Raw genomic sequence first — 111730 nt, 5'->3', positions numbered from 1 at the left:
GAGCGCGGTCGGCAGGTGGATCGCGCCGGGGATGTGCCCCTGGTCCCAGGACTCGGTGGACCGGGAGTCGACCACGACGAAGCCGGGGTCGCCCTCGGCCGCGAGCGCGGCGGCCACGTCGGAGACGTCGGCGTGGAAGGCGAGGCTCGCCCGGAAGTAGGCGGCGGCCTCGGCGGGAGCGGCGGGCGAGACGCGCAGGACGGGGTTCACGGTGTCGGTGATCATGACTGAAAATCTATGACCTCCGACCGGCTCCTTGAAGGGGAGATCCCCCGGGTTCCTCTTGATCGGCCGTGGATTTCCCTGCTATCCATCCAGGGTGACCGCGTATTCCCCGGACGCCACCGACTGGCGCATCCTCGACGTCCTCCAGCGGGACGGCCGCGCCAGCTACGCCGAGCTGGCGCGCGCCGTCGCCATGTCGCCGAGCGCGGTGACCGAGCGGGTGCGCCGCCTGGAGGAGGCGGGCGTCATCCAGGGGTATGCGGCGGTCGTCGACCCCGAACGCCTCGGCCTGCCGATCCTCGCGTTCGTGCGCCTGAGGTACCCGAACGGCAACTACAAGCCGTTCCACGACCTGGTGGCCGCGACCCCGGAGATCCTCGAGGCCCACCACGTGACCGGCGACGACTGCTTCGTCATCAAGGTCACCGCGCGGTCCATGTCCCATCTGGAAGAGGTCTCGGGGAAGATCGGCTCGCTGGGCTCGGTGACCACCAGCGTGGTGTACTCCTCACCCCTGCCCCGACGCCCGCTGGGCCACTGACCACCTCCGGCTGGGCGTGCCGTCGTGGGTCCGGGCGAGTTGCTCTCAGGACGGCTGAGGCTCGGTCAGTCCGGTGGGAACCTGCCACTCGTAGCGACGGCCCCGGTCGGTCAGCCGGAGGCCGTTCTTGAAGACGACCAGACCCAGCTCGCTCGCCGCCCTCGCCGCAAGGGGCACCGTGTCGCCCGTCTTTCCCTAGCCGAAGTTCAGCACGGACCCGGCCTGGAGCGCCGCCTTGGTGAAGTCCGCCGACGGGACCTTGACGAGGTCGGAGGCCTGGTCACCGATCAGGTGCCGGATCAGGGTCGGACCGGCTCCGGCGAAGGCCGGTCCGGGAAGTACGTCACGGATGAAGTCGAGCACGCCCTTGGTCAGGGCGATGCCGGCCTGCGAGGACTTCTGTCGGCGCCTGAGGATGGTGCCGAAGAGTTCCGCGCCGTCGTCGAAGGAAGCCGGGTTGAGCCGGTCGTCGACCCCCAGGACGTGCCCGACGACCCGCCAGACGTGGAAGAAGGCGTCGCGGTCCTCGGGCGGCAGGTCGACGCCCAGCTGACGTGGTACCGCATGGTGGCGTGCTGCAGGCGGATCTTCTGTGCCGAGCGGAGCCCGCGGCCCTGGGGTCCCAGACGCCCCATAGGGTGCGACCGCGCTCGATCAGCTCCTCGTCGGCCCACTCGGGCAGTACGGAGGTCTGCTCGAAGTACCGCTGGAGCCGAGGCGGCAGGCCGGCGGGCAGCGCGTCGCTGTTCCTGCCGAACCCGAGCAGCGCCTGCCCACCTCTTCCTGTTTCCCCAGCTCGTACGTCTCGGCGATCGCGGCGTCGCCCACCGGGTCACCGGTCTGCCGCATCTGCTCCAGCATCTCGTCCGTCCACACACCGGCGGGCATGTCGGCCTCCTCGAAGTAGGTCATGAGCGCCCACATCTACGAGCCGAACGGGACTCCGACGGGAATATCGGACACGGGACGTTCACGAGCCGTCCGCGCCCCGCTGCCGGACCGTAGACCCCGCTCTCCCCTTCACCACCTCCAGCTGTGCGTGGATCCGGCGGCGCAGGTCGGCCACATGGCTGACGATGCCCACGCTGCGGTCGCGTTCGCGCAGGGAGTCGAGGACGTCCAGGACCTCGTCCAGGGTCTGGTCGTCCAGGCTGCCGAAGCCCTCGTCGATGAAGAGGGTGTCCAGCCGGACGCCGCCGGCCTCGTCGGTGACGACGTCGGCGAGGCCGAGGGCGAGGGCGAGGGAGGCGAAGAAGGTCTCGCCGCCGGACAGCGTGGCCGTGTCCCGTTCGCGGCCGGTCCAGGCGTCCACCACGTGCAGCCCGAGACCGCTGCGGCCGCGTCCGGTGCGGTCGTCGGAGTGGACGAGGGTGTAGCGGCCGGAGGACATGCGCTGCAGCCGTACCGTCGCGGCGGCCGCGACCTGTTCCAAGCGGGCCGCCAGTACGTAGGACTCCAGGCGCATCTTGCGTTCGTTGTCGGCCGAGGTGCCCGCGGTGAGCGTGGCCAGGCGGGCCACCCGGTCGTACTCCTCGCGCAGCGGGGCGAGGCGGCGTACGCCCTCGGCGGCGCGGGCCGAGAGCCGGTCCAGCTCGGTGCAGCAGCGGGCGGCCGCGTCGCGTGCGGAGGCCGTCGCGCGCAGCCGCCGCTCCGCCGCGGCCGCGGTCCGCTCCGCCGTGGCGAGGTCGGCGGGCGGCTGCTGGGCGGCGGCCGCCGCGTCGGCCTCGGCCAGGACGGACCGTACGGCCGCTTCCTGCGACTGCCAGTCGTCCAGGCGGTGTTGCAGCGCGCGGTGGGCCGCGTCGTCCAGGAGGGCGGCGGCCGCGGCCTGCGGGGTGTCGAAGCCCGCGCGGTAGGCGGCGTCGGCGAGGCGGGCGTCGGCGTCCTTGAGCCGCTGGGCCGCGTCCTCGGCCGCGCGCGCGGCGTCGGCGGCGTCGGTGAGCAGCGCCGTCTGCCGCTCCAACTGCGCGGCGCGGGCTGCCACGCTGTCGGCGGCCCCGCGCGCCTGCGTCAACTCCTCTTCCAGGGCTGCCTGTTCACGCTCCAGGGTCTCGCGGCGGGTGAGCCGGGAGGCGGTCCGTACGGCGGCCTGCTGGCGGTCGGCCAGGCGCCGCTCGCGCTCGTGCTCGGCCCGTCGCAGCTCCTCGTGAGCGGTATGCAGGACGGAGGCGTCCCGGCGGGCGCGCGCGTAGTCCTGCTCCAGTTCGCCGGCCTCGGCGGCGAGCCGGGCGGTGGGCGTATCACCGGCCTCGGCGGTGGCGGCGGCCAGGGCCTCGCGTACGACGCCGAGGCGCCGCTCGTCCTCGGAGTGCTGTTCGTCGGCGCGCTGGTAGGCGGCGAGCGCGCCTTCCTCGGCCTCGCGGTCGACGTGCCCGGCGACCTTGCGGGCGGGCGCGGGATGTTCGGTGGCTCCGCAGACCGCGCAGGGCTCCCCGTCGGTGAGGTGGGCCGCCAGTTCGGCGGCGATGCCGCTCAGGCGCTGTTCCTTGAGGTCGAGCCAGTGGGCGCGCGCGTCCAGTGCCCGCTGTCCGGAGCCGAGCGCCCGGCGTTGCGCCTCGTCCAGGTCGGCGGCCAGCTCGTCGCGTGCGCGTGCGGCGTCGAGGCGCCGCCGGGCGGGTTCGCGCTGGACGGCGAGCTGTTCGGCGCGGGTGGCGGCCTCCTGGGCGGACTCGATACGGGTCTGGAGGGCCGCGCGCGTGGTGTCCCAGTCGGCGAGCCAGGCGTCGGCCTCGCGCAGGACGTCCTCGTCGGCGCGCTCCTGCCGGTCGAAACCGGTCCGCTCCTCCATCAGCTCGGCGAGCCGCAATTCCGCGCGCCGGGCCGATTCCAGGCCGCCCAGCTGCTCGGAGGCGCTCCGCGCGGCGGCCGCGAGACCCGCGGGACCGGCGTCGGCGAAGGAGTCGGGCAGCATCCTGCGCGTGTGTGCCTGGCTCTCCGCCGCCCTGCGGTGCTCGGTCTCGGCCTCGTCCCGAAGCTCCAGCGCGGGCGCCACGGTCTCCGCCTTGCGGGCGCGCTCCATGCGGGCCTGCGCCTCGCGGTGCGCGCCGGCCCGCTCCTGAAGGAGCTCGGCCCGCCGCCGCGCCTCGGCGAACCGGCTCTGCAGCCGGGCGAGTTCGCGTACGTCGCCCAGGGCGCGCTGAGCCGCGGCATGGGCGGACTCGGCGGCCGAGAGGCGGCAGTGGGCGAGGGTGAGGCGTTCGCGGGCGGTGCTGCGGGCGACGGCGGCGCTCTCCAGGACGGCCTCGGCCAGGCCCGGCTCGCCGGGGCTCAGCTCGGGCAGCTCCATGGCGTCGCCTGCCTCCTGCTGCATGCGGTGGGCGTCCGCGAGGAGCGTGGCGTCGCCTTCCCGTACCCGGGCCTCGGTCGCCCGCCGGCGTTCGGCGAGCCGCTTCTCGACGTCGGCGAAGCGCTGGGTGTCGAAGAGACGGCCCAGCAGGCGGCCGCGGGCCTCGGCGTCGGCGCGCAGGAAGCGGGCGAAGTCGCCCTGGGGCAGCAGGACGACCTGGCAGAACTGCTCGCGGCTCATGCCGAGCAGCTGGGTGATCTCCTCGCCGATCTCCTGGTGGGAGCGGCTGAGGTCCTTCCAGGTGCCGACCGGGGCGTCGTGCTCGCGCAGCCAGGTCTGGGCCTTGTCGACCGTCGTGCCCTTGCCTCGCAGCTTGGGCCGCTCCCACGGCGGCTGCCGGGTGATCTCCAGCCGGCGTCCCGCGACGGTGAGTTCGAGCCGGACCTCGGTGCGGGTGCCCGGCTCGGCGTGGTCGCTGCGCAGGTTCATGCCCTGGCTGCTCTGCCGGGCGCCGGGCACGGAGCCGTAGAGGGCGTAGCAGACGGCGTCCAGGACGGAGGTCTTGCCCGCGCCGGTGGGGCCGTGCAGCAGGAACAGCCCGGCCGCGGACAGCGCGTCGAAGTCCACCGTCTGCGAACCGCCGAAGGGCCCGAAGGCGGTGATGTCGAGCCGGTGCAGCCTCACCGCGCCACCTCCCGGACCGTGGCGTCGGCGCGTACCGCGTCGAAGGCCTCGCGGAGCACGGCCGTCTCCCCCAGGTCGGGCCCGGCGCCGCGCACATGGGCCACGAAGTCCTGGGCGATCTGCTGGTCGCTGCGGCCCGCGAGCCGCCGGGCGTACGACACCTGGGGGTCGCCGGGGGCCCGCTCGGGGTCGAAGACGAGGCTGAGGGTGTGCGGGAAGCGCTCGGCGAGGCGGGCCATGGGGTCGGCCGGGCGGACCGGGTCGGTGAGCGTGGCCTCGACCCAGGCCTCCTCGTGGCGGGCCAGCCCGGGGTCGGCGAGGAGGTCCTCGAGGGTGCCCCGGATGCGGGCCAGCGGGCGGGGCACCGGGCAGTCGACGCGCTCGGCGGCGACGGAGCCGTCGGCGTCCAGGTCGACGAGCCACATGCTCTTGCGGTGGTCGGCCTCGGAGAAGGAGTACGCGAGCGGGGACCCCGCATAACGCACCCGCTCGGTGATGGTCTGGCAGCCGTGCAGATGCCCCAGCGCGACGTAGTCGACGCCGTCGAAGACTCCGGCCGGTACGGCGGCCACCCCGCCGACGGTGATGTCCCGCTCGCTGTCGCTGGCCTTGCCGCCGGTGACGAAGGCGTGGGCGAGGACGACGGAACGGGTGCCCCGCGCGCGTGTGGCGAGGTCGGCGCGGACCCGCTCCATGGCAGCGGCGAGCACCGCCTCATGACCCGCCTTCTCCACCGCGAACTCGTCCCTGACCAGCGCAGGCTCAAGGTACGGCAGCCCGTAGAAGGCGACATCGCCGTGGGCGTCCGGCAGCACGACCGGGGTGCCGACGGCGGACGGCTCGGTGCGCAGATGGATGCCCGCGCGGTCGATGAGTCCGGCGCCGACGCCGAGACGGCGGGCCGAGTCGTGGTTGCCGGAGATCATCACGGTGGGCACGCCGAGGTCCGCGAGGCGGTGCAGGGCGTCGTCGAACAGCTCGACCGCGGCGAGCGGGGGCACCGCGCGGTCGTACACGTCTCCCGACACGACCACCGCGTCCACCGCGTGCTCGCGCACGGTGGTGACGAGGTGACCGATGAACTCGGCCTGGGCCCCGAGCATGTTCACCCGGTGGAAGGCCCGGCCGAGATGCCAGTCGGACGTGTGCAGAAGTCGCATGATCCCCGAGACTAACGGCCGGGTCTGACATCACGGGCGGTTACTCCCGTATCAGCCCGTCATACCCCGCCCGCCATGTGCCCGTTATGCCCGATTAAGGCAGAACGTCACGCATCTCCGTAGGCTTCTCCGCCCAGTTCGAACCCGGCCGTGCCGGCCGTCACATCGGCGAGCCACGCGCGGAAGCCGTCCACGTCGGCGTCCGGCAGGCCGATCTCGATGGTCACGGCCTCGGCGTAACGGACGTCCCGGACCTCGCGTCCGGTGGACCGCAGGTCGTTCTGGACCTTGCCCGCGCGCTGATGGTCGACCGTGACCGTGGCCAGCCGGAACCGGCGCCGGGTGAGCGTGCCGAGCGCGTCCAGGGCCTCGCCGACCGCCCCGCCATAGGCACGGATGAGCCCGCCCGCGCCGAGCTTGACCCCGCCGTAGTAGCGGGTGACGACGGCGACGACGTAGCGCATGTCGCGGCGCAGCAGCATCTGGAGCATGGGGACGCCGGCCGTGCCGCCCGGTTCGCCGTCGTCGCTGGCCTTCTGCACGGCCGCGTCGGCGCCGATGACGTACGCCCAGCAGTTGTGCGTGGCGTCGGCGTGCTCCTTGCGGACGGCCGCGACGAACTGCTGGGCCTCCTGCTCGGTGGCCGCCGGGGCGAGGGCGCACAGGAAGCGGGAGCGGTTGACCTCGGTCTCGTGCGTGCCCGCGCGGGCGACGGTGCGGTACTCGTCCTGCATCCCGCCAGCCTATGCGGACCGCGCGGTCGCCCCTGCCCGAGGTGCGGATCATGATCGCGGGCAAGGATTCTGCCTTCTGCGCCTGTCTACTCCTGTTCCTTCTCCTTCTTTCCGCGCGGCACGGTGAACGACGTCAGCAGGGCCGTCCCCGGGGCGAGCGCGGGCCAGCCGGTGCCGCGCCACGCCAGCACGGCGATGGCGGAGGTCGGGAACTTCACGCGCACCCGGTCGAGCATGTCGTCGAGTCCGTCCCCGGCCAGCTCCACGACCAGCTCCTCCAGCCCCGGGTTGTGCCCGACGAGCAGCAACGTCTCCACCTCGCGCGGCGCCTCGTGCACGACCTCCAGCAGGTCCGGTACGTCGGCCGCGTACAGCCTCCGGTCGTAGCGCACCGGGGGCGGTGTGCCCCACTGGGCCGAGGCCAGCTCCCAGGTGCGCCGGGCGCGCACGGCGGGGGAGCACAGGGCGAGGTCGGGCAGGCAGTCGGCCTCCGCCAGAGCACGGCCGGCGGCCGGGGCGTCCCGCAGGCCGCGCGGGGCCAGCGGACGCCGGTGGTCCTCGACGCCCTCGGGCCAGGCGGACTTGGCGTGCCGCAGCACGACCAGGCGGCGCAGCGGGCCCGCGCCCGCACGCTCGATCATGCGAGGCTCCCGAGGTCACGGGCGAGGTCGACGGCGAGCAGGCGGTCCGCGTAGACGTACGTCTCGAACCGGGCCCCGTCGGGCAGCCCCGGCGCACGCTCCACATCCCGCAGCACGTCCAGCACCCCGGGCAGATCCAGATCGTCCTCCCACGCGGCCCGCAAACGCGCCCGCACCTCGTCGGGCACCGGCCGCGAGGGCTGCCGCGCCCATCCGGCGACGGCGCGCCGCCAGTGAGCGAGGGTCCGCGCGGCTTCCTCGAGCCGTCCGGCATCCAGCCGCACCGCCGTGTTCCGCGGGACGGAGAGGAGGGCGAGCCGCAGGGAGGCGGGGTCGGAAAGGAGGGCCGGGAGATCGAGAGGGGGGTGCTCGCCGGGCGGCCGGGGGACGGGGGGCTCCCCCGGAACGGGAGCGAGGCCCTCCCGGGAAGCAGCGGCGAGGGCCTCCCCGGGAGCAGGGGCGTCGGCCGGGCGGACGCCGGGCGCGCCCGTGTCACGCGGTACGGGGCCGGGGGCCGGGGTGGCGCGGCCTGCCGGGGCGCTGCGAGGCGGCACACCGGATGCCGCGCCCGACTCACCGGGCGCCCCCTCATCCAGCGCCAGGCCCGACTCGCCGGTAGACCCCGCCTCCGCCCCCGCGCCCGAACCGCCGGTCGACTCCATCCCCACTTCCCCGGCCGACTCGCTCCGCTCCCCCGCCGCGGGCCCCGCGCCCGACCCACCCCCCGCCCCCGCGGCCGACGTGCTCGGCAGGCCTCCTCCGGGCAGATGCCCCTCCGGAGCAGCACCCGCGCTGCTGGGGGACGGCATGTCCGGTGTGGTGGCCGAGCCGTCGGGTCCCGTACCGCGCGAGCCGCTCCTCGGCGATGCGCCGGCTGTTGTGTCCGGGCCGCTCCCCGACCACCTGCCCGACTCGCCCAGCCGCCCCCCGTCCGGCACCGCGCCCGCGGTGTCCGGTGCCGGGCCGGGCTCGGTGGGCGTCGTCGTGTCCTGCGGCTCCGCGGCCGTCCAGATGGCCGGGGCGACGGCCAGGAGGGGGCCCTCGGCAGGGGGGTTCTCGGTGTTCTCCGCCACCACGTGGATCACTTGTGCCTCGCCCAGCCCGGATGCGAGGTCGCGGCCGTCCTCGAAGGGGCGGATGGCCAGGGTCGTCGCGGCCGTGCGGAGCTCCGCGTGCCGGCGGGGCGCGGTGAGGATGGTCCAGACGGGGGTGCCGCCGAGTTCCAGGGCGCGGACGAGGAGGTCGGCGGTGAGCAGCACGCGCAGGGCGGTCAGGTCGAGGCCTGAGGCGTAGGCCTCGATGCGGGTCAGGCCGCGCCGGGCGGGCGCGGCGGCGACGGGATCACCGGTTCGGGCGTCGAGGATGCGCAGCACGGCCCGAGCGTAGGCGCGCGAGCGGCCATACGCAGGCACCTTGCGTCGATTCCGGACACCGTGGCGGAGTTCCGGGCCGGGAATCCGCAGGTGGCGGGCGCTGTTGCCCGGAAGATAGTTCCCCCGCGCGCCCCGAGGAGGCGGCCCATGTACGGCGACGAAGCGACGATCCGGAGGATCCTGACCGGGCTGGGTGAGACATGGGCCGTGGTCGGCCTGTCCACCGACCGGCGGCGGGCCGCATACGGCGTGGCGCAGGTGCTGCAGCGGTTCGGCAAGCGGATCGTACCGGTGCACCCCAGGGCGGAGACGGTGCACGGCGAGCAGGGTTACGCCTCCCTCGCGGACATTCCCTTCGAGGTCGACGTCGTCGATGTGTTCGTCAACAGCCAACTGGCCGGTGCGGTCGCCGACGAAGCGGTGGCGAAGGGCGCACAGGCGGTCTGGTTCCAGCTCGGAGTCGTGGACGTGGCCGCCTACGAGCGGACCCGGGCCACGGGGCTGGAGATGGTCATGGACCGCTGCCCGGCGCTCGAAATTCCCCTTCTGCGCTGACCTGTCTCACCTTCTTCTCACAATTCACTGCTGAATATTGACATTCGAGCCACCCTCTGACCAGTGCGAATACTGAGGCCAAGAGGGGCAAGATCCCAGGTCAAGACTTCACCAAGAGTCTTTTGTCGGCGCGGAAAGCGTCCCTACTGTGTGGCGCTGTTGTTCGTTAATCCTGCGTTTACGATCTGAGAGGCCACTTGACATGGTGAAAGTTGACCATGCTGCGCCGATAGCCACGAAGGACCAGGGCGGCCTGCGCCGCGACGTCGGCCTGATCGGTCTGATGTGGGCCTCCGTGGGTTCCATCATCGGCTCGGGCTGGCTGTATGGCGCCGAGAAGGCGGTCGTCGTGGCGGGCCCCGCGGCGATCATCTCGTGGGTGATCGGCGCGATCGCCATCGTCCTGCTGGCGCTCGTGCACGCCGAACTCGGCGGCATGTTCCCGGTCGCGGGCGGAACCGCTCGTTACCCGCACTACGCCTTCGGCGGCCTGGCCGGTATGTCCTTCGGCTGGTTCGCCTGGCTGCAGGCGGCCACCGTGGCCCCCATCGAGGTCGAGGCCATGATCGGCTACGCCGGTCACTGGAAGTGGGCCCAGGGTCTGCAGCACGCCGACGGGACACTGACCGTCAGCGGCATCATCACCGCCGTCGTCCTCATGGCCGTCTTCGTCGGCGTCAACTTCTTCGGCGTCCGGGCCCTGGCCCACACCAACAGCGCCGCCACGTGGTGGAAGATCGCAGTCCCGCTCGGTGCGATCTTCATCATCGCCGCGACCAACTTCCACGGAAGCAACTTCACCTCGGAGGGCTTCGCCCCGTTCGGTGCCAAGGGCATCCTCGGTGCCATCAGCTCCAGCGGCATCATCTTCGCGCTGCTCGGCTTCGAGCAGGCGATCCAGCTGGCGGGCGAGAGCCGGAACCCCAAGCGGGACCTGCCCCGGGCGACCCTCGGCTCGGTCGCGATCGGCGCCGTGATCTACATCCTGCTGCAGGTCGTCTTCATCGGCGCGCTGCCGCACGCCTCCTTCGCGCACGGCTGGGCCAAGCTCGACTTCGTGGGCATCAGCGGTCCCTGGGCGGGCCTGGCGACCCTGGTCGGCCTGGGCTGGCTGGGCTGGGTGCTCTACGTGGACGCGATCATCTCCCCCGCCGGCACCGGCCTGATCTACACCACCGCCACCTCCCGCGTCTCCTACGGCCTGGCCAAGAACGGCTACGCGCCGAAGGCGTTCGCCAAGACCGACAAGCGCGGTGTGCCGTGGTTCGGTCTGATCATGTCCTTCGTCACCGGTGTGGTCTGCTTCCTTCCGTTCCCGAGCTGGCAGGAGCTGGTCGGCTTCATCACCTCGGCGAGCGTGCTGATGTACGCGGGTGCGCCGCTGGCCTACGGCGTCTTCTCCGACCGTCTGCCGAACTTCGAGCGCCCCTACCGACTGCCCTTCGGCAAGTTCATCTCCCCGCTGTCCTTCGTGGTCGCCAACCTGATCATCTACTGGGCCGGCTGGAACACCCTGTGGCGGCTGGGCTTCGCCATCCTCCTCGGCTACCTGCTGCTGGGCTCCTACGCCTGGTGGGCCAAGTCCACCAACCAGCCCGACGCGCCCCGGATGGACTTCAAGGCCGCGCAGTGGCTGCCCGCCTACCTGCTGGGCATCGGCCTGATCTCCTGGCAGGGCGGCTTCGGCGAGGGCAGCCAGGGCAACATCCCCCTGTGGTGGGACATCCTCGTCGTCGCGGCCTTCTCCCTGGGCATCTACTACTGGGCCAAGGCCGTCGCGTCGAAGCCCGAGGCGATCGAGCGCAGCATCGAGGAGGTCGTGGTCACGGACGCCCCGGCGCACTGACCCCGCTCTCTGACGTACGACCGCGTGTCCCGTCAGCCACGGCACCCTGCCGTGGCTGACGGGACACCGTCATATTGCGGGGGGGTGACATCCCCTTCCGAGTGCGCGGCGTACGGCTGCACGACCTGGACTCGGACCGGCTCGCGGTGTCGTACCGCTGCCCGGAGACGGGTGAACGGCTGCTGCACTGCGACTTCGTCGCGGGCTGCGACGGGGCGCGCGGCGCGACCCGGGACGCCATGCCTCCGCAGCGGATGCGGATCGCCCGGCAGGACGACGGGACCGGCTGACCGGCACTGCTCGCCGAGGCCCCGCCCTCCTCCGACTGCGTGCTGTTCGCCATCCATCCGCACGGATCTGCACCGAGCTGCGGACCCGGCCCGACGCGGCCGGCGTACCACCGCTGCCGGCCAGGGACGCCGGACATCTGCCACGGTGTCGCCTCGGGCGATCCGTTCCGGGCCGGCGCCACACTCGTCCGGGCGCGGCGCCGCGTTTCTGAGCGCACGGCACCCGCCGGACGCGAGTGGTCAGGTACGGGGTCGTGCCCCCCGAGGGTCATGGCCGGACGGAGTCGGACCAGTGGAGTGGCGCTCGCCGCCACCAAGGCGGTGACGGCCGGGGTCCCGAGCGGCGAAACGGGCAGGGACGTACCGCATCGCCTCGGTGGACAGCGGGGCGATCACACAGCCGGTGCCCAGGCCCTGCACATCAGCGGGGCGGTGGAGTCCGCGGCGCCCCCCTGGGCATCGCCCACCGCAGGTGAGCCCGGCACTGGCCGCCGCGACCGGCAACCCCTCAGCTCTCTGTTGCGGTGGCCCTCTCGGCGAGGCGGTGATCGGCCACCTTCAGCGCCTCGTCGACCAGGCGGCGCAGATGGCCGTCGCGCAGCGAGTAGACCACGCGGCGGCCTTCCTTGCGGGTGTTCACGAGGCCCGCGAGACGGAGCCGGGCCAGGTGCTGGCTGACGGCGGGGCGAGCGGCGCCGCATGCCCCGGTGAGCGTGGTGACGTCGGCCTCGCCCGCCGTCAGGGCGTGCAGCAGGGTGAGGCGGGTGCGGTCGCCGAGCAGGGCAAGCAGCCCGGCGGCGACCGTGAACTGCTCGTCGCCGGGGGTGCGCGGCTGCGCATGGCGCGCAGGTGATAGGTGCATGCGTGCGCTCATAAGCACATAATGGCCTCGTGGGCGCGGTGCGTCCACTCCCGCACCCGGAAGGGGATCCACGTGAGCGACCGGCACACGCGACGGCATGGCCAGGAACCCCATGGGCACGACCATGCCCCTTCCCATGCCCATGCCCATACTCACTCCCACCCCTCCCCCGGCCTGCGCCATCGCCTCGCCCACCTCCTCACCCCGCACTCGCACGAGACCGCCGACAAGCTCGACCCCGCACTGGAGTCCTCGGTGCGGGGCATGCGGGCGCTGTGGGTGTCGCTGGCCGTCCTCGGGGTGACCGCGCTGGCGCAGGCGGCGGTGGTCACGGTTTCCGGGTCGGTGGCGCTGCTCGGGGACACCGTGCACAACGCGGCGGACGCCCTGACGGCCGTACCGCTGGGCATCGCCTTCGTGCTCGGCCGGCGTGCGGCGACCCGGCGGTTCACCTACGGCTACGGGCGTGCCGAGGACCTGGCGGGCCTCGCGATCGTGCTGACCATCGCCGCCTCCGCCGCGTTCGCGGCCTGGGTGGCCGTCGGGAGGCTGCTCGATCCGCGCCCGGTCGAGCAGGTGCCGGCGGTCGCGATGGCCGCGCTGGTGGGGTTCGCGGGCAACGAGTGGGTGGCCCGGTACCGGATCCGCGTGGGCCGGGAGATCGGCTCGGCGGCGCTCGTCGCCGACGGACTGCACGCCCGAACGGACGGTTTCGCCTCACTGGCCGTGCTGCTGGGAGCTGCGGGTGCGGCCCTGGGCTGGCAACTGGCCGATCCGCTCGTGGGGTTGGCGATCACCGCCGCGATCGTGCTGGTCCTGCGGGATGCGGCACGGGAGGTGTTCCGGCGGGTGCTGGACGCCGTCGATCCGGCGCTGGTGGACCGGGCCGAGCGGGCGGTGCGGGCGGTGCCCGGCGTGCACGAAGTGGGCGAGCTGCGGCTGCGGTGGATCGGCCACCGGCTGCGGGCCGAGCTGGCGGTCGTGGTGGACGGGGAGGTGACGGTCCGCCAGGCGCATGCGATCGCCGTCGAGGCCGAACACGCCCTGCTGCACGCCGTACCGAGGCTCACGGCCGCCCTGGTGCACGCCGATCCGGCACCGCTACCCGGCGAGAAGGACCCGCATCTGGCGCTGGCCCATCACCTGACGGCCTGACCTCAGGCGACCCCGAGCCCTTCGAGTACCACCGCGCCGGGCAGTTCCGCGAGCGCCTTGCCCGGCACCAGCAGCTTGCCGCGTCGGCGCCCGCTGCCGATGAGGACGTAGGGCAGGTCGGCCACGGCCGCGTCCAGCAGCACCGGCCAGCCGTCGGGCAGGCCGACCGGGGTGATGCCGCCGTATTCCATGCCGGTCTCGCCGGTCGCGGTGTCCATGGCGGCGAACGAGGCCTTGCGGGCGCCCAGTTGGCGGCGTACCACACCGTTGACGTCGACCCGGGTGGTGGAGAGCACCACGCACGCCGCGAGCGTGGTCCCGCCGCCCCGCTTGCCCGCGACCACCACGCAGTTCGCCGACCGCTCCAGCAGGTCGCGGCCGTAGTGCTCCACGAAGACGGCCGTGTCGGCCCAGCGCGGGTCGGTGTCGACGTAGACGATCCGGTCGGCGGGGACGCTCCCCCGCCAGTGGCGCACGGCGTCGGCGACCGGAGCGGTCAGCTCGTCCAGGCAGTCCGGGGCGGGGGTGGCGGTGCCGAAGTCTCCGATGGGTGCGCGCATGGCCGCACGCTAGCAAGGCCCGCCCGTCTGCCCCAGGTGTGTCTCAGTGCACGGGCGGCACCGAGACCGCCATCACCATCTCCATCGGTACGTCGCCGGTGTTGCCGTACACGTGCGGGGTGTTGGCCTCGAAGGAGGCGCTCGCGCCGGCCGGGACGCGGTACTCCTCGCCGTCCACGGTGAGCGTCAGCTCGCCCGCGGTGACATGGACCAGCTCGACCGTGCCGCCGGGGTGCGGTTCGGAGGGGCTGCGCTCGCCCGGCATGAGCCGCCAGTCCCACATCTCCAGCGGTCCGGGCGCCTCGGTGCCGGCGAGCAGCCGGTTGTAGCTGCCGGCCTCGGTGTGCCACAGCCGTACGGCCCGCTCCGCGGGGACGATACGGACCTTCGGGCCCTGCTCGTAGTCGAGGAGGGTGGTGACGCTGACGCCGAGCGCGTCGCCGATCTTGACGACGGTGCCGATGCTCGGGTTGGTGCGGGCCTGCTCGATCTGGATGAGCATGCCACGGCTGACGCCGGCCCGGGCGGCGAGCACGTCCAGGGTGAAGCCGCGCACCGCGCGCCAGTGCTTGACGTTGCGCGCCAGGGACTGGGTCAGGAGTTCGAGGTCCGACACGTTCCGTCCAATGTCGAGGGTCAGAAGTCAAATATTTTGGATGACATAGTTCAGTGAATCGAACTACGGTGGGGTGCACCCGCCCGTTCATCAAACTGTACTGCGAGGCATCAGTGACAGCATTCTTCGCCCTGACCACCAGCCTCCTGTGGGGCCTGGCCGATTTCGGCGGAGGGCTGCTGACGCGCCGCACGCCCGCACTGACGGTGGTCGTCGCCTCCCAGGCGATCGCGGCAACCGTGCTCGGCGCGATCGTGGTCGCGACCGGCGGCTGGAGCGAGGCCGGCCCGCGGCTGTGGTTCGCGGTCGCGGCGGGCCTGGCCGGCCCGCTGGCCCTGTTCTCCTTCTACAAGGCCCTCGCCCTCGGGCCGATGGGGGTGGTCTCGCCGCTCGCCACGCTCAGTGTCGCCGTCCCGGTCGGCGTGGGCCTGGTCCTCGGCGAGCGGCCGGGGCTGCTCCAGGTCGCGGGCATCGCGGTCGCCGTCACCGGTGTCGTCCTGGCCGGCGGTCCGCAGCTGCGGGGCGCGCCCGTGCAGCGGCGGACGATCCTGCTCACGCTGGTCGCGGCGCTGGGCTTCGGCACGGTGTTCGCGCTGATCACGGAAGCCTCGACCAACGTCACCGGCCTGTTCCTGTCGCTCTTCGTGCAGCGCGTGACGAGCGTCGCGGCAGGCGGCGCGGCACTCTACGCGTCGGTACGGCGCGGCACCCCCGCCCTGCCGGAGGGCGGCCTTCCGCGGACCGCGCTGCCGGCGCTGGCCTTCGTCGGCCTCGCGGACGTGGCGGCCAACGGCACCTACGCGGTCGCCGCCCAGCACGGTCCGGTCACCGTGGCGGCGGTGCTCGCCTCGCTCTACCCGGTGGTCACCGCGCTGGCCGCGCGCGGCTTCCTCAGCGAGCGGCTGCGCGCCGTTCAGGCGGCGGGCGCGGGGCTCGCCCTGCTGGGCACGCTGCTGCTGGCGACCGGCTGAGTCAGCCGTCGGCCTCAAGGCGGGCCAGCCGTTCGACGCCCTCCTCGTCGAGGCCGGCCAGCGCGCGCAGCTGCTCCGGTGTGATCCCTTCCGGGAGCGGCACCGGCGCCGGGGTCCTGAGCGGCGGCTGCCAGCCGTCGCCGGGCGTCCAGCGCCGTACGACCCGGGCGGGCGCCCCCGCCACCACGGCGTGGTCGGGCACGGTCCCGCGCACCACCGCACCGGCCGCCACGACCACGTTCCGGCCGATGCGCGCCCCCGGCAGGATCACCGCGCCGGTGCCGATCCAGCAGCCCGGGCCGATCTCCACCGGCTCCATGCGCGGCCACTGCCTGCCGATGGGCTCGTGCGGGTCGTCGTAGGAGTGGTTGGTGGAGGTGACGTAGACGTACGGGCCGAAGTAGCAGTCGCTGCCGATGGTGACCGTGGTGTCGGCGATGACATGGCTGCCACGGCCGAGGACGACGCCGTCACCTATGCGCAGGATCGGGTCCGGGCCGAGATCCAGGTCCGGCATCAGGCCGGCGGTGAGGGTGACCTGCTCGCCGATGATGCAGTGGGCGCCGAGGTGGATCCAGGGCTCGCCGAAGACCGTGCCGAGCGGGAAGGCGAGCCGGGTGGCTTCGCCGATCGAGCCGAAATGGAAGCGGCCGGGGTTCTCAGCCGTCACCGAACCCGTGCGTTGCACCCAGGACCAGCCCGTGTGCACGGCCCGCTGCACCAGGTGGCGACGCCAGGATGAGAACGTGTTCTTACTCTTCGGCACGAGGTCACGTTACTCATCGGTTGCCCAGGGAGAGAGGGCGGGCTGCTGTGATCTTCGCCCCACCCGGTGTCGTACCGTGCGGGGTACTACGGACACGAGGAGACGGTGATGACGCAGAAGGCGCTGATCGTGGGCATCGGCGGGAAGGAGCCCCGGCTCGATGCGGAGGTGTTCGTGGCGCCTACGGCCTCCGTGATCGGGGATGTTTCGCTCCGCTCGGGGGCGAGTGTCTGGTACGGCGCCGTCTTGCGGGGGGATGTCGAGAAGATCGAGGTCGGCGCCGCCAGTAATGTGCAGGACAACTGCACGTTGCATGCGGATCCCGGGTTTCCCGTCAGCGTGGGTGAGCGGGTGTCCATCGGGCACAACGCGGTGGTGCATGGGGCGACTGTCGAGGATGACTGCCTCATCGGGATGGGGGCGACCGTGCTCAATGGGGCGGTGATCGGCGCCGGGTCGCTTGTTGCCGCTCAGGCTTTGGTGCCGCAGGGGATGGTGGTGCCGCCTGGGTCACTGGTGGCGGGGGTGCCTGCCAAGGTGAGGCGCGAACTGTCCGAGGAAGAGCGGCAGGGGGTCACCCTCAACGGGACCATGTATGCGGAGTTGGCCGAGGCGCATCGCGGGGTGCACGAGTAGGTCGTTTGGCGGGTGCGGCGCCGTGGGGGCTGGTCGCGCCCACGCGGCGGAGCCGTAGATCGACACAGCCCCGCGCCCCCGAGAGGCCTTACTCCCCGGCGTTGACAGGTTCTGCTTCTCGTTCTGCCGTCTGGGTCTTCTTGGCGCGTCGCTTCACGATCAGCATCGACGCCAGGCCGATCAGGACCGCTGCCACCAGGCCCAGGTACGAGAAGCGCTTCAGCCAGTCCTCGGCCACGATGCCGACGTAGTAGATGACGGCCGTGGTGCCGCCGGCCCAGCAGATGCCGCCGAGGACGTTGGCGGTCAGGAACTTCCAGTACGGCATGTGCAGCACGCCTGCGAGGGGGCCGGCGAAGATGCGCAGGAGGGCGACGAAGCGGCCGAAGAAGACGGCCCACATGCCCCACTTCTCGAAGGACCGCTCCGCGGTGGCGACATGGCCCTCGCTGAAGTGCTTCGGGAACTTGTTGCCCAGCCAGGCCAGCAGCGGCCGTCCGCCCTTGCGCCCGATCGCGTAGCCGATGGAGTCGCCGATGACGGCACCGGCGGTCGCACATGCGCCGAGGACGATCGGGTTGATGCCGGAGTGGTGGGAGGACATCAGCGCGGCCGAGATCAGGACGATCTCGCCCGGCAGCGGGATGCCCAGGCTCTCCAGACCGATCACCAGAGCCACCAGGGCGTAGACGGCCGTCGGTGGCACCGTGTCGAGCCATTCCTGCACGTGCACCGCCGGATCCTCCCCTGTCGCCGTCCCTGTCTCCCGGGGCACGGCTTGCGCGGCACGCCCCACGGGAAGGCTACCTGGTCGGCGGTGGACGGCGGCTGCCGCGGACGCCCGGCGGCACCGTCCCGCCCTCGCTCCTTCGGTTCTCGGACATCCCGGAGTCATGCGGGAGGGGAAAACTCCCCGCGGATTCGCCGCCCCGCCTCCCCCAGGCCCCCACCGTGGAGCCCGCCGCGGAAGGACGACGTCCCCGTGTCCTCACTGTCCTCGCTGTCCCCGCTCTCCCCGACTGCCCCGCCCGGCTCGCCCGTCCCGCCCTCCTGTCCCGGGGCCGGGGCTCCGGTGCGCCGTGCCTCTCTCCTGGCGGCCCGGCCCGTCCGGCTCGCCCTGTGTCTGTCTCCCTGCCTGCTGCTCGCCGCGGGCTGGGCCCTGGCCAACCGGCCCCTGGCGTACGAGGGTGCCGCCCGGCTGGTCGCGGCCGACCCCTGGTGGCTGCTGGCCGGGGCCGGGTTCACCTGTCTGACCTGGGTGGCGGCCTCCTGCGTCCGGCAGGGTGCGCTGCCGGACCGGGTGCCGCCGGGGCTGCTGCTGGCCTCACAGTTCGCCGCCGGTGCCGCGAACCACGCGCTGCCCGGCGGCCTGGGCGCGCACGCCGTCACGCTGCGTTTCCTGCGCACCCGAGGCGTGCCGCTCCCTCGGGCGACCGCCTCGATCGGCCTGTACTCGCTGGCCAAGTCCAGTACGAAGACCCTGGTGCTGCTGGTGTTCCTGGCCGTCTCACCCGCCTGGCGGCGGCTCGGGGACCTGGTCCCGGACGGGCGGATCCTGGTCCCGGCAGCCGCCGTCGCGGGCGGTGCGCTCGCCGTGGCGGGGGTGCTGCTGACGGCCGTACGGCCGTTGCGGCGCCCGGTGACGGGGCTGGTGCGCTCCGCCCTCGCCGATGCGCGAGTGGTGCACGGCCGGCCCTGCCGGGTGCTGGCCCTGTGGGGCGGGGCGGCCGCGATGCCGCTGGTGCAGGGGGGTGCGCTCGTCTGTGTCGGGTACTCCCTCGGCCTTGGGCTGCCGTGGGAGCAGGTGGTCCTCGCCTATCTGGCGGCGGGCACCGCAGTGGGAGCCGTGCCGGCACCCGGGGGCCTGGCGGTGGATGCGGCACTGGTGTGGACGCTGGTCGCGTTCGGTGCCACGCCGGCGGTGGCCACCGCAACCGTGATCGGATACCGGGTGCTGACCGACTGGCTGCCACTGCTGCCGGGCACCCTCGTGCTGTCGGCCCTGATCCGCGCGAAGATCCTGTAAGCGCGCCGGTCACTCACAGCGGGCGACCAAGCGGTAGGCGTTGGACAGGCCGAGGCGGTGGGACAGGGGGCGTATCGCGAGGCGGTCAAGGAAGGTGGCCGCGAGCAGACGGTGCACGCCGGCAGCGGCCACCGCAACCGTCATCGACTACCGGACGCTGACCGACTGGCTGCCACTGCCGCCGGGCACCCTGGCGCTGTCGGCGCTGATCCGCACGAAGGCCCTGTAAGCGCGCCGGTCACTCACAGCGGGCGACCAGACGGTAGCCCTTGGACAGGCCGAGACAGTGGGACAGGAGACGCATCACCAAGCCGTCAAGGAAGGCGACCGCAAGCAGGCGGTGCACGCCGACAGCGGCCACCGCAACCGTCATCGACTACCGGACGCTGACCGACCAGCTGCCACTGCCGCCGGGCACCCTCGTACTGTCGGCCCTGATCCGCACGAAGGCCCTATAAGCGCGCCGGTCACTCACAGCGGGCAACCAAGCGGTAGGCCTTGGACAGGCCGAGACGGTGGGACAGCAGACGCATCACCAAGCCGTCAAGGAAGGCGACCGCAAGCAGGCGGTGCACGCCGACAGCGGCCACCGCAACCGTCATCGACTACCGGACGCTGACCGACCAGCTGCCACTGCCGCCGGGCACCCTCGTACTGTCGGCCCTGATCCGCACGAAGGCCCTATAAGCGCGCCGGTCATTCGCGGCGGGCGACCAGGCGGTAGGCGTTGGAGAGGCCGAGGCGGTGGGACAGGGGGCGTATCGCGAGGCGGTCGAGGAGGGTGGCCGTGAGCAGGGCGGGTGCGCCCGCCAGGAAGAGGGCGGTGCGCAGGGTGCGCCGGAGGGCGCCGGGAGGCTCGGGCAGCCAGGGGGCGTCCTCGCGCGGGGCGGTGTGGTCGAGGGACAGCCAGACGGCAGCGAGGAGGTCGACCGGGTCGTGCGGCTCCGCGTGCTGCTCGGCGACCACCGTGAAGCCGAGCTCGGTGAGCCGCTGCCGCAGGTTGGCCACCGGCATGAAGTGCAGGTGCTGCGGCTGGAGCCAGGGCAGCCACCAGCGCCCGAGGAGACGGGCGTAGCGGCTCTCCGGGTCCGGTACCTCGATAAGCAGGTGGCCGCCGGGGCGTACGGCCTCGTGGGCGGCGCGGAGTTCACGCTCGGGGTCGGTGCTGTGCTCGAGGTAGTGGAACATGCTCACCACGTCGTAGCGGGCGGCGAGTTCGGGTGCGAGGTCGGGGAAGGCGCCGCGGTAGGCGTGCTCCACGCGGCCCTCGCGGGCGGCGAGTTCGACGCCGTCGGTGAAGTCGAGACCGTCGAAGGCGGTGCCGGGCAGGACGGTGCGGGCGGCCTCGCAGAAGTGGCCGTGGCCGGTGCCGACGTCGAGCCAGTTCTTCGGGGTGGGGTCGTGCGGGGCCATCGACTCGGCGCGGTTCCGGTACATCGCGGTGCGGCCGCCGAAGGTGCCGCTCATGCGCTGCTCACCGAGGCCGTCGTAGAAGTCGCGGTAGTAGAACTCCAGCCCTTCTTCGGTGAGTTGGGGGTTCTGGAAGGTGTGGCCGCAGTCCGTGCAGCGGTCGAGGCAGAAGCGGCCGGGCTTGTGCTGGAGCAGGTCGGTGGTGCGCAGGCGGGTCGTCAGGCGGCGTGAAGCGCACCAAGGGCAGGTGGTGCGCCGGGGTGCGAAGAAGCGGTCCGTGCCGTCGGCCAGGTCGGTCTGGTAGGCAGGGCGCAGGGCGGCGATGCGCTCGCTGTTCTTGCTCTGATCGCTCATCGGCTCTCCCTCATGGGCTGCTGTGTGACGCCAGTCGTTCGAGGTGGGCGGCGGCTGCGCGGGCGCCGCCGGCCGCGCGGAACGCCGTGCGGACGCGGACGGCGGCGGCCCGGTGGGCACGGTCGTGCAGGACGGTGTCGAGGGCCGCGCCCAGCCGGAGCGCGGTGACCCGGCCGAAACGGACCCGGACGCCGGCGCCCGCGTCCACGACCTGGGAGGCCACCACGGGCTGGTCGTCGCGGATGGGGGCCACCACGAGCGGGACGCCGTGCCAGAGCGCCTCGCACACGGTGTTGTGTCCGGCGTGGCAGACGACCGCGTCCATCCTTTCCAGGAGCGGGAGTTGGGGCACGGACGGCAGGATCAGTACGTCCTTGTCGGAGAGGTCGGCGGAGCCGGCGGGGCCGGCCGGCAGGGTGCCGCCCGGGTCCACGAGCACCGCCTGCACCCGGTCGGCGCGTTCGCGCAGCGCGGCGAGGCATTCGCCGAGGAAGCGGCCGCCGGCGTCGGCGTTGGCGGTGCCCAGGGTCACCAGGACCTTCGCCCGGCCGGGGTCCAGCCACTGCCAGGGGAAGCCGGGTCCGGCCGGGCGGTCGGCGAGGGACGGCCCGACGTAGTGGATCCGTTGCCCCAACGGGGCCTGGGGACCGATGAGTTCGGGTGTGCTGAAGACGAGCAGGAGGTGGGGCGAGTAGCGCGGGTCGGCGGTGCCGGCCGGATCGCCGATCCGGGTGCGCAGTCCGGCCAGGCGCTGCCGCAGCCATTCGGCGACCTTGGGCAGGCCGTCGTAGGCGCCGGTGAACTCGGCCGAGGTGGTGGCGGAGGTCGCCCACGGCAGACCGAGGCGCTCGGCCACCAGAGCGCCGGCGAAGGCCTGCTGGTCGGCGACGATGACGTCGGGCCGGAACTGCTCGGCGGCCGCACTCACGCCCGGTGCCATCGCGTCGGCGAGCGGCACCAGGTACCACTCCCACAGGAACTTCAGGGCTTCCGCACCCCGCAGGCCGGGCGGCCGGACGGCCCCCTCCGCGCCCGGCACCGGGCCCGCGCAGGCGAACACCTGCGCGTCCTCACCCGCGAGCCGGTGCAGCAGTGCGGGGTCGGCGCAGGCCCAGGCCACCCGGTGGCCGCGCCTGCCGAGCCGGGCGGCGATGCCGACAGCCGGGTTGATGTGTCCGACCAGCGGGGGGACGACGAACAGGAACCCGCTCACCGGACCCCTGCCCCTGCCCCTGCCCCTGCCACGGAGCGGATCAGGTCGAGGATGTGCGCGCCGACGGTTGCGGCGGCCTCGACCAGCACCGAGTGCTCGTGCCCCGGCAGCACGACGGGCCGGAAGTCCGTGAGCAGCGCCTGCTTCAGCGGCACCAGGTCCACCAGGTCCGAGTCGCCGCCGTACACGCCGAGGACCGGGCAGCGTACGGCCCTGATCTGCTCCTCGGTCAGCACCCGGCTGGCGGGGATGTCCCGACCGAGGGTGGTCTCGCGGGCGAGCCGGGCGGCGCCCTTGGCCAGGCGGGCGGTGTTGTGGCCGCGGTTCGCGGTGATCCAGGCGATGGCGTCCGGCTCGTTGTACGCGAGCTGGGTCACCACCCGGCGCAGGATGCCGCCCAGTTTGGCCGCCCAGGCGGCGGTCGCGGGCTCGGACTCGATCAGGGTGAGGCCGGCCGCGCGTTCCGGGTGGCGGGCCGCGTAGCCGAAGGCGATGGTGCCGCCGTAGGAGTTGCCGACGAGGTGCACGGGACCGGTGATGCCCAGACGGTCGAGGAGCGCGTCCAGGTCGTCGATGTTGTGGTCGAGGGTGTAGCCGTCCGGCGGGCGCTCGCTGCGGCCGTGACCCCGCAGGTCGTACATGACGACGTCGAGGCCGGCCGCCGCGAAGGCGGGGGCGACGGTGAAGTAGTAGCTGGCCAGGCTGTCGGTGAGCAGCCCGTGCACGAGGACGACCGTGGCGTGCGGGGTACGGCCGTCCGGGGGCCCCATACGCTGGACGTGCAGCCGGATTCCGCCGGCGTCGATCATCGCCATGGCTCAGCCCGCCTCCGTGGCCTTCAGGCTCCACACCACGTACTCGACCAGGCGGCCCACGGTCAGCTCGATGATCTCGTCGAACTCCATGCCCGCCAGGAACTCGGCGAGGTTGACCCGCCGTCCGTACCGCTCCTCCAGCAGGCCCGCCAGCGTGACGAGGTCGATGCTCTCCAGCTCCAGGTCGCGGTTGAAGGTGGTGGACATGCCGATCACCGCGTCGTCCTCGCCGTACTCCGCTAGGAGGGTGCCGAGCATGCCGGTGATCTCGGCGAGCACCGTGTCGGTGGTGGGCTGCGCCGGGACCGGCGGGGTGGGGTTCATCGGGTGTACTCCTCGGCTGCTCGGTCGTCTTGTCCGTCGCCCTGTTCGTCGCCGGGCGCGGGTCCCGTCGTCCAGGCCACCACGTAGGCGCGTTGCCGCAGGGTGGGTGGGTTGCTCGCGGGCGCGCAGTGCACCGTGTACGCGCGCTCCAGCCGGCCGGAGACCACCAGCCGGCTGCCGTCCGGGGCGGCCTCCCGCACGGTGAAGTCCCTGGGGCGGCCGCCGAATCCGACGCCCTCGGCCTTGGCGACGGCCTCCTTGGCGGCCCAGAAGCGGGTGAACCACAGGGCCTCGTCGTCGGGGCCGTCCGCCGAGAGCGTGTGCAGGAGGCGCAGTTCGTCCGTGCCGAGAGCGGTGGTGAGGGTCGCGGGGTCGCGTGCGGTGACCTCTTCGATGTCGATGCCGGGCCCGGGACCGGGACGGTGCGGCCGTACGATCGCCACGCCCGCCTCGGCCCGGTGGGCGAGCGAGACGTCCAGCGGGGGCAGGGTGCGGCCGTGCACGCCGGTGACGTACGGGCGGCCGAGTTCGTCGTTGTGCACGCGTAGCTCCGCAGGGAAGACGGGGCCTTCGCCGTGCTGCCAGAGCCACTGCCGTACGGCGTCCTTGACCGCGATCCGGCCGAGCAGCCACTGCCGGCGGCCGCGCGGCGGGCGCCCGGCGTACTCCGTGCGCTCCGCGCCACCGAGCGCGTTGCGCATGATCAGCTCGCGCGAGGCGAGGTCCGGCCACCGCTCGTGCACCAGCGTCCAGCCGCCGGACCGGGCCTCGGAGAGGGTGTGGCGCTCGGGGAAGCGTTCGACGGGCCGGGTCTGCGGGTCGTTGTCGAAGCGGCGGTCCTGCCAGCCGCCGAGCACGGCCCACACCCGGCCGCCGACGGTCAGCTCGGCGTCCGCCTCCAGGACCGTGTCGGTGAGCGAGGTGATCCGCAGCAGGCAGACGACCTGGGTCCCGGGGGCCGGGTGGGGCCCGTGGAAGCGCATGTGGCGCATCTGCACCGGGAAGACGACGGTCCGTTCGGTGCGGGTCGCCATGATCCAGTAGCCGAGGAGCTGGCCGACGTTGTCGAGCAGGGCGCCGGGCGCCGCGGGTGCGGTGATCACTCCGCGGATGTGCCGGTCGCCGATCGCGGTCAGCTCGGTGAGGCCCTGGAACGCCGGGCCGTGGAACATCCACCGCTCACGGTAGATCTGGGCGGCGGTGTGCTCGGGGGCGCGTTCGGGTGCGTCGGGCAGGAGGCTCGGCGGGGGCGGTGCGGGGTGGTGCGGGGCGAGTTCGACCACGGCGCGGGCCGTGGGGCCGAACGTGACGGCGACGCGGTCCGGATGGCCGGGATCCGGGGTGACGGTGACCGGCACGTCGACCGGGGGCGTGGCGGTGAGCCACCGGTCGAACCGGGCTCCGTGCACGGCGACCGCCCGCAGCCCGGGGGCGGCCTCCTCCGCCGCGTCCATCATGTGCTGCACGATCGTGGTGGCGGGGACTACCGGCCAACGGTCTTCGATGTCCGGCCAGTTGGGGCGCTGAGGGAAGAAGCAGTGGTCGAGGAGGTGGGGCATGGCGTGGGGAGAGACGCGGAGGGTTGTGGTGGTGGAGGGGGGACGGGAGGCTGTGGACGGGGGCGGCTTGGGGACGCGGGTGTGAGGTACGACAGCGGGGGCGGCGGCCGGGTGTGCCGGGGCAGCGGCTTGGGCGATGGCGCGGTGTGCGGAAGCCGGGGGCGGTGCGGCGTCGGTGGTGCTGCGTGATCGGGGCGTGCCGTCGCTTCGGCGGCCGCTCGCCGCGATCAACTCCGCTGCCGTGTCGGCGGTGTCCCGCAGCAGGGCGGTCAGCTCGGCGGCGGCCGGCCAGTGGGGGGCGAACTCGTCGAGGGGGGATGTGCCGGGGCGGGGCGGCTGCGAGGGGTGCGCCGTCTGCCGAGCCGGCCGCAACTCCGACCGCAGCGCGTCCAGGTCCGGCCCGGCCAGGGATATCAGGGCACCGTCCAGGTCGAGGCGGACGGGCGGCCGCTGGGGCGCCGCGGCGGAAGCGTGGGCACGAGGGGCCGGTTCGGGGGCTTGTGCGCGCACTGAAGACTCGGCGGCCTGAGTGCGGCGCTCCCGCGCGGGAGCCTGAGGGTGAGCTGCCGGCTCGGGTGCCTGCGCGTCGGCTGCCGGCTCGGGTGTCTGCGCGTCGTCTGCCGGCTCGGGTGTCTGCGCAGATGCTGCCGACCCGAGTGATCGGGCAGGCGGCACCGCCGGGGCCACGCGCGCCCCCGCCGTCCACAACGCCGTTGCCACACGCCGGAGTTGGGACACCCCGGGACGGTGGGGCGAATTGGCGGCGACGGTGAGGTGGTCGCGGTCGGCGAGGGTGTCGGTGATGAGGGAGGCCAGCTGGCCGGGGCCGGTCTGGACGAAGGTGCGGTGGCCTGCCGTGTACAGGGCCTCGACGAGCTCACGCAAGCGCACGGGCTCCAGCAGGTGCCGTACGAACAGGTCGCGTACTGCCGCCTCCTCTCCCGGGAAGGGCGCGGCGGTCGTTCCGGACCACACCGGAACGGTCGGCGGATGGAGCCGGAAGCGTTCGGCGGCCTCCTTGATGGGCGCGAGGTACGGCTCCAGCATCGGCGTGTGGAAGCCGGAGCGGAAGGGCAGGACCTGGCACAGGACGCCCTCGGCGCGGAAGGACCGCACGAACTCCTGGACCGCCGCATCCGGCCCGCACACCATCGACTGCCGGGGCGCGTTGTCGTGGGACAGCACGATCCCGGAGCCCTGCCACGCCTCGGCGAGGGCGGCGCGGACCCGGTCGGCCGAGGCGCCCACCGCGGCGAAGGCGAGGCCCGGCACGGTCAGCGTGTCCGGGTCGAACCCGGCCATGAACGCGTCCACTTCGGCACCCGAGTAGAGGCCGGCCGCCGCCATGGCCGTCCACTCACCGACGCTGTGCCCGGCGACCGCGTCCGGTACGACCCCCATGCGGCGCAGCGCGGTGTCCAGCAGCCGGCCCACGCCGACGACCGAGAAGCCGTGCCGTCCGACGTCGCCGACCTGTACGTCCGTGCCGGTACCGGTGAGCGGGGTCAGGCCGAAGTGCGCGGCGATGTCGTCGGCGCGGGGCGCGAAGTCGCTCTCCAGACCGGGGAAGACGAAGGCCAGCTTGCCGCCGGCGGGCCCGAGCAGCGGGGTGGGCCGGAACCAGACGTCGCTGCGGCCCTGCCAGGCCCGGCCCTTGCCGGTCACCCGTCGGGCCAGCGCGAGCCGCTTGGCGGTGGGGGCGACGATGCCGAGGCGTACGGGTCCGGCGTCGGGATGCGGCCGCGCGGGGTCGAGGCCGGAGGCGAGGACGGCCGAGTCGTCGGTGTCGAGGAGGGCGGAGAGCTCGTCGACGTCGTCGGCAGCGAGCAGGAGGACGCGTTCGGGCTCGGCCACCATGGTCGGGGCCCGCCGGGACCTCGGCCGCACCCCCGGCGCCTCCTCCAGCACCACATGGGCGTTGATCCCGCCGAACCCGAAGGCGTTCACGGCGGCCCGTCGGACCGGCTGGTGCGGCCCGGTCTCCCAGGGGCGGGCCCGTTCCAGGGTGCGGAAGCGGGTGGCCGCGAGGGCGGGGTGGGGGTCGTCGCAGTGGAGGGTGGGCAGGAGGGTGCCGTGGTGCAGGGCGAGGACGGCCTTGACCAGGCCGGCGATCCCGGCGGCCGGCATGGTGTGCCCGATCATCGACTTCACCGACCCGAGGACGGGCCGCTCGTCACGGTAGGCCGCGGCCGGCCCGAACACCTCGGCCAGGGTGGCAAGTTCGGCCGCGTCCCCGGCCGGGGTGGCGGTGCCGTGCGCCTCCAGCAGGCCGATCGAGTGCGGCGCGGCCGGGTCGAGGCCGGCGGCCCGCCAGGCCTGGCGCACGGCACGGGTCTGGCCGCCGGGATCGGGGGTGACCAGCCCGGCGGTACGGCCGTCGCTGGCCACGCCCGTCCCGCGGATCACCGCGTACACACGGTCGCCGTCGCGTTCGGCGTCCGCGAACCGTTTGAGGACGACGACGCCGGTTCCCTCCCCGATGAGGAGGCCGTCGGCATTGCGGTGGAAGGGGCGGCTGCGCTGGGTCGGGGACAGGGCGCGGAGCTGGGAGAAGACGCTCCACAGGGTGATGTCGTGGCAGTGGTGCACTCCCCCGGCCAGCATCAGGTCGCAGCGGCCGGTGGCGAGTTCGGTGACCGCCTGGTCGACGGCGACCAGCGAGGAGGCGCAGGCCGCGTCCACGGTGTAGGCGGGGCCGCGCAGGTCGAGCCGGTTGGCGATGCGGGACGCGGCGAGGTTGGGGACCAGGCCGATCGCGGACTCGGGACGGTCCGGGCCGAGCCGCTCGGTGAACGCCGTCCGCACCCGCTCCAGTTGCGCGGAGGACAGCTCGGGAAGTAACTCGCCGAGTGTGCGGACGAGTTGACCGGCCGTGCGCACCCGCTGGTCGAGCCGGACCAGGCCGGGGGTGAGGTAGCCGCCGCGGCCGAGGGCCACGCCGATCCGGTGCCGCTCGGGCAGCCGGTCCGCGCCGCCCGCGTCGGCGAGCGCGGCGGCGGCCACGTCGAGGGCGATCAGCTGGTCGGGCTCGGTGCCCGGCACGGAGGCGGGCATGATGCCGTACCGGGTCACCTCCACCTCGGCCAGACCGTCCACGAAACCGCCCCGCCGGCAGTAGATCCGGTCGGCCGCGGCGGGCCCGGTGGCCGAGTCCGGGCGGTAGTAGTCGGCGTCCCACCGGCCCTCGGGGACGTCGGCGATCGCGTCCACGCCGTCGCGCAGGTTGCGCCAGTAGGCGTCGAGGCCGGCGGCGCCGGGCAGCAGCACCGCCATCCCGACGACGGCGACGACTGTCTGACGTTGTGTCATCTCACCAGCCCGAGGCGGTGTAGACGACGGCGCGGGCCGAGCGGTCGCCCCAGGCCAGCTCCCGGAGCAGGGCCGCGGTGCCCTCGTCCGGGTCGATCAGCTGCACCCCGCGGCGGGCGTACTCCCGGCCGAGTTCCGCACCGACCATGCCGTTGTGGCTGCCGGACGGCGCCCAGGGGCCCCAGTGCACGGTGAGCGCGCGGCGGCCTGTGCGGTCGGCCCAGTCGGCACCGAGGCGCTCCAGGGCGTCGTTCGCGGCGGCGTAGTCGGCCTGGCCGCGGTTGCCGAGGACGGCGGCGATGCTGCCGAACAGCACGGTGAACGCCGGTCCGCCCGGAAGGTCCTCCAGCGCGGCGAGCAGGGCGGCGGCCCCGGCCGTCTTCGTCCCGTACACGCGCCGGAAGGACTCGGGGGTCTTCTCGGCGATCAGCCGGTCCTCGATCACCCCGGCGGCGAAGACGACTCCGTCGAGCCTGCCCTGTTCGGCGTGGATCTCCTTGACCGCCTGCAGTGCGGCCTCCCGTTCGCGGAAGTCCACCGAACGGTAGCGGGCCTCGCTGCCGAGGGCGGTGAGTTCGGCGAGGGTGTCGGTGATCTCCCGCTGGGCCAGGATCAGTTCGGCGGCCCGGTTGATCTCGGTCGGCTTCAGCGTGCCGTCCGCGGCGAGGGCGGCGCGCAGTTCGACGGCGGTGCGGGCGGCGGCGGTCCCCCGAGGCTCGGGCGCGGTGGGCGCGGGGGTGCGGCCGAGCAGTTCGATACGGCAGCGGCTCGCGGCGGCCAGCGCGATCGCGAACCTCGCCGTGATGCCCCGGGCGCCGCCGACCAGCAGTACCACGGAGTCCCGGTCGAGGCCGAGCGCGGCGGCCTCGGCGGCACCATCCCCGGCCGGGCCCGCGCCGGTGCTGCCGAGCGGTCCCAGCGGCGCGGGCACCAGCTCGAGACCGTGCCGCAGGCCGGTGGCCGTGCGCAGGACGACGGGGGCCGGCTCCGGTGCGAGCAGTTCGGCGAGCAGGGCGTCGGCGACGGCCGCGGGAGCGGTGTCGGGGACGGTGACGATCCGGGCGAGGGTGTCGGGGTACTCCCGGGCGACGCTGCGGAAGAGGCCGTGCAGACCGGCCGAACGCATCGCCTGAGCGCCGTCGGCGGGCCGGACGGCCAGCAGGCTGCGCGGGGCGCGCGCCAGGGCCGCCTGCACCACCGGGAAGACCTCGGGCAGCACCGGCAGCTCCGGGCCGCCGAGCGCGCCCAGGTAGAGGACGCCGTCGACCGTGCCGTCGGCCTCGCCGAGCAGGTGGTCGGGGCCGACGGTCACCGCGTGGGCGCCGTGCGCGGTGAGCCGGGCGGCGACCTCGGCCGCGGCACCCCCGCCGTCGCCGAGAAGGGCGAAGCGCCGGCCGGACAGGACGGACGCGGGGTCCGTCGCGCTCTCCGCCTGCGGGAGGACCACCGGGCGCAGCTCACAGCGCCGGGGAGCATCGCCGGGGGGCGCCGCTGCGGACGCCGTGGAGGCGGGCGCTTCGGACACCGCCGGTGTCGGCAGGGGTTCCTCGGCCGCCCCGCCGCCGGCCCGTGCCGTCAGCCAGGCCGTCACCGCCGCGGCCGTACGTGCCTTGGTCAGTTCCTCCAGTTCCGCGTCGTCCAGGAGTTCCGCCCCGCTCGCAATCCCCAGGCGCCTGGCGAGTTCGCCCGCTATCTCGGCCCGCTTGATCGAGTCGATGCTCAGATCGGCCTCCAGGTCGAGGTCGGGCTCGATCATGTCGACGGGGTAACCGGTGCGCTCGCTGATGATCTCCAGGACGACACGCTCGACGTCGTGCCCGGGTTCGGCCGGATCGGGCAACGACGGTTCCGGCACAGGGAGTTCACCGGGCTCGGGGAGCGCGACCTGCGGGAGCGGGGTGGGAGCGGCAGGTGCCGGCGGGGTCGCTCCGGGCGCCGCACCGAAGTAGGTGAGCAGCACATCGCGCTGGGCGGCGATCATCTCCCGGCTGGTGCGCAGGTATTCGGAGATCAGCGCGTCCCGGCCGGCCGGGTCGCCGTACGGCGGGTTCGTCGTCACAGTGGTCTCCACGACTCGTCGGGCCGGTGCGAGGGCACCGGGCAGAAGTGCTCCGTCGGCGGTGCGCACGAGGTGTCCGTCGACCGTCCAGCCGGGCCGCCGCGGCGCGGGCGTCCGGACCGCGTCGACGGCGTCCCGGCCCCGGAAGAGCCAGGCGGTGCGCACCGGCAGCCCGGTGACGGCCAGTCGGGCGAGTGCGTCGAGCCAGCCGGCCAGACCGCTGTCGGCGCGGGGCTCGCAGGCGACGGTGCGGTGCGGGCGGTCGCCGAGGATCTGGCCGACGAGCCGGGTGAGGACCCGGCCGGGACCGGCCTCGACGAAGGTCCGCGCTCCTGCCTCGTACATCGCCTCGATCTGGTCGGCGAAGGCGACCGGCGCGCCGATCTGGGCGGCGAGTTCCGCGCGTACGGCGTCGGCGTCCAGGGGGTACGGCGCGGCCGTGCGGTTGGCCCAGACGGGGAACTCGGGGACCCGTACGGCCTTGTCCGCGAGGACCTTGGCGAACCGCTCCCCCGCGGCGGCCACCACCGGGCTGTGGAAGGCGCAGGCGACGGGGATGCGCCGCGCACCGAGACCGGCCTGCCGCAACAGCCGTACGGCTTCCTCGACTTCGACCGTGGGACCCGAAATCACCGACTGCTCGGGCGAGTTGCGATTGGCCACGACGACCGACTCGGGTGTCTGCGCGGCGCGCAGTACGCGTTCGACGTCCTCGGCCCGGGCTCCTACGGCGGCCATGGTGCCGGGGGCGTCGCCCGCGGCCGCCAGGATCGCGCCGGCGCGCTCGGTGCTCAGCTCCAGGAGGGTCTCCGGGTCGAGGGCTCCGGCCGCGCTCAGGGCGACCAGCTCCCCATAGCTGTGCCCGGCCGCGAGGTCCGGGTGGACGCCGGCGGCGGTGAGGAAGGCATGGGCGGCAAGGCCCGTGATGCCGAGCGCGGGCTGCGCGGCCCGGGTGTCGGTGAGGGCGGCCCGGCGGCGCTCACCGGCGGCTTCGTCGAACGCGGCCGGTGGGTACAGCCGGTCGGCGTGGGCGCGGCCGAGGTGGAGGTAGTGCCGCAGCTCGGGCAGGGTGACCAGCAGGTCGGCGAGCATGCCGGGCCGCTGGCTGCCCTGCCCGGGGAAGAGGAAGGCGACTTTGGCGTCACCGGCCGACGGAATCGGGGCGACCATGGCGTCACCGGCCGGCGGAATCGCGGTGACCTTGGCATCACCGGCCGACGGAACCGGCGCGACCTTGGCATCACCAGCCGACGGAACCGGCGCGACCTTGGCATCACCAGCCGACGGAACCGGCGCGACCTTGGCATCACCAGCCGACGGAACCGGCGCGACCTTGGCATCACCAGCCGACGGAACCGGCGCGCTCTGGCCGATCCCGCCCGGCGCGGTCGGCGCGGTCGGCACAGTCGGCGCGGTCGGCACAGTCGGCGCGCTCAAGCCGATCCCACCCGGCGCAGTCGGCTCGCTCAGGTGGATCCCGGCCGCCGGATCGTGCTCCCCGGCCAGGAGCCGGCGCAGTTGGGCGGTCAGCTCCGCCACGTCGCGGGCCACGACCGCCGCCCGCACCGGTTCGTGGGAGGTGTCCGCGCGGCGGGCCGCGGCGAGGGCGAGGTCGCGCAGGCGCCACGGGCGGCCGTCGGCCTCGGCGGCCTGGAGGATCTGCTCGGCGTCCCGGTGGGCCGCGGCCGTGTCCTTGCCCCGGAACAGGAACAGCTCGGCGGGCCAGGCGTCCAGGGTCTGCTGTGGCGGCACCGCGTCGCCGTACGCGCCCACGACCACATGGAAGTTGGTCCCGCCGAAGCCGAACGCGCTGACTCCGGCGAGGCGTTCGGCGGCCGGTGCCGCCCAGGGCTGGGCGCGGGTGTGGAAGGCGAACGGGCTGTCCTCCTCCGACCAGGCCGCGCCCGGCCGCTCCAGGTGCAGGGTGGGCGGCTTGACCCCGGTGTACAGGGCGAGGGTGGTCTTGATGAGGCCAGCGAGTCCGGCGGCGCACTTGGTGTGCCCGATCTGCGACTTGACCGAGCCGAGCGCACAGGAGCCGGTTTCGGCGCCCGCCTCGGTGAACACCTCGCCGAGCACGGTGAGTTCGGTACGGTCACCGACGACCGTGCCGGTGCCGTGCGCCTCGACGAGGCCGACCTCGGCGGGTGAGACACCGGCGTTGCGGTAGGCGCGCAGCAGCGCGGCCCGCTGTCCTTCGGGGCGAGGTGCGGTCAGGCCGAGGGAGCGGCCGTCACTGGCGGAGCCGACGCCCTTGATCACACCGTAGATGCGGTCGCCGTCGCGTTCGGCGTCCGCGAGCCGCTTGAGGACCACGCAGGCCACGCCCTCGCCGAGGGCGATGCCGTCGGCGGAGTCGTCGAAGGCGCGGGAGCGGCCGGTCGGCGAGAGGGCGTGCACGGAGGAGAACAGGACGAAGTCGTTGATGCCGTTGTGCAGGTCGGCTCCGCCGCACAGGACGACGTCGCTGCTGCCGGAGACGAGTTCCTTGCAGGCCACGTCGAGCGCGGCGAGGGAGGAGGCGCAGGCCGCGTCGACGGTGTAGTTGGCGCCGCCGAGGTCCAGGCGGTTGGCGATGCGGCCGGAGATGACGTTGGCGAGCATGCCGGGGAAGGAGTCCTCGGTCAACCGGGGCAGCTGGTCTTCGAGACCGTCGGGGACCTTGCCGTAGTACGAGGGGAGCACGGCGCGCAGGGTGGCGGCGTTGGACAGGTCGCTGCCCGCCTCGGCGCCGAAGACGACGGAGGTGCGGGAGCGGTCGAACTCCCGCCCCCGGTCGCCGTATCCGGCGTCCTCCAGGGCGCGCCGGGCCGCCTCCAGGGACAGCAGCTGGACCGGCTCGATGCTGCCGAGGGAGGCGGGCGGGATGCCGTAGCTCAGCGGGTCGAAGGGGATGCGGGGCAGGAAGCCGCCCCATCTGGAGGCCGTGCTGCCGGCTGTGTGGTGCACCTCGGGGTCCCAGCGGTCGGGCGGGACCTCGGTGACGGCGTCGTGTCCGGTGACGATGTTCGCCCAGAAGGTGGCGAGGTCGGGGGCCTGCGGGAACATGCAGGCCATGCCGACGACGGCGACGTCGAGTGGTGCGGGCGGCGCCGCTTCGGCGGCCGTGCGGGAGGTGGGCCGCGCGGCCCGGGCGGTGAGGAAGTCGGCGGCGCCGTCGGTGACCGAGTGGTGCAGGGAGGCGACGGTGGTGGTCTCCGAGCGCAGTACGGCGACCTCGCCGGCCATGAACATCCCGTCGCTGAGCTGCCGTTGCTCGCCCACGCCGCACAACTCGCCCTGGGCGGAGCGCTCGACGCCCTTGCTGGCGATGCGCAGCCGCCCGACGTTGAGCCGCTCCAGCGCCTCCCACACCTCACGGTCGGGCAGGCCGGACGCGCGTAACCGGGCTTCGCGGTCGTGGTAGCCGGCGGTGAAGGGGCTGGGGACGCAGCGGGTGGCGTGGCCGGGTGCGGTCTCCAGCAGGGCGGTGGTGGTGGCGGTCAGCACCTGCCGCTGGAAGAGCGGCTGGATCGCGCCGTGCGCCACGGCCTCCTCGGTGAACAGGTAGGCGGTGCCCATCAGGACACCGACGGCGGCGCCCCGGGCGGTGAGGGGCGCGGCGAGGGCAGCGGCCATCGCGGCGGACCGCTCGTCGTGGATGCCGCCCGCGAAGAACACCTCCAACTGCTGCGCGGGCTCGGCATCGGCATCGGCGTCGGCGTCGGCCAGGAAGTCTTCCAGTACGGCGAGTTGGGCCTCCCACAGCGGGAAGGAGGCGCGCGGACCGACATGTCCGCCGCACTCGGATCCCTCGAACACGAACCTGCGCGCTCCGGCCTGCAGGAACTGCCGCAGCAGCCCCGGCGAGGGCACGTGCAGGAAGGTGCGGATCCCGGCCCGCTCCAGCACCTCGGCCTGTGCGGGTCGTCCGCCCGCGATGATCGCGTGCGTGGGCCGCAGCTCCCGTACGGCCTCCAGTTGGGCGTTCCTGATGTCCTCGGGCGCGAAGCCGAGCACGCCCACGCCCCAGGGCCGTCCGTCGAGCACGGCACGCGCCTCGGTCAGCATCGACCGGGTCCGCTCGCCGTCGGCCAGGGCCAGCGCCAGGAACGGCAGCGCGCCGTCCTCGGCGACGACGGCGGCGAAGGCCGCCTGGTCGCTGACCCGCGTCATGGGCCCCTGGGCGACCGGGAGCCGGGTACCGAGCGCCCGGCTCATGGCCGACCCGGGCCGCAGCGCCCGGCCGGACCCACCGCCGGCCGACTCCACCGGCCCGACGGCTGCTCCGATCGCCGCCCTCACTTCCCGCACCGTCCGCCGCACGTCCCCCCACCGCTCGGCGAACCGTGCGGCGAGGAAGCCGTCCTGGCCCACCGGGAGGAGTTGGCGGCGCAGGTCCCGTGCACCGAGCAGGGAGGCGATCGCTGCGGGGTCGTCGGCGGGCGGGTGCGGGGCGCCGGGGCCGCGCCTGCGCAGTACCCGGTGCCCGGCCAGGACCACGGTCTCGGAGCCGTCCAGGGACCGCAGCGCGGCCCGGGTCGCCTCGGGCAGTGCCGACTCGGCCAGCAGGGCCAGCTGGCTGTCCAGGACCACACCGGCCGCCCCGCCGGCCACGGCGGCCGCCGCCGTACGCGGGCCGATGCCTCCGCAGGCCCAGACAGGCACGTGCAACTCGCCTTCGGAAAGCAGCAGTTGAAGCAGGACGAAGGTGCTCAGACCGCCGGTCCGGCCGCCGCTCTCGGCACCCCGGGCGATCAGCCCGTGCGCCCCGGCGCGGACCGCCTCCCGCGCCTCGGCCAGATCGGTGACTTCGGCCAGCACCCGGTACAGCGCGGCTGCTTCGCCCACGTTCCAGGGAGCGTCGGGGGCGAGGACCACCGTGTCGGGCGCCCCGTCCAGGTCGGCGGGGTGCAGGGCGCAGCGTCCGGCCACCCGCACGCCGAAGGGTCCCAGCGCCGCTCGTCTCAGCCGGGTCAGCTCCTCGCGGGATCTGCGATCGCCGTCGCCCAGGTCGAGGATGCCGAACGCACCGGCACCGCAGGCGGCCGCGGCGAGTCCGGCGTCGGGTTCACCGAAGGGGGTGAGGCACAGGATCAGGTCGTGGGCGCGCACAGGGGAGGTCATGTTGCTCCGAAGAAACGGCAAGACAGCACGGTGGGGGGTTTGTGCTTGTGCGGCAAAGGCTCTGGTGCGAGGCCACCGGAACCTAGCGAGCTGTTACTCACGGGTCAATAACGTCGCGGCCCTTTCGTGGACGGTGGCATCGATCCGGCCAGCCCGGCGAATTCACCGCAAGCAATTGAAAATCCGAGCAATCCCTGTCGGCGCCACGGCTGCACCGCGTTCTCTTACCCCTCCACACACCCTCGCAAGTCCGGCAAAGCGCCAGGAGCGTTCACCGCCCACACGCCCGGCGGCAACACACCGTGGCATGGAAGCGACTTCTGTAAATTCCGCATGACTTCCCCCCGGTGGCTCGATCGCGGCACGCGGCCGGCCGGACGCCGGGGAGGTGGGGGGACAGCGGGCGAGGGCCACCCGCCGGGTGGCCCTCGGGCGTCGGTCAGCCCAGCAGGGAGCCCACGGCGGTCGACACGGCGGTGACGGTGCCGGTGACCGGGGGCACGAGCGCGCCCACGAGGTCACGGGAAGCCGCGGGCCGGACCGGAGCGGGGGCGTCGCCGGTGCCGACCTGGGCGATCCGGGGCTCGTACTCCTCTTCCCCCCGTTCGGGCGGCCGGGTCCCCGGCCCGGGCTTGTCCCTCGGGGCGTCCTCGCCGGGCTGCCCGGCGGATCGCCGCGAGGGCTCGGGGCGCCCCGGATCCGGCGCGTCCGGCGCGGCGGAGGCGTGCGGCGCCGCGGCCGCTTCCGGTTCCAGGACCCACAACTGCTCGCCGGACCCGTCGCGGGCTGCCACCACCACACGGGCGGAGGACGTCCCGGATCCCGGGGAGAGGGCAAGACCCCCCGGCCGACGGAGCAGCAGTTCGCCGCGGACCGTGAGGTCGTACGCCACCTCTCCGGCGTGCACGACGCAGCCGGACACCACGACCGTGCGCGTCCCGGGGTCGGCGGCCAGGCAGAGGGTGGGGTCGGCGGCGCTGCGCAGCAGCCCGTCATCCCGGTACGACCACTGCTGCGAGCCGGCGGACGAACATCCGGCCAGCAGGACAGCGGCGCCCGTCTCGGCCCTGCCTCCGCGCACGTCCAGACAGCGCCCGGAGGCGAGAGAGCGCAGCCGGCCATGGGCGGCCTCGACGGTCTCGCCGACCGAGGCGGCGGACGGGGAGGCGGCAGACGAACGCCGGCCGGTGGCGCCGGGGCGGGCGGACTGGCCGACCGGGGCGCCCCAGGTGACGTGCGGACCCGGGACACCGTTGTCATCGGACCAGCCCTTGGTGACGAGCACGGTGGCGAGCAAGGCGAGCGCGGTGAGGCCGACGCCGACCGCCAGAGCCGTACGGCGTCTGCCCTCGGGCGCCGTACGGTGCCGGCCGCCCGGTCCCGGGTGCACCGCCGGGGGCTCGCACGGCCACTCTTCGACGGCACCGCGGCCGGGGCGGGAGTCGAGGTAGCGGCGGGCGCCCCAGCCGAGCACGGTCTCGGCGAGCAGGACGTCCAGGCCGCCCTCGAAATGGCTGAGCTGTTCGGCGGCATGCCGGCAGTGGCGACAGGCCGTCAGGTGCTGTTGCACATCGGGGAGCAGAGAGCCGCCTCGGCGAATCGGGACGTCCAGGAGGCGGTTGTAGAAGCGGCATTCCCCGGAGGGCGCGACTTCCCGGTGGGCGCGTACGCAGCCCGCCCGGAATTGCTCGCGGGCCTGCTCCAGGGCGGCCGCCGCGGTGGCCACGTCGATCCCCAGCAGACCAGCGGGTATGTTTATGGGTTCCGCCTCGACCTCGGTATGCCACAGAAGGCATTGGGAGGCGCCGGGCAGGGCCTGGAAAGCGCGTTCTGCGAGTTGCCGCCTTTCGGGCGTGCCGGGCATTGTCGCGCGTAGACCACGGCCGCCGGTGGGTTTGCGCAATTCCGGCATGACCACGCATGCCGCGTCGTCGGCGGCCCAGGCGCGGACGGTCTCCCGGACGGTGACGAGGAGCTGCGGGCGCAGGGCGCCGCCGACCGCCCCGCCGGCCAGCCGGCCGAGTACTCGCTGGACGGCGGCGGTGGCCACGAGCTGCGCCGAAGGCCCGGCGGCGGCCAGGCAGACGACCGCATAGTCGCGCGTGGACCGCCAGTGCCGGGCCAGCAGCAGGGCGACGGCGTGATGCCGGCCGCCGTCCGGGCCGCCCAGCTGGGCGACGAGATTGCGGTCGGACTCCCCCGGCAGCGAACCGGGGCAGGGCGGGAACGGTGGGCGTGGGGGGTAGGGGGAGTGCACGAAACCATTTCCTTTCCAGCCGCAGGACGGCACACGAAAGGACGTCCTGTCGGAAAGCAGTGCCTGATTGGTGCATACCTAAAGGGCCGGCCTCAGCGTTCGGTCATGGCCTTTGCCCTCCCGTGGGGAGGCTCACCTTCGCACACGCCCCTCACAGGAAACAAGAAGTTCGATTGACCCGACTTCAAAATCGGTGAATTACTCGACAGTTACCGACGGTATCGCCACGCGATCGAGAAGCGGGGGTTGCGTGACGGTCATCTTGTGTGCGGCAAAAGCCGGATGGCACACGGGATCTCCAACTTCCCGGCGACCGCCGCACGACGGGCGACCGCCGCACGACGGCCCACCCACAGCCGGTTCCCACGTTTCTCTCGGTGCGCTCTCATCCGCGTGCCGCAGCATGGCCGCATGATCGCCCCCCACTCCACAGCGGCCCCCGCCTCCCCCCGTCCGGTGCGCAAGGCGGTCGTCCCGGCCGCCGGGCTCGGCACCCGGTTCCTGCCCGCGACCAAGGCGACGCCGAAGGAGATGCTTCCGGTCGTGGACAAGCCGGCCATCCAGTACGTCGTCGAGGAGGCCGCCGCGGCCGGGCTGGACGACATCCTGATGGTGACCGGCCGGCACAAGCGGGCCATCGAGGACCACTTCGACCACGCCGTCGAGCTCGAGCAGGCGCTGGCGGCCAAGGGCGACACCGTGCGCCTGGACGCCGTACGCGATCCCGCGCGGCTCGCCGACATCCACCACATCCGCCAGGGCGACCCGCTGGGTCTCGGCCACGCCGTCCTCTGCGCCCGCCACCACGTCGGGAACCAGCCCTTCGCCGTTCTGCTCGGCGACGACCTGATCGACCCGCGCGAGACCCTGCTCAGCCGCATGCTGGAGGTCCGCGACCGATACGCGGGCAGCGTGGTCGCGCTGATGGAGGTCGACCCGGCACAGATCCACCTCTACGGCTGCGCGGCGGTGGAGCCCACCGGCGAGGCGGGCGTCGTACGCGTCACCGGCCTGGTGGAGAAGCCGTCGGCACAGACGGCGCCGAGCCGCTACGCGGTCATCGGCCGCTATGTCCTCGACCCCGCCGTCTTCGGCGTCCTGGAACGCACCCCGCCCGGACGCGGCGGCGAGATCCAGCTGACCGACGCCCTCCAGGACCTGGCCACGACCGGCACGATGCACGGGGTCGTCTTCGACGGCCTGCGCTACGACACCGGCGACAAGGCCGACTACCTGCGCACGGTGGTCCGCCTGGCCTGCGCCCGCCCGGACCTCGGCCCCGAATTCATGGGCTGGCTCAAGGAGTTCGTGGCGGGTCTTGAGAACGACGGGGCAGACACCCGGGACCGGCGCCGGGCCGCCTGAGGCGGCGCAGCAGAAGAGGGGCCCGGCCGGGCCCCTCTTCCAAGTACCGCTTCAGTCCTTGCTGTTGGGCCGCAGCGTCCACACGACCTGCATCTCGCCCGTCACTGCTCCGTCCGCGCGCCGGATCTCGATCGCCACCGGGAACTCGGGGCGCTGCCCCGCGTCCAGTTCGGCCACGACGTCGGCGGCCGGGCGGCCCAGGGTCGCGGTCGCGGTGACGGCGCCCATCGCCAGCTTCTTGTAGCCGATCTCGGCCCGCACGGCGAGCGGCACGGCGCGCGGGAGCTGGTCCCCGAACGCGGCCAGGACGATGGCGCCGCTGGCCGACTCCCCGAGCGTGAACATCGCGCCGGCGTGCGGGCCGCCCACGTGGTTGTGGTACTCACCCTGGTCCGGCAGGGACACCACGGCCTTCTCCGGAGAGGTCTCCAGGAACTCCAGGTTCAGCGTCCGGGCCATGGGCACGGTGGCGGCGAGCATCTCGCCGATCGACATCTGGTCTGTGCTCATGCCGCCATGTTACTCATGAGTAGCCGCGGCTGACCAGAGCGGGCTCCGCTTCGCTACAACCCTGGCGAGGGGTGGTGACCGAATCGTGTTCCTGACGCCGCTAGGGTGGGCCCCCATGTGGCCAGGACAGCAGCAGCCGCCCGGGGGCGAGCAGAACCCGCAGAACAACCCGTACCAGCAGCCGGGGTACCAGCAGCCGAATCCGTACCAGCAGCCCGGCTACCAACAGCCCGGCCCCTATGCGCAGCAGCCACAGTGGGGGGCTCCGGCACCCGCGGGGGCCCCGCAGCCCTCGCCGGGCGGCGGTGGCGGTGGCGGGAACCGGACGAAGGTCGTCGCGATCGTGGCGGCCGCGGCCGTGGTGGTGGCCGCCGGCGTGACCGCGTTCCTGGTCCTGGGCAACAAGGACAAGAAGGACGAGGCCGACAAGCCGAGCAGCCCAGCCAGGTCTTCGTCCTCCGGCCCGAGCGCATCCGCGTCGGGGTCGGGCGACGACCCGCGGAGCAACGAGACCGACAAGCCGACGATCGCCGGCTGGAAGGTCGTAGTGAACCCCAAGTGGGGCGTCGCCTTCGACGTGCCGTCGGACTGGGAGGTCCAGGCCCCCGGCGTCGGGGTCGGCTTCGACTTCCCGAACTCCGAGAAGGACAAGGGCATCACCATGTCGGGCCTCGCCCAGTACAAGTCCAAGTGGTGCACGTCCGACGACGACAAGGACGGCCGTACCCAGGACACCCCGCTGGCGGTCATGGGCACCAAGGGCGCCAGCGGTGCCAAGAACACGGACGAGATCGCGATCAACACGCCGGCCTGGTGGGTCTACGGCGGCTACACCATGCCGGACAAGAAGAGCATCTCGTGGGACAAGAAGGCCACCCCCTTCAAGACCACTTCGGGCATCGAGGGCAGTTACGCGTGGGCCCAGTCGACCCACACGCCACGCAAGGGCAAGTGCGTGACCGACGGCAAGGCACTCACGTTCGGCTTCCAGAACTCGACCCACGACTACGTGTCGTTCAACTTCTACGGAGCGACCGGCGTGAAGGGCGAGATGCCCAAGGCGACCGTCCTGAAGATCCTCAGCACGGTCCGGCTGAACGGAACCCCGACGAACGACTGAGCCCGCAGGGCTTTCCGGCCCGCCGCGACACGGCGGGCCGGAACACCATGGAGCCTCAGCCCTGCCGCAGGTAACCGCGGTAGACCCAGTGGCCGTACAGCGAGCCCGGGCCGTCGTCGGAGACCTGGCAGCGCTCGATGCACTCCCAGGTGCCGTCGCTCTTCTGGCACTCGTACCGGGAAACCACCTTGTTGCCCTTGTGCACGTAGCCGATCACCGTGCCGCGCGCGCCCGGCGTCTTGTGGACCGGGGCCTTCGCCTTGGTCACCACGTAGCGGTGAGCGACGGGCTGGCAGCTGAACGACGAGGCCGAGGCGGGCGCCGCGACGACGGCGGGCAGGGCCGCACCGAGGAGCGCCGCCGTACCCATCAGGGCTGCAACATGCTTACGCATGCAGATCCTTTCTCACTCTGTTTACACATATGCGTCACAACCACAACAAAAGTCATGAACATGACTTGATTAGCTTAAAAGTCTCCTCCACCGCAGTCAAAAACGCGCCACGCACGGCGAGTTGACCGGATCGGCCGCCGCCGTCGGAAACCGGTTTGAAACCGCGGCACACGCGAGTGATAGTCACCCGGTGACGTCAGCCCTCCCCCGCCACCGGCCCAGACCCTCCTGGGCGGGCCGCAACTACACCCTCCTGGCCACGGCGGCCGTCATCACCGGTCTCGGCGCGAACGGATCGCTCATCGCCGCCGCGTTCGCCGTGCTGGACGCGGGCGGCGACGGCGGTGACGTGGGACTGGTGGCCGCCTCCCGGACCCTGCCGCTGGTGGTGTTCCTGCTCATCGGCGGCGCGCTCGCGGACCGGGTACCCCGGCACCGGGTGATGGTCGCGGCCAACGCCCTCAACTGTCTCTCCCAGGCGGCCTTCGCACTGCTCGTGCTGACCGGCGAACCCCGGCTGTGGCAGATGATGCTGCTCACCGCGCTCGGCGGCACCGGGCAGGCGTTCTTCGGCCCGGCGGCCGAGGGCATGCTGATGTCGTCCGTGGACGGGGAACAGGCGGCCCGGGCGTTCGCCTTCTTCCGCATGGCCACCCAGGGAGCGGCCCTCGGCGGCGCCGCGCTCGGCGGCGCACTGGTGGCGGCGATCGGCCCCGGCTGGGTCCTCGCGATCGACGCGGCTGCCTTCGCCGTCGCCGGAGCCCTGCGCTCCTTCCTCGACGTCGGTCACATCCCGCCGCGCGAGCCGGGTGAGGGCATGCTGGCCGATCTCCGGGAGGGCTGGCGGGAGTTCATCGGCCGCCCCTGGCTGTGGGGCATCGTCGTCCAGTTCTCGATCGCCAACGCGGTGGTCGGCGCGGCCGACGCCGTCTACGGCCCGCTCGTCGCCCGCGACAGCCTGGGCGGGGCGGGCCCCTGGGGACTGGCGCTGGCCGCGTTCGGCGCGGGCACGGTGACCGGCGCCCTGCTGATGACCCGCTGGAAACCCCGCCGCCTGCTCCTCGCAGGCACCCTGTGCGTCTTCCCGCTGGCGCTGCCCTCGGCCGCGCTGGCCGTGCCGGTGCCGGTGGGCGTCCTCTACGCGGTCATGTTCGTCGCGGGCACGACGGTGGAGGTGTTCAGCGTCTCCTGGATGACCGCGCTGCACCAGGAGATCCCCGAGGACAAACTCTCCCGGGTCTCGGCATACGACTGGTTCGGCTCGGTCTCCCTCGTTCCGCTGGCCACGGCCCTGGCCGGCCCCGCCGAGACCGCGTTCGGCCGCACGGCCGCCCTGTGGGGCTGCGCGGGCCTGGTCGTCCTGGTCACCGCCCTCGTCCTGCTGGTCCGGGACGTCCGCACGCTGACCCGCCGCACCGAGCGGACGACCGCCGCCCACCTCCCCTCAGCCGATGCCGAAAGCCCCGTCGGGGGGCTCGGGTGAGGGCACGGCGTCGGTGTCGTGGACCGGCCGGGCGGCGCCGATGAAGTCCCTGAGCGCAGCACCGTGTTCGACCCGGGCAGGGAAGGCGTCCGCGGCGGTACGGCGGGCGAGGGCGGCCGTGTCGACACTCCGGTGCGAGGCGACGAGCACCGCGTTGCCGAACCGCCGCCCGCGCAGCACCCCCGGCTCGGCGATCAACGCCAGCTCCTCGAACACGGCCGCGAAATTGGCCAATTGGGAGCGCAGGAAGGCGAACGGCGCCGCGTCGGCGAGGTTGGTCAGATAGACCCCGCCGGGACGCAGCACGCGCTCGGCCTCGCGGGCGTAGGCGAGGGAGGTGAGGTGGGCCGGCACGCGTGAGCCGCCGAACACGTCGGCGATCAGCACGTCGGCCGAGTCGTCCGGGGCGGCCTCCAGCCAGGCCCGGGCATCGGCCGCGTGCAGCGCGACACCCGAGCCCTGCGCAAGCGGCAGCTGCTCGACGACCAGCTCCAGCAGGGCCCGGTCGGCCTCGACGACGTCCTGCCGGGAGCCGGGCCGGGTGGCCGCCACATAGCGCGGCAGCGTCAGCGCCCCTCCCCCGAGGTGCAGCACATCCAGCGGCCGCCCCTCTTCGGCGACGGTGTCCAGGACATACCCGAGCCGCCGCGCGTACTCGAACTCCAGATACGCGGGATCATCCAGATCGACGTACGACTGCGGCGCCCCGTCCACGGTGAGCAGCCAGGCCCGCTCCCGATCGACGTCCGGCATCAACTTGGCGGTGCCGTGATCGACGGCGCGGCTCACAGGTATGGCTTCACTCACGAATCCATTGTCACCGGTACGGGCAGACACCGGGCACGGAGACCCACCCCAGGGGCCCGGGGCAGTATTGATATGCGGCTCCGCCGCGTGGGCGCGACCAGCCACAACGGCCCCGCAGTCCCCCACACACCTCACCCCCTACGAACCGACGGAGATGACCGTCCCGGCGCCCACAGTCCTCCCACCCTCACGGATGGCAAACCCGAGCCCCGGCTCCAACGGCACCTCCCGCCCCAGCTCCACACTCATCTCCACCGTCTCCCCGGGCCGGGCGACCGCCACCTCCCCGAGGTCGACGTCCCCCACCACATCCGCCGTACGGATGTAGAACTGCGGCCGGTAGCCCGTGGACACCGGAGTCGTACGACCGCCTTCGCGCCCGGACAACACGTACACCCGCGCCGTGAAGCGGCGACTGGGTACGACACTGCCCGGCGCAGCCACCACGTGCCCCCGCCGGACGGCGTCCCGCGGCACCCCCCGCAGCAGCAGAGCCACATTGTCCCCGGCCTGCGCCTCCTGCATCGGCTTGCCGAAGGTCTCCAGCCCGGTGACGACGCTCTCCACGTCGGCGCCGAGCACCGACACCCGGTCCCCCAGGCGGAGCGTCCCGCGCTCCACGGCACCCGTGACGACCGTGCCCCGCCCGGTGATGGTGAGCACGTTCTCCACCGGCAGCAGGAACGGGGCGTCCAGATACCGCTCGGGCATCGGCACGTAGGTGTCGACCGCGTCGAGCAGCGCCTCGATCGACGCCGTCCAGCGCGGGTCGCCCTCCAGGGCCTTCAGCCCGGAGACGCGTACGACGGGTACGGCGTCCCCCGGATACCCCTGCGCGGTCAGCAGGTCGCGGACCTCCAGCTCGACCAGGTCGCTCAGCTCCTCGTCACCCGCGTCGGCCTTGTTCAGGGCGACGACGATGTGGTCGACGCCCACCTGCCGGGCGAGCAGCACGTGCTCGGCGGTCTGCGGCATGATCCCGTCGAGCGCGGAGACGACGAGGATCGCCCCGTCGAGCTGCGCGGCGCCGGTGACCATGTTCTTGACGTAGTCGGCATGGCCCGGCATGTCGACGTGGGCGTAGTGCCGGGTGTCGGTCTCGTACTCGACGTGCGCGATGTTGATGGTGATGCCGCGGGCGGCCTCCTCCGGGGCCCGGTCGATGCGGTCGAAGGGGACGAAGGTGCCGTTGCCGCGCTCGGCCAGGACCTTGGTGATGGCGGCGGTCAGGGTGGTCTTGCCGTGGTCGACGTGGCCCATCGTGCCGATGTTCAGGTGCGGCTTGGTGCGCACGTATGCCGTTTTGGACATGGCTGTACCTCGAAGTCTCTCAGCCGTAAGGAGATGCGGGACCCCAAGGACTGCCCGACCCTCCCCCTGCGGGGTCCGCCGGACGATCCGGAGAGGGTCAGCTTCGGGCGCCGTCGACAGCGGCCAGGAGAATCGGGACGGCAGCCTTCGGGGCATCCGCGACGGCGGATGCTGCGAGGAGGAAGGCGTACCGGAACATGACGACGATCATCGCCGACGGTATGTCCGGCGTCGAATGGTTTTTCGCGGTACGCGCGTCGAGGGCCGTCGGACGAGGCCCTCAGGAGCCGATGTTCTTCAGCGCCTCACGGACCGTCAGCGGAGCGAACCGGCCGCGCTCCCGCGCCAGGAAGCCGCGTACGGCCTCGGGATCGGTCTTGGCGTACTCGCGCAGGGACCAGCCGATGGCCTTGCGGATGAAGAAGTCGGGGTGCCCGGACTGGAGCAGGCAGTACGCGAACAGCCGCTCGGTGTCGGTGCGTTCCTTGTAGCGGAGCTGGTGCAGCAGGGCGGCACGGGCCACCCAGAGGTCGTCGTCGGTGATCCAGGCGTCCATGTCGGCGGTGAGCCCGGGGTCGGCCGCGACCAGGGCGCCGACGACGTGCGCGGCGAGCAGGTCGACGGTGTCCCACCAGGGGACGGTGGTGAGGAGGTACCGGGCGACGGGCAGGAACGCGGAGGAGCAGCGGGCCGCGTGCAGGCGCAGGTAGTCGACGGCGAAGTAGTGGTACTCGCGCTCGGCCAGCCGCCAGCAGCGCAGGGCGATCGCGGCGCAGTCGGCCTCGTCGGGCCGGGCCGTGCCGGCCAGCACGGTGCGGGACAGGGCACGGCGCTCCGGGGTGGGGATGCCGAGAAAGGGCGCCACGTCCTTCATGTACGCCCGCATGGGCACGGCCCTGTCCGGATCACCCGCGCCCGCATACGTGGCGGTGAGCCTCTCCAGCACGGTATCGGCGAGGGCACTGCGCGGCGCGTCCGGCGGGGCCGCACCTGTGACGGTCATGAGACGAACCCTACGGCGACCGCACCCGTTCGCCGGTCGGTGTCACCGGAACCGCATCATCGAACGGCGTCCGGGCCGGACACGGCAGGTCTTCTCCTACGGCCCCGGCACCGCACCCCGGCCTCAGGCCGCCTCGATGACCTCCTCGCGGATGGCCTGCGCCCACTCGACCACCAACAGCTCGTACTCCGCGCGCTCCTGGGCCGACAGGGTGCCGCCCGCACGCAGCCACAGCGCCCGGATCTGCTCGTTCACCTCGGCAGCAGACCGCACGGAACCAGGGGGCAGGAAATCGGGGGACATGCGGACCAGCCTAGGGGCAAGCACTGACAGTGCGCTACCGCGCGGCTACTCAGAACGTATGGGGTTGGTCACCGCGAGCACGGGCCGCGTCCTCAGTCGCGCCAGACCAGCATGCATATGCCCAGCAGAGCTGCCGACCGGAAGAAGTCGCGGGTGGCGGTGAAGTGCCGGGCGGGATACGCCCGCACGTCGCCCTTGAAGCCGCCGAATCCGCAGGCCACGGCCGCTTCGGCGGGGTCCGCGGGGAGTCCGGAGAGGACGTCGTCCAGGTCCACCCGGTCCAGCGCTCGGCAGATGTCCGAAACGGCGGCCGGGGAGAGGATTCGGGGCGGGCCGTCGATGCCGTCGTAGAAGCCGGGGTGGTCGAGGAAGCCGATGTCCCCGCCGGGATCACCGTCGATCACCCGCTCCAGCAGAGCGGTCAAGCCGGGATCGGGAACCCGGGCGCGGCAGTACCGGAGCAGTCCCCCCAGCGCCCAGTCCGTGTCCAGGGTGTCATCCACCGGAGGATCCCAACCAGGGTCCGCGTCGGGGGAGTCGAGCGCCGTCGCACGGCAGCACTCCAGGTGGTCCGGGGCGACACGGGCGAACTGCTGGGTGACGGCCATGCGGCGGGAGCGTAGCCGGTGCCGGAGCCGGTCAGCTCGCCGATTCCGCCGCGTGAGGGCTCAGGACGCCCGCCGTGACCAGCGCGATGATGACGATGCCGAGGGCGATGCGGTACCAGACGAACGGCATGAAGCTCTTGTTGGAGATCCACTTCATGAACCACGCGATCACCGCGTATCCCGACACGAACGCGATCGCCGTCGCGAACAGGGTCGGGCCCCAGGCCACGTCGCCGCTGCCCACCGAGTCCTTCACCTCGAACAGCCCGGACGCCAGGACGGCCGGGACGGCCAGCAGGAAGGAGTAACGGGCCGCCGCCTCCCGCTTGTAGCCCATGAAGAGGCCGCCGCTGATGGTGGCGCCGGAGCGGGAGACGCCGGGGACGAGGGCGCAGGCCTGGCAGAGGCCGTAGATCAGGCCGTCCTTCACACGGAGGCTCTCGAGTGTCTTGCGCTGCTTGGGCGCACGGTGCCTGCGGCCGGTCTCGTCGCGGGCTGCCAGCCGGTCCGCGATGCCGATCACCAGTCCGACGACGATGAGCATCGCGGCGGTGATCCGCAGATCGCGGAACGGCCCCTCGATATGGTCCTTGAGCGTCACGCCGAGCACGCCGATCGGGATCGAGCCGACGATCACCAGCCAGCCCGTCCGGGCGTCGTGGTTCTGCCGCATCGCCTTGTCGAACAGAGACCGGAACCACGCCGAGACGATCCGCCCGATGTCCTTGCGGAAGTAGATCAGGACCGCCGCCTCCGTGCCGATCTGGGTGATCGCGGTGAAGGCCGCCCCGGGGTCCTCCCAGCCCGAGAAGGCGGCGGTCAGCCGCAGATGGGCGCTGGAGGAGACGGGGAGGAACTCGGTCAGCCCCTGGACGAGTCCGAGGACGAGGGATTCAAACCAAGACATGAAGGCAGGACGTCCAAGTGCTGGTGGGATACGTGGTGATCATGTGATGAAGGCAGCGTAGCGGGCCTCGGTGACCGGCCGGGTGCAGGGGCTGGGCACTCGCCCCGGCAACGGGTGTTGACCCGCCCCTGCGCAGCCGCTTACGTTGCAGCGCAGGAGAAAGCGCTTGCTGCACCCGCCGCACCGCGCCCGCCGCCGTCCCCGGAGGAGTGCTGAACCCGCTCATGCCCCGCACGAGATCTCCCTTCGCCGGCCGGCGCATCCGGGCCGCCGTCATCGGTACCGGCGCCATCGGGCGCGGATCCCATCTGCCCGCACTCGCCGGGCTCGCCGAGGAGGGCGGGACGGAGGTCGTCGCGGCCGTCGACATCGACCAGGACGCCGTCGAGGCGTTCTGCGCCCAGGCCGGTATCCCGCACGCCTACACGGACCTGGACCGGATGCTGGCCGAGCAGCGGCCCGACCTGGTCACCATCTGCACCCCGCCGACGCTGCACCGCGCGCAGACGGTGGCCGCGCTGCGCGCCGGGGCCTGGGTGTGGTGCGAGAAGCCGCCGGTGCCCTCGCTCGCCGACTTCGACGCGATCGAGGCGGAGGAGGGCACGGACGGCGGGCCGTACGCGGCGATCGTCTTCCAGCACCGCTTCGGCTCCGGATCCCGCCAGGTACGGCGACTGCTCGCCGAACGGGCGATGGGGCGCCCGCTGGTGGCCCACTGCCAGACCACCTGGTACCGGGACAGCGCCTACTACGCCGTGCCCTGGCGGGGCCGCTGGCACACCGAGGGCGGCGGCCCGGCCATGGGGCACGGCATCCACCAGATGGATCTGCTGCTGGACCTGCTCGGCCCGTGGAGCGAGGTCCGCGCCATGGCCGGCCGGCTGGTGCACGACGTGGAGACCGAGGACGTCTCCACCGCGCTGGTCCGCTTCGCGAACGGCGCGCTGGCGACCGTCGTCAACAGCGTGCTCAGCCCCGACGAGGTCAGCCGGATCCGTATCGACTGCGAGCGCGCCACCGTCGAACTCACCCACCTCTACGGGCATGCCAACGACGACTGGCGGATCACCCCGGCCCCGGACGTGCCCGCCGAACAGGCCGCCCTCTGGCGGGACTTCGGCCCCGACGTGCCGAGTTCCCACCTCGCCCAGCTGCGGGAGCTGATCGCGAGCATGCGCGCAGGAGAGCGGCCGCGCAGCAGCGGGGCGGACGGACGCACCAGCCTGGAGCTGATCACCGCGCTGTACAAGTCGGCGTTCACCGACACGACCGTACGGGCGGGCGAGATCGGGCCGGGCGACCCGTACTACACGGCCCTGCACGGCGACGCGCCCGGCTGGGCGCCCCGCGCGGCCGAGGAGGTGCCGGCATGAGCGACGGCCTGCGCCTGGTGCACGCCCACGGCGACCGGATCACGGTGACCGAACCGGCCACCGGCGTGGAGCTGTTCGCCTATGTCTACCGCCCGGAGGCGGCCTGGGAGGCGCCCAAGCCGTATCTGCACCCGGTCCGGACCCTCGCCGGAGACGTCGTCACCGACTACCGGCCCAACGACCACCGCTGGCACAAGGGCCTGTCGCTGACGGCCTCGCATCTGTCCGGGGCGAACCTGTGGGGCGGCAACACATACGTTCACGGAAAGGGATATCTCGAACTCCCAGAGCGTGTCGGCTCGATGGCGCACGTCGGCTTCGACGAGGTCAGCGCCGACGGGGACCGGGTCGTCATCGCCGAGCGGCTGACCTGGCACCCGCACAGCGGCGAGCTGTGGGCCGGGGAGGTCCGCCGCATCGAGGTGCACGATGTCGACCCGACCTCCGGCTCCTGGGCGCTGACCTGGACGTCCTCGGTGACCAACCGCCGGGAGACGCCCCTTTGTTTCGGCAGTCCGACCACCGCCGGACGAGAGATGGCCGGCTACACGGGCCTGTTCTGGCGCGGCCCGCGCGCGTTCCGCGACGGCCGGATCATCGGCCCCGACGGGGAGGGGCCGGAGCTGATGGGCGCGCAGGGCCCCTGGCTCGCCCTCTGCGGGGAGCACGACGGCACCGACGGTCACGCCACCGTCGTCATCGCGCACGCCCCGGAGAACGATCACTCCGGCGTCCGGGGCACCCATCCCGCCCACTGGTTCGTCCGCAACGACCCCTTCGCGGGCATCGCCCCGTCCTGGGCCTTCCACGACGAGCTGGAGCTGGCCCCCGGCGACACCCTCACCCGCCGCTACCGCGTCGTCGTGGCCGACAGCGCCTGGGGGCGGGAGGAGATCTCCGGGTACCTGGAGGCGCATCCGTGGTGAGCGCGTACGGCGGGCTGCCGGGCGGGGTCGCCGTCTCGCGCCTGTGCGTCTACGACTGGCCCGCCGCCGACGGCCTGCGCGGCGGAACTCCCCATCTTCACCTGGCGTGTTCGGAGGGGTACGTGGTCACGGGCGGGACCGGTGCCGTCCAGACCCTGACGGCGTCCGGGTACGCGGTCACGCCCCTGGAGGCGGGCACGGTGGCCTGGTTCACGCCGGGCACCGTCCACCGGCTGGTCAACGAGGACGAGCTGCGCATCACCGTCCTGATGCAGAACAGCGGCCTGCCGGAGGCCGGCGACGCGGTGCTCACCCTGCCCCCGCAGTACCTGGCCGACCCGGAGACGTACGCCGCCGCGACCACGATCCCGGCCGACGCGCCCGAGGAGGAGCGGGAGCGGATGGCCCGTGCCCGCCGCGACCTCGCCCTGGCGGGCTACCGCGCGCTGCGCGAGGCCTCGGGCCCCGAGGCGCTGGCCGCCTTCCACCGGGCCGCGGCGGCCCTCGTGCAGCCCCGGCTGGCGGAGTGGCGCGAGCGGTGGCGGCGCGGGGCGCGGGCGGCCGCCGAGGCCACCGGGGGCCACCTGGACCGCCTCGAACGCGGCGACGTCTCCCACCTCGCCGACGCCGTCGTGCGGGCCGAACAGCCGTCGGCGCGCGGGAGGTTCGGGATGTGCGGGCGGCTGGACGTCTACCCGGCGCAGCCGTGAGCGCGGCGGTGTCGTAGCCACCGGGCAGAATGCGGCCTCATGGCACACCCCACGACCGACTGGTCGCAGCTCACGCACGCCTACGGGACGGCCGACGACATACCCGGACTCTTCGCCCGGCTCGACGGCGGACCGGGCGACGAGCAGGTCTGGCACGCCCTCTGGTCGGCCCTGTGCCACCAGGGCAGCGTCTACAGCGCGAGCTTCGCCGCGCTGCCCCTGCTCACGGACATCGCCACGGGCCGAGCGGCCGGTGCCCGTGACGAGGCGGTCGCGCTCGCGGGCTTCGTCGTCGCCGAGGCCGACCCGCCGGAGCGCTTCCGATACGAGGACCAGATCGCCGAGCTGCTCCCGGTGGCCCACGCGTGTCTGGCGGAGATACCGGCGAACGATCCGAAGGAGTTCGTGTACCACACGCAGTTCCTGCTCGCGTTCGAGGGCGTGCCGTTCTGGTCGCGGGAACTGGAGGTGCTGCTGGAGGAGTTCGAGGCCGAGTGCCCGCAGTGCGGGGCGCTCACCGCCGTACTGGTGGGCGAGTACCTCGACGACTGCGAGGCCGAGCTGCACCCCGCGGACCCTGCCGGCCTGACGGGGATCGGCGCCCGGCTGCACGCGATGGCCGTCGGCGCCGGGCAGGAGGCGGTGGCCGAGTGGGTGGCCCGGCTCTTCGGCCGGGTGAGGTGCCCGGAGTGCGAGACGCTGTTCGGCCTCGCGGAGAGTGCCGCCGGCGCCGAGGGGGGCAGGGCCTAGGCGGCCGTCGGACCGGCGACCGTCCAGCCGGGGGCCTGCGGGTGGGCCGTCAGGTCCTCGTGGTGGACGGGCTCGCCGCAGGCCTGGCAGGTGACCTGCGGGACCAGTTCGTTGCCGCAGCTGTGCTCGATGACCATGGGGAGGTCGGCGCCCTTGCGGAGATGGCGGTCACCCCACTCCTTGAGGGTCATCAGGACCGGCTCCAGCTCCAGCCCGGCCGGTGTGGGCCGGTACTCGAAGCGCTGCGGGCGCTCGCTGTAGGCGCGCTTGGTGAGGATCCCGGCGTCCACGAGCCGGCGCAGCCGGGTGGCCAGGATGTCGCGCGGGGCGCCGATGTTGCGCACCAGCTGGTCGAAGCGGCCGTTGCCCAGGCACACCTCCCGCAGGACGAGCAGGGAGTACTTCTCGCCGACCAGGGCGAGGGCGTCGGCGATGGAGCAGGGGCGCGGGTCTTTCGTGGCGGCCATGGTGGTCAGTCTAGATGAGGGTTTGATTTTCCAACCCGGCGAGCTATGGTGAGTTTGGATTTCCTACTCACTGGTAGCTCCCGCTCTCTTTCCCTGTGCGGGTAGCCGGGCGGCCAAGGAGGCCCGCACCATGCGCGACGCAGTCATCGTCGAAGCCGTACGCACCCCCATCGGCAAGGGCAGGCCGAACGGCTCCCTCGCCCACGTCCACCCCGTGCAGCTCCTCTCCCACACCCTGCGCACCCTGGTCGAGCGCTCCGGCGTCGACCCGGAGCTGATCGACGACGTCATCGGCGGCACCGTCGACCAGGTCGGCGAGCAGGCCATGAACACCACCCGCTACGCCGCCCTCGCGGCCGGCCTCCCCGAGACGGTCCCGGCGACCACGGTCGACCGCCAGTGCGGCTCCTCCCAGCAGGCCGTGCACTTCGCCGCGCAGGGCGTCATCGCGGGCGCGTACGACCTCGTCGTCGCCTGCGGGGTGGAGTCCATGAGCCGGGTGCCGATGTGGTCCAACGTGCCCGCCGGGAAGGACCCGTTCGGCCCGGGCGTCGCCGAACGCTACCCGGAGGGCCTGGTCCCGCAGGGCATCAGCGCCGAACTCATCGCCGCCAAGTGGTCCCTCACGCGCGCGCGGATGGACGAGTTCGCCGTCTCCTCGCACCACAAGGCCGCCGCCGCGTGGCAGGCGGGGCGCTTCGACGCCGAGGTCGCGCCGTTGGACGGCGTCGCCCGCGACGAGTGCGTACGGCCCGGCAGCACCCCGGAGATCCTCGCCGGCCTCAAGCCCGCGTACTACGACCCCGCGTTCGCCGAACGCTTCCCGCAGATCGAGTGGAACGTCACCGCGGGCAACGCGAGCCCCATCAACGACGGCGCCTCGGCCGTCCTGATCACCTCCAGCGAGACCGCGGCCCGCCTCGGCCTGCGCCCGCTGGCCCGCCTGCACAGCTTCGCCGTCACCGGCTCCGATCCGCTGCTGATGCTCACCGGCGTGATCCCGGCCACCGAGAAGGTGCTGCGCCGGGCGGGCCTGACCCTCGGCGACATGGACCTCTTCGAGATCAACGAGGCCTTCTCCAGCGTGGTCCTGGCCTGGCAGCAGGAGACCGGCGCGGACCTCGACAAGGTCAACGTGCACGGCGGTGCCATCGCCCTCGGCCATCCGCTCGGCGCCAGCGGCACCCGCCTGACCACCACCCTGGTCCACGCGATGCGCGAGCGCGGCGCCCGTTACGCCCTGCAGACCATGTGCGAGGCGGGCGGACTCGCCAACGCGATGATCTTGGAAGGGGTCTGACGGATCACCGGCTGATCAGCGGCCGCGCAGGTGGTGGCGCTTGCGCCAGGCCACCACCGTGCCCGCCAGCGCCGGTACGGCGATGGTGGCCATCGCGATCAGGAAGGCCGGCGAGGTCGGCGCCGAGGCACGGGCGCCGGCGACCGCGTAGGCGGCCGTGTTGGGGATCGAGCCGAGCGCCGTGGCCAGCAGGAACGGCAGCCAGCCCATGCGGGAGACGGCGGCACAGTAGTTCGCCGCCCAGAACGGCACACCCGGGAAGAGCCGGGCCACCAGCATCGAACGGAACCCGTGCCGGCTGAGCTGCCCGTCGGCCGCCTTCAGCCAGCGTCCCCGCAGCAGCGGCCGCAGCGCGTCCTGCCCGAGCAGCCGGCCGAGACCGAAGGCCACCCCGGCCCCGAGCACCGTGCCCGCCAGTGCCGTCCCCAGCCCGAGCTGGGAGCCGAACAGCGCCCCCGCCGCCAGGTTCAGCAGCGGGCGCGGCACGAACGCCACCGTGCACAGCCCGTACGCCACCGCGAACACGACGGCTGCCGCGGCCCCGCCGAGCTGCGGCGGCCAGCCGTGCGTCAGCAGCCGCTGCGGCTCGAACATCAACACGCACGCCGCGGCGCCCGCGAGCAACGCGAGCAGCAGGGACAGCCGCGCGTACGGCGACAGCACCGCGCGCGTGCACCGGGCGGCGAGCCCCGCACGAGGCAGGGGCGGGACGGGGACGGCCGCGAGGACGGCGAGCTCCGTGGCGGCGGCCCGGGGAGCGGCTGTGGCGGTGCCAGAGCGGTTGGCATCGAGCATCCGGTGACCCTAACCGACCCGTGTGTGTGATCGTCGTATGGTTCGTCTCACGACCGTCACAGGGTGCCGGGCACCCCGGGCTGTCCCAGATCGGCGAAATCGCGCACGGGGGCCGTTCCTGACCGCACCACCCAGATGCCGCTGTGCGCGGGGGCTTCTTCCGAGCGGGCCTTGAGATCTTCGGCGTCCACCCCAGGAGGCCACTGAGTTCCCGCACGTGGAGAGCTGGCGAGATCGTGAACTCCCGGACGAAAGTGGGGCCCGGGAGGCGCGCCCGGGACCGGCAGGCCTACGCCCGCAGGTGCGCGAGCACCTCGTCGGCCATGGGGTACGGCCGCTCCTCGGGCAGCAGCTGCGCCGCCCGGTCGAGGTCGCCGGCCCGGACCAGCGCGTGCATCTGTGTCGCCAGCGGCGTCACGTCCTCGATGCCGACGATCCACTCGTCGGCGTACCGGGCGGCCGCCTCGCCCGCGAGGCCGAGCTGGAGCGAGCGGTGCGGCAGCGGGTTGAGGTGCAGATCCCGCTCAGGGTCCCACTGGACGCGGGCCGGGGCCTGCCTCAACTCCCTCTTCCAGGCGGCCTGGTTCTCGTGCAGGCCGGGCGCGTAGTGCGACAGGCAGGCGTTCCGCAGGGCCCACTCGAAGCCGTCGCGACCGATCTCGACGGCGAGGACCGTCTCCTGGCCCTCCTTGGTGCCCCAGCCGCAGCGGTACATCATCCACAGGAAGGACGGCTTGATCCAGGTCATCCGCTCCCGCTTCCAGGAGGCCGGGAAGCGGCCGGTGCGGGCCGCCGGGCCGCCGATCTCCGGGCGGTAGGCCTGGTAGACGGTGACGGTGGACTCGGTGTGGCGGGCCCGGACACGGAACTTCGGCTCGACTTCGTACGACGGTTCGACTGATTGATCGTTCACAAGGACAGGTTCGGCTGCCGGTCACGTCCCGCACCACCGAATATCCGGCGCGCCTCTTGGCACCTGGCCCCCGGTGTCCAACACTGTGCCGATGACGCAGCGTGTGGAGCTCGCGACCGTAATGGACCGGCTGGCCGTGGACGAGTTGGTCACCGAGTACGCCGGGGCGGTGGACGACGGTGACTGGACGGCGTACCGGGGACTGTTCACGGCGGACGGGCGGGCCGACTACCGTTCCGCCGGCGGCATCGAGGGCGAGGCCGGCCGGGTGGCCGGGTGGCTGGCCGAGAGCCTTCGGCTGTTCGCGATGCGGCAGCATCTGATCGTCAACCGCCGGCTGCGTTTCGGGATCCTGGAGCACGACACCGGGGACACCGCCCGGGTGCGGGCCGACTACATCAACCCGATGCGGTTCGCGGGCGCCGACGGCTCAGGTGCCCCGGACCTGGTGTGCGGCGGCCGGTACGACTTCGGGCTGCTGCGCACGACGGAGGGCTGGCGGCTGCGCGAGGTCGTCGTGCAGGAGAAGTGGCGCCGGATGCCGGACCGCAGCCCGGCGGCCGTGCCCGAGTGAGCCGCTGAGCCGCTCCGGTGCCCTCTGTCGGAGATCGCTTCCGGCGCGCACACTGGAGGCAGCCCCGGGTAGGGAGACTCCGTATGAGGACGATCGACCGCTGGCTGACCTCCCCCTGGCGGCGCTCCTGCGTCGTCGCCGTTGCGGGCACCCTGCCCGTTTTCGCGTTCCCTGCTCCTTCGCTGTGGTGGTTCGCGTACGTCGCGCTGGTGCCGTGGATCCTGCTGGCCCGCTCGGCGCCGACCGGGCGGCGGGCCGCGTACGACGGCTGGTGCGGCGGGTTCGGGTTCATGGTGGCCGTGCACCACTGGCTGCTGCCGAGCCTGCACGTCTTCATCTTCCTGATAGCCGGGCTGCTGAGCCTGCTCTGGGCGCCCTGGGGCTGGCTGGTCCGCCGGTTCCTGGGCGGGGTGTCCTCGCCGGGGCGGGGCGCGGCCGCGCTGCTGGTGCTGCCGTCGGCGTGGCTGGCGGTGGAGCTGGTCCGCTCCTGGCAGGGCCTCGGAGGACCCTGGGGCATGCTCGGCTCCAGCCAGTGGCAGGTGGGCCCGGCGCTACGGCTGGCCTCGGTGGGCGGGGTGTGGCTGCTCAGCTTCCTGGTGGTGGCCGTCAACGTGGCGGCGGCGGTGCTGATATCCGTGCGCGAGGCCCGGGTGCCGGCCGTGGCCTCGCTGCTCGCCACGGCCACGGCGACCTCGGCGGCCTGGGTGTGGTCGCCCCGCCCGGAGGTGGACGGACAGGTCCGGATCGCCGTCGTACAGCCCGGCGTGATGGACGGCGGCGACCGGCGCTTCGACCACGAGGAGCAGCTGACCCGGCGGCTCGTCGGGCAGCACGTCGACCTGATCGTCTGGGGCGAGAGCAGCGTCGGCTTCGACCTGGGCGACCGGCCCGACCTGGCACGGCGGATCGCGGTACTGTCCCGGCAGACCGGCGCGGACATCCTGGTCAACGTGGACGCCCGGCGCTCCGACCGGCGCGGGATCTACAAGAGTTCGGTCCTCATCGGACCGGGCGGCCCCACCGGTGACCGGTACGACAAGATGCGCCTCGTCCCCTTCGGGGAGTACGTTCCGGCGCGCTCCGTGCTCGGCTGGGCCACCTCCGTCGGCAAGGCGGCGGGCGAGGACCGACGGCGCGGCACCGAGCAGGTCGTGATGAACGTGGGGCACGGGCTGCGTGTCGGCCCGATGATCTGCTTCGAGACCGCGTTCCCCGACATGAGCCGGCACCTCGCGCAGGACGGCGCCGACGTGCTGCTCGGCCAGTCGGCCACCTCGACCTTCCAGGGCAGCTGGGCCCCGGAGCAGCACGCCTCGCTGGCCGCGCTGCGCGCCGCCGAGACCGGCCGCCCGATGGTGCACGCGACCCTGACCGGCGTCTCCGCCGTCTACGGCCCGGGCGGGCAGCGCCTCGGCCCGTGGCTCGGCACCGACGCGAGCACCGCCCGCGTGTACGACGTACCACTGGCGCACGGCGTCACCCCGTACGTCCGCTACGGCGACTGGCCGGTGCACGGCGCCCTGCTGGTGCTGGCCGCCCTGAGCGTGACCGAGGGGGTGCGGGTGCTCAGGCTGCGCCGGACGCAACCGCTCGTACCACCCGCTCGCACAGTTCATGCGTCGCCAGTGCGTCCCGGGCGCTGAGCACCTTGCCCGCGCGCACGGCGTCGAGGAAGGCGAGGACCGCCTGCTCGATGCCGCGCTGCCGGGCCACCGGCACCCAGTCGCCGCGCCGGCGCACCGTCGGCTGTCCCTTGTGGTCGATCACCTCGGCCAGATTGAGCACCTGGCGCTTGGTGTCCTGACCGGAGACCTCCAGGATCTCCTCGGTCGAGCCGCTGAGCCGGTTCATCACGCCGAGGGCGGTGAAGCCGTCCCCGGCCAGCTGGAGCACGACGTGGTGGAGCAGCCCGCCCTCGGTACGGGCGCGCACGGTCACGTCGTCGACCGGGCCCGGCACCAGGAACCGCAGCGTGTCGGCGACGTGGACGAAGTCGTCCAGGATCATCGAGCGCGCTTCCTCGGGCACTCCGACCCGGTTCTTCTGCATGAGGATCAGCTCGCGGGGATGGTCCAGGCACTGCGCGTAGGAGGGGGCGTAGCGCCGGTTGAAGCCGACGAAGAGCGAGACCTCGCGCTGCTCGGCGAGGGCCACGAGCCGTTCGGAGTCGGCGAGTCGGTAGGCGAGCGGCTTGTCGACGTACGTGGGCACGCCCGCTTCCAGCAGCCGGGTGACGATCTCCGGGTGGACGGTGGTGGGCGCGTGCACGAAGGCCGCGTCGAGTCCCGCGGCGAGCAGGGAGTCCAGGGTCGTGTGCCGCCGGTCTGCCGGCAGGTGGAGCGAGTCCGCGACCCGGGCGAGGGTCTCGGGCGTGCGGGTCTGGAGATGGAGCTCGATCTCCGGCTGCGTGCCCAGTACCGGCAGGTACGCCTTCTGCGCGATGTCCCCGAGTCCGATGCAGCCGACCTTCACGAGCTCACCCCTACCGGTTGCCTGCGTGCGCCTGCTCGGAAGCATACGGGGGCCGCCAGTCGGCGATGCCGTCGAAGCTCCGCAGGAACAGTGCCGGTCCGGCCTTGGACAGCGCGGCGATCGCGGTGTTGCGTACGGCGACGACGGCGCGGCTCCGGGCCATGTTGAGGCGGGCCACCCTGACGGCCTGGCGGGCGATCGCGCTCGTCCGCGGAAGCCGGGCGGCGGTGTAACCGGCCAGGTCATGGCTGTGGTGCGCGAGGACGACCGCGTCCTCGACGGCCTGGTTGCCGCCCTGGCCCAGGGTCGGCGGCATGGCGTGGGCGGCGTCGCCGAGGAGGGCGACCCGGCCGAGGTGGTAGGCGGGCAGGGGCTCGGCGATGTGGTGGACGTCGTGGCGCAGCACGTCCTCGGGGCGGGCGGCGGCGATGACGGCGGGGATCGGGTCGTGCCAGTTTCCGAACCGGCGCCGCAGTTCGGCCTTCTCGTCGTCGGGGGCGCGCTCCCCGGGCGGGGTCATGGCGGCCGCGTAGGCGTAGACCCGGCCGTCCTTGAGCGGGTGCGTGCCCCAGATGCGCCCCCGGCCCCAGGTCTCGTGCGAGGCGAACTCCGCACCGGGCACCGGGATCAGGACCCGCCAGGTGGTGAACCCGGCATGGACCGGCCCTGGGTGGGCGGGGAACAGCACGCTGCGGACACGGGAGTTGATGCCGTCCGCGCCGACCACCAGGTCGGCCTGGAGTTCCTCGGCGCCGCAGGTCACCCGGGCCGGGCGGGTGCCGTCCCCGGGGTCGGCGAGGGTCGCGGCGGCCGCCGTGCGGACGGCGCCGGGCGGCAGCAGGGCGGCGAGGCGGTCGACGAGGGCGGTCCGGGGCAGCAGGACCAGCGGGCCGCCGAAGCGGGCGGCCGCGGCCTCGGCGTTCGATCGGGACAGCCAGCGCCCGCCGGGGGTGCGCAGGCCCCCGTCGCCCTGCCAGGCGGCCAGGTCGCGGATCTCGTCGCCGACGCCGAGGACGTCCAGGGCGCGCAGCGCGTTCGGGGCGAGCGAGATGGCCGCGCCCACCGGCTCCAGCGAAGGCGCCCGCTCCAGCACGGTGACGTGCCAGCCGCGCCGGTGCAGGGCCGCGGCCGCGGCCAGGCCTCCGATCCCGCCGCCGATGACGATCGCGCGCGCCGACTGTGCCATGGCTCCTCCTGAAGACCGCATCTACGACTACGACGGTGACTACATCTGTGACTACATCCGTGACTACATCTGTAGTGAGCGCGACTTTACTACAGCCGTAGTGAGACGGGTAGGGTCGGCCCATGTCCGTACGCACCCCCCACAAGGCCCGCGCCGATCTCGTGGCCGACGCCGCCCTCGCCCTGCTCGCCGAGCGCGGGATGCGCGGGCTGACCCACCGGGCGGTGGACGAGGCGGCCGGGCTGCCGCAGGGCTCGACGTCGAACGTGGCGCGCACCCGGCAGGCGCTGCTCGAACTCGCGGTGCGGCGGCACGCCGAGCGGGAGGCGCGGGTGCTCGCAGTGGCGGAGATGCCGGACCCGCACGGCGGGCCCGACGCGCTGGCCGAGGGGCTGGCCCTGGCGGTCCACCGCTCCCTGACCCAGGGGCGCGACCTGCTCATCGCCCGCTACGAACTGGCCCTGGAGTCCACCCGCCGCCCCGAGCTGCGGGCCTTCTACGACGCGACCGGCGCCGTCTTCAAGGAGCAGCTGGCCGCGCTGCTCACCGCCGTCGGCTCGACGGATCCGGCCCGGCACGTGCTGTCGCTGGTCGCCTGGGCGGACGGGCTGATGTTCTCCTGCACGGCCGGTTCCTTCAGCGCCGAGGCGCCGAGTCTGGAGGAGGTGCGCAGGGGGTTGCGGGAGCTGCTGGCGGGGATGCTCGGCGCCTGAAACACCGCAGGTGGCCTCCGTACGTCACCCTCGGCGCACGAAATCCATCCGCAGGGGGCACGAGATCACCCGTACGAGGGTGTCCGCCTCCGGCGGACGGTGCCAAGGCGGCTGCCGACCCAGCAGAGTTGCCCGGGTGTATCGAACGACGACCACCGCAGCGCTTCTGGTCACCGTGGCCGTCTCGGCCCTCGCCGGCTGTGTGACGGTGCAGCACACGGCGGCTCCCGGTGGCCCGCCGGACAATGCGCCCTCGCGGCCCGCGGCACCCCGGCCGGACGGCAGTGCGCAGCCGCGGGTGGTGCAGGCCCCGGCCCGGGAGGCACTGGAGATGGTCGGCCCGTCCCCGCACCCGGAACACACCACGCCGGCCGACCCGCACCGGGCGGCCCCGCCTCCGGCGGCACCGCCGGCACCGCCGGCCGCACACCGCCCGCCGTCCCCGCCCGCTGCCGCCCACCATCACCCCCGGCCGCACCCGGACCACCCCCGGCGGCCACGGGTCCACGTGCCGAACGTGCCGCCGCCGGCCTCGAAGGCCACGGACGTATGCGCTCTCGGCAGGAAGTACGGCGGCTGGCGGAAGGACAGCCCCGAGGCGGTGATCTGCGAGGGGACGTACGGGCATTGACCCGGCCGCAGGAACGCAGGCCCGCTACGGGGTGGGCCGCTGCCGCGGCGGTCCCCATCCCTCGCCGTCCGAGGCGCCGTCCTCCGCCAGCCGCAGCTCCAGGCGGCTGATCGCCGCCCGCACCCCGGCGCCGTAACCGTCGTCGGCGAGCGCGGCGGCCGCACGGCGGGCCCGGGTCAGGTGGATGCGGGCGGCCTCGGAGCGGCCCAGCTTCAGATAGTCGGCCGCGAGGTTGAGATGCAGGGAGGGGTAGAAGCCGCTGACGGCCGACGGGTCCGCCCCGGACCGCCCGGCCGCCAGCTCCTCCGCCGCCGACAACGCCCGGAGATCCCAGGCCAGTTCGTCCGCCGGGTCGTCCTGGGTGTCGGCCAGGTAGTGCGCCAGCGTGCAGCGGTGCAGCGGGTCCCCGGCCTCGCCCATCTCCGCCCACAGTTCCAGGAAGCGGCGCCGGGCCTCCTCGCGGTCACCGCCGTGATGCAACATCACGACCTGCCCGATCCGCGTCAGCACGGCATCCGGCACCGCCTGCTCCTGTCGCTCCGCCACCGCGTCCTCCGGGCCGTCGTCGGCTCTCTCGTCAGCCGTCTGCACCGACGCTAGCCGCACGCACCGGCAATCCCGGGCAGGCGGCCCCGTACGACACGGGGCCGCGGTGAGGATCAGCCCAGGTTGGGGATCCGCCAGTCGACGGACTCGTGGCCCTGGCGGGCGATCGCCTCGTTGATCTGCGTGAACGGGCGGGAGCCGAAGAACTTCTTCGCGGACAGCGGAGAGGGGTGCGCGCCCTTGACCACGACGTGCCGGGTCTCGTCGATCAGCGGGAGCTTCTTCTGCGCGTAGTTGCCCCACAGCACGAAGACCGCCGGGTCGGGCCGGCCGGCCACCGCGCGGATGACGGCGTCGGTGAACTTCTCCCAGCCCTTGCCCTTGTGCGAGTTGGCCTCGGCGGACCGGACGGTGAGGACCGCGTTGAGCAGCAGCACGCCCTGCTCGGCCCACGGCATCAGATAGCCGTTGTCCGGGACGGGCAGGCCCAGCTCCTCCTGCATCTCCTTGTAGATGTTCCGGAGGGAGGGCGGGGTCTTCACGCCCGGGCGGACGGAGAAGCACAGGCCGTGGCCCTGGCCCTCGCCGTGGTACGGGTCCTGGCCGAGGACGAGGACCTTGACCTTCTCGTACGGCGTCGCCGCCAGCGCGGCGAAGACCTCCTCGCGCGGCGGATAGACGGGACCCTTCGCCCGCTCCTCCTCGACGAACTCGGTCAGCTCCTTGAAGTAGGGCTGCTGCAGCTCGTCACCCAGAACCCCGCGCCAGGACTCGGGCAGCATGGCGATGTCGGTCACGTCAACGTCCTCACGGTATCGATCAACTACGGCGTGCGGTCACTTCCAGGTTCCAGAACCTACAGGCGACCACTGACAACCGGTGCCGCGATCCCATGTCACCAACTGGTCTTGCGGTGCAGCTCCCACATCATCATGATCGTCGACGGGTCGAGGGCCCGCTCACCGCCCGAGATGTCGTCGCTGGCCGCCACGTACTGCCGGCCCTGCCACAGCGGGAGCAGCCGGGCGTCGTTCACCATGATCTGCTGGGCCGCCTCCAGGTCCTGGACCACCTTGGCCCGGTCGCTCTGGCTGCGCGAGCGGGGCAGCAGCACCGAGGTGATCTCCTTGGACGGATACGGCGTGCCGAGCGCGTTGCGATCGCCGACGAACGGGGCGATGAAGTTGTCCGCGTCGGGGAAGTCCGGGAACCAGCCGCGGCCGAACACCGGGTACTCGCCCTTCTGGTAGCCGACCACATAGCTCTTCCAGGGGCGGCTCTTGAGGGTGATCGTGAACAGGCCGGAGGCCTCCAGCTCCTGCTTCAGCTCCCGGAACATCAGGGCCGTCTCGGAGCCGTAGCGGTCGGTGGTGTACCAGAAGGTGAGTGGTACGGGTCGGGTGATGCCCGCGTCCGCGAGGATCTTGTGGGCCTTGGAGACGCTCGGGTCCCCGAAGTCGTCGAAGAACGAGGTGGTGTGGCCGGTGAGGCCCTTGGGGACCATGGAGTACAGCGGATCCACGGTGTCCTTGTAGACCTTGTGCGCGATCGCGCCCCGGTCGACGACCTGGGCGACGGCCTTGCGGACGGCCGGCTGCTTGGCCCACGGGTCCTTGGGGTTGAACACCAGGTAGCTGATGTCCGTGCCCGCGCCGTCCACCAGCTGCAGGTCGGAGGTGCCGTGCTGTTGCAGGGTGATGATGTCGTCGGCGGCCAGGCCGCGGTAGGTGACGTCGATCTGCTTGTCGCGCAGCGCCTTGACCATGCTGGCCGAGTCCTGGAAGTAGCGGATGGTCACCGCGTCGTTCTGCCGCTGGGCGAAGCCCTCGTAGTGGTCGTTGCGGACCAGGACGGCCTGCTTGTCCTCGTCGTAGGACTGAAGCTTGTACGGCCCGGAGCCGAAGACCTGGCCGTCCTTGCGCAGGGCGTTCGCCGGGTAGTCGTCGGGGTCGACGATCGACATGGCCGGGGTGGCCAGGACGAACGGGAAGGTGGCGTCGGGCTGGTTGAGGTGGAAGATCACCTCGCGGTCGCCGAGCACCTGCACCCGGTCCAGGCTGCCGAGCAGCCCGGCGGGGCCACCGGGGGCGTTGATGGTGCGGATGCGGTCGATGGAGCGCTTGACGGCATCGGCGGTCAGCGGGTCGCCGTCGGCGAACTTCATGCCCGCGCGCAGCTTGCAGCGGAAGGTGCGGCTGGTGGCGTCGGTGAAAGAACAGCTCTGGGCGGCGTCGGGCTGGGGGGTCGTGGCGCCGTTCGGGTAGGCGAGGAGCGTCTGGTAGATGTTGCGGAACAGCTCCCAGGAACCGTCCCAGGCGCCGGCCGGGTCCAGCGTGCTGGGGGCGCTGGTGGTCCCCACGACGATGGGCCCCTTGCTGCCGGAGTCGCCGCCGGACAGCAGACCGCATCCGGCCACCAGGGATATGGACGCGATCGCCGCGACTCTCCGCAGGAATCGGTTCCGGTTGAACACGCGCACGCTCCTCGATCTGCCATACCAAGGGTCGGCAGACCATACCGCAGCGTTCGGCTCTCCGAACCACCCCGGTGCAGTCCTTCTTGATCGATTGTGCTATGACGACGTTGTCATTCCGCCGTGCGGACCCTGTACGGCGTTTCGGGCGCCGTTCCGCTGGGAAACGGCGCCCGAAAGAGACGACCGGGCCGAGCGCGGGTCAGGCGCCCACGCCGGCGTTGAGGAAGATGCCGCCGTCCACGACGAGCGTCTGGCCGGTGACCCAGTCGGACTGCTCGGAGGTGAGGAACGCGGCCGCCCCGCCGATGTCGGCGGGCACGCCGAGCCGGGCGAGCGGGTAGGCGGCGGCCGCCTCCGCCTCCCGGCCCTCGTACAGGGCCTGGGCGAACTTGGTCTTCACGACCCCCGGGGCGATCGCGTTGACCCGCACCTTCGGCGCGAACTCGTGCGCCAGCTGCTGGGTCAGGTTGATCATCGCGGCCTTGCTGACGCCGTAGGCGCCGATGAACGGCGAGGGGGCGAGGCCCGCGATGGAGGCGATGTTGACGATCGCGCCGCCGTTGTCCTTCTGCCAGGCGTGCCAGGTCTTCTGGGCGAAGCCGAGCGCCGAGATCACGTTGGTCTCGAACACCTTGCGAGCGATGTTCAGGTCGAGGTCGGCGATGGGCCCGAAGACCGGGTTGGTGCCCGCGTTGTTGACCAGGAAGTCGACGCGGCCGAAGGCCTCCATGGTGCGCTCGACGGCCTCGGTCTGGTGGTCGAGGTCGTGGGCCTTGCCCGCGATCCCGATGACCCGCTCGGCGCCGAGCTGCTCGACGGCCTCCTTCAGCGCGTCCTCGTTGCGGCCGGTGATGCACACGCGGTCACCGCGGGCGACCAGCGCCTCGGCGACGCCGTAGCCGATGCCGCGGCTCGCGCCCGTGACGAGCGCGACCTTGCCGGAAAGCTCCGGAAGTTCAGTCATGTCCGTGTTCCCCAATGTCCCCTGGTTCCGGATTCCCTAGTTCAGCGGTCCGCCGGCGACGTACAGCACCTGGCCGGAGACGAAGCCGGCCGCCTCGCCGGTGAAGAACGCGATGGCGTTGGCGATGTCCTCGGGCTCGCCGACGCGCTGCACCGGGATCTGGGTGGCGGCGGCCTTCTTGAAGTCGTCGAAGTCCATGCCGACGCGGTCGGAGGTCGCCTTGGTCATCTCGGTGGCGATGAAGCCGGGGGCGACGGCGTTGGCGGTGATGCCGAACTTGCCCAGCTCGATGGCGAGGGTCTTGGTGAAGCCCTGCAGGCCCGCCTTGGCGGCCGAGTAGTTCACCTGGCCGCGGTTGCCGAGGGCCGAGGAGGAGGAGAGGTTGACGATCCGGCCGAAGCCCGCGTCGACCATGTGCTTCTGGACGGCCTTGGTCATCAGGAACGAGCCGCGCAGGTGGACGCTCATGACGGTGTCCCAGTCCGAGACGCTCATCTTGAACAGCAGGTTGTCGCGCAGCACGCCCGCGTTGTTGACCAGGATCGTCGGGGCGCCCAGCTCCGCCGCGATCCGGGCGATGGCCGCCTCGACCTGTGCCTCGTCGGAGACGTCGGCGCCGACCGCGAGGGCCTTGCCGCCGGCCGCGGTGATCTTCTCGACGGTGTCCTTGCAGGCGGCCTCGTCCAGGTCGATCACGGCGACCGCGCGGCCTTCGGCGGCCAGTCGTACGGCGGTGGCGGCGCCGATGCCTCGCGCCGCGCCGGTGACGACCGCGACCCGCTGTTCAGTGGTGGACATTACTGCTTCTCCTCGCCCTTGAGAGAACCTGTCAGACCCTTGAGGGCCTTGCCGTGCGGTGAGCGACCGCTTAGTACCTTCAGCACAGGTGACGCTAGAAGCCCTGGCACCCGGTGTCAACGGGACACCGGAAGGGTGTGATCCATTACCTCACCAGGAGGCCCAGCAGGCGCTCCGTTTCAGCCGCCGGATCGGTGGTCAGGCCGGTGTGCACGGGCCCGGGCTGCACGATGGTCGAGCGGGGCGCGATCAGCCAGCGGAAGCGCCGGCCGACGTCGTCGCGGGCCGCCTGCCCGGCCTCCTCCCCGCCCGCGCACACCCGCTCGACCGCCCCGAGCGCGGCCCGCACCCCGGCCACATCGGCGTCCGGGTCGAGGGCCAGCAGCCGGGCCTCGTCGAGGTGGGTGCGGGCGCCGACGTAGCCCTGAGCGCGGCAGTAGAGGACCACGCCCGCGTTGATGCACTCGCCGCGCTCGACGCGGGGCACGACCCGCAGCAGGGCGTACTCGAACACGTCCCGGCCGCCGCCCTGGCCCGCCCGGGTGATGTGGCGCTCGGCCACATGGCCGGCCATGTGAATGTGGCGCTCGCTCACTTGCCCTCCTCGATGCCGGTGATGCGCTCGGCGATGACGGCCGCCCGGGCGAGCAGCGGCCGCGCATAGGCCCGGCGCAGGTCGTCCGGGGTGTCGAAGCCGGGCTCGTCGGTCAGCCAGGCGTCGGGGATCTCGGCGGTGACCTCCGCGAGGAGGTCCTCGGTGATCCGGGGGGCAAGCTCGGCCGCGGCGGCGGTCACGTCCGGGGCGAACCGGGCGAGGGCGTGGTCGCCGGCGTCGTAGGGGCGGGCCGCGGAGGCCTCGGCGGAGGGCCAGTTGTGGTGCCAGATCATCGTGGCGCCGTGGTCGATGAGCCACAGCGCGCCGCGGTGCACGAGGAGGTTGGGGTTGCGCCAGGAGCGGTCCACGTTGTTGATCAGCGCGTCGAACCAGACGATCCGCCCGGCCTCCGCGGGGCTCACCGGGAAGGCGAGCGGGTCGTAGCCGAGGGCGCCGGAGAGGAAGTCCATGCCGAGGTTGGTGCCGCCGCTGGACCGCAGCAGCTCCTGCACGTGCTGCTCGGGCTCGCCGAGCCCGAGGACGGAGTCCAGCTGGAGGGTGACCAGGCGGGGCATCCGGAATCCGAGCCGGCGGGCGAGCTCGCCGCAGACGACCTCGGCGACGAGTGTCTTGCGGCCCTGTCCGGCGCCGGTGAACTTCATGACGTAGATCCCGAAGTCGTCGGCCTCGACGAGCCCCGGCAGCGAGCCGCCCTCTCGCAGCGGCGTGATGTAGCGGGTCGCGGTGACTTCCTTGAGCATCGACCCAGGTTACTGGCGCGGGAGCGGCGCCCCGCCGACAGCTTGTCGACAGCCGTGGTTTACGGCCGTCTCATGCCCGTCCGGCAAGGATCTGGGTGCCCGTCTGAACAGGTGGTGCCCGAGGACCGTACCCCTGGACGGATCACGAACAGCTCGGCGGAAGGGAACGCCCACATGACCAGCGCATCGCCCCAGCCCGAAGCGGGACCGGCTCGTCGTACCCTCATGGCGGCGGCCGGAGCGGCCGGGCTCGCCGCCGCGCTGACCGCCTGCGGTTCGGGGGACGACTCGTCGAACACCGTCAACACCGGGTCGGGCTCCTCCGGTTCGACCGGATCCACCGGCACCGGGTCCACCGGCTCCACCGGGTCCTCGCAGGACAGCGGTTCTGCGGCCTCGGGCGGCGCGGCCGGCGGTACGGCCCTCGCCAAGACCTCGGACATCCCGGAGGGCGGCGGCAAGATCTTCAAGGACAAGGGCGTGGTGGTCACGCAGCCGACGGCGGGCACCTACAAGGCGTTCTCCTCGAAGTGCACCCACCAGGGCTGCGCGGTGGGCAGCGTCGCCAGTGGCGTGATCGTCTGCCCGTGCCACAACAGCCACTTCTCCGTCGAGGACGGCAGTGTGAAGCAGGGTCCGGCGACCCAGGCGCTGCCCGCCGCGAAGATCACCGTCTCCGGCGACGAGATCAAGCTGGCCTGAGCCGCCGTCACATCCGCCGTCACATCCGTCGGCGCGGCCGCTTGAGGCGGCCGAGCAGCTCGTCCGTGGTCGTGATGGTCGCGACCAGCGCGAGCGTGTTGCGGATCATCGCGGGCGTGTAGTCGGCGGGCACGCCCGCGATGGCGTCGGCCGGGACGACGGCGGTGTAACCGCGGTTGACGGCGTCGAACACCGCATTGGGGACGGCCACGTTGGCGGAGACGCCGGTGACGATCAGGGTGCGGCAGCCGAGGTTGCGCAACAGGGCGTCGACATCGGTCCCCTGGATCGGGGACAGGCCGTGCAGCCGCCGTACGACGAAGTCCTCCTCGGTGACCTCGATCGGGGGCGCGACCCGCACCGCGGTGGTGCCGGTCAGCTGCCGGACGGGGAGCCGTTCGGCGGCGCGGAAGAGGCGGGCGTTGCGGCTCGCGCCCCGGCCGTCCGGGCGGCGCTCGGCGACGGCGTGGATCACCTGCACCCCGGTCTCGTGCGCGGCGCCGACCAGCCGGGCCACGTTGCGCAGGGCACCGGAGGAGCGGGCCTCGCGGGCGAGTTCGGGCAGCGCGCTGTCCGGGCCGACCACGCCCTGCTGGCACTCCACGGTCAGCAGGACCGTGCTCGCGGGATCGAGCAGTTCGCCCTGCTCTTCGTACGACGGCATGGCGCCCCCTTTCGCCGAGGTGCGGGGCGGCGAGAGTAGCCACCTGGGGGCGTAAGGGGAAGACGAGCCGCCGGACGGGCCATTCCCTTTTCTGACGTGATGTCAGAGGATCAGCCGAGCAGGGAAGTTCCTCTGGCACGACGTGGGAGAAGAGGGGACCCTATGACCGTCACTCAGCAGCGCCGGGGCCGGAAGATCATGATGACGCCCGGCGAGCTCGACGCGTTCCTGACCAGCCAGCGCACCTGCCGGGTCGCCACCGTCTCGACGGACGGCGCGCCGCATGTGAGCGCGCTGTGGTTCGCCTGGGACGGCACCTCGCTGTGGCTGTACTCCGTGGTGCGCAGCAGGCGCTGGACCCAGCTGCGCCGCGATCCGCGGGTGGCGGTCGTGGTCGACTCGGGCGAGGAGTACGACCAGTTGCTCGGTGTCGAGCTGTCCGGGCGGGTGGAGTTCGTGGGCGAGGTGCCGCGGACCGGGGAGCTGTGCGCCGAACTCGACACCGCCGAAACGCTGTTCGCGCGCAAGAACTTCGGTCTGGACGAGATGCCGCACGACGGCCGGCACGCCTGGGCCCGGCTGACCCCGGAGAAGATCGTCTCCTGGGACTTCCGCAAGCTCGGAGCGTAGCCCTCAGCCGAGCTGCCGCGCCGCCCCCCGCAGCGCCTCGACCGCCGCGCGGATCGAGGGCCTGCGGTCGGCGTCCGCCCGCCAGACGACGTACACATGCCGGCGCACCCGCTGTCTGAGCGGGATCATGACGATGCCCGGCGGCACCGGGTAGCGGCCCAGCAGCGGTGCGATGCACACGCCCAACCCGGCTGCGACCAGGCCGAGTTGGGTGTGGGTCTCGGCGGCGCGGTGGCCGACGATCGGCTCGATGCCCTTCGAGCGCAGCGTGAACATCAGCCACTCGTGGCAGAACTCGCCCTCGCCCCAGGTGATCCACTCGTCCTCCGCGAACTCGGCGAGGTCCACCTCGTCCCGGTCCGCGAGCCGGTGCCCGGCGGGCAGGGCGACATCGGCCGGATCGTCCAGCAGCGGAGCCTTGACCAGGCCGTCGGGCACGGGCATCGGCTTGTTGTACCAGTCGAGGACGACCGCGAGATCGAGGTCGCCGCGGACGACCCCGGCGATGCCCTGCTCCGGCTCCAGTTCGCTGGAGCGCACGCGCAGCCCCTGGTGCTGGGCGCGCAGCGCGGCGAGCGCCGTCGGGAACAGACCGCGGGCGGCCGTCGGGAACGCCGACAGCCGCAGTTCGCCGACGACCTGCCCCCGGTGCGCCTCCAGGTCCGACTGGGCGAGTTCGACCTGCGAGAGGATCCGGGACGCGTGCTCGGACAGCAGCCGCCCGGCGTCCGTGAGCCGCACCCCCCGCCCGTTCTTGGCCAGCAGCTGCTGGCCGACCTCCCGCTCCAGCTTGCCCAGCTGCTGGGAGACCGCCGACGTGGTGACGTGCAGCGCGTCGGCGGCGGCGCTGACGGAGCCGTGCCGGGCAAGGGCGTCCAGGGTGCGCAGGCGCTCAAGGTTCAACATGTAAGTGATTCTAAGAGGTACCGGGCGGGAAATCTCGATTGTGCTACGAGGTTGCCTCCAGCATCGTTGACGTCATGAGCACGGTCACCGCACCCGGAACCCGGTCCCCCGCCCCCGCCCGCCCCCGCACCCGACTCGACTGGCGGCTGCGCTTCGGCGGCCTCTCGTTGATCTGGGGCTTCAGCTTCCTGCTGATCAAGATCGGCACGGAGGGCTACGCACCCTTCCAGGTCACCCTGGGCCGGCTGCTCTTCGGTACGGCGGTACTGGCAGCGGCGATGGCCGTGAAGCGGGAGCGGCTGCCGCGCGGTGGACGCGTCTGGGGCCACCTGGCCGTCGCCGCGTTCTTCCTGAACGCCCTGCCGTTCTCCCTGTTCGCCTACTCGGAGCTGACCATCCCCTCCACACTGGCCGGCATCTGCAACGCCACCTCGCCGCTGTGGGGCATGGCCCTGTCCCTGGTCGCGCTCTCCGAGGACCGGCCGACGCGGGTTCGCTTCGCCGGACTTGGCCTGGGGTTCCTCGGGGTGCTGACCGTGCTGGGGGCGTGGCAGGGGTTCCATGGGCTGGATGCCACGGGGACGGCTCTGGCACTGCTGGCCTCCCTGAGCTATCCGATCGGGTGGATCTATGTGCGGCGGACGCTGGCGGGGACGGGGAACTCGCATCTGTCGATGACGGGGGCGCAACTGCTGCTGGCCACAGTTCAGCTGGCCGTTGTGACTCCGCTGTTCAGTGGTTTTCCTGCGCATGTGTCGTGGGTGCCGTTGCTGGCTGTCGCCGCGCTGGGGGCTCTGGGTACGGGGCTGGCGGTCCTTGTTCAGTACGGATTGGTTGCTGAAGTCGGGCCGACGACGGCTCAGATGGTCACGTACTTCATTCCCGTGATCGCTACGGCTGCGGGGGTGGCGATTCTCGGGGAGTCGCTGCGGTGGACCACGCCGGTGGGGGCGGTGATCGTTCTTGCGGGGGCGGCGCTTACCCAGGTTCGGCGGGGCGCCTGAGGGGGTGGGGGCGAGGAGCGGGTGCGGGTGCGTTGCGGCCTCTCACGCCACGCGGCGCAGTCGCATGTCGATACCGCCCCGCGCCCCTGGGGTCGTTGGCCTTCGCTACGCATAAGTCCTGGCCGGCGCTTGGCCCATCGCCGCCGCTACCGCATCTGCCAAGGGGGCGGTCTCTTGCGGACTCAGGGTCGAGACCGTGATGCGGATGCCCGGTGGTGTGCTCAGGCGGTAGCGGGCGCCCGGGGCGACTGCCCAGCCTGCATGCAGCAGGTGGGCCACCGTGCCGGTCTCGTCACGGACCGGCACCCAGACATTCATGCCGCTGCGGCCGTGGGAGACGACCCCGCGCTCCGCCAGCGCGTCGATCAGCCGGTCGCGGCGGGAACGGTACGCCGCCGCGACCGTCGCTCCGTCCACCGACTCCTCGGTCCACAGGCGGACCACGGCCCGTTGCAGCAGCAGGCTCACCCAGCCGGGGCCCAGGCGCTGGCGGCCCCGGACCCGGTCGATGGTGACGGGGTCGCCGGTGAGGGCGGCGAGGCGGAGGTCGGGGCCGTAGGCCTTGGCGACGGAGCGGACGAAGGCCCAGTGGCGGGTGGTGCCCGCAAGGGGGTGCAGGGGCAGGTCCACGATGCGGTGGCCGTGGTCGTCCTCGATCAGCAGGGTCTGCGGGTGCTCGCGCAGCACCGCGCGCAGGGCACGCGCGCGCGTGGCGCCCACCGAGGCGCCGGTGGGGTTCTGCGCGCGGTCGGTGACGATCAGCGCGCGGGCGCCCGACTCCAGGACGCCGCGCAGCTCGTCGGGGCGCGGGCCGTCGTCGTCCACCCCCACGGGGAGGATCCGCAGTCCGAGCGCCGGGACCAGGTCCAGGGTGCTGCCCCAGCCCGGGTCCTCCACGGCGACCGCGTCGCCCGGTTTGAGGTGCGCCGCGAGCACGCGCTCGATGGCGTCGAGGGAGCCGGAGGTCACGGTCAGCGGACCGGCGGGGACGCCGTCCGCGTCGAGCTCGGCCCGGGCGATGCGGGCGAGATCCGGGTCCACCGGGTCGGCGCCGTACAGGACCGGCTCCCGGTCCGCGCGCGCCGCCGCGGCCGCGAACGCCGGGGCGAGGAGCGGGAGCAGGGCGGGGTCGGGGTTGCCGGTGGACAGGTCCCGTACGCCTGCGGGTACCTCCACGCGCAGTTCCTCGCGGCCCGTCGTGGCCGGCTTGGGCCTCACCCGGCTGCCCCGGCGCCCGGCGGTCTCGATCACCCCGCGCTCGCGCAGGGTGCGGTAGGCGGCCGCGACCGTGTTCGGGTTCACCCCGAGCCGGACCGCCAACTCCCGCATGGGAGGCAGCGGTTGGCCCGGCGCCAGCTCCCCGGCGCCGACGGCGCGCTCGACGCTGGCCGCAATGTCTGCTGCACCGCGCCCCTGAATCGGATACTCTCCTAGCACAAAACCAATTATGCACTAGTGCAATGGAGAACGCCATGCAGGGGACCCGGGAGACACCGCCGCAGCCCGCCGCCTACACCCCGACCGATCGCACCGTGCCCACGCGGTCCGCCGACCGTGCCTCGTACGACCGGGAGCTGGTGCACGCGATACTCGACGAGGGCTACGTCTGCCACCTCGGCTTCGTCCGCGACGGCGCCCCGGTGGTGCTGCCGACGCTGTACGGCCGGGTCGGCGAGCGGCTCTACGTCCACGGGTCCACCGGCTCGCGCCCGCTGCGGATGACCGGCGAGAGCGACCCGGGCCTTGCGGTGTGCCTGACGGTCACCCATGTCGACGGGCTGGTGCTGGCCCGCTCCGCCTTCCACCACTCGATGAACTACCGCTCCGTGGTGGTGCACGGCGTCGCCCACCAGGTCACCGACCCCGAGGAGCGGCGGCTGGCCCTGGACGCCCTGGTGGACCAGGTCGTACCGGGCCGGGCCGCCGACTCCCGGCCCGCGAACAAGAAGGAGCTGGCCGCCACCGCGGTCATCCGCCTCGACCTCGACGAGGTCTCCGCCAAGGTGCGCACCGGCGGGGCGAACGACGAGCCCGAGGACCTGTCCCTGCCGCACTGGGCCGGGGTCGTCCCGCTCCGCAAGGGCTACGACACCCCCGTTGCCAACGCCGACCTGTCGCCCGGCATCGGACTCCCGGACTACCTGAGGGCGCCGTGACGTAGGGGCACCACCCGGCCCCTCGGGCTGCCGGGGGCGGAGGGGCAGAACGGCGCGACGGCCGTCTCAGACGGGTGTACTCCTGGCGAACGACTCCCTGTCCGCGCCGCCCCCGGCCAACGGCTCGGCGGAGCCCTTGGCGGGCGTCGAGGACTGGGCGATGAACGCGCCGACGAGGACGACCGCGCCGCCGAGGATCTGCGGCGCGGACAGGTGCTCGCCGAGCAGCACCCAGGCAAGGACGGTCGCGATGACCGCCTCCAGACAGGCGACGACCCCCGCGACCTGCGGAGACAGCCGCCGCACGGACGACACACCGGTGATGTACGCGATCACCGTGGCGACGAGGACGATCCAGGCCAGCAGGGCGACGGCCGGTACGGCGGTGCCGTTCATGTGCACGGAGCCGGCCAGCACCGACCAGTGCATGGTCCAGGGGCGGGCCACGGCGGTGAGCACGGCGGCGCCGACGAGCAGGCCGTAGGCGATGACGCCGAGCGGGTCCGGTGCCTGGTCACCCGCCTCGCTGCCCTGGTCGGCCAGGACGAAGTAGCCGACCTGGCAGACGGCGGCGCCGAGCGCGCACAGCAGGCCGAGCGCGTCGAAGCTCAGCCCCGCCCACACCTCCACCACGCAGGCAAGACCCCCGGCCGCGAGCACCACGCCGAGCGCGGCCGCACGCGTCACCGGCCGCCGCTGGACGAACCGCACCCAGCCGAGCACGAGCGCGGGCGCGAGGTACTCGACGAGCAGCGCCACGCCGACCGGGATGCGCGAGAGCGCGGCGAAGTAGCAGGCCTGGACGCCGGCGACGGCGAGCAGCCCGAACCCGGCGAGCAGCGCGGGGCGGCGGCGCAGCAGGGCGCGGTGCCGCACGGCGAACGGCAGCATGACCACGGCGGCGCCTGCGACCCGCAGCCACACCACGTGGAGCGGGTCGAGTCCGGCCTCGATCAGCGGTTTGGCGGCCACTCCGGACCCGCCGAAGGCCAGCGCCGAAGCGAGGGCGAGACCGAGACCGACGCCCTTGCCGTGGCTGCCCTGACTGCTCTCAGACGTATGCACCGGCACATGATGACAGGGGACGACAGGAGCGTCACCCCCATTGACACCTGTCTCAGGGGATGGACGGGCGCGGTCGCCCGGCGCCCGGCCTCAGCAGGCTGCCCCGTCGTCGGCGTGCTCCCCTGCGCGGGCCTCGATCCGGGCGCGCAGACCGTGGGCGGGGACACCGGCGCGTTCGAGGACCTCGACGGCCCGGGACTGCGGGTCCACCACGAGCGCGGCGAGCAGGTCGGTGCCATGGGCACGGGTCTCGCCGCGCTCACGGGCGCGCCGGCGGGCGTCCTCCATGGCGGCGGCCGCGGCGGGCGACCAGCCCCCGGTGTCCTTGGGTTCACCGCCGTACAGGGCGGGGTCGGGCACGACGGCGATCGCGCCGGAGTCCTCCACCGTGCTCTGCCAGCGCAGCCCGTAGCCGATGCTGCGCTGCACGAGGTAGCCGAGCAGCCGGGCGAGCTGCGGGGCGTCGCCGACGGCGGCGCGGACCTCGGGGTCGGACTCCAGGAGCGAGTGGAGCAGATGGGCGGTGTCGATCTGCCGGTCCCCGCCCCGCACCGCCCTGCGGCGGGCACCGGCGACCACCGCCGCCAGCTCGGCACCGAGTCCGGCAGCGTCGTCCGGGCGCAGGCCACCCTGGTCATGGGCGGGCTGGAGGGCTATACGGCGTTGCACACCCCCTACCCCATCAGCCCCGAGGTGCCGAGTCATCCACGAGGGGAACCAGATGCGCGTCCCACACAGAGTGGACATCACCCGCCGGGATCTCATCCTTACGGAGGAGATCAGGCCGATTCCAGCCGAAGGGCGCGCGCCTCCTTGCGTACCGGGTGTATGCCTCACCTTCTGACGCTTCATCAGTATTGAATGTTCGAGGCCCTGCGGCTACGTTCCGCGACACCGTAGCCCGATACGAAGGGGTGGTCGCATGGCCGAAGTCAGCGCGGAGGCACGCATCCAGGCGCCGGCCGAGAAGGTGTGGTCGCAGCTCACCGACTGGCCGGCGTACGGCGAGTGGAACGCGACCCACACGAGCTTCCCCAAGGGCGGTCCCGAGACCCTGGCGGTAGGCGGGACGTTCCAGGAGAACATGAAGCTGATGGGCTTCCCGGCGGAGGTCGACTGGACCATCGAGGAGCTGGAACCGGCCCGGGTGTTCGCCATCCGCGGCAAGGGCCCGATGGCGGTGACGGTCGCCACCCGCTACACGCTCACCCCCGACGGTGACGCGACGACGGTCCGCATCGACGGCGAGTTCACCGGGGCCGCGGTGTCGCTGATGGCGGGCAGGCTCAAGGACTCGGCGACGGCCGCCCTGAACGAATCGCTGCGCAAGCTGGGCGGCCTGGTGAGCTGAACCCGGGGACGGGAAAGGCGCCCCGCGGAGGACTCCACGGGGCGCCTTCGCCGCCGTACGGCTCAGTGCTCGTCGGCCAGGATGAGGTACAGCTTCTTGCGGGCGTCGTTGACGACGGCCAGCGCCTTCTCGCGCTGCTCCTTCGTGCCGGTCTTCCAGACCTGCCCGAAGGCCTCCATCAGGCCGAAGCCCGCCTGGCGGATCTCGCCGAGGGCCTCCCAGTCGACGCCGCGCGTCGCCTCCTCCCAGGGGGCGTCCGCTCCCTCCTCGGCGGCGCTGCGGCCGCTCCCGGTCAGGGAGAAGAGCTTCTTGCCGCCCTCGCTCTCGCTGGTGATCAGGCCCTCGTCCTCCAGCATCTGGAGGGTGGGGTAGACCGAGCCGGGGCTCGGCTTCCACGCGCCGCCGCTACGCTCGGCGATCTCTTGGATCATCTCGTAACCGTGCATCGGCCGGTCCTTGAGCAGGGCCAGGATCGAGGCGCGCACGTCACCGCGCCGCGCCCGCCCCCTCGGACCTCCGCGCCCTCGGGGCCCCCAGGGCCCCGGCCCGAATCCGGGCCCGCCGGGCCCGAAACCGGGACCACCCGGGCCGAAGGGCCCGAAGGCGGCCCGCCGTCCCTCGAATCCACCGAAGCCGCCCCGGCCGTGCCGGCCCATGCCGCCCTCACGATGTCCACGCTCGAATCCGTGGGTGCGCATCGCGATCACTCCATTCCATCGTTGATCTGTCACGAATCGCTCGCGTTCCTTACGCGATAACTCAACGATATATCGGCACCGACGGCATGACAATCCCCTTCGGCAAGCCCCTTCCCGGGGACGGACGCCTGTCTGCCGCCGTCTGCCGCTCAGCCGGCCGCGTCGGCCGCCCGCAGCGGGCAGCCGGTGCCGACGCGGGCGGCGAGGTCGGCGCGCAGGCGGGCCAGGTCGGCCATGCGCTCGTCGATGATCCGGATCTTGTCCGCGAGCAGCGCGGACAGCGCCTCGGCGTTGTCGGGCGCGTCGCGCAGCTCCGCGCCGTGCCGGGCGATCTCCGCGAGCGTGAAGCCGAGGGTCTGTGCGGTGCGGACGTAGTGCAGCCAGGTCACCGTCTCGGGCGGGAAGTCGCGGTAGCCGTTGGCCAGGCGCCGGCCCTCGATCAGCCCGATCCGCTCGTAGAAACGAACCGTGTCCTTGGACAGTCCCGCTCGCGCGGCCAGCTCTCCGATGCGCATGACTCCCCCACTGCCGCCCGGACTTGACCTTGGAGCGTACTCCGCTGTCTAGCGTGACCCGCGCCGGATCCCCACCCACCTCAGGAGCCTTCGGTGCAGCTGTCCTCCACTCCTTCCCGCCCCGCCTACCTGCGCCTCGTCAGGGCGAGTGCCTGGTACGACCTCGTCGTCACGGCCGGTTTCGCGACACCGTGGACGTACACGCTGGTGAACCGCGCGCTGTCGGCGACGGGGGATGCGACCGGGCTCGGCACACTGCCCGCGCTCGATGCGATGCAGACCCTGTACGCCAACCTGCTGGGCTCGGTCGTGGTCGTCTGGGCCGTGCTGCGCATCGTCCGGCCGCTGCCGCTGCACGGCCTGCTCGACGCGGTCGCCCGCACGCTGTTCGCCACGTGGCAGGCGTACGCGCTGACGCACGGCGGTCCGCAGGTGCTGTGGCCGTTCCTCGTCGTGGAGGCCGCGTTCGGCGTGGCCCAGTTCGTCCCGTGGGTCGCGGCCGGTCGGGCCGCCGCCCGGAAATCGGTCCAGGACTCGTGAATTGGCCTTGGTCCGCGGCTCGTCGCGGCCCTAGCGTCGGCGCCATGCGCATCCGAATCGTCGACGCCTTCACCGACCGCCCCTTCGCCGGCAACCCGGCCGGAGTCCTGCTCCTGGACGACGCCTTCCCGGACGACGACCGGCTCCAGAACATCGCCCTGGAGGTCAACCACGCCGAGACGGCGTTCGCGCACCGCCTGCCCGAGGGCGGCGAGGCGGACTGGGCGCTGCGCTGGTTCACGCCCGTCACCGAGGTCGCGATGTGCGGGCACGCCACACTCGCCACGGCCCATGTCCTGCACACCACCGGTGCCCACGAGGGGCCGGTGCGGTTCGCCACCCGCAGCGGTGTGCTCGTCGCCACGCCCGGCGCCGACGGCTCGATCACCCTGGACTTCCCGACCGCACCGCTCACCCGGGTCGAGATCCCGGCCGGGGTCGGCAAGGCACTGAGTGCCGAACCGGTCGTCGCGTACGACACGGGCCCGAACGTCGGCGACCTGCTGGTGGAGCTGGCCGACGAGCAGACGGTGCTCGGGCTCACCCCCGACCACAAGGCCCTCGGCGCCCACTCCTCGCGCGGGATCATCGCCACCGCCCGCGCCGAGGACCCGTCGCTCGGCTACGACTACGTCTCCCGCTGCTTCTTCCCGAACGTCGGCATCGACGAGGACCCGGTCACCGGCAGCGCCCACACCGCGCTCGCCCCTCACTGGTCGGCGCGCCTGGGCCGGGACGACCTCACCGGTCTGCAGGCCTCCCGCCGCAGCGGACTGGTCCGCACCGGACTGCGCGGCGAGCGCACGCTGCTCACCGGCCGCGCGGTCACGGTCATCGAGGGCGAACTCCTCGCCTGAGCGGGCAGGCCGGCCCTCAGGCCGTCGGCAGCCAGCCCACCTTGCCGGCGAGCAGGGCGTAGCCGACGAACGCGCCGATGTCGAGCAGGGAGTGCGCGACGACCAGAGGGCCGACCCGGCCCCATCGGCGGTAGAGCCAGACGAAGACCACGCCCATGACCATGTTGCCGATGAAGCCGCCGATGCCCTGGTAGAGGTGGTACGAGCCGCGCAGGACCGCACTGGCCACCAGTGCGGTCCCCGGGGTCCAGTCCAACTGTCCCAGCCTGCGCAGCAGATAGCCGACGACGATGACCTCTTCGAGAATCGCGTTCTGCAGCGCGGACAGGATCAGCACGGGGTACTTCCACCACACGCCGGGCAGGGCCTCGGGCACCACCGTGAGGTTGAAGCCGAGGCCGCGGGCTGCCAGGTAGAAGGCGATTCCGGTGCTGCCGATCACGGCCGCGATCCCCGCGCCCCGGCCGAGGTCGAGCCAGGGACGGGTGCGGTCGAAGCCCAGCGTCCGCAGACTCCCGCCCTCGCGCAGCAGCAGATGGGCGACCAGGGCCACCGGGACCAGCGCGGAGGCGATGCCGAAGAGCTGCCAGGCGAGGTCGAGCCAGGGGCGGCCCGGCGCGGCCGAGGCGTTGAGGGTGGCCGCCTGGTCCTTGAGCCCGCCGGGTTTGGTGACCGACCCGACGAAGCTGATCAGCGCGGACACCCCGCTCGCCCCGAGCGAGAGCCCCAGAACGAGCAGTGTCTCGTCCCGGAAGATCCGCCGCGAGAACCGCTCCCGCGGATGAGCATCGGCCACCGGGTCAGCCTCCACGTGCACTCCTGCCGTCGGTCCGGTCATGCGAGGTCACAGCATGCCGGATCGACATTCGGAGCGCTTGCCCGGGCGGGGCTTCCCGGGTGGACCGACCGTCCTCAGCCCAGTGGCACCGGCTCGGGCAACCCCACCGGCCACGTGTGCACCGGCTCTCCCGCATGCATCAGCTCGGCGTAGCGTCGGGTCGTGGCGGCGAGGGCTGCCTCGCGGCCGAGCCCCTGTTCCAGGGCCCGGTGGAAGGTGGCCGCCTGCCAGGACGCGCCGTTGACCCGGCGTCGGCACCGCTCCTCGATGACGCCCAGGTAGAGGTCCCGGTCGGCGGCTTCCACGCCCCACGCGTCCAGGCCCGCCGAGGCCAGTGGCAGCAGCTCGTCGCGGACCAGGGTGACGGCGTCGACCTCACCGGTACCGCCGTAGCGTCCCCGCCTCGGCCAGACGAACCGCGCGCCGATGCCGTACCGGCAGGCCGCGTCGAAGTTGGCCTCGGCCGCCCGGAAGGACAGCCGGGTCCACACCGGGCGCGCCTCCTCGGCGAGGGCACGCACCAGGCCGTAGTAGAAGGCCGCGTTGGCGATCACGTCGGTGATGGTCGGCCCGGCCGGCAGCACCCGGTTCTCCACGCGCAGGTGCGGGACGCCGTCCGCGATGTCGTAGACGGGCCGGTTCCAGCGGTACACCGTGCCGTTGTGCAGGACGAGTTCGGCGAGCCTGGGTATGCCGCCGGCATCGAGGACCTCCAGCGGGTCCTCCTCGTCACAGATCGGCAGCAGGGGCGGGAAGAAGCGCACGTTCTCCTCGAACAGGTCGTACGCGGAGGAGATCCAGCGCTCGCCGAACCAGATGCGCGGCCGCACTCCCTGGGCCTGGAGTTCCGGCGGGCGGGTGTCGGTGGCCTGCAGGAACAGCGGCGGCCGGGACTCGCGCCACAGCTCGTGCCCGAACAGGAAGGGCGAGTTGGCGCCGACGGCGATCTGCGCGGCGCACGCCACCTGCGCCGCGTTCCACACGTCGGCGAAGCGGGCCGGGGTGACCTGGAGGTGCAGTTGCACGGAGGTGCACGCGGCCTCGGGGGCGATCGACTTCGAGGTGCAGACCAGGTGCTCCACCCCCTCGATGTCGAGGCGGAAGTCCTCCCCGCGGGCGGCCACGATCTGCTCGTTGAGCAGGGTGTAGCGGTCCGCCTCGGAGAGGTTGGCGGAGACCAGGTCATCGCGGCCGAGCGTGGGCAGAATGCCGATCATCACGATCCCGGCAGCCACCTCGGCGGCTTTCCGGTCGGCATAGGCCAGCGAGGTGCGCAGTTCTTCGGCGAGCCGGTCGAATACCCGGCCGCCGAGCCGGTGTGGGGCTATGTTCACTTCCAGATTGAACATGGCGAGTTCTGTTTGGAAATCGCGGCTCGCGATGCGCTCCAGCACCTGCCCGTTCAGCATTTTCGGCATGCCGTCGGGACCGGCGAGATTCAGCTCGATCTCCACCCCCATGAGGTTCTTCGGGCGATCGAAACGCTTCTCGACCAGCAGTCGCTCCAGTCCCGCCAGGCACTTCTGGAGCTTTTCGCGGTAGCGCTGGCGATCGGACAGATCGATCTGCCCTGCCACGACCTTCTCCCCCATCGAAGTGTCCCTCCTCGGATGGGCGGGCCGCAGATCCGGCCGCCGGGGTCCCGGGTCAGGTGGGATGATGCCCAGTGAAAGCGATCGATAACGTCCCGCGCGGGCCCGGCACCCGCTAGTCTGTCGGAATGTTCCCCGCGGCACATTCACGGGGCAAGCCGCATCACGCACGTTCGTATGCCCCGAGCGCCTCGTGAAAAACGCCGACGACATTCGGCCGTCCGCGGCAGCGGTGTATTACGAGGTCAGCGGCGCCCACCCGGACGGGAAATCGGGATTTTTACCGCGAATCAGCGGCCGAATGACGCCTTGACCGGGTCAACGGAATCCGATAGATGAAACACCGCCTGAACACGTGTCGTATAAACTTCGCTCACAAGGCAGAAGGTTGGCGCCCGCAGTCTTGGTTCCTGCCGCGTTCCTGCCGTCAAGGTGACGGGCGGCAGACCTCCGCCGCACTTTCGTTCACCGACCCGGGCCCCCACCTCTCTGGCCACCCCGTGAGCAGACAGCGTCGTCCGCCCCACCCTCCTCGCGCCGCCGCGCCTGTCGAACGAGAGGCGACCCACCATGCCGCTGCACGTGCCCCCTGCCCCCGCGCCCGCACTGCGCTCCGTCCTCACGGCCCTCGGTTCCCCCACCGCGGTCCGCGAGGCCCGAACCCCGTCCCTGCGCGTCGCCCAGGGACCCGCGATACCCGAACTCCCGCTTCCCGTGCACGTGCTGGACCGGATCACCGCGCAGGGGCTGTCCGCGACGCGGCTGGCCGGCTGGCGCTTCCTGATCCGCTGCGGGGACCGCGCGGTGGCCGCGGCCGACACCATGCTGACCCCGGACGGGTGGGCCTTCTCGCACTTCTTCGAGGGCCCGTACATCGGCTCCACGGAGCGCGCCCTGCACCAGTCCGAGGCGCTGCAGCAGGCGTACCAGCCGCGGCTGCTGTCCGTACCCGGCCTGTACATGCTCACCCTGTGGCTGCACGGCGACACCGCCGCCGACGGCGCCGAGGGCCATCCGGCCGCCACCGACCTGCTCGTCCCGCTGGCTCCGGCCCCGCCCGGCATCTCGGCCCACCGGCCGCACCGGGTCGCCGAGCTGCTTCCGGTACTGACCCATCGGGCGACCCCCGTCCCGCTGCTCGGCTCACCTGCCTGACCGACGCCCGCGTACCCCGCTGCCCGGAGGGAGGCGGGGTACGCCTGTTTTCCCGGACGACCGTTTTTCCCTGCGGCTGTTTTCCCGTTCCCCAGGGGTTGCGCTCGTACGAGCAATTACCCGCTCTTACGAGCCGAATAAAGGATCTCTTCCGCTCGGACTAGCCCTATCCGGCCACTTCGAACCACCCAAAGGGACAGTGCAGTTGGAATGAACCGTCCGCCCGGGTGACGCGTCATGAACCTGTGAGAAGCGGTGCTGCGAAATCCCTGCGGAATGACGCCCAGAGGACAACACTGGTTCCGACCGACCAAACACCACGGGGGACGTTCATGACCACGACAGAGCGAAAGATCCCACCCATGTGCCAGCACCAGCCACCGTGTCCGCCAGCCGAGTCCGCCGACCGGGAGTCCGCCCGTCTCGTGGCGCACCACCCGGAGCAGGGATGGAGTCTGCTGTGCAACGGCGTCCTGCTCTTCGAGGACACCGGTGAGCTTCTGCCCGACGGCCGGGTCATCGCCCCGCACCGCCCGCCCGGTGCGGACCACGTGATGACCGCCGCCTGAGCCATCACACCCCGGGCGGTCCGCCGCACCGCCCGGTGATCTGAGGGGCCGGCCGCACGCCCATGGTGCGCACCGGCCCCGACGCGTGTCCGGGGCCGGCTACGGCCCGTAGCCGCGCGCTACCGCAGCGCCTCCCTCAGCGCGTAGTAGGCGGGCTTCGGCCTCAGCTGCTCGTCCCAGGGCAGGGCCGCGCCCTCGCCCGGGAAGAAGGCCGGGATCCAGGAGTACTTGTCGGTGTAGTCCCAGATCGTCAGGCCCACGCAGCGCCGCACCGCGAGGCAGGCCCCGGTGAGGTCCCGGTACCAGGCCGCCTGCTCGGCGAGCTTGTCGTCGGTCGCGGGCAGTTGCATCCGTACGTCGACCTCGGTGAGAGCGGTGTCGAGGCCGAGGCGGGAGAAGCGGCGGAGGTTGTCCTCCAGCGTGGCGGGATAGCCGTACTGGAGGGCCAGATGGGCCTGGAGGCCGATGCCGTCGAGCGGCACGCCCTGGGCCTTGAGCTCCTTGGCCAGCCGGTAGTAGGAGTCGCTCTTCGGGCCGACGGCCTCGATGTTGTAGTCGTTGAGGTAGAGCCGGGCGTGCGGATCGGCCTGGTGGGCCCAGCGCAGCGCGTCGGCGATGTAGCCGGGGCCGAGCGTCTTGTACCAGAGGGTCTCGCGGTAGGTGCCGTCCTCGTTGAACGCCTCGTTGACGACGTCCCAGGAGTAGACCTTGCCCCGGTAGTGCCGTACCTCCGTGGTGATGTGCTTCTTCAGCACGGCCCGCAGTTCGGCGGCCGTCCACTGCTTCGAGGTGAGCCAGCCGGGCAGCTGGCTGTGCCAGACGAGGGTGTGGGCGCGCACCCGCTGGTGGTTCTGCCGGGCCAGACGCACGATCTCGTCGCCGTTGGCCCAGTCGAAGACGCCCTGCTGCGGCTCGGTGGCGTACCACTTCATGCCGTTGCCGGGTGTGATCATGTCGAACTCACTGCCGAGGGTCTGGGTGTAGGCGCTGTCGGTGAGCTCGGGGTTGTCGGTGGCACTGCCGAAGTAGCGGCCGTGACGCCGGGCGAGATCGGCGAGCGTCGGCTGCCGTTCGTGGGCCTGGGCGGCGGGACCGGTGGCGAGGCCGGCGGCCACCAGGACGGCCGCGAGGGCGCCGGCGAGTCTGAGGCGCGTGCTGTGCCTGGGCAAGGTGCGACTCCTGTCTCTCGAATGGTGTGCGGGTGCGCTCAGCCCTTCGTGGCGCCGGCGGTGAGGCCGCCGACGAGCTGGCGCTCGGCGACCGAGTAGAAGGCGAGGGCGGGGACCATGGCGAGCACGAGATACGCGAAGACGCGGGCGTACTCGGTGGAGTACTGGCCCTGGAACTGCTGGACCCCGATGGGGATGGTCCACCAGGTCGAGTCGGTGAACACCAGCAGCGGCAGGAAGAAGTTGTTCCAGCTGGTGACGACGGCGAGCACGGAGACCGTGCCGAGCGCGGGCCGCGCCATCGGCAGCAGGACCCGCCAGAAGAAGCCGAGCGGACCGCAGCCGTCGAGGGTGGCGGCCTCCTCCAGTTCCCCGGGGATCTGCCGGAAGAAGCCGCGCAGGATGATGATCGTCATCGGCAGCCCGAAGGCCGCCTGCGGCAGGATCACACCGAGCGGGTTGTCCAGCAGGCCCATCGAGCGCAGCAGCAGGAACAGCGGCAGGGCGGCCACCGCGAAGGGGAACATCAGCCCCATCGTGAACAGCGTGAACAGCACCTCCCGGCCCCGGAAGGCGAACCGCGCGAAGGAGAAAGCGGCGAGCGCGGAGACCGCGACGACGATGACCGTCGTCCCCACCGCGATGAGCGTGCTGTTGCCGACCAGCCGCCAGAAGGATCCCGATGCCAGGATGTCGGTGTAGTTCGAGAACACCCAGGGGTGGGGCAGCCCGACCGGGTTGCGGGAGAGCTGGTCGGTGGACTTGAAGCCGGACAGCAGCGCATACAGCAGCGGTACGGCCATCGCCGCGCCCACTGCCACCAGCACCACGTGCAACGGGAGAGTACGGCCCTTTCCGCGCGTGCTCATGCTCCCGCTCCCCTCATGGTCGTGGTGGCACCTTCGAGGTCGCGGCGCAGGACGAACCGCTGGTAGGTGAGGGCGAAGACGAGACTGATGGCGAACATGACCACGCTGATCGCGCTGGCGTAGCCGACCTGGTAGCGCTTGAAGCCGTACTGGAACAGGGTCACGGCCATCGTCTCGGAGTGGTGGTCGGGGCCGCCCGCGGTGACCACCCACACCAGGTCGAAGAGCTGGATCGACCCGATGACGGACAGGAAGACGCTGATCCGCAGCGTGGGCGCGAGCAGCGGCAGGGTGACGTGCCGGAAGCGCTGCCAGGGCCCGGCGCCGTCGACGATCGCCGCCTCGGTCAGCTCGGCCGGGATGGTCTGGAGGCCGGCCAGGTAGAGCATCATGTGGAAGCCGAAGTACTTCCAGGTCATGACGAGGAAGAGGGTGGCCAGCACGGTGGAGGTGCCGGAGAACCACTCCCCGCCGAGCCCGTCGAGACCGATGCCGCCCAGGAGGTGGTCGGCGAGGCCCTCGCCCGGGGCGAAGACCATGCTGAACAGCACGCCGGTGATGGCCTCCGACAGCACGTACGGCGCGAAGAACAGCATCCGGTAGACCGCGCGGCCGCGCACCTTCTGGTTGAGCAGGACCGCCATGGCGAGCGCGAACGGCAGTTGCAGCACCAGCGACAGCACGACCAGGAGCAGACAGCGCCACAAGTCACCGAGGAACACGGGGTCCTGGAGGAGCCGGCTGAAGTTGTCGGTGCCCGTGTAGTTCGAGGGCATGCCGAAGCCGCCCCAGCGGAAGAAGGACGCGTACAGCGCGAACAGGATCGGCAGCAGGACCAGGACGCCGAAGAGGACCAGGGCGGGCAGCTGGAGACCGACGGCGGTGAGCCAGTGCAGCGTGCGCCGGCGCGGCGGCCGCCGGGCGGCCGCGGGAGGCACCGGGCCGGCGTCGGGTCCGCTCCGCCTGTCCGGCAGGAAGGTGGAGGTCATCGTGCCCCCTACTGCTCTTCCTTCGCGGTCCTCGTGATCGCGTCCGTGACCTGCTGCGGGGACTTGGAACCGGCGATCAGCCCGGCCACGCTGTCATTGACCTGCTGCCCGAGCGCAGGGGCGTACGCCTGGTCGAGGTAGAGCTGGAAGCCGGTGGCGCCCTTCAGCTGGGCCTGTACGGCCTTGATGTTGGCGTCGGTGAGGGCGCTGTCGGCCCCCGGTACGACCGGGAGGACACCGGTCTTCTTCACCAGCTCCCGGTCGGTGGTCTCGGAGGCGAAGAACTTCAGGAAGTCCACGGCCGCCTGCGGTGCGCCCTTGCGCAGCGCGTGGCCACCGCCCCCGCCGAACACCTCGGTGATCTTGCCGGCGCCGCCCTCCACCGCGGGGAACGGGAAGAAGCCGAGGTCCCGGCCGAGTCCCTTTCCGGCGTCCGCCTCCACGACGGGCGCCCACTGGCCCATGAGTTCCATGGCCGCCTTGCCGTTGCCGACGGCCGCGGCCTGCCCGGTCGGGGAGGAGTAGGCGGCGCCGAGGAAACCCCGCTGGAAGGGCTGGAGTGCGACGAGGTCCTTCAGGTGCTGCCCGGCCTGGACGAAGCCGTCGCCGGTGAAGTCCTTGTTCTTGTCGGCCTGTTGCAGGGCGTCGACGCCCGCGGTGCGCATCGCGAGATACGCCCAGTAGTACATGCCGGTCCAGCTCTCCTTGCCGGCCAGGCCGATCGGGGTGATCCCGGCGGACTTCAGCTTCTTCACGGCGTCCAGGAAGCCGCTCCAGGTGGCGGGGGGCGCGCTGATCCCGGCCTTCTTGAAGAGCGCCTTGTTGTACCAGAAGCCGATCATGCCGATGTCGAACGGGACGCCGTACAGCTTGCCGTCCAGGAGGTAGGGCTGTTTCGACACGGACAGCAGCCCGTCGGCCCACGGCTGGGTGCGGTCGGTCAGGTCCTCCACCAGCCCCGCGTCGACCTGCTGCTTCAGCACGCCGCCGCCCCAGGCGTGGAAGATGTCCGGCAGCTTCCCCGAGGCGGTCAGTGCGGTCATCTTCGATTTGTAGGCGTCGTTCTCCAGCTGGACGATCTTCACCTTGACCTTGGGGTTCTGGGCCTCGAACTGTTGGGCCAGAGAGGCCCACACGGTCTTGGTCGGCTCCGTGGTCGAGATGTTCCACCACTCGATCGTGGTCGTCCCCGAGGACGACCCTCCGTCCGAGTCGCCGCCACAGCCGCTGAGTGCGGTCACACCGAGACCGGCGGCGACGGAGGCCGCCAGGAAGCCGCGGCGGGACAGTGCAGGGTCGCCCATCATGCGCTCCTTCGAAACTTTCGGAGTTGCTTCGGAGAGGGTCCCGACGAGAAAAGGCGGGGCCCACCGCATGCCGCCGACTGGTTCACCGCATTCCGGTGGGCCGAAACATTCGACTCAAATCCCGAACGTTCCGAACCGCGACTCTAGAAAGGCGCGTGGGGAGCGTCAAGGTGTCGTGCACCAGCTCGCGGGCTCGTAGTCGAACCAGTCGAAGGCCGCAGACCCGTCGGTGACGTACATGCCGAGGACACGGCCGGTGAACCCGGTGGCCACCTCGGTGGACAGATAGCGGCCGTCCAGTTCGGCCAGCCGAACGATGGCTTCGGAAGTTTCGACCGAGAAGGCGACGGTGTCGGGGCCGGACCCGGGTCCGGGGTGCCGCGTCGCGCGGATGTCCACGGCCAGGGTGACCCGGCCCGCCGGCACCGGGTGGTGGGCGATGCACCGGCGCAGCGGGCCGATCCGGGCGAACACGGCCGCCACTCCCCCGCTCACCTCCAGGTCGTAGTGGTGGGCCTCGTCCAGGCGGACGGACAGCCCGGCCCGCGCCGGCCCGGGGTCCAGCAGCACGGCGGCCCGGCAGTCGGGGTGCTGCCGGCGGCGGCCGACGAAGGTGTGTCCGGGCCGGTCGAGGCTGTCACCGGTGGCCGTCAGCGTCAGCCGTCCGGGCCGCTCGTCCAGGGACCAGCAGCCGTCGGGCCTGCGGCGCGGGGATATCCGGTGCGGCGCGAGGACCGGATCGGTGAAGTCGTCCCGGACGGGCGGCGGCGCAAGGGGTGCCCAGGCGGCCGGTGCCGGGTGCCGCTCCCGCACCGGCCCCACCCGGGGCCACCAGGAAGGTCTCCCGGCCGAGGACGTGGAACTCCGGGAAGTAGCCGCGCGGCCGCGTACCGGGCAGCACCATCCACCAGCTGCCCTCGGCCGCCTGGACGAGATCGGCGTGGCCGGTGCACTGGACGGGCAGGCCGGTGCCGCGGTGGGACAGCAGCGGGTTCACCGGCGCCGCTTCCCAGGGCCCGCGCGGGGAGCGGGCCCGGGCGGCCGGGACACCGTGGCCGAGCGCGGTGCCGCCCTCGGCGAGCAGCAGGTACCACCAGTCGCCGTTCCGGTACAGGTGCGGCGCCTCCGGGTCCCGGAGACCGATGCCGGACCACATCGGCAACGGCCCTTCGAGCACCCGTCCGGTCCGCGGGTCGATCCGCGCGACCGTGACCCCGGCCATCGCGCACCAGCACTGGCCGTCCTCGTCCCAGGCGAGGTCCGGGTCGATGCCCGGCAGGTCGATCCACACCGGGTCCGACCACGGACCCTCCGGGCGCTCGGCGGTGACGAGGAAGGTCCCTCCGCCGCCGACGCAGGTGGTGACCACGTGGAAGAGTCCGTCGTGATGCCGGATGGTCGGCGCGTAGATCCCGCCGGAGGCCGGCGCACCTCGTCCGGCAGCGCCCACTGCCCCGGCCGGTCGAGGACGTTGCCGATCTGGCGCCAGTGCACCAGATCCCGGCTGTGGAAGAGCGGGATGCCGGGGGAGTACTCGAAGCCGGAGCAGACGAGGTAGTGGTCGTCCCCCACCCGGCACACGCTCGGGTCGGGGTGGAAAACCGGGAAGGACCGGGTTGTCGTACGTCCGCATGTCCGCCTCACAGGGAGTCGAACGTTTCGAACCTGGCGGCGAATCTCACTGGCCCTCTACGGTGGACTCGGCAGGGCGGACGGAACGAAAGCAGGGCCCGGGCGGGCCGGCCGGCGAGGGAAGGAAGACCGGCCCACCCGGGAGTCGGGGGGTGCGACGGAGCGTCAGACGCCCACGTCCCGGCTGCGCAGGTCGGCCAGGGACTCCCGGCGGACCAGCAGCCGGGCGCGGCCGGCGCGCACGGCGACCACGGGCGGGCGGCCGACCAGGTTGTAGGCGGAGGCCATGGAGAGCTGATAGGCCCCGGCCACGGGGACGGCGAGCAGGTCGCCCGGGCGTACGTCGGCAGGGAGTTCGGCCTCGGCGAGGACGTCACCGGCCTCGCAGTGCCGGCCCACGACGGTCACCGGGGTCAGGGGCTCGGCGGCGGGCCGCCCGATGAGGCGGGGCGCGTACCGGACGCCGTACAGGGCGGGCCGCGGGTTGTCGCTCATGCCGCCGTCGACGGCCACGAAGGTGCGGGCGCCGGTGCGTTTGACGGCCAGCACGTGGTAGACGGCGACACCTGCGGGTCCGGCGATCGCCCGGCCGGGTTCGATGATCAGGCGGGGCACCGGGAGTTCGGCGGCCGCGCAGGCCGCGGTGAGTTCGGCGCGGACCCTGCGGGCCAGAACGGCCGGGTCGAGGGCCGGTTCGCCGGGGCGGTAGGCGATGCCGTGGCCGCCGCCGAGGTCGAGTTCGGGCAGTGCGAGGCCGTGCTGGTCGCGCAGCCGGGCCATGAGGCCGACCATGCGGCGCACGGCGGTGACGTACGGCTTCACGCTGGTGATCTGCGAGCCCAGGTGACAGTGCAGTCCGGTCAGCCGGAGCTGCGGCTGGTCGAGGATGCGGGCGATGGCGTGCTGGGCGTGGCCGTCGGAGACGGAGAGGCCGAACTTCTGGTCCTCGGTACCGGTCCGGATCTTGTCGTGCGCGCCCGCGCCGATCCCGGGCACCACCCGGACCAGCACGCGCTGCCGGCCGTCGGGCCCGAGGGCGGCGGCCAGCCGGGCGATCTCCGTGGGACTGTCGATCACGATGCGGCCCACTCCGAGGCGCAGCGCGGTCTCCAGGTCGTGCGGCGACTTGGCGTTGCCGTGCAGCACGATCCGCTCGGGCGGGAACCCGGCGGTGACCGCCAGCTCCAGCTCACCGGCCGAGCAGACGTCCAGGCCCAGGCCCTCCTCGGCCGTCCAGCGGATCATGGCACGGCACAGGAACGCCTTGGCCGCGTAGAGGACTTCGGCGTCGTAGAAGGCCTGGCGGTAGGCGCGGCAGCGCTCGCGCACCTCGCCCTCGTCGAGGACGTAGACGGGGGTGCCGAAGCGGTCCGCGATCTCGGCCAGCGGCACGCCGCCGACGGCCGGATCGCCCGGGCGGGGCTCGGTGGTGGAGGCGGGCCAGACGGAGAGGTCCGTGCGCACTGCGGCCTCGTGCAGGGTCGTCATCGGGTGCTCACCTCCATGCCGCGCAGGGCCGGGAGCGGGATGGCCGCAGCGGCGGGTCCGGGTGCCGGCGCCGAGAACGAGGGGTCGACGGCGAGGGCGGTGACGCCGAGCGGCGCCGTGAGCGCGCGCAGCGCGGGCTCGGCGAGCCGGATCCACGGCTGATCGGGGCCGAGCGTGCCGGCCAGACGACGCACGGAGGTGAAGGCGACGGCCGTGCGGTCGCCCAGGGGCGTGCGGAACAAGCGGGTCGCGCACCCGGCGGGTCCCGGCCGGACGGGCACGTACAAGGGTCCGGCCGGGGTGCGTTCGGAAGGCTCCGGGTCGTCGGCACAGAGGAGTTCGGGCATGGGTCGCCTCCTGGGCGGATGGGTGGGCCTTGAGTGCCCCGGACGCGGGGAGGCGGGCCGGGGCTGCCTCGACGCTATGCCCGCCCGAGCCGGTCGGCCGACGCCTCATGACGCGATGCTGACGGGGACGGGGGCGATGCTGACGCGACGCTGACGGGAGCCCGGGGCGAGGTGCCCGAGTGCGTCAGGAACCTGTCGGGAAGAGCGTCTGCCGACTGGTCGAATCGCCCGCGCAGGAGTGGGATGAGAGGGAGGCCATGCGCGCGGGTCCGTCCATGGGAAAGGCCCGCGGACACCCGTGAGGAGCGGTGAAGCCATGTCCGGTTACGACGCCTCGGCTGCCCCCCGTGTGGTGGTCGGTGTGAGCGGCTCCCTGGGCAGCGTCACGGCCCTGCGCCGGGCCGCCGCGCTGGCCCGGCGCCTGGGAGCCGAGCTATGGCCGGTGCTGGCCTGGGAACCGCCCGGCGGTGATCCCGCCGCACGCCGCACGCCCGCCGCCGGACTGCTGGTCGAGGAGTGGCAGCGGCTCGCCAAGCAGCGGCTGGCGTCCGTGCTCGACGAGATCTTCGGCGAGGACGGCCCTGGCGTGCCGCTGCACGCCGTCATCGTGCGCGGCACCCCGGGCAGGGCGCTGGTGGCGACCGCGGACCGCGAGCACGACCTCCTGGTCGTGGGCGCGGGCCGGCGCGGACTGCAACGCGCCTTCTCGGGACGGGTCTCCCGGCACTGCCTCACCCACGCCGTCTGCCCGGTCCTCGCGGTGCCGCCGTCGCCCCTGGAGTCCGACCTCGTGGCCGTCCACCGGCGCAACGCCTGGCATCTGCGCATGGACACCCGGGGCCTGTGACGGCTTCACCGCCGGCCCTCTTTGACGGTGTTCAAGACATCGGGCATCTGGAACGGCGGGCTTGAGCGCCTGGCGCTGCGGCTGCGGATCCCCTTCGGCCGGGGCAGCATGGAGACGTCGTACGAGATGACGCACGGTGTCCGGTCCGGAATCCGCGGCCCTCGCGCCCCCTACAGTCCATAGCGCCCCGCGGGCTTCCGGCCTCCGCTTCTTGATACGCCGCCTCCTCCTGCCGGGTCTTTCTTAACGCAAGATTGACGCCCTCGGACCACCGATCCGTGGGCCCTGACGTCACGCTCTGCATACGCTGGTGCCGCCGTCCGCGTGATGGCCGGAAACAGCTGAGCCGCACACCAGGAGCACGCCGATGGTCACGACCGAGCACCCCCCCAGTCGCCTGCGCGCCTGGATGCTGGAGGGGCTGTCCGACATGGGCAAGCACGGTGGCCTCACCGGACCCCACGCCGAGCCGGAGCCCGCGCACAAAGGCCAGCGCTGGTGGCGCGTGATGTGCCTGACGGGTGTGGACTACTTCTCGACCCTCGGTTACCAGCCGGGCATCGCGGCCCTGGCCGCCGGTCTGCTGTCGCCCATCGCGACCATCGTGCTCGTCATAGTCACCCTGGCGGGCGCACTTCCGGTGTACCGCCGGGTCGCCGAGGAGAGCCCGCACGGCGAGGGTTCCATCTCCATGCTGGAGCGGCTGCTCTCCTTCTGGCAGGGCAAGCTGTTCGTGCTGACCCTGCTGGGCTTCGCGGCCACCGACTTCCTCATCACCATCACCCTCTCCGCCGCCGACGCCTCCACCCACCTGGTGGAGAACCCGCACCTCACCAGCACGCTCCACAGCCACCAGATGCTCATCACCCTGTTCCTGGTGGCCCTGCTCGGCGCGGTGTTCCTCAAGGGCTTCCTGGAGGCCATCGGGGTCGCCGTCGCCCTGGTCGGCATCTACCTCGCGCTCAATGTCGTCGTCGTGATCGTCGGCCTGTGGCACGTCATGACCGCCGGGCATGTGATCACCGACTGGACCAGCGCCCTGACCGCGGAACACGGCAACGTCTTCGTCATGATCGGCGTGGCCCTGATCGTCTTCCCGAAACTCGCCCTCGGCCTCTCCGGCTTCGAGACCGGCGTCGCCGTCATGCCGCATGTGGAGGGCGACGAGGGTGACACCGAGGAGCGTCCGGTCGGCCGGATCCGGGACACCAAGAAGCTGCTGACCACCGCCGCCCTGATCATGAGCGCCTTCCTGATCGCGACCAGCTTCATCACCACGCTGCTGATCCCGGCGGACGATTTCAAGCCCGGCGGCCCGGCCAACGGCCGCGCGCTCGCCTACCTCGCCCACGAGTACCTGGGCGGCGCCTTCGGCACGGTCTACGACGTCTCGACCATCGCCATCCTGTGGTTCGCCGGCGCCTCCGCCATGGCCGGTCTGCTCAACCTGATGCCGCGCTACCTGCCCCGCTACGGCATGGCCCCGCACTGGGCGCGGGCCGTGCGCCCGATGGTCATCGTCTTCACGCTGGTCGCCTTCCTGGTCACCTGGATCTTCGACGCCAACGTCGACGCGCAGGGCGGCGCCTACGCCACCGGTGTGCTGGTGCTGATCAGCTCCGCGGCGATCGCGGTGACCATCGCCGCGCACAAGGCGGGCCAGCGCGGCTGGACCGTCACGTTCGCGGTCATCTCGGTGGTGTTCCTCTACACGACCGTCGTGAACGTCATCGAGCGTCCCGACGGTGTGAAGATCGGCGCCTGCTTCATCGCCGGCATCATCCTGGTCTCGCTGCTGTCCCGGCTGGCCCGCGCCTTCGAGCTGCGGGTGACCAGCGTGACGATGGACGACATGGCGGAACGGTTCGTCAGGGATATGGCCAGCCGCAAGATGCGGTTCATCGCCAATGAGCCCGACCGGCGCGACAAGGCCGAGTACCGCGACAAGATCGAGCAGATCCGGGCCGACAACGACATGCCCGAGCAGGAGGACTTCGTCTTCGTCGAGGTCACGGTCACCGACCCCTCCGAGTTCGAGGCGAGCCTGACCGTACGCGGCGAGGTCCTGCACGACCGCTACCGGGTGCTGACCCTGGAGTCCTCCTCCATCCCCAACGCCCTGGCCGCGCTCCTCCTCCATGTCCGGGACAGGACGAGCTGCACCCCGCACATCTACTTCGAGTGGACCGAGGGCAACCCGTTCGCCAACTTCCTGCGCTTCTTCCTCTTCGGGCAGGGCGAAGTCGCCCCGGTCACCCGCGAGGTCCTGCGCGAGGCGGAACCGGACCGCGGCCGGCGCCCGCGCGTGCACACCGGCTGAGCCGGTCCGGGCGCCTGTGGTCCCAAAGACGGCAGGCGCCTCAGGCGGTCGCCGCCCTCCTGCCGAACAGCCGCCGCGGCGGCCGCACCTCGAGCACGCCCATGCTCAGCCGCCCGTGTATCTCCACGCGCAGCACGACCGGTGTCCCGGGGTCCCCGGCCGGCCGCATCCTGGTCTTGCCGTAGCCGATCACCAGGGAGTCGCTGTCCACGACGACACCGGGCCGGGTGATCAGCCGCAGGGTGCCGCCCTTCAGGTCCACGTCGATGCGGAGGCTGTCGTGGCCGATCTCCGCCCGGGTGAAGTCGAGGGTCACATCGCCCCAGGCCGACCGGATGTCCATCCGGCGCGGCACCGACCACCCGTCGCCGCGCGTGGTCGAGGAACCCTGCTGCTCGATGCGGACGACGTCCTTGACCGGGGCGGGCCCGGCCGCTTCGCCCGGCAGGTCGGCCGTCAGCGCCGCCAGCTCACCGAGCGTGCGCGCGGACAGGGCGGCCGTCACCCGCTCCTCGTGTTCCGGGGCGGTGAGGCGGCCGTCTGCCGCGGCAGCGGTCAGCACGTCCACCACCCGGTCCCGGTCCGCATGCGAGGCCCGCAGCCCGGACGGCTCCTCCGTACGCATCAGCTCGACCGACACACCCTCACCCCGATCCAGACGTCCCCGCAGGGATCCACCATCACGCACTAACGCTATATCGCGTTATACCCAACGGCCAACCCCACGTCCACGGTTCCCGTGCGTGGCCCTATCGTGACCGGCATGCAGTCCTACACGATCGGCCAGGCCGCGCGGCTCCTCGGCGTGAGCCCGGACACCGCCCGCCGCTGGGCCGACGCCGGCCGGATGGCCACGCATCGCGACGAGGCCGGGCGGCGCCTCATCGACGGCAAGGACCTCGCCGCGTTCTCGGTCGAACTGGCCAAGGCGGGCGGCGGCGAGGAGGACGCCTCCTCCACCTCGGTCCGCAACGCGTTCCCGGGCATCGTCACCGCCATCAAGCTCGGTGACGTCGCCGCTCAGGTGGAGATCCAGGCGGGCCCGCACCGGCTGGTCTCCCTGCTCACCCGGGAGGCCGTGGAGGAACTGGGCCTGGAGGTCGGCATGGAGGCCACCGCCCGCGTGAAGTCCACGAACGTGCACATCGACCGCGCCTGACCCGGCCCCCTCACCCACAGACGCGTCCGGCGCCGTGGTGCGGGCCCGAGGTGAGCATGGAGCGGGCTTGGGCCAGGGCTCTGCCTGTCAGGAGCAGCTACGGGCGCCCTGGTACCACCCCGCAGAGCCACATGGCGCGCGCGGACGGTGACCAGCGGCCAGAGCTTGCCCAGAAGGCTCACGAAGCTGCCGCTGACGCCCGCCCGGGTGTGGCCCGCTCTGCGGCGCCGAAGCCGTAGCCCCCGTCCACCCGGATCGCCGTGATCCCGCTGATGTGCCGGGCCCCGCAGCGGTCCTGCGGCAGCACCAGCTGGGGGCCGGCCGCATCCAGCGGGGTGCCGTCGATCGTGACGCCGAGCAGGACGGGGGCGTCGGCGAAGTCGGGGTCGATCTCGGCCCAGGAGAGCAGGGCGTGGTGGCCGTCGGTGCCAGTGACGGCGATGAGGAAGCGCAGCCGGTCCTTGCGCCGGGCCGGGTCGAAGCCGGGCCCCGCGTCGGCGAGCACGTCGTACAGGCGTGGACCGGCGAACCGGTGGTGCTGGATGCCGCTGGTGGCGCACTCGAAGCTGACGTCCACCCGGTGCTGGGGCCAGTCGAGCAGGTCCGGCACGGTCAGCCGGGCCGGTCGTACGAGATCGCCGGTCAGGGCGAGTTCCGCGAGCGTCACCGCGACCACCTCCCGCAGGACCGTACCCCTGCTTGAGGACCGTACAAACGCACATGCCAGCCACAAGTCACAAGTGTGCAGCTCATGCGATGCGACAGGAGACTTACGCCTGGCAGATGCGGCAGTATCATCGCCGCACGGCCGATGTCCGGCCGTGGCAGGGCGCGACCGTTGTTCCAAGATCCCGAGGAGTAGATCCGTGATGACCCGTTCCGTGCGCCGGACCCGGCGAATGCTGCAGCTGGCCGGTGCGGGAGCCGCCGCCCTGATGGCACTCAGCGCCTGCTCCTCCTCCGACAGCTCGTCGACCACCAAGTCGGACAAGTCCGGCTCCGCCTCCTCGAAGCCGTCCGGCACGGTCACCGTGTTCGCGGCCGCCTCCCTCAAGGAGAGCTTCACGGCCCTCGGCCAGGAGTTCGAGAAGCAGCACCCGGGCACCAAGGTGAGCTTCAACTTCGGCGGCAGTGACACGCTCGCCGCGAGCATCACCGGCGGCGCCCCGGCAGACGTCTTCGCCGCCGCCAGCCCCAAGACCATGGCGATCGTCACGGACAAGAAGGACGCGGTCGGCACCCCGGCCACCTTCGTCCGCAACCAGCTGGAGATCGCCACCCTGCCGGGCAACCCCGACAAGGTGTCCTCCCTGAAGGACCTCACCAAGTCCGGCCTGAAGGTCGTCCTGTGCGACAAGACCGTGCCGTGCGGTGCGGCCGCCCAGAAGGCCCTGGACGCCAGCAAGCTGAAGCTCACCCCGGTCTCCTACGAGCAGGACGTCAAGGGCGCCCTGACGAAGGTGGAGCTGAAGGAGGCCGACGCCGCGGTGGTCTACAAGACCGATGTGAAGGCCGCAGGTGACAAGGTGGAGGGCGTGGAGTTCCCCGAGTCCGCCAAGGCCATCAACGCCTACCCGATCACCCTGCTGAAGAACACCCAGAACGCCCGGACCGCCAAGGCCTTCATCGCCCTGGTCCAGTCCGCCGAGGGCCAGAAGGTCCTGACCGGGGCCGGGTTCCTCAAGCCGTGACCTCGCTGCACAAGCCCGGCGCCGCGGCCGGTCCCCGCACGGGTGGGCCGCGGCGCCGCCGCGTCCGGGCAGGGCTACCGTTGCCGCTGCTGCTGCCCGGTGTGCTCGCCCTGGCGTTCCTGCTGCTGCCGCTGCTCGCCCTGCTCGTCCGCGCGCCCTGGCGCAGTCTGCCGGCGCAGCTGACCAGCACCGAGGTGTGGCAGGCGCTACAGCTGTCCCTGGTCAGCGCCACGGCGGCGACCGCAGTGAGCCTGGTGCTCGGCGTGCCGCTGGCCTGGCTGCTGGCCCGCACGGACTTCCCCGGCCGGGGGCTCGTCCGCGCTCTGGTGACCCTGCCCCTGGTGCTCCCGCCGGTGGTCGGCGGTGTGGCCCTGCTGCTCGCGCTGGGCCGCAACGGGATCATCGGCAAGTGGCTCGACTCCTGGTTCGGGATCACCCTGCCGTTCACCGCCGCCGGGGTCGTCGTCGCGGAGGCGTTCGTCGCCATGCCGTTCCTGGTCATCAGTGTCGAGGGCACCCTGCGCGCCGCAGACCCGCGCTTCGAGGAGGCGGCCACCACGCTCGGCGCCTCCCGCTTCACCGCGTTCCGCCGGGTCACCCTGCCGCTGATCGCGCCGGGCATCGCCGCAGGCGCCGTGCTGGCCTGGGCCCGCGCGCTCGGCGAGTTCGGCGCGACGATCACCTTCGCGGGCAACTTCCCCGGCCGCACCCAGACCATGCCCCTCGCGGTCTACCTCGCCCTGCAGAACGACCCCGAGGCCGCCATCTCCCTCAGCCTGGTCCTGCTGGCCGTGTCCATCGCCGTGCTGGCGGGGCTGCGGGACCGGTGGCTGACGGGCACCTGACGGTGACGCCAGGATGGAAGACGACCCTGCGCGTGTGCCGACGAAGGACACCCTCTCCATGACCGACATCGACGCCCCCAAGACCGGCCTCGCCCCCGCGGACATACGCGAGCAGGGCCTGGACGCCCGGCTCGTCGTCGAACGCGGCTCCTTCCGGCTCGACGTGGCCCTGGCCGCCGCGCCGGGAGACGTCGTCGCGCTGCTCGGCCCCAACGGCGCCGGCAAGACCACCGCCCTGCGTGCCCTCGCCGGTCTGGTCCCCCTCACCGACGGGCATCTGCGGCTGGACGGCGCCTCTTTGGAACGCACCCCTGCGGAGTCGCGCCCGGTCGGCGTCGTCTTCCAGGACTACCTGCTCTTCCCGCATCTGTCCGCCCTGGACAACGTGGCCTTCGGGCCGCGCTGCCAGGGTGCCGGCAAGGCCGAGGCCCGCGCACAGGCCGCCGCATGGCTGGACCGGATGGGCCTCGCCGGCCACTCCGGCGCCAAGCCCCGCCACCTCTCCGGCGGCCAGGCCCAGCGCGTCGCGCTCGCCCGGGCGCTCGCCACCCGGCCCCGGCTGCTGCTCCTGGACGAACCCCTCGCGGCCCTGGACGCCCGCACCCGGCTGGAGGTGCGCGCCCAGCTCCGCCGTCACCTGGCCGAGTTCGAGGCGGTCGCCGTGCTGGTCACGCACGACCCGCTCGACGCCATGGTGCTCGCCGACCGGCTGGTGGTCGTCGAACACGGCCGGGTCGTCCAGGAGGGCGCTCCGTCCGACATCGCCCGCCATCCGCGCACGGACTACATCGCCCAACTGGTCGGCCTCAACCTCTACCGGGGAGCGGCCGAGGGGCACACGGTACGGCTCGACGCGGGCCCTTCGATCACGACCACGGAAGTGCTGTCCGGGCCGGTCTTCGTGGCATTCCCGCCGGTCGCCGTCACCCTCTTCCGGGACCGGCCCACCGGTGCCAGCGCGCGCAACCTGTGGCGCTGCGAGGTCGCGGGTCTGGAGACCCACGGCGACCAGATCCGCGCCGACCTCACCGGCGAGCTTCCCCTCGCCGCCGACCTCACCACGGTCGCCGCGGCCGAGCTGGACCTGCACCCGGGCGCGGCTGTCTGGGCGACGGTGAAGGCGACCCAGACGCACGCATACCCTGCCTGAGCAGACACGCGCTCTACGGTGGGTGCCCATGACACTGAGCATCCGCAACCAGCTCCCCGGCACCGTCACCGAGGTGAACCCCGGCGAGGTCATGGCCACGGTCAGGATCCGCCTGGACGGCGGGCAGGACCTCATGGCGGCCATCACCCTGGAGGCCGTCGAGGAGCTCGGCCTCGCCCCGGACTCCCACGTCAGCGCACTGGTGAAGTCGACCGAGATCTCGCTCGCCACGAACCGGATCGAGGGCCTGTCGATCCGCAACCAGCTCCCCGGCGCGATCACCCATCTCGCACTCGGCGGGGCGATGGCCTCCGTGAAGGTCACCGTGGACGGCGGCGAACTCACGGCGGTGATCACCAAGGACGCGGCCACCGGTCTCGGCCTCTTCGTGGGCTCCGCCGTGGTCGCCCTGATCAAGTCGACCGAGGTGGCGCTCGCGACGGCGTGAGAAACGGGCATGAGAAACGGGGAGAGCCCCGCCCGGATCACGGGCAGGGCTCTCGCCAGGGACTCGCTCAGTCCTCGTACGCGTCCAGCGGCGGGCAGGAGCAGACCAGGTTGCGGTCGCCGAAGGCCTGGTCGATACGGCGCACCGGCGGCCAGTACTTGCCGGCGGCCGAGACGCCGGCCGGGAAGACCGCTTCCTCGCGGCTGTAGGCGTGCGTCCACTCAGCGCCGAGCGCGGCCGCGGTGTGCGGGGCGCCGGCCAGCGGGTTGTCCTGCGCGGGCCACTCGCCGGAGCCGACCTTCTCGATCTCGGCGCGGATGGCGATCAGCGCGTCACAGAAACGATCCAGCTCGGCCAGGTCCTCGGACTCGGTCGGCTCGATCATCAGTGTGCCGGCCACTGGGAAGGACATGGTCGGCGCGTGGAAGCCGTAGTCGATGAGGCGCTTGGCGACGTCGTCCACGCTCACGCCGGTCGCCTTGGTCAGCGGGCGCAGGTCGATGATGCACTCGTGCGCGACCAGGTTGCCGGGGCCGGTGTAGAGCACCGGGTAGTGCGGCTCCAGGCGCTTGGCGACGTAGTTCGCGGAGAGCACGGCCACCTGCGTGGCGCGCTTGAGGCCCTCGCCGCCCATCAGGCGGACGTACGCCCACGAGATGGGCAGGATGCCCGCGCTGCCCCAGGGCGCCGCCGAGATCGGGCCGACGCCCGTCTCCGGGCCGGCCGCCGGCTGCAACGGGTGGTTCGGCAGGTACGGCGCCAGGTGCGCGCGGACCGCGACCGGGCCGACGCCGGGGCCGCCGCCGCCGTGCGGGATGCAGAACGTCTTGTGCAGGTTCAGGTGCGAGACGTCACCGCCGAAGTGGCCCGGCTTGGCGAGGCCGACCAGGGCGTTGAGGTTGGCGCCGTCGACGTACACCTGGCCGCCCGCCTCGTGCACCTGGGCGCAGATGTCGGCGACGTGCTCCTCGAAGACGCCGTGCGTGGACGGGTAGGTGATCATCAGCACCGCCAGCTGGTCGCGGTACTGCTCGATCTTGGCCCGCAGGTCCTCGACGTCGATCTCGCCGTCCTCGGCGGTCTTCACGACGACGACCTTCATGCCGGCCATCACGGCGCTGGCGGCGTTGGTGCCGTGCGCGGAGGACGGGATCAGGCACACGGTCCGCTGCTCGTCGCCGTTGGCCCGGTGGTAGCCGCGTACGGCCAGCAGACCGGCCAGCTCGCCCTGCGAACCGGCGTTCGGCTGGAGCGAGACCTTGTCGTAGCCGGTGACCTCGGCAAGACGATCCTCCAGCTCGCGGATGAGCGTGAGGTAGCCCTCCGCCTGTTCGGCGGGCACGAAGGGGTGCAACTGGCCGAACTCCGGCCAGGTGACCGGCTCCATCTCCGTGGTCGCGTTGAGCTTCATGGTGCAGGAGCCCAGCGGGATCATGCCGCGGTCGAGCGCGTAGTCGCGGTCGGCGAGCCTGCGCAGGTAGCGCAGCATCGCGGTCTCGGAACGGTGGTCGTGGAAGACCGGGTGGGTCAGGTAGTCGTCGGTGCGCAGCAGCGCCTCGGGCAGGGCCTCACCGGCGGCCGCGTCCAGGTCCTCGATGTCGCCGGCGACATCGAAGGCGGAGAAGACGGCGTCCAGCTGGGCCCGGTTGGTGGTCTCGTCGCAGGCGAGGGAGACGTGGTCGGTGTCGACCAGGCGCAGGTTGACTCCGTTGTCCCGGGCCGCGGCGACGACCTCGGCGGCCTTGCCGGGCACGCGCGCGGTGACGGTGTCGAAGTAGGCACCGTGGACGATCTCGACCCCGCCGGCCTTCAGGCCCTCGGCGAGGATCGTGGCGTAGCGGTGGGTACGGCGGGCGATGGTGCGCAGGCCCTCGGGGCCGTGGTAAACGGCGTACATGCCGGCCATCACGGCGAGCAGCACCTGCGCGGTGCAGATGTTGCTGGTGGCCTTCTCGCGGCGGATGTGCTGCTCACGGGTCTGCAGCGCGAGACGGTAGGCCTTGTTCCCGTCGGCGTCGACGGACACGCCGACGAGACGGCCGGGCAGGCTGCGCGCGAACTTCTCGTGCACCGCCATGTAGCCCGCGTGCGGGCCGCCGAAGCCCATCGGCACGCCGAAGCGCTGGGTGGTGCCGACGGCGATGTCCGCGCCCAGCTCGCCCGGCGAGGTCAGCAGGGTGAGCGCGAGCAGGTCGGCGGCGACGGTGACGAGGGCGCCCAGCTCGTGCGCCTGCTCGATGACCGGCTTGATGTCGCGTACGGCACCGGAGGCGCCCGGGTACTGGATCAGTACGCCGTTGATCTCGCGCGCGGCGATCTCGGCCGGGATGCCGTCGCTGAGGTCGGCGACGACGACCTCGACACCGGTCGGCTCCGCACGCGTCTCGATGACGGCGATGGTCTGCGGCAGCGCGTCCGCGTCGACCAGGAACAGGCCCTTCTTGTTCTTGCCCATGCGCCGGGACAGCGCCATCGCCTCGGCGGCCGCGGTGCCCTCGTCCAGCAGGGAGGCACCGGAGGTGGGCAGCCCGGTGAGCTCGGCGACCATGGTCTGGAAGTTCAGCAGGGCCTCGAGCCGCCCCTGGGAGATCTCCGGCTGGTACGGCGTGTAGGCCGTGTACCAGGCCGGGTTCTCCATGACGTTGCGCAGGATGACCGGCGGGGTGAAGGTGCCGTAGTAGCCGAGCCCGATCATCGAGCCGAGGACCTGGTTGCGGTCCGCGAGCGAGCGCAGCTCGGCGAGCACCTCGGCCTCGGTGCGGGCGCCCGGCAGGTCCAGGGCGTCGGCGTTCTTGATCACATCCGGGACCGCGGCGGCGGTCAGGTCATCGAGGGAGCCGTAGCCGACGTGCGCGAGCATCTTGGCCCGCGCCTCCTGGTCGGGTCCGATGTGGCGCTGCTCGAAGGGGATGCCCGCTTCGAGCTCGGAGAGCGGAATGCGATGGGCGGTCATTGCGGAGGCCTCCTGGTCTGACGCGACCTTCGAGGGGCACCACGGTGCGGTTGCCCCGACGGCCTCCCCCTCTGTCATCTCAACCTGAGAGCTTCACCGGGCGCCCGAGGGTCCCGGCTTTCACCGTCGGTGAGGGCGGGAGCCGTCGACACCCGCCCTGCTTTCCAGAGTGACCTCGTCCATGCGGTACGTGAGCCTGAGAGATTCCGGGGAGGAGTTGCTCCTTCGGCGCCTCCGAGGTGGTCGGAGGACTCTCCCGCACGGGGTCAGCAGCCGCTGTCAGCCTACCAGCGAGGTCAACGCCCGAGCCCTCGAGTGGCCGCCTCCTTGAATGTGCTCTTTTGTAGTGCTTACGGATGAGTTGCGACCAAGTGGAGGGAGAGGGACCGTGCAGACCGACATCGATCCGCGCAACCTGATCGGCCGCAAGGCGTTCGACCGCAACGGCACCAAGATCGGCACCGTCGACGAGGTGTATCTCGACGACGCTACGGGTGTGCCGGAGTGGGCGGCCATACGGACCGGCCTGTTCTCCCGGGACGCCTTCGTCCCCCTGGAGCCCAGCGAACTGGTCGAGGGCGCCCTTCGGGTCCCCTTCGACCGCGCGCTCATCAAGGACGCCCCCGACTTCGGCGTGGGCCGCCATCTCTCTCCCGAACAGGAACTCCAGCTCTACCACCACTACGGCCTGGACATCGCACCGCCGGCCGTCCCGGACCACGACTTCGGCAAGCTGGCAGGCACCGAGGAAAGCTGAGGAACTCCCGGCCGTCTCGACCGACTCCGCCGGCGGCAACCCCCCTGGGGCGCGGGGAACTGCGCGAGGAACCACGTCACACCCGCACCCCGCAGAGGACCGGCACCCTCCTTCACAGATCGGCATCCACGGCACCCGGCACCCGCGGCAGCACCTGCACCAGCGGCAGCGGATCTGCCGGCTCCAGGCCGGGATCGTCCACCCGGAAGGTACGGACCCGTCCCGGCTCGGACAGCGGTGTCTCGAAGCGCACGGTGACCCGCCCCAGGCCACTGCCCTGCACCCAGCCGTGCCCGTACTCGGCGTGCCGTACATCGTGCCCGGCGCGCCACTGCCGCTCGGCGGGCTCCGGGCGCTCCTCCACGGCCTCGGGCACAACCTCCTCCGGCGCCTGCGCTGCCGCGGCAGCGGCCCGCTCGCCCGCCGCCTGGGCGAACAGGTCCTCCTGGGTGTAGTCGGCGAGCCCGGAAACCCCCACGCCGAGCAGCCGCACCCCACCCGTCGTGTCCACCGACTCCAGCAGCCGCGCGGCCGCCTCCCGGATCACCGCCGGATCGTCCGTGGGGCCTCTGAGCGTCTCGGACCGGGTCAGCGTCGAGAAGTCGTACCTCCGTACCTTCAGCACGATGGTCCGCCCGGAGTGTCCGGCCTCGCGCAGCCGCCGCACGCACCGGTCGGCGAGCCGCTGCACCTCCAGACCGACCCGCAGCCGGTCGTGGATGTCCACGTCGTAGGTGTCCTCGACCGACACCGACTTGGTCTCCCGCTCGGCCACCACGGGCCGGTCGTCACGCGCCAGCGCCATGGCGTACAGCGCGTGCCCGTGCGCCTTGCCCAGCAGCCGTACGAGTTCGTCCTCGCCCGCCTCGGCCAGCTCCTCGACCGTGGTGATCCCGGCCCGCCGCAGATGGTCCCCGGTGGCCGGCCCGATCCCGGGCAGGGTCCGCACCGGCATGGGTCCCAGCAGTGCCCGCTCGGTCCCGGGCTCGATGAGCACGAGTCCGTCGGGCTTGGCCTGCTCCGAGGCGATCTTCGCGAGCATCTTGGAGGCGGCCAGCCCCACCGACCCCGTGAGCCCCGTGACCGCCCGTATGTCCGCGCGCAGCCTCAGCCCTGTCAGCCGCGCCGACTCCTCGTCCCAGGCCACTCCCCCGGCCTCCAGATCCACGAAGGCCTCGTCCAGACTCAGCGGCTCCACCAGCGGCGACAGCTCCCGCAGCAGCGCCATCACCTGCTCGCTGACCGACCGGTACAGGGCGAAGCGCGGCACGAGGTACGCGGCGTTCGGCGCCAGCCGGCGCGCCTGGGCCATCGGCATCGCCGAGTGGACCCCGAAGACCCGTGCCTCGTACGACGCGGTGGCCACCACCCCGCGCGGTCCGAGTCCGCCCACGACGACGGCCTTCCCGCGCAGGCTCGGCTTGGATGCCTGCTCCACCGAGGCGTAGAAGGCATCCATGTCGAGATGCAGGATCGTGGGCGCGTTTCTCACATCTCCGATGCTGCACCACGCCACTGACAATGGACCGGCACGGAACAGCCCGGAAAAGGGCTCCGGCGCACGGACGGCCCCCTGCGCTCAGGGGCCTGTGTTCAGAGCGCCGCGCGCCCGCAGAGTCCCGCGCTCAGACCGCCCGGTTGCGGCGCCGCGCCAGTTCGTCCGCGGGGTTGTGCCCGACCAGCGTCTCCCCGGTGTCGATGCGCTCTCCGTGCAGCTGGGAGAGTGCGCTTTCCACGTCCCGCCAGACCACGCCTACGGCGATCCCGAAGATGCCCTGACCGCCCTGGAGCAGGGCGTGGACCTCGTCCGGCGAGGTGCACTCGTACACGGTGGCACCGTCGCTCATCAGGGTCATGCGCTCCAGATCACGGAAACCGCGTTCTCTGAGGTGCTGAACAGCCGTACGGATGTTCTGCAGCGAGACCCCGGTGTCCAGAAACCGCTTCACGATCTTCAGGACGACGATGTCCCGGAAGCTGTACAGACGCTGGGTGCCCGACCCGTAGGCGGGCCGCACGCTCGGCTCGACGAGCCCGGTGCGAGCCCAGTAGTCGAGTTGCCGGTAGGTGATGCCGGCGGCCGCGCAGGCCGTGGGCCCGCGGTAGCCGATCTCCTCGGACGTCATGGACGCCGCCCCTCCGCCGTTCGGCACCGCCGTCGGTCGCTGCTGGGCGTGATCGACCGCGCTGCTGTGAAGCGGGTACGGACCGCTCTCCCCGAGACCGCGCCCGGGGACACCCCCCACCGTACCGTCGCCGCTCGTTCTCACGCCGACCTCCGTCCTTGACCTGCCTTCTCGACGGTAGGCAGTCACCAGGGGCGCGTCAACGATCGCCACACTCGGCACGCCGAGTGATAATCACCCTAAGAGTGGTTTCCCGTGCCCCACCGCGGGGAAAGGCTAGCCGAATGCGTTCGCGGGAAGCCGTAGGACGCTCTCCATGGCCGGTGGCAATTGCCACGGCGCCGGGGGCCGACGAACCGCCCAAGGGACGGGTACAGACCCGCTGACCGCTCGGCCGGATCCGCCTCACTGGCTGCTGGTGCCGAAGTCCTCGGGCGAGATCTGGTCGAGGAACTCGCGGAACTTCTCCACCTCGTCCTCCTGCTCGTCCGGAATCGCGATACCGGCGTCGTCCAGCACCGTGTCACTGCCATAGATCGGCGTTCCGGTGCGCAGGGCGAGCGCTATGGCGTCGGAGGGACGGGCGCTCACCTCGACCCCGCTGGCGAAGACCAGCTCCGCGTAGAAGACGCCCTCACGCAGATCCGTGATGCGTACTTCGGTCAGCTCCTGGCCGACGGCCTCCAGCACGTCCTTGAACAGGTCGTGGGTCAGCGGTCGCGCGGGGGCCATGCCCTGCTGGGCGAAGGCGATCGCCGTCGCCTCCCCCGGCCCGATCCAGATGGGGAGGTAACGGTCGCCTCCCACTTCGCGCAGGAGCACGATCGGTTGGTTGGAGGGCATTTCGACCCGGACACCTACGACATCGAGCTCGTTCACATTGCAACCCTAGGCCGTGCCCGGGACGTTTGGGTAGTCGGGCCGGGAACAGGTGCCCGATCCGGCCTCCCGTGACACCCCGCTGCTCAGGGCAGCCGCACGCCGAGGGCGGTCTGTACCAGTGCAGCGTGCAGCTTCACCGTGAGCGCCGCCAGCTCCTTCGCACGGGCCTCGGCGTGAGCCCTGGTCTGCGGGTTGCGGTGGCGCTTCAGGGGGGCCACCACCTGGTCCACGAGCCCCGCCTCGCGGTCGGCCGCGGCCTTCATCACCCGCAGGTGGCGCGGCTCGATCCCGAACCGGCCCAGCTCGGCCACGAGCGAGGCCACGGTGACGGCCTCGGCGTCGTACACCCCGTCCTCCAGGGGAGCGATGAGCCCGTAGGACTCCCACTCCTTGAGTTCGCCCTCGTCGATGCCGGCGGCCGCGAGCAGCTCGGCCCGCCCGACCCGGGCGACCGTGGGCCGCTCGACCGGCTCCGGTACGTCCTCCCCGGTACGCTGGCGCCCCACCACGGGCAGCTGGACGGCCTCGCCCCGCTCCATGGCCTCCAGGTGCTCGCGGATCACCTTGAGCGGCAGATAGTGGTCCCGCTGCATCCTCAGGACGTGAGCGAGGCGCTCGACGTCCCCGGCACTGAACTTGCGGTACCCCGACGGGGTCCGCTGCGGCTCGATGAGCCCCTCCGACTCCAGGAAGCGGATCTTGGAGATGGTGACTTCGGGGAACTCGTCGCGCAGCGCGTTCAGCACCGTGCCGATGCTCAGCAGCCCACTGTCCGCGGCGGCGGTACCGCTTCGGGCACCGCCGCTCGGTGATTGAAGCATGGACCTTCCCTGGGGTCCCCCGGACGGGATCCGGGGGGTCAGATGCCCTGCCGGCTCGCGTAGAAGACCAGCCGGTACTTGCCGATCTGCACCTCGTCACCGTTCGAGAGGGCGACCTGGTCGATCCGCTCACGGTTGACGTACGTGCCGTTCAGACTGCCCACGTCGGCCACGGTGAACGAGCCGTCCGGGGAGCGCCGGAACTCCACGTGCCGCCGCGAGACCGTGACGTCGTCCAGGAAGATGTCGCTCTGCGGATGACGGCCAGCCGTGGTCAGGTCGCTGTCCAGCAGGAAGCGGCTGCCCGAGTTCGGCCCCCGGCGCACCACCAGCAGCGCCGAGCCCAGCGGCAGGGCGTCCACCGCGGCCTGCGCCTCGGGCGAGAGCATCGGCACCTGCGTCTGCCCGGTCACCTCGGCGTCGTAGGCCTCGAGGCCCGAGATCGAGATCGTGGACGTCGTCTCGGAGGCGCGCTCCGGCGCCACCCCGGCGCGCAGCGGCGCGCCGCAGTTGGAGCAGAACCGGGCGCTGTCCGCATTGCGGTTACCGCACCTCGTACACACCAGGACCGACATGGACGGATCCTCCTGCCGCGGCTGTCCCGACGGGGCATTGGACGCGTACGGGTCGGAGGCAAACCCTCCACCCGCACTTGAGGTTGACGGTTGCCCGAAACCTATGCCGCCGGACTGCGCAGGGTCAACAGACGCCGCGCCCTGACCTCCGGAAATGTCACCGCCCGGACCAGCGACCTGGTCACGGAACAGCGGGCGCTGACCCTCTGCGTCAGGCTGTGCGCGATGGCGAGCGGTCGCGTTGTCGCTACCCTCTCGCGCGCTCTTGCCGAACAACTTCGCAAACAACTTCACGGGCGATTCCCCTTGACCGAAACAGACCCGCCCGTGGGGCAGGACGAACCCTGATTGCCTACACCGGCCGACCCGGACATCCTCACAACGTCCGTATCCACCAGACAGTTTCCACCACGCACCACCCCTTCGGTGCGCCGACCCCCCGCAACCTCATGCCCCTGCCGGACGTCCCCCATGCACCGCCGGTTCACTGGGAGGACGACCGAGCGTAGTCAGGCTGCTTCGCCTGTCGCAAGGCGTCCACAACGATCTTGCTCGACCGCTCCACAGTCACCGTGGCCTGCTCCTTCTCCAAGGTCTGCACCACGCCTCCAGGGATGTTCAGCGCCGGCTCGAGATCCTGCGGCTTGCCGATGATCTGGAAACGATAGGGAGCGTTGATCTTGTTCCCGTCGACGCTCACACTCTTCTCCGAGTCGGTGAAGTAGCTGCTCGCGACCACCCGTACCCCGTTGACCTGGATCGCCTCCGCACCGGCCGCGCGCAGCTCCTGGATCGCGTCGAGCAGCATGTCCGCCTTGACCGTCCCCTTCGTGTCCTCGATCGTCATGGTGATGCCGGGACCCTGAGCCGCCACGGTGCCCGCCAGAATGCCGAGTTGCTTCTCCTTCTCAGCCGTCTGCTTGCGCGCCTCCGCGGCTTGGTCGGAGCTGCTCTGCAGCTCCGACCGCTGCTTTTCGAGACCCTGCTTCTCGTCTTCAAGACGCTGAGTACGCGAATCCAGTTCATCGAGGATGCGAACAAGATCTTCCTGACGTGCGCCGCGCAGCGCGCTGTCGCTGTCGCTGTTCGACGCCACCTGCACGGCCAGCCCGAAACCGAGCCCGAACAGCAGTAGGGCGACGATGAGTTGGGCCCTGGTGACGCGCAGCGGCCACAGCCCCTTGACCAGCCGCTGGCGCCCGGTGAGCTGCTGCTCGCCGCTCCCGGCGGGCGCCTGCTCCGGCTCTGCGGCCGAGGCCGACACCTCGTCGGGCAGTTCCTTACGCAGCCTGTTCTCCGGCTGCTCCTCCTGGTTGCTCATCGGTCTCACGCCCGGAAGACGTGCCGCCGGATCGCCGCGGCGTTGGAGAAGATCCGGATACCCAGGACCACGACGACACCCGTGGACAGCTGCGCGCCCACGCCCAACTTGTCCCCCAGGAACACGATCAGCGCGGCCACGACCACATTGGACAGGAACGACACCACGAAGACCTTGTCGTCGAAGATGCCGTCGAGCATGGCCCGCAGACCACCGAACACGGCGTCCAGCGCCGCCACGACGGCGATCGGCAGATAAGGCTCGACGACCGCCGGAACCTCAGGCCGGACCAACAGGCCGGCCACGACTCCCACGACGAGGCCCAGTACGGCGATCACGATGTGCCCTTCTCAGTTTTCTCGGCGTTCGGCTGTGCTGTACGTACGATCACACTGGGTGCGGCAGGCAACCGGACGTCCCCCTGCGCGGAGATGGTGGCACGGATGCCGTAGTCATCCTCCAGGGCATGCAGATACAGTCCGTCGGCGCTGTTCTGGAACCTGGTGCTCAGCCGTTCCCCGTCCCCCACCGCCAGCACCGTGTACGGCGGCACCAGCGGCTTGTTGTCGACCAGTATCGCGTCACCCGCGGCCCTGATCGCGGACAGGGCCGTCAACCGCTGTCCGTTGACGGAGACGGCCTCGGCCCCGGAGGCCCACAGCCCGTTGACCACCCGCTGCATGTCCCGGTCCCGCACCCGCCCGGTGTCGGAGAAACCGGAGGTCTCGCGGGGGTTGGTGCCCTCGCCGCCGGTGCTGGCCTCCTTGGCGTCGTTCACGACGAGCCTGACCCCGGGGCCGTGCACCGCGGTGGCGCCCGACAGAACACTCACCAGGTCCGCCTCGGCACTGCCGCCACTCTGCTTCAGAGCCGCCCGCTGGCGCGCGCTGACGTCGTCGCGCAGCTCGTCGACACTGCTTTCGAGCTTGTCCGCACCCGAGGTCTCCCGGTCTATGCGGTCGATCAGCTCCTGGCGCTCCTTGGCCACCACGGGCGCCGCCACCCGCGCCTGCGCGGCCCCTACGGTCACCACCAGCGCCGCAAGCACCAGCCCGGCCGCCAGGCCCAGCTTCGCCCTGAGCGTCTTCGGCAGCCCGCCTTCGCCCCGGGACTTCTTCCGGGCGGCGGCCTCGGCGTACCCGTCGTCGAGGCTGTGGTCCATGACGTTGGTGATCAACGACATGGAAGCGTCCGGACGCTGCGGCCGCGGGGGGCTGCTCCGAACGGGGGGTTGCTGCGGCATGCCGCACATCGTCGCATGTCGCGAGCAGTACCTCCGAATGGCCCCACCGGCGTGCCGGACAGGCCCCCCTGGGGACACTTGTCCGGCACGCACGCGTGCAGTGTTTTTCGCCGTCCGGGACCACCAGGTCTAGCGCCCGGCGCTGTCCACCACGGCCGACCACTCGTCCAGCAGGGCCTGCGCTCCGGCATCGTCGGGCCCCTCGGCCCACAGATGGGTGACCGCCTCCGCCGGGTCGGGCAGCACCATCACCCAGCGGCCGTCGGTCTCCACGACCCGCACACCGTCGGTCGTGTCGACAAAGCGATCCCCGGCTGCCTCCACGACGCGCCGCATCACCAGACCCTTGACAGCCCACGGGGTCGCCAGGTCCCGCTTGAGGACATGCGCCCGCGGAATCCGCGCATCGATCTGGCTCAGCGTGAGCTGCGTACGCGCCACCAGCCCGATCAGCCGTACGAAGGCCGCCGTGCCGTCATAGACGCTGCTGAACTCCGGGACGATGAAGCCGCCCTTGCCATCGCCACCGAAGATCGTGCCCTCCTCGCGCCCCACGCGCGTGAGGTCGTCAGGAGAGGTGGTGGTCCACTCGACCTGCGTGCCGTGATACGCGGCCACCTGCTCGGCGATCCGGGTCGTGGTCACCGGCAGCGCCACCCGGCCGCTGCGCCGCTCGGCCGCCACCAGATCCAGCATCACCAGCAGCGCCCGGTCGTCCTCGATGATCCGGCCCTTCTCGTCCACGAGCGACAGCCGCTCGCCGACTGGGTCGAACCGGACACCGAACGCGGCACCGGAGGACGCCACTATCTCGCCGAGACGCACCAGCCCGTTACGGCGCATCTCCTCGGTCTCCGTGGGCCTGGACTCGTCGAGACCGGGGTTGATGGTCAGCGAGTCCACCCCGAGCTTGCCGAGCAGACTCGGCAGGACGAGGCCGGCACTGCCGTTGGAGGCGTCCACGACGACCTTCAGGCCCGCTTCCGCGATCCCGGTGGTGTCGACGTTCCTGAGCAGTGAACCGGTGTACGAGTCGAAGACACTCGCCGGGAAGTACAGGTCGCCGATCTCCCCGGGGAACGCCCTGCGGTACTCCTGTCGCGCGAACACCCGGTCGAGTTTGCGCTGACCGCCCTGCGACAGGTCCGCGCCCTGCCCGTCGAAGAACATGATGTCGACGGAGTCCGGCACGCCCGGCGAGGTCCGGATCATGATGCCGCCGGCACTGCCTCGCGCGGTCTGCTGCCGCGCCACGGGCAGCGGCACGTTCTCCAGGTCTCGTACGTCGATGGCGCTGGCCTGGAGCGCGGAGATCACGGCCCGCTTGAGCGCACGGGCGCCTCGGGAGTGGTCACGGGCCGTGGTGACCGTGGAGCCCTTCTTCAGCGTTGTCGCATAGGCGCCGGCCAGCCGCACGGCCAGCTCGGGCGTGATCTCCACGTTCAGGATTCCGGACACTCCGCGGGCGCCGAACAGCTGGGCCTGTCCTCTGGACTCCCAGATGACCGAGGTGTTGACAAAGGCACCGGCCTCGATGGTCTTGAACGGATAGACCCGGACATTGCCTTGAACGATCGATTCTTCACCGATCAGGCACTCGTCACCGATAACCGCCCCGTCCTCGATCCGGGCGGCCCGCATGATGTCGGTGTTCTTCCCTACGACACAGCCACGCAGATTGCTGTGCTGACCGACATACACGTTGTCGTGTACGACGGCCCGGTGCAGGAAGGCACCGCTCTTGACGACGACGTTGGAACCCACGACGGTGTGCTCGCGGATTTCCGCTCCGGCCTCCACCTTGGCGTAGTCGCCGATGTACAGCGGCCCACGGAGCACGGCATCGGGATGCACCTCTGCACCTTCGGCGACCCAGACGCCCGGGGAGATCTCGAATCCGTCGATGTCGACGTTGACCTTGCCCTCCAGGACGTCGGCCTGCGCCTTCACATAGCTCTCGTGGGTGCCGACGTCCTCCCAGTAGCCCTCGGCCACATAGCCGTAGATCGGCTTGCCGTCCTTCATCAGCTGCGGGAAGACGTCACCGGACCAGTCGACGGGCACATCGGGCTCGACGTAGTCGAAGACTTCGGGCTCCATGACATAAATGCCCGTGTTGACCGTGTCGGAGAAGACCTGACCCCAGGTCGGCTTCTCGAGGAAGCGCTCGACCTTGCCTTCCTCATCGACGATGGTGATCCCGAACTCCAGCGGATTGGGCACCCGGGTCAGACAAACCGTGACCAGCGCGCCCTTCTCCTTGTGGAAATTGATCAGGTCGGTGAGGTCGAAGTCGGTCAGGGCATCGCCGGAGATGACGAGGAAAGCATCGTCCTTCAACGCCTCTTCGGCGTTCTTGACGCTTCCGGCGGTACCGAGTGGCTTCTCCTCATTGGCGTATGTGAGCTCCATTCCGAGCTCTTCGCCGTCGCCGAAGTAGTTCTTGACGAGCGATGCCAGGAACTGCACGGTGACAACTGTCTCGTTGAGCCCATGCCTTTTGAGCAGCCTCAGTACATGCTCCATGATCGGGCGGTTCACCACAGGCAGGAGCGGCTTGGGCATGCTGGAGGTCATAGGGCGAAGGCGAGTGCCTTCGCCACCGGCCATCACGACGGCCTTCATGTCGGAAGCGTCCTCCTAAAGAGACGACGGTCTAGCCGACTTCACCCGTCCTGATTGTCCCGCAGATTTGGGCAGCGGGCCATCGGGCCACTATGTCCGGACAATCAACGAGCTCAATCGGCCGCGGCGTCCGCACGGACCAGGCGGCGGACTTGTACCACGTAGAGCACTCCTGCCCACCAATAGAGGGTTGTACCCCACCCTGCGAACGCCCATCCGAAAATGGCAGCGAGTGACGCGATCCATCCCTTTCCGTCGCTGAGGAGCAGGAGCGGGAAGGCGTACATCAGGTTGAAGGTTGCGGCCTTCCCCAGGAAGTTCACCTGTGGCGGCGGATAGCCGTGACGCCTGAGGATGCCCACCATCACCAGGAGTACCAGCTCTCGCAGCAACAGGAGGGCGGTCAGCCAGATCGGCAGGATCTCGCGCCAGGTGAGGCCCAGCAGTGTGGAAAGAACGAACAGCCGGTCGGCAGCGGGATCAAGGAGCCGGCCGAGGCTGCTGATCTGATTCCAGCGCCTGGCGAGCTTGCCGTCCAGGTAGTCGCTGACCCCACTGAAAGCCAGCACGAGGAGGGCCCAGCCATCACTGTTGGGACCCCCGAACTCCGGCCTGAGGATCAGCCAGAGGAAGAGGGGTACGGCGACGAGCCGCGCCATGCTGAGGATGTTGGGGATGGTGAGGACCCGGTCTGTCTGGACACGGGTCTCCTGGACCTCCACCCGGGGGCCTCCTGTGCGAAAACGAGCCAACGATGCCCCCTGACCCTACCTCAACGCAAAAAAGCTCCGGCTCCTGGGCAGTACCCAAGAGCCGGAGCTATAAAAGGA

The 111730-nt window shown here is 72.1% G+C and carries 108 protein-coding genes, 3 pseudogenes and 1 riboswitch (1 of these 112 cut by a window edge); of the genes and pseudogenes, 38 read left to right on the top strand and 73 right to left on the bottom strand.

What is annotated here, in order from left to right; genetic code table 11:
- On the bottom strand, window positions 1-225 hold the 5' end (the start) of the coding sequence (locus AQI88_RS31880; protein ID WP_067005784.1) for a rhodanese-like domain-containing protein. 249 nt of this gene lie to the left of the window's left edge; 225 of the gene's 474 nt are visible here — the first part of the coding sequence; it begins with the start codon at window positions 223-225; its stop codon lies off the left edge, out of view.
- 94 nt (window positions 226-319) lie between these two features.
- On the opposite strand from AQI88_RS31880, the gene AQI88_RS31875 reads away from it, so the two are divergent.
- Complete coding sequence (locus AQI88_RS31875) at window positions 320-766, top strand: Lrp/AsnC family transcriptional regulator (RefSeq protein ID WP_067005782.1); 447 nt, start codon at window positions 320-322, stop codon at window positions 764-766.
- A gap of 45 nt (window positions 767-811) precedes the next feature.
- On the opposite strand, the gene AQI88_RS48630 is transcribed toward AQI88_RS31875, so the two are convergent.
- The 9 genes and pseudogenes from AQI88_RS48630 to AQI88_RS31840 all read right to left on the bottom strand — a co-directional run.
- On the bottom strand, window positions 812-943 hold the full coding sequence (locus AQI88_RS48630) for a hypothetical protein (RefSeq protein ID WP_279616588.1): 132 nt from the start codon (window positions 941-943) through the stop codon (window positions 812-814).
- Between the two features lie 18 nt (window positions 944-961).
- Window positions 962-1303: an oxygenase MpaB family protein gene (locus AQI88_RS47985; RefSeq protein ID WP_279616589.1), complete on the bottom strand. Its 342-nt coding sequence runs from the start codon at window positions 1301-1303 to the stop codon at window positions 962-964.
- 117 nt (window positions 1304-1420) lie between these two features.
- The gene (locus AQI88_RS47980; protein WP_244184424.1) at window positions 1421-1678 is read right to left on the bottom strand and encodes a hypothetical protein; all 258 of its coding nucleotides are present in this window, start codon (window positions 1676-1678) and stop codon (window positions 1421-1423) included.
- Window positions 1679-1736: 58 nt separating this feature from the next.
- Window positions 1737-4736: an AAA family ATPase gene (locus tag AQI88_RS31865; protein WP_067005780.1), complete on the bottom strand. Its 3000-nt coding sequence runs from the start codon at window positions 4734-4736 to the stop codon at window positions 1737-1739.
- Window positions 4733-5896, bottom strand: coding sequence for an exonuclease SbcCD subunit D (locus AQI88_RS31860; RefSeq protein ID WP_067005778.1), 1164 nt, complete (start codon window positions 5894-5896; stop codon window positions 4733-4735). The genes AQI88_RS31865 and AQI88_RS31860 overlap by 4 nt, the downstream gene beginning before the upstream one ends.
- Before the next feature lie 107 nt (window positions 5897-6003).
- Window positions 6004-6630 carry a YigZ family protein gene (locus tag AQI88_RS31855; RefSeq protein ID WP_067005776.1) on the bottom strand — a complete coding sequence of 209 codons (627 nt, stop codon included), beginning with the start codon at window positions 6628-6630 and terminating at the stop codon, window positions 6004-6006.
- An 86-nt stretch (window positions 6631-6716) separates the two neighbouring features.
- Window positions 6717-7271: a SixA phosphatase family protein gene (locus AQI88_RS31850; protein WP_067005774.1), complete on the bottom strand. Its 555-nt coding sequence runs from the start codon at window positions 7269-7271 to the stop codon at window positions 6717-6719.
- Window positions 7268-7612 (bottom strand): annotated as a pseudogene (locus AQI88_RS31845) (hypothetical protein); the annotation flags it as partial. The gene AQI88_RS31850 and the pseudogene AQI88_RS31845, both read right to left, overlap by 4 nt.
- Before the next feature lie 645 nt (window positions 7613-8257).
- Window positions 8258-8644, bottom strand: a pseudogene (locus AQI88_RS31840) (hypothetical protein); the annotation flags it as partial.
- A gap of 147 nt (window positions 8645-8791) precedes the next feature.
- Here AQI88_RS31840 and AQI88_RS31835 point away from each other — a divergent pair.
- The 3 genes from AQI88_RS31835 (at window position 8792) to AQI88_RS31825 (ending at window position 11335) form a co-directional block, all read left to right on the top strand.
- Complete coding sequence (locus tag AQI88_RS31835) at window positions 8792-9199, top strand: CoA-binding protein (RefSeq protein ID WP_067005772.1); 408 nt, start codon at window positions 8792-8794, stop codon at window positions 9197-9199.
- 202 nt (window positions 9200-9401) lie between these two features.
- Window positions 9402-11045, top strand: coding sequence for an APC family permease (locus AQI88_RS31830; RefSeq protein ID WP_067005770.1), 1644 nt, complete (start codon window positions 9402-9404; stop codon window positions 11043-11045).
- 101 nt (window positions 11046-11146) lie between these two features.
- Window positions 11147-11335: an FAD-dependent monooxygenase gene (locus AQI88_RS31825; protein ID WP_067005768.1), complete on the top strand. Its 189-nt coding sequence runs from the start codon at window positions 11147-11149 to the stop codon at window positions 11333-11335.
- A gap of 508 nt (window positions 11336-11843) precedes the next feature.
- Here AQI88_RS31825 and AQI88_RS31820 read toward each other — a convergent pair.
- Window positions 11844-12209, bottom strand: coding sequence for an ArsR/SmtB family transcription factor (locus AQI88_RS31820; protein WP_067005766.1), 366 nt, complete (start codon window positions 12207-12209; stop codon window positions 11844-11846).
- 60 nt (window positions 12210-12269) lie between these two features.
- Here AQI88_RS31820 and AQI88_RS31815 point away from each other — a divergent pair, with 60 nt between their 5' ends.
- On the top strand, window positions 12270-13352 hold the full coding sequence (locus tag AQI88_RS31815) for a cation diffusion facilitator family transporter (protein ID WP_067005867.1): 1083 nt from the start codon (window positions 12270-12272) through the stop codon (window positions 13350-13352).
- 2 nt (window positions 13353-13354) lie between these two features.
- Here the strand turns inward: AQI88_RS31815 and AQI88_RS31810 are convergent, their stop codons facing one another.
- Together AQI88_RS31810 and AQI88_RS31805 are read right to left on the bottom strand one after the other, a co-directional pair.
- Window positions 13355-13912, bottom strand: coding sequence for a YbaK/EbsC family protein (locus tag AQI88_RS31810; RefSeq protein ID WP_067005764.1), 558 nt, complete (start codon window positions 13910-13912; stop codon window positions 13355-13357).
- Window positions 13913-13955: 43 nt separating this feature from the next.
- Window positions 13956-14528: a helix-turn-helix domain-containing protein gene (locus AQI88_RS31805; RefSeq protein WP_067005762.1), complete on the bottom strand. Its 573-nt coding sequence runs from the start codon at window positions 14526-14528 to the stop codon at window positions 13956-13958.
- 113 nt (window positions 14529-14641) lie between these two features.
- Between AQI88_RS31805 and AQI88_RS31800 the strand changes: the two genes are divergently transcribed.
- The gene (locus AQI88_RS31800; RefSeq protein ID WP_067005865.1) at window positions 14642-15499 is read left to right on the top strand and encodes an EamA family transporter; all 858 of its coding nucleotides are present in this window, start codon (window positions 14642-14644) and stop codon (window positions 15497-15499) included.
- A gap of 1 nt (window position 15500) precedes the next feature.
- Here the strand turns inward: AQI88_RS31800 and AQI88_RS31795 are convergent, their stop codons facing one another.
- A complete protein-coding gene (locus tag AQI88_RS31795; RefSeq protein ID WP_067005760.1) occupies window positions 15501-16265 on the bottom strand; it encodes an acyltransferase in 765 nt (254 codons plus the stop codon).
- 108 nt (window positions 16266-16373) lie between these two features.
- Between AQI88_RS31795 and AQI88_RS31790 the strand changes: the two genes are divergently transcribed.
- Window positions 16374-16901, top strand: a complete 528-nt coding sequence (locus AQI88_RS31790; protein WP_067005863.1) for a gamma carbonic anhydrase family protein — start codon at window positions 16374-16376, stop codon at window positions 16899-16901.
- An 88-nt stretch (window positions 16902-16989) separates the two neighbouring features.
- Here the strand turns inward: AQI88_RS31790 and AQI88_RS31785 are convergent, their stop codons facing one another.
- Window positions 16990-17634, bottom strand: a complete 645-nt coding sequence (locus tag AQI88_RS31785) for a DedA family protein (RefSeq protein ID WP_067005758.1) — start codon at window positions 17632-17634, stop codon at window positions 16990-16992.
- Between the two features lie 249 nt (window positions 17635-17883).
- Here AQI88_RS31785 and AQI88_RS31780 point away from each other — a divergent pair, with 249 nt between their 5' ends.
- Window positions 17884-18927: a lysylphosphatidylglycerol synthase transmembrane domain-containing protein gene (locus AQI88_RS31780; protein ID WP_067005756.1), complete on the top strand. Its 1044-nt coding sequence runs from the start codon at window positions 17884-17886 to the stop codon at window positions 18925-18927.
- A gap of 94 nt (window positions 18928-19021) precedes the next feature.
- Window positions 19022-19156 (top strand): hypothetical protein, encoded by a 135-nt coding sequence (locus AQI88_RS46175; protein WP_317936029.1) that lies wholly within the window; start codon window positions 19022-19024, stop codon window positions 19154-19156.
- A 9-nt stretch (window positions 19157-19165) separates the two neighbouring features.
- Here the strand turns inward: AQI88_RS46175 and AQI88_RS48625 are convergent, their stop codons facing one another.
- The 8 genes from AQI88_RS48625 to AQI88_RS31735 form a co-directional block, all read right to left on the bottom strand.
- Window positions 19166-19300, bottom strand: a complete 135-nt coding sequence (locus AQI88_RS48625) for a hypothetical protein (RefSeq protein ID WP_279616587.1) — start codon at window positions 19298-19300, stop codon at window positions 19166-19168.
- Between the two features lie 323 nt (window positions 19301-19623).
- Window positions 19624-20691 carry a class I SAM-dependent methyltransferase gene (locus AQI88_RS31775; protein ID WP_208615955.1) on the bottom strand — a complete coding sequence of 356 codons (1068 nt, stop codon included), beginning with the start codon at window positions 20689-20691 and terminating at the stop codon, window positions 19624-19626.
- Window positions 20692-20701: 10 nt separating this feature from the next.
- Window positions 20702-21904 (bottom strand): glycosyltransferase, encoded by a 1203-nt coding sequence (locus tag AQI88_RS31770; protein ID WP_067005754.1) that lies wholly within the window; start codon window positions 21902-21904, stop codon window positions 20702-20704.
- A complete protein-coding gene (locus AQI88_RS31765) occupies window positions 21901-22719 on the bottom strand; it encodes an alpha/beta fold hydrolase (protein WP_067005752.1) in 819 nt (272 codons plus the stop codon). The genes AQI88_RS31770 and AQI88_RS31765 overlap by 4 nt, the downstream gene beginning before the upstream one ends.
- Before the next feature lie 3 nt (window positions 22720-22722).
- Window positions 22723-23043 carry an acyl carrier protein gene (locus AQI88_RS31760; RefSeq protein WP_067005750.1) on the bottom strand — a complete coding sequence of 107 codons (321 nt, stop codon included), beginning with the start codon at window positions 23041-23043 and terminating at the stop codon, window positions 22723-22725.
- On the bottom strand, window positions 23040-27911 hold the full coding sequence (locus AQI88_RS43835) for a type I polyketide synthase (protein WP_079057938.1): 4872 nt from the start codon (window positions 27909-27911) through the stop codon (window positions 23040-23042). Before AQI88_RS43835 ends, AQI88_RS31760 begins: the two co-directional genes overlap by 4 nt.
- A 1-nt stretch (window position 27912) precedes the next feature.
- On the bottom strand, window positions 27913-35076 hold the full coding sequence (locus AQI88_RS43830; RefSeq protein WP_079057937.1) for a type I polyketide synthase: 7164 nt from the start codon (window positions 35074-35076) through the stop codon (window positions 27913-27915).
- Between the two features lie 439 nt (window positions 35077-35515).
- Window positions 35516-37333, bottom strand: a complete 1818-nt coding sequence (locus AQI88_RS31735) for an RICIN domain-containing protein (RefSeq protein ID WP_067005748.1) — start codon at window positions 37331-37333, stop codon at window positions 35516-35518.
- A 411-nt stretch (window positions 37334-37744) separates the two neighbouring features.
- On the opposite strand from AQI88_RS31735, the gene galU reads away from it, so the two are divergent.
- A complete protein-coding gene (gene galU, locus AQI88_RS31730) occupies window positions 37745-38698 on the top strand; it encodes a UTP--glucose-1-phosphate uridylyltransferase GalU (RefSeq protein WP_067005746.1) in 954 nt (317 codons plus the stop codon).
- Between the two features lie 51 nt (window positions 38699-38749).
- Here galU and AQI88_RS31725 read toward each other — a convergent pair whose 3' ends face one another.
- Window positions 38750-39208, bottom strand: a complete 459-nt coding sequence (locus AQI88_RS31725; RefSeq protein ID WP_208615954.1) for a DUF4442 domain-containing protein — start codon at window positions 39206-39208, stop codon at window positions 38750-38752.
- 115 nt (window positions 39209-39323) lie between these two features.
- On the opposite strand from AQI88_RS31725, the gene AQI88_RS31720 reads away from it, so the two are divergent.
- Window positions 39324-40328: a DUF8017 domain-containing protein gene (locus tag AQI88_RS31720; protein WP_067005742.1), complete on the top strand. Its 1005-nt coding sequence runs from the start codon at window positions 39324-39326 to the stop codon at window positions 40326-40328.
- A gap of 55 nt (window positions 40329-40383) precedes the next feature.
- Here the strand turns inward: AQI88_RS31720 and AQI88_RS31715 are convergent, their stop codons facing one another.
- Window positions 40384-40722, bottom strand: a complete 339-nt coding sequence (locus AQI88_RS31715; RefSeq protein WP_159050452.1) for a hypothetical protein — start codon at window positions 40720-40722, stop codon at window positions 40384-40386.
- Between the two features lie 190 nt (window positions 40723-40912).
- Between AQI88_RS31715 and AQI88_RS31710 the strand changes: the two genes are divergently transcribed.
- On the top strand, window positions 40913-42205 hold the full coding sequence (locus AQI88_RS31710; RefSeq protein ID WP_067005738.1) for an MFS transporter: 1293 nt from the start codon (window positions 40913-40915) through the stop codon (window positions 42203-42205).
- On the opposite strand, the gene AQI88_RS31705 is transcribed toward AQI88_RS31710, so the two are convergent.
- The 6 genes from AQI88_RS31705 to AQI88_RS31685 all read right to left on the bottom strand — a co-directional run bounded on the left by AQI88_RS31705 (window position 42167) and on the right by AQI88_RS31685 (window position 47144).
- The gene (locus AQI88_RS31705) at window positions 42167-43012 is read right to left on the bottom strand and encodes a spermidine synthase (protein WP_067005736.1); all 846 of its coding nucleotides are present in this window, start codon (window positions 43010-43012) and stop codon (window positions 42167-42169) included. The two genes, AQI88_RS31710 and AQI88_RS31705, sit on opposite strands and share 39 nt — an antisense overlap.
- Window positions 43013-43150: 138 nt before the next feature.
- Window positions 43151-44323, bottom strand: a complete 1173-nt coding sequence (gene tuf, locus AQI88_RS31700; protein WP_067005734.1) for an elongation factor Tu — start codon at window positions 44321-44323, stop codon at window positions 43151-43153.
- Window positions 44324-44603: 280 nt separating this feature from the next.
- On the bottom strand, window positions 44604-45326 hold the full coding sequence (locus tag AQI88_RS31695) for a DNA alkylation repair protein (protein WP_067005732.1): 723 nt from the start codon (window positions 45324-45326) through the stop codon (window positions 44604-44606).
- Between the two features lie 123 nt (window positions 45327-45449).
- Entirely contained in the window at window positions 45450-45629 is a 180-nt protein-coding gene (locus AQI88_RS43825) for a hypothetical protein (RefSeq protein ID WP_079057942.1), read from the bottom strand.
- A 92-nt stretch (window positions 45630-45721) separates the two neighbouring features.
- Complete coding sequence (locus AQI88_RS31690; RefSeq protein WP_067005730.1) at window positions 45722-46237, bottom strand: DUF1877 domain-containing protein; 516 nt, start codon at window positions 46235-46237, stop codon at window positions 45722-45724.
- A gap of 31 nt (window positions 46238-46268) precedes the next feature.
- Window positions 46269-47144 carry an undecaprenyl-diphosphate phosphatase gene (locus AQI88_RS31685; RefSeq protein WP_067005729.1) on the bottom strand — a complete coding sequence of 292 codons (876 nt, stop codon included), beginning with the start codon at window positions 47142-47144 and terminating at the stop codon, window positions 46269-46271.
- A 224-nt stretch (window positions 47145-47368) separates the two neighbouring features.
- Between AQI88_RS31685 and AQI88_RS31680 the strand changes: the two genes are divergently transcribed.
- Genes AQI88_RS31680 through AQI88_RS31665 form a run of 4 tightly spaced genes read left to right on the top strand, consistent with a single transcriptional unit; the run spans window position 47369 to window position 50903 of the window.
- Window positions 47369-48517, top strand: a complete 1149-nt coding sequence (locus AQI88_RS31680; RefSeq protein ID WP_067005859.1) for a Gfo/Idh/MocA family protein — start codon at window positions 47369-47371, stop codon at window positions 48515-48517.
- Complete coding sequence (locus tag AQI88_RS31675) at window positions 48514-49443, top strand: DUF6807 domain-containing protein (protein ID WP_067005727.1); 930 nt, start codon at window positions 48514-48516, stop codon at window positions 49441-49443. Before AQI88_RS31680 ends, AQI88_RS31675 begins: the two co-directional genes overlap by 4 nt.
- Window positions 49437-50153 (top strand): cupin domain-containing protein, encoded by a 717-nt coding sequence (locus AQI88_RS31670; RefSeq protein WP_067005725.1) that lies wholly within the window; start codon window positions 49437-49439, stop codon window positions 50151-50153. Before AQI88_RS31675 ends, AQI88_RS31670 begins: the two co-directional genes overlap by 7 nt.
- A 39-nt stretch (window positions 50154-50192) precedes the next feature.
- A complete protein-coding gene (locus AQI88_RS31665) occupies window positions 50193-50903 on the top strand; it encodes a hypothetical protein (RefSeq protein WP_067005723.1) in 711 nt (236 codons plus the stop codon).
- On the opposite strand, the gene AQI88_RS31660 is transcribed toward AQI88_RS31665, so the two are convergent.
- A complete protein-coding gene (locus AQI88_RS31660; RefSeq protein WP_067005721.1) occupies window positions 50900-51370 on the bottom strand; it encodes a winged helix-turn-helix transcriptional regulator in 471 nt (156 codons plus the stop codon). The two genes, AQI88_RS31665 and AQI88_RS31660, sit on opposite strands and share 4 nt — an antisense overlap.
- Before the next feature lie 130 nt (window positions 51371-51500).
- Here AQI88_RS31660 and AQI88_RS31655 point away from each other — a divergent pair, with 130 nt between their 5' ends.
- Window positions 51501-52670, top strand: a complete 1170-nt coding sequence (locus AQI88_RS31655; RefSeq protein WP_067005719.1) for a thiolase family protein — start codon at window positions 51501-51503, stop codon at window positions 52668-52670.
- 15 nt (window positions 52671-52685) lie between these two features.
- On the opposite strand, the gene AQI88_RS31650 is transcribed toward AQI88_RS31655, so the two are convergent.
- The 3 genes from AQI88_RS31650 to AQI88_RS31645 form a co-directional block, all read right to left on the bottom strand.
- Entirely contained in the window at window positions 52686-53465 is a 780-nt protein-coding gene (locus tag AQI88_RS31650) for a TVP38/TMEM64 family protein (protein ID WP_067005717.1), read from the bottom strand.
- A gap of 56 nt (window positions 53466-53521) precedes the next feature.
- Window positions 53522-53656, bottom strand: a complete 135-nt coding sequence (locus AQI88_RS48620) for a hypothetical protein (RefSeq protein ID WP_279616586.1) — start codon at window positions 53654-53656, stop codon at window positions 53522-53524.
- Between the two features lie 98 nt (window positions 53657-53754).
- Window positions 53755-54378, bottom strand: a complete 624-nt coding sequence (locus AQI88_RS31645; protein WP_067005715.1) for a DUF4291 domain-containing protein — start codon at window positions 54376-54378, stop codon at window positions 53755-53757.
- Window positions 54379-54469: 91 nt separating this feature from the next.
- Between AQI88_RS31645 and AQI88_RS31640 the strand changes: the two genes are divergently transcribed.
- Together AQI88_RS31640 and lnt are read left to right on the top strand one after the other, a co-directional pair.
- Window positions 54470-54952 carry a nuclear transport factor 2 family protein gene (locus tag AQI88_RS31640; protein ID WP_067005713.1) on the top strand — a complete coding sequence of 161 codons (483 nt, stop codon included), beginning with the start codon at window positions 54470-54472 and terminating at the stop codon, window positions 54950-54952.
- Window positions 54953-55035: 83 nt separating this feature from the next.
- Window positions 55036-56595, top strand: a complete 1560-nt coding sequence (lnt, locus tag AQI88_RS31635) for an apolipoprotein N-acyltransferase (RefSeq protein ID WP_067005711.1) — start codon at window positions 55036-55038, stop codon at window positions 56593-56595.
- Here lnt and AQI88_RS31630 read toward each other — a convergent pair.
- Both AQI88_RS31630 and AQI88_RS31625 read right to left on the bottom strand, forming a co-directional pair.
- Window positions 56519-57424 carry a Gfo/Idh/MocA family protein gene (locus AQI88_RS31630; protein WP_067005709.1) on the bottom strand — a complete coding sequence of 302 codons (906 nt, stop codon included), beginning with the start codon at window positions 57422-57424 and terminating at the stop codon, window positions 56519-56521. The genes lnt and AQI88_RS31630 overlap by 77 nt on opposite strands.
- A gap of 10 nt (window positions 57425-57434) precedes the next feature.
- Window positions 57435-58610: an FAD-dependent monooxygenase gene (locus AQI88_RS31625; RefSeq protein ID WP_067005707.1), complete on the bottom strand. Its 1176-nt coding sequence runs from the start codon at window positions 58608-58610 to the stop codon at window positions 57435-57437.
- Between the two features lie 122 nt (window positions 58611-58732).
- Here AQI88_RS31625 and AQI88_RS31620 point away from each other — a divergent pair, with 122 nt between their 5' ends.
- Entirely contained in the window at window positions 58733-59323 is a 591-nt protein-coding gene (locus AQI88_RS31620; RefSeq protein ID WP_067005705.1) for a TetR/AcrR family transcriptional regulator, read from the top strand.
- Window positions 59324-59459: 136 nt separating this feature from the next.
- The gene (locus AQI88_RS31615) at window positions 59460-59954 is read left to right on the top strand and encodes a hypothetical protein (RefSeq protein ID WP_067005703.1); all 495 of its coding nucleotides are present in this window, start codon (window positions 59460-59462) and stop codon (window positions 59952-59954) included.
- A 24-nt stretch (window positions 59955-59978) separates the two neighbouring features.
- Here AQI88_RS31615 and AQI88_RS31610 read toward each other — a convergent pair whose 3' ends face one another.
- From AQI88_RS31610 to AQI88_RS31580, 7 genes are all read right to left on the bottom strand, one after another.
- On the bottom strand, window positions 59979-60500 hold the full coding sequence (locus tag AQI88_RS31610) for a hypothetical protein (RefSeq protein ID WP_067005857.1): 522 nt from the start codon (window positions 60498-60500) through the stop codon (window positions 59979-59981).
- A gap of 113 nt (window positions 60501-60613) precedes the next feature.
- Window positions 60614-61297, bottom strand: coding sequence for a uracil-DNA glycosylase (gene ung, locus AQI88_RS31605; protein ID WP_067005701.1), 684 nt, complete (start codon window positions 61295-61297; stop codon window positions 60614-60616).
- Window positions 61298-61395: 98 nt separating this feature from the next.
- Window positions 61396-62973 carry an ABC transporter substrate-binding protein gene (locus AQI88_RS31600; protein ID WP_067005699.1) on the bottom strand — a complete coding sequence of 526 codons (1578 nt, stop codon included), beginning with the start codon at window positions 62971-62973 and terminating at the stop codon, window positions 61396-61398.
- A gap of 202 nt (window positions 62974-63175) precedes the next feature.
- On the bottom strand, window positions 63176-63940 hold the full coding sequence (locus AQI88_RS31595) for an SDR family oxidoreductase (RefSeq protein WP_067005697.1): 765 nt from the start codon (window positions 63938-63940) through the stop codon (window positions 63176-63178).
- A 36-nt stretch (window positions 63941-63976) separates the two neighbouring features.
- Window positions 63977-64738 carry a 3-oxoacyl-ACP reductase FabG gene (fabG, locus tag AQI88_RS31590; protein ID WP_067005695.1) on the bottom strand — a complete coding sequence of 254 codons (762 nt, stop codon included), beginning with the start codon at window positions 64736-64738 and terminating at the stop codon, window positions 63977-63979.
- Window positions 64739-64883: 145 nt separating this feature from the next.
- Complete coding sequence (locus tag AQI88_RS31585) at window positions 64884-65333, bottom strand: DUF3037 domain-containing protein (RefSeq protein ID WP_067005692.1); 450 nt, start codon at window positions 65331-65333, stop codon at window positions 64884-64886.
- Window positions 65330-66094, bottom strand: a complete 765-nt coding sequence (locus AQI88_RS31580; RefSeq protein ID WP_067005690.1) for a HipA family kinase — start codon at window positions 66092-66094, stop codon at window positions 65330-65332. The genes AQI88_RS31585 and AQI88_RS31580 overlap by 4 nt, the downstream gene beginning before the upstream one ends.
- Window positions 66095-66268: 174 nt before the next feature.
- Between AQI88_RS31580 and AQI88_RS31575 the strand changes: the two genes are divergently transcribed.
- The gene (locus AQI88_RS31575) at window positions 66269-66796 is read left to right on the top strand and encodes a Rieske (2Fe-2S) protein (RefSeq protein WP_067005688.1); all 528 of its coding nucleotides are present in this window, start codon (window positions 66269-66271) and stop codon (window positions 66794-66796) included.
- A gap of 19 nt (window positions 66797-66815) precedes the next feature.
- Here the strand turns inward: AQI88_RS31575 and AQI88_RS31570 are convergent, their stop codons facing one another.
- The gene (locus tag AQI88_RS31570) at window positions 66816-67460 is read right to left on the bottom strand and encodes a cysteine hydrolase family protein (RefSeq protein ID WP_067005686.1); all 645 of its coding nucleotides are present in this window, start codon (window positions 67458-67460) and stop codon (window positions 66816-66818) included.
- 162 nt (window positions 67461-67622) lie between these two features.
- Here AQI88_RS31570 and AQI88_RS31565 point away from each other — a divergent pair, with 162 nt between their 5' ends.
- Window positions 67623-68090: a pyridoxamine 5'-phosphate oxidase family protein gene (locus AQI88_RS31565; RefSeq protein ID WP_067005683.1), complete on the top strand. Its 468-nt coding sequence runs from the start codon at window positions 67623-67625 to the stop codon at window positions 68088-68090.
- 3 nt (window positions 68091-68093) lie between these two features.
- Here the strand turns inward: AQI88_RS31565 and AQI88_RS31560 are convergent, their stop codons facing one another.
- Window positions 68094-68996: a LysR family transcriptional regulator gene (locus AQI88_RS31560; RefSeq protein ID WP_067005681.1), complete on the bottom strand. Its 903-nt coding sequence runs from the start codon at window positions 68994-68996 to the stop codon at window positions 68094-68096.
- A gap of 74 nt (window positions 68997-69070) precedes the next feature.
- Here AQI88_RS31560 and AQI88_RS31555 point away from each other — a divergent pair, with 74 nt between their 5' ends.
- Window positions 69071-70000 carry a DMT family transporter gene (locus tag AQI88_RS31555; protein ID WP_208615953.1) on the top strand — a complete coding sequence of 310 codons (930 nt, stop codon included), beginning with the start codon at window positions 69071-69073 and terminating at the stop codon, window positions 69998-70000.
- A gap of 105 nt (window positions 70001-70105) precedes the next feature.
- Here AQI88_RS31555 and AQI88_RS31550 read toward each other — a convergent pair whose 3' ends face one another.
- Window positions 70106-71437, bottom strand: coding sequence for an aminotransferase class I/II-fold pyridoxal phosphate-dependent enzyme (locus AQI88_RS31550; protein WP_079057936.1), 1332 nt, complete (start codon window positions 71435-71437; stop codon window positions 70106-70108).
- A gap of 35 nt (window positions 71438-71472) precedes the next feature.
- On the opposite strand from AQI88_RS31550, the gene AQI88_RS31545 reads away from it, so the two are divergent.
- The gene (locus tag AQI88_RS31545) at window positions 71473-72156 is read left to right on the top strand and encodes a pyridoxamine 5'-phosphate oxidase family protein (protein WP_067005675.1); all 684 of its coding nucleotides are present in this window, start codon (window positions 71473-71475) and stop codon (window positions 72154-72156) included.
- 66 nt (window positions 72157-72222) lie between these two features.
- Here the strand turns inward: AQI88_RS31545 and AQI88_RS31540 are convergent, their stop codons facing one another.
- Window positions 72223-73227: an EamA family transporter gene (locus AQI88_RS31540; protein ID WP_067005673.1), complete on the bottom strand. Its 1005-nt coding sequence runs from the start codon at window positions 73225-73227 to the stop codon at window positions 72223-72225.
- Between the two features lie 84 nt (window positions 73228-73311).
- Window positions 73312-73890, bottom strand: coding sequence for a Clp protease N-terminal domain-containing protein (locus tag AQI88_RS31535; RefSeq protein ID WP_244184421.1), 579 nt, complete (start codon window positions 73888-73890; stop codon window positions 73312-73314).
- A gap of 253 nt (window positions 73891-74143) precedes the next feature.
- Between AQI88_RS31535 and AQI88_RS31530 the strand changes: the two genes are divergently transcribed.
- Window positions 74144-74572, top strand: coding sequence for a type II toxin-antitoxin system Rv0910 family toxin (locus AQI88_RS31530; protein WP_067005671.1), 429 nt, complete (start codon window positions 74144-74146; stop codon window positions 74570-74572).
- A gap of 62 nt (window positions 74573-74634) precedes the next feature.
- On the opposite strand, the gene AQI88_RS31525 is transcribed toward AQI88_RS31530, so the two are convergent.
- Both AQI88_RS31525 and AQI88_RS31520 read right to left on the bottom strand, forming a co-directional pair.
- Window positions 74635-75270 carry a PadR family transcriptional regulator gene (locus AQI88_RS31525; protein WP_079057941.1) on the bottom strand — a complete coding sequence of 212 codons (636 nt, stop codon included), beginning with the start codon at window positions 75268-75270 and terminating at the stop codon, window positions 74635-74637.
- A 149-nt stretch (window positions 75271-75419) separates the two neighbouring features.
- The gene (locus tag AQI88_RS31520) at window positions 75420-75785 is read right to left on the bottom strand and encodes a MerR family transcriptional regulator (protein WP_067005666.1); all 366 of its coding nucleotides are present in this window, start codon (window positions 75783-75785) and stop codon (window positions 75420-75422) included.
- A gap of 93 nt (window positions 75786-75878) precedes the next feature.
- Between AQI88_RS31520 and AQI88_RS31515 the strand changes: the two genes are divergently transcribed.
- Both AQI88_RS31515 and AQI88_RS31510 read left to right on the top strand, forming a co-directional pair.
- Entirely contained in the window at window positions 75879-76325 is a 447-nt protein-coding gene (locus AQI88_RS31515) for a hypothetical protein (protein ID WP_067005664.1), read from the top strand.
- Between the two features lie 44 nt (window positions 76326-76369).
- Window positions 76370-77182: a PhzF family phenazine biosynthesis protein gene (locus tag AQI88_RS31510; RefSeq protein WP_067005662.1), complete on the top strand. Its 813-nt coding sequence runs from the start codon at window positions 76370-76372 to the stop codon at window positions 77180-77182.
- 16 nt (window positions 77183-77198) lie between these two features.
- Here the strand turns inward: AQI88_RS31510 and AQI88_RS31505 are convergent, their stop codons facing one another.
- Both AQI88_RS31505 and AQI88_RS31500 read right to left on the bottom strand, forming a co-directional pair.
- On the bottom strand, window positions 77199-77999 hold the full coding sequence (locus AQI88_RS31505; RefSeq protein ID WP_067005660.1) for a CPBP family intramembrane glutamic endopeptidase: 801 nt from the start codon (window positions 77997-77999) through the stop codon (window positions 77199-77201).
- Window positions 78000-78094: 95 nt separating this feature from the next.
- A complete protein-coding gene (locus AQI88_RS31500) occupies window positions 78095-79612 on the bottom strand; it encodes a glutamate-cysteine ligase family protein (RefSeq protein ID WP_067005658.1) in 1518 nt (505 codons plus the stop codon).
- 570 nt (window positions 79613-80182) lie between these two features.
- Between AQI88_RS31500 and AQI88_RS31495 the strand changes: the two genes are divergently transcribed.
- Both AQI88_RS31495 and AQI88_RS31490 read left to right on the top strand, forming a co-directional pair.
- A complete protein-coding gene (locus tag AQI88_RS31495) occupies window positions 80183-80767 on the top strand; it encodes a hypothetical protein (protein WP_067005656.1) in 585 nt (194 codons plus the stop codon).
- 362 nt (window positions 80768-81129) lie between these two features.
- Complete coding sequence (locus tag AQI88_RS31490; RefSeq protein WP_067005653.1) at window positions 81130-81336, top strand: DUF5999 family protein; 207 nt, start codon at window positions 81130-81132, stop codon at window positions 81334-81336.
- Window positions 81337-81455: 119 nt separating this feature from the next.
- Here AQI88_RS31490 and AQI88_RS31485 read toward each other — a convergent pair whose 3' ends face one another.
- The 7 genes and pseudogenes from AQI88_RS31485 to AQI88_RS31455 all read right to left on the bottom strand — a co-directional run bounded on the left by AQI88_RS31485 (window position 81456) and on the right by AQI88_RS31455 (window position 89137).
- Entirely contained in the window at window positions 81456-82505 is a 1050-nt protein-coding gene (locus tag AQI88_RS31485) for an endo-1,4-beta-xylanase (RefSeq protein ID WP_067005651.1), read from the bottom strand.
- Window positions 82506-82543: 38 nt separating this feature from the next.
- Window positions 82544-83374: a carbohydrate ABC transporter permease gene (locus AQI88_RS31480; protein WP_067005648.1), complete on the bottom strand. Its 831-nt coding sequence runs from the start codon at window positions 83372-83374 to the stop codon at window positions 82544-82546.
- Window positions 83371-84363 (bottom strand): carbohydrate ABC transporter permease, encoded by a 993-nt coding sequence (locus AQI88_RS31475; protein ID WP_067005646.1) that lies wholly within the window; start codon window positions 84361-84363, stop codon window positions 83371-83373. The genes AQI88_RS31480 and AQI88_RS31475 overlap by 4 nt, the downstream gene beginning before the upstream one ends.
- An 8-nt stretch (window positions 84364-84371) precedes the next feature.
- Window positions 84372-85667 carry an extracellular solute-binding protein gene (locus tag AQI88_RS31470; protein ID WP_067005853.1) on the bottom strand — a complete coding sequence of 432 codons (1296 nt, stop codon included), beginning with the start codon at window positions 85665-85667 and terminating at the stop codon, window positions 84372-84374.
- A 168-nt stretch (window positions 85668-85835) separates the two neighbouring features.
- Window positions 85836-87303: pseudogene (locus AQI88_RS31465) on the bottom strand (glycoside hydrolase family 43 protein).
- Window positions 87304-87467: 164 nt separating this feature from the next.
- On the bottom strand, window positions 87468-88790 hold the full coding sequence (gene lysA, locus AQI88_RS31460; protein ID WP_067005644.1) for a diaminopimelate decarboxylase: 1323 nt from the start codon (window positions 88788-88790) through the stop codon (window positions 87468-87470).
- A complete protein-coding gene (locus tag AQI88_RS31455; RefSeq protein WP_067005642.1) occupies window positions 88787-89137 on the bottom strand; it encodes an SAV_915 family protein in 351 nt (116 codons plus the stop codon). The genes lysA and AQI88_RS31455 overlap by 4 nt, the downstream gene beginning before the upstream one ends.
- A gap of 316 nt (window positions 89138-89453) precedes the next feature.
- Between AQI88_RS31455 and AQI88_RS31450 the strand changes: the two genes are divergently transcribed.
- Both AQI88_RS31450 and AQI88_RS31445 read left to right on the top strand, forming a co-directional pair.
- Complete coding sequence (locus tag AQI88_RS31450; protein ID WP_067005640.1) at window positions 89454-89984, top strand: universal stress protein; 531 nt, start codon at window positions 89454-89456, stop codon at window positions 89982-89984.
- 367 nt (window positions 89985-90351) lie between these two features.
- A complete protein-coding gene (locus tag AQI88_RS31445) occupies window positions 90352-92304 on the top strand; it encodes an APC family permease (protein ID WP_067005638.1) in 1953 nt (650 codons plus the stop codon).
- Between the two features lie 40 nt (window positions 92305-92344).
- Here the strand turns inward: AQI88_RS31445 and AQI88_RS31440 are convergent, their stop codons facing one another.
- The gene (locus AQI88_RS31440) at window positions 92345-92944 is read right to left on the bottom strand and encodes a DUF1707 SHOCT-like domain-containing protein (protein ID WP_067005636.1); all 600 of its coding nucleotides are present in this window, start codon (window positions 92942-92944) and stop codon (window positions 92345-92347) included.
- A 123-nt stretch (window positions 92945-93067) separates the two neighbouring features.
- Between AQI88_RS31440 and AQI88_RS31435 the strand changes: the two genes are divergently transcribed.
- Window positions 93068-93463, top strand: coding sequence for a TOBE domain-containing protein (locus AQI88_RS31435; RefSeq protein ID WP_067005851.1), 396 nt, complete (start codon window positions 93068-93070; stop codon window positions 93461-93463).
- A 178-nt stretch (window positions 93464-93641) separates the two neighbouring features.
- Here the strand turns inward: AQI88_RS31435 and AQI88_RS31430 are convergent, their stop codons facing one another.
- Entirely contained in the window at window positions 93642-94139 is a 498-nt protein-coding gene (locus AQI88_RS31430; protein ID WP_067005634.1) for a molybdopterin-dependent oxidoreductase, read from the bottom strand.
- 193 nt (window positions 94140-94332) lie between these two features.
- On the opposite strand from AQI88_RS31430, the gene modA reads away from it, so the two are divergent.
- The 4 genes from modA to AQI88_RS31410 are packed head-to-tail and all read left to right on the top strand — an operon-like array spanning window position 94333 to window position 97597.
- Entirely contained in the window at window positions 94333-95154 is an 822-nt protein-coding gene (modA, locus tag AQI88_RS31425) for a molybdate ABC transporter substrate-binding protein (protein ID WP_067005632.1), read from the top strand.
- A complete protein-coding gene (gene modB, locus AQI88_RS31420) occupies window positions 95151-95999 on the top strand; it encodes a molybdate ABC transporter permease subunit (protein ID WP_067005630.1) in 849 nt (282 codons plus the stop codon). The genes modA and modB overlap by 4 nt, the downstream gene beginning before the upstream one ends.
- A gap of 58 nt (window positions 96000-96057) precedes the next feature.
- Window positions 96058-97149, top strand: coding sequence for an ABC transporter ATP-binding protein (locus AQI88_RS31415; RefSeq protein WP_067005849.1), 1092 nt, complete (start codon window positions 96058-96060; stop codon window positions 97147-97149).
- Window positions 97150-97177: 28 nt separating this feature from the next.
- Window positions 97178-97597, top strand: a complete 420-nt coding sequence (locus AQI88_RS31410) for a TOBE domain-containing protein (protein WP_067005627.1) — start codon at window positions 97178-97180, stop codon at window positions 97595-97597.
- 67 nt (window positions 97598-97664) lie between these two features.
- Here the strand turns inward: AQI88_RS31410 and gcvP are convergent, their stop codons facing one another.
- Window positions 97665-100550: an aminomethyl-transferring glycine dehydrogenase gene (gene gcvP, locus AQI88_RS31405; protein ID WP_067005625.1), complete on the bottom strand. Its 2886-nt coding sequence runs from the start codon at window positions 100548-100550 to the stop codon at window positions 97665-97667.
- 174 nt (window positions 100551-100724) lie between these two features.
- A riboswitch (glycine riboswitch) is annotated at window positions 100725-100819 on the bottom strand.
- Between the two features lie 119 nt (window positions 100820-100938).
- Here gcvP and AQI88_RS31400 point away from each other — a divergent pair.
- Complete coding sequence (locus tag AQI88_RS31400) at window positions 100939-101307, top strand: PRC-barrel domain-containing protein (RefSeq protein ID WP_067005623.1); 369 nt, start codon at window positions 100939-100941, stop codon at window positions 101305-101307.
- A 112-nt stretch (window positions 101308-101419) separates the two neighbouring features.
- On the opposite strand, the gene AQI88_RS31395 is transcribed toward AQI88_RS31400, so the two are convergent.
- The 10 genes from AQI88_RS31395 to clsA all read right to left on the bottom strand — a co-directional run bounded on the left by AQI88_RS31395 (window position 101420) and on the right by clsA (window position 111622).
- The gene (locus tag AQI88_RS31395; protein ID WP_107118720.1) at window positions 101420-102799 is read right to left on the bottom strand and encodes a DNA polymerase IV; all 1380 of its coding nucleotides are present in this window, start codon (window positions 102797-102799) and stop codon (window positions 101420-101422) included.
- A gap of 133 nt (window positions 102800-102932) precedes the next feature.
- Entirely contained in the window at window positions 102933-103577 is a 645-nt protein-coding gene (locus tag AQI88_RS31390; protein ID WP_079057934.1) for a MerR family transcriptional regulator, read from the bottom strand.
- A gap of 261 nt (window positions 103578-103838) precedes the next feature.
- A complete protein-coding gene (locus tag AQI88_RS31385) occupies window positions 103839-104312 on the bottom strand; it encodes a bifunctional nuclease family protein (RefSeq protein ID WP_026253112.1) in 474 nt (157 codons plus the stop codon).
- A gap of 86 nt (window positions 104313-104398) precedes the next feature.
- The gene (gene ftsR, locus AQI88_RS31380; protein ID WP_067005619.1) at window positions 104399-105136 is read right to left on the bottom strand and encodes a transcriptional regulator FtsR; all 738 of its coding nucleotides are present in this window, start codon (window positions 105134-105136) and stop codon (window positions 104399-104401) included.
- Window positions 105137-105174: 38 nt separating this feature from the next.
- Entirely contained in the window at window positions 105175-106005 is an 831-nt protein-coding gene (locus AQI88_RS43820; RefSeq protein ID WP_208615951.1) for an FHA domain-containing protein, read from the bottom strand.
- A gap of 190 nt (window positions 106006-106195) precedes the next feature.
- Window positions 106196-107032 (bottom strand): DUF881 domain-containing protein, encoded by an 837-nt coding sequence (locus AQI88_RS31370; RefSeq protein WP_067005614.1) that lies wholly within the window; start codon window positions 107030-107032, stop codon window positions 106196-106198.
- Window positions 107033-107037: 5 nt separating this feature from the next.
- Window positions 107038-107370 carry a small basic family protein gene (locus AQI88_RS31365; protein WP_003988855.1) on the bottom strand — a complete coding sequence of 111 codons (333 nt, stop codon included), beginning with the start codon at window positions 107368-107370 and terminating at the stop codon, window positions 107038-107040.
- Window positions 107367-108275, bottom strand: a complete 909-nt coding sequence (locus AQI88_RS31360; RefSeq protein ID WP_244184418.1) for a DUF881 domain-containing protein — start codon at window positions 108273-108275, stop codon at window positions 107367-107369. The genes AQI88_RS31365 and AQI88_RS31360 overlap by 4 nt, the downstream gene beginning before the upstream one ends.
- Before the next feature lie 129 nt (window positions 108276-108404).
- A complete protein-coding gene (locus AQI88_RS31355; protein ID WP_067005610.1) occupies window positions 108405-110900 on the bottom strand; it encodes a mannose-1-phosphate guanyltransferase in 2496 nt (831 codons plus the stop codon).
- 113 nt (window positions 110901-111013) lie between these two features.
- The gene (clsA, locus tag AQI88_RS31350; RefSeq protein ID WP_067005608.1) at window positions 111014-111622 is read right to left on the bottom strand and encodes a cardiolipin synthase ClsA; all 609 of its coding nucleotides are present in this window, start codon (window positions 111620-111622) and stop codon (window positions 111014-111016) included.
- Window positions 111623-111730: the final 108 nt, after the last annotated feature.

The sequence above is a fragment of the Streptomyces cellostaticus genome (genome assembly GCF_001513965.1).
GTDB classification, from domain to species: Bacteria; Actinomycetota; Actinomycetes; order Streptomycetales; family Streptomycetaceae; genus Streptomyces; species Streptomyces cellostaticus.
Note: the sequence above shows the minus strand (reverse complement) of the source record. Positions and strands in the feature narration are given on the sequence as shown.

Coding starts and splice junctions, on each gene's coding strand:
- AQI88_RS47980 (WP_244184424.1), bottom strand. CDS start 1,678: ATGACCTACTTCGAGGAGGCCGACATGCCCGCCGGTGTGTGGACGGAC.
- AQI88_RS31860 (WP_067005778.1), bottom strand. CDS start 5,896: ATGCGACTTCTGCACACGTCCGACTGGCATCTCGGCCGGGCCTTCCAC.
- AQI88_RS31855 (WP_067005776.1), bottom strand. CDS start 6,630: ATGCAGGACGAGTACCGCACCGTCGCCCGCGCGGGCACGCACGAGACC.
- AQI88_RS31850 (WP_067005774.1), bottom strand. CDS start 7,271: ATGATCGAGCGTGCGGGCGCGGGCCCGCTGCGCCGCCTGGTCGTGCTG.
- AQI88_RS31835 (WP_067005772.1), top strand. CDS start 8,792: ATGTACGGCGACGAAGCGACGATCCGGAGGATCCTGACCGGGCTGGGT.
- AQI88_RS31830 (WP_067005770.1), top strand. CDS start 9,402: ATGGTGAAAGTTGACCATGCTGCGCCGATAGCCACGAAGGACCAGGGC.
- AQI88_RS31820 (WP_067005766.1), bottom strand. CDS start 12,209: ATGAGCGCACGCATGCACCTATCACCTGCGCGCCATGCGCAGCCGCGC.
- AQI88_RS31810 (WP_067005764.1), bottom strand. CDS start 13,912: ATGCGCGCACCCATCGGAGACTTCGGCACCGCCACCCCCGCCCCGGAC.
- AQI88_RS31790 (WP_067005863.1), top strand. CDS start 16,374: ATGACGCAGAAGGCGCTGATCGTGGGCATCGGCGGGAAGGAGCCCCGG.
- AQI88_RS48625 (WP_279616587.1), bottom strand. CDS start 19,300: ATGACGGTTGCGGTGGCCGCTGTCGGCGTGCACCGCCTGCTTGCGGTC.
- AQI88_RS31775 (WP_208615955.1), bottom strand. CDS start 20,691: ATGAGCGATCAGAGCAAGAACAGCGAGCGCATCGCCGCCCTGCGCCCT.
- AQI88_RS31765 (WP_067005752.1), bottom strand. CDS start 22,719: ATGGCGATGATCGACGCCGGCGGAATCCGGCTGCACGTCCAGCGTATG.
- AQI88_RS31760 (WP_067005750.1), bottom strand. CDS start 23,043: ATGAACCCCACCCCGCCGGTCCCGGCGCAGCCCACCACCGACACGGTG.
- AQI88_RS43835 (WP_079057938.1), bottom strand. CDS start 27,911: ATGACACAACGTCAGACAGTCGTCGCCGTCGTCGGGATGGCGGTGCTG.
- AQI88_RS43830 (WP_079057937.1), bottom strand. CDS start 35,076: ATGACCTCCCCTGTGCGCGCCCACGACCTGATCCTGTGCCTCACCCCC.
- galU (WP_067005746.1), top strand. CDS start 37,745: ATGATCGCCCCCCACTCCACAGCGGCCCCCGCCTCCCCCCGTCCGGTG.
- AQI88_RS31725 (WP_208615954.1), bottom strand. CDS start 39,208: ATGAGCACAGACCAGATGTCGATCGGCGAGATGCTCGCCGCCACCGTG.
- AQI88_RS31720 (WP_067005742.1), top strand. CDS start 39,324: ATGTGGCCAGGACAGCAGCAGCCGCCCGGGGGCGAGCAGAACCCGCAG.
- AQI88_RS31715 (WP_159050452.1), bottom strand. CDS start 40,722: ATGCGTAAGCATGTTGCAGCCCTGATGGGTACGGCGGCGCTCCTCGGT.
- tuf (WP_067005734.1), bottom strand. CDS start 44,323: ATGTCCAAAACGGCATACGTGCGCACCAAGCCGCACCTGAACATCGGC.
- AQI88_RS31695 (WP_067005732.1), bottom strand. CDS start 45,326: ATGACCGTCACAGGTGCGGCCCCGCCGGACGCGCCGCGCAGTGCCCTC.
- AQI88_RS43825 (WP_079057942.1), bottom strand. CDS start 45,629: ATGTCCCCCGATTTCCTGCCCCCTGGTTCCGTGCGGTCTGCTGCCGAG.
- AQI88_RS31690 (WP_067005730.1), bottom strand. CDS start 46,237: ATGGCCGTCACCCAGCAGTTCGCCCGTGTCGCCCCGGACCACCTGGAG.
- AQI88_RS31685 (WP_067005729.1), bottom strand. CDS start 47,144: ATGTCTTGGTTTGAATCCCTCGTCCTCGGACTCGTCCAGGGGCTGACC.
- AQI88_RS31680 (WP_067005859.1), top strand. CDS start 47,369: ATGCCCCGCACGAGATCTCCCTTCGCCGGCCGGCGCATCCGGGCCGCC.
- AQI88_RS31675 (WP_067005727.1), top strand. CDS start 48,514: ATGAGCGACGGCCTGCGCCTGGTGCACGCCCACGGCGACCGGATCACG.
- AQI88_RS31665 (WP_067005723.1), top strand. CDS start 50,193: ATGGCACACCCCACGACCGACTGGTCGCAGCTCACGCACGCCTACGGG.
- AQI88_RS31660 (WP_067005721.1), bottom strand. CDS start 51,370: ATGGCCGCCACGAAAGACCCGCGCCCCTGCTCCATCGCCGACGCCCTC.
- AQI88_RS31655 (WP_067005719.1), top strand. CDS start 51,501: ATGCGCGACGCAGTCATCGTCGAAGCCGTACGCACCCCCATCGGCAAG.
- AQI88_RS31650 (WP_067005717.1), bottom strand. CDS start 53,465: ATGCTCGATGCCAACCGCTCTGGCACCGCCACAGCCGCTCCCCGGGCC.
- AQI88_RS31640 (WP_067005713.1), top strand. CDS start 54,470: ATGACGCAGCGTGTGGAGCTCGCGACCGTAATGGACCGGCTGGCCGTG.
- lnt (WP_067005711.1), top strand. CDS start 55,036: ATGAGGACGATCGACCGCTGGCTGACCTCCCCCTGGCGGCGCTCCTGC.
- AQI88_RS31625 (WP_067005707.1), bottom strand. CDS start 58,610: ATGGCACAGTCGGCGCGCGCGATCGTCATCGGCGGCGGGATCGGAGGC.
- AQI88_RS31620 (WP_067005705.1), top strand. CDS start 58,733: ATGTCCGTACGCACCCCCCACAAGGCCCGCGCCGATCTCGTGGCCGAC.
- AQI88_RS31595 (WP_067005697.1), bottom strand. CDS start 63,940: ATGACTGAACTTCCGGAGCTTTCCGGCAAGGTCGCGCTCGTCACGGGC.
- fabG (WP_067005695.1), bottom strand. CDS start 64,738: ATGTCCACCACTGAACAGCGGGTCGCGGTCGTCACCGGCGCGGCGCGA.
- AQI88_RS31580 (WP_067005690.1), bottom strand. CDS start 66,094: ATGCTCAAGGAAGTCACCGCGACCCGCTACATCACGCCGCTGCGAGAG.
- AQI88_RS31575 (WP_067005688.1), top strand. CDS start 66,269: ATGACCAGCGCATCGCCCCAGCCCGAAGCGGGACCGGCTCGTCGTACC.
- AQI88_RS31570 (WP_067005686.1), bottom strand. CDS start 67,460: ATGCCGTCGTACGAAGAGCAGGGCGAACTGCTCGATCCCGCGAGCACG.
- AQI88_RS31565 (WP_067005683.1), top strand. CDS start 67,623: ATGACCGTCACTCAGCAGCGCCGGGGCCGGAAGATCATGATGACGCCC.
- AQI88_RS31560 (WP_067005681.1), bottom strand. CDS start 68,996: ATGTTGAACCTTGAGCGCCTGCGCACCCTGGACGCCCTTGCCCGGCAC.
- AQI88_RS31555 (WP_208615953.1), top strand. CDS start 69,071: ATGAGCACGGTCACCGCACCCGGAACCCGGTCCCCCGCCCCCGCCCGC.
- AQI88_RS31545 (WP_067005675.1), top strand. CDS start 71,473: ATGCAGGGGACCCGGGAGACACCGCCGCAGCCCGCCGCCTACACCCCG.
- AQI88_RS31530 (WP_067005671.1), top strand. CDS start 74,144: ATGGCCGAAGTCAGCGCGGAGGCACGCATCCAGGCGCCGGCCGAGAAG.
- AQI88_RS31525 (WP_079057941.1), bottom strand. CDS start 75,270: ATGCGCACCCACGGATTCGAGCGTGGACATCGTGAGGGCGGCATGGGC.
- AQI88_RS31520 (WP_067005666.1), bottom strand. CDS start 75,785: ATGCGCATCGGAGAGCTGGCCGCGCGAGCGGGACTGTCCAAGGACACG.
- AQI88_RS31510 (WP_067005662.1), top strand. CDS start 76,370: ATGCGCATCCGAATCGTCGACGCCTTCACCGACCGCCCCTTCGCCGGC.
- AQI88_RS31500 (WP_067005658.1), bottom strand. CDS start 79,612: ATGGGGGAGAAGGTCGTGGCAGGGCAGATCGATCTGTCCGATCGCCAG.
- AQI88_RS31495 (WP_067005656.1), top strand. CDS start 80,183: ATGCCGCTGCACGTGCCCCCTGCCCCCGCGCCCGCACTGCGCTCCGTC.
- AQI88_RS31490 (WP_067005653.1), top strand. CDS start 81,130: ATGTGCCAGCACCAGCCACCGTGTCCGCCAGCCGAGTCCGCCGACCGG.
- AQI88_RS31480 (WP_067005648.1), bottom strand. CDS start 83,374: ATGAGCACGCGCGGAAAGGGCCGTACTCTCCCGTTGCACGTGGTGCTG.
- AQI88_RS31475 (WP_067005646.1), bottom strand. CDS start 84,363: ATGACCTCCACCTTCCTGCCGGACAGGCGGAGCGGACCCGACGCCGGC.
- AQI88_RS31470 (WP_067005853.1), bottom strand. CDS start 85,667: ATGGGCGACCCTGCACTGTCCCGCCGCGGCTTCCTGGCGGCCTCCGTC.
- lysA (WP_067005644.1), bottom strand. CDS start 88,790: ATGACGACCCTGCACGAGGCCGCAGTGCGCACGGACCTCTCCGTCTGG.
- AQI88_RS31455 (WP_067005642.1), bottom strand. CDS start 89,137: ATGCCCGAACTCCTCTGTGCCGACGACCCGGAGCCTTCCGAACGCACC.
- AQI88_RS31450 (WP_067005640.1), top strand. CDS start 89,454: ATGTCCGGTTACGACGCCTCGGCTGCCCCCCGTGTGGTGGTCGGTGTG.
- AQI88_RS31445 (WP_067005638.1), top strand. CDS start 90,352: ATGGTCACGACCGAGCACCCCCCCAGTCGCCTGCGCGCCTGGATGCTG.
- AQI88_RS31435 (WP_067005851.1), top strand. CDS start 93,068: ATGCAGTCCTACACGATCGGCCAGGCCGCGCGGCTCCTCGGCGTGAGC.
- modA (WP_067005632.1), top strand. CDS start 94,333: ATGACCCGTTCCGTGCGCCGGACCCGGCGAATGCTGCAGCTGGCCGGT.
- AQI88_RS31415 (WP_067005849.1), top strand. CDS start 96,058: ATGACCGACATCGACGCCCCCAAGACCGGCCTCGCCCCCGCGGACATA.
- AQI88_RS31410 (WP_067005627.1), top strand. CDS start 97,178: ATGACACTGAGCATCCGCAACCAGCTCCCCGGCACCGTCACCGAGGTG.
- gcvP (WP_067005625.1), bottom strand. CDS start 100,550: ATGACCGCCCATCGCATTCCGCTCTCCGAGCTCGAAGCGGGCATCCCC.
- ftsR (WP_067005619.1), bottom strand. CDS start 105,136: ATGCTTCAATCACCGAGCGGCGGTGCCCGAAGCGGTACCGCCGCCGCG.
- AQI88_RS31370 (WP_067005614.1), bottom strand. CDS start 107,032: ATGAGCAACCAGGAGGAGCAGCCGGAGAACAGGCTGCGTAAGGAACTG.
- AQI88_RS31360 (WP_244184418.1), bottom strand. CDS start 108,275: ATGCCGCAGCAACCCCCCGTTCGGAGCAGCCCCCCGCGGCCGCAGCGT.
- AQI88_RS31355 (WP_067005610.1), bottom strand. CDS start 110,900: ATGAAGGCCGTCGTGATGGCCGGTGGCGAAGGCACTCGCCTTCGCCCT.